At 71.3% G+C, this 115343-nt stretch carries 89 protein-coding genes and 1 riboswitch (2 of these 90 running past the window's edge); of the genes, 41 read left to right on the forward strand and 48 right to left on the reverse strand.

Translation table 11 applies throughout. From position 1 onward, the window contains the following. The 6 genes in view from QWU11_RS14135 to QWU11_RS14160 are tightly spaced (at most 21 nt apart) and all read right to left on the reverse strand, a layout consistent with a single transcriptional unit that may run on beyond the window. A protein-coding gene (locus tag QWU11_RS14135; RefSeq protein WP_290107755.1) for an SRPBCC family protein crosses the window boundary here: on the reverse strand, positions 1-428 show its 5' portion. It extends 154 nt beyond the left edge of the window; 428 of the gene's 582 nt are visible here — the first part of the coding sequence; the start codon lies at positions 426-428; the stop codon falls past the left edge of the window. Beyond that, positions 429-1355 (reverse strand): XdhC family protein, encoded by a 927-nt coding sequence (locus QWU11_RS14140; RefSeq protein ID WP_290107756.1) that lies wholly within the window; start codon positions 1353-1355, stop codon positions 429-431. Then, on the reverse strand, positions 1355-3739 hold the full coding sequence (locus QWU11_RS14145) for an aerobic carbon-monoxide dehydrogenase large subunit (protein WP_290107764.1): 2385 nt from the start codon (positions 3737-3739) through the stop codon (positions 1355-1357). Before QWU11_RS14145 ends, QWU11_RS14140 begins: the two co-directional genes overlap by 1 nt. A 2-nt stretch (positions 3740-3741) precedes the next feature. Beyond that, positions 3742-4278 (reverse strand): (2Fe-2S)-binding protein, encoded by a 537-nt coding sequence (locus tag QWU11_RS14150; protein WP_290107768.1) that lies wholly within the window; start codon positions 4276-4278, stop codon positions 3742-3744. A 1-nt stretch (position 4279) separates the two neighbouring features. Then, on the reverse strand, positions 4280-5155 hold the full coding sequence (locus tag QWU11_RS14155; protein ID WP_290107773.1) for a xanthine dehydrogenase family protein subunit M: 876 nt from the start codon (positions 5153-5155) through the stop codon (positions 4280-4282). Between the two features lie 21 nt (positions 5156-5176). Continuing rightward, a complete protein-coding gene (locus QWU11_RS14160; protein WP_290107789.1) occupies positions 5177-5440 on the reverse strand; it encodes a hypothetical protein in 264 nt (87 codons plus the stop codon). 299 nt (positions 5441-5739) lie between these two features. On the opposite strand from QWU11_RS14160, the gene QWU11_RS14165 reads away from it, so the two are divergent. Together QWU11_RS14165 and QWU11_RS14170 are read left to right on the forward strand one after the other, a co-directional pair. Beyond that, on the forward strand, positions 5740-6162 hold the full coding sequence (locus QWU11_RS14165; protein ID WP_290107792.1) for a Fur family transcriptional regulator: 423 nt from the start codon (positions 5740-5742) through the stop codon (positions 6160-6162). After that, entirely contained in the window at positions 6152-7228 is a 1077-nt protein-coding gene (locus tag QWU11_RS14170) for a VIT1/CCC1 transporter family protein (protein ID WP_290107796.1), read from the forward strand. The genes QWU11_RS14165 and QWU11_RS14170 overlap by 11 nt, the downstream gene beginning before the upstream one ends. 51 nt (positions 7229-7279) lie before the next feature. On the opposite strand, the gene QWU11_RS14175 is transcribed toward QWU11_RS14170, so the two are convergent. The 5 genes from QWU11_RS14175 to QWU11_RS14195 form a co-directional block, all read right to left on the reverse strand. Continuing rightward, entirely contained in the window at positions 7280-7732 is a 453-nt protein-coding gene (locus QWU11_RS14175; RefSeq protein ID WP_290107799.1) for a peptidoglycan-binding protein, read from the reverse strand. A 143-nt stretch (positions 7733-7875) separates the two neighbouring features. Then, positions 7876-8664, reverse strand: a complete 789-nt coding sequence (locus QWU11_RS14180) for an ABC transporter permease (RefSeq protein ID WP_290107808.1) — start codon at positions 8662-8664, stop codon at positions 7876-7878. A gap of 20 nt (positions 8665-8684) precedes the next feature. Then, positions 8685-9476, reverse strand: coding sequence for an ABC transporter permease (locus tag QWU11_RS14185; RefSeq protein ID WP_290107810.1), 792 nt, complete (start codon positions 9474-9476; stop codon positions 8685-8687). A gap of 29 nt (positions 9477-9505) precedes the next feature. Next, the gene (locus tag QWU11_RS14190; RefSeq protein ID WP_290107813.1) at positions 9506-10447 is read right to left on the reverse strand and encodes an ABC transporter ATP-binding protein; all 942 of its coding nucleotides are present in this window, start codon (positions 10445-10447) and stop codon (positions 9506-9508) included. 164 nt (positions 10448-10611) lie between these two features. Continuing rightward, complete coding sequence (locus tag QWU11_RS14195; protein WP_290107817.1) at positions 10612-11202, reverse strand: PadR family transcriptional regulator; 591 nt, start codon at positions 11200-11202, stop codon at positions 10612-10614. 75 nt (positions 11203-11277) lie between these two features. Between QWU11_RS14195 and QWU11_RS14200 the strand changes: the two genes are divergently transcribed. Beyond that, positions 11278-12261: an alpha/beta hydrolase gene (locus QWU11_RS14200; protein ID WP_290107828.1), complete on the forward strand. Its 984-nt coding sequence runs from the start codon at positions 11278-11280 to the stop codon at positions 12259-12261. Positions 12262-12293: 32 nt separating this feature from the next. On the opposite strand, the gene QWU11_RS14205 is transcribed toward QWU11_RS14200, so the two are convergent. Further along, positions 12294-12653: a hypothetical protein gene (locus QWU11_RS14205; protein WP_290107846.1), complete on the reverse strand. Its 360-nt coding sequence runs from the start codon at positions 12651-12653 to the stop codon at positions 12294-12296. Positions 12654-12851: 198 nt separating this feature from the next. Here QWU11_RS14205 and QWU11_RS14210 point away from each other — a divergent pair, with 198 nt between their 5' ends. From QWU11_RS14210 to QWU11_RS14220, 3 genes are all read left to right on the forward strand, one after another. Beyond that, entirely contained in the window at positions 12852-13736 is an 885-nt protein-coding gene (locus QWU11_RS14210; protein ID WP_290107848.1) for an SDR family oxidoreductase, read from the forward strand. A 300-nt stretch (positions 13737-14036) separates the two neighbouring features. Next, positions 14037-15365, forward strand: a complete 1329-nt coding sequence (locus QWU11_RS14215; protein ID WP_290107850.1) for a PQQ-binding-like beta-propeller repeat protein — start codon at positions 14037-14039, stop codon at positions 15363-15365. A gap of 108 nt (positions 15366-15473) precedes the next feature. Continuing rightward, entirely contained in the window at positions 15474-16133 is a 660-nt protein-coding gene (locus QWU11_RS14220; RefSeq protein ID WP_290107856.1) for a hypothetical protein, read from the forward strand. 42 nt (positions 16134-16175) lie between these two features. Here the strand turns inward: QWU11_RS14220 and QWU11_RS14225 are convergent, their stop codons facing one another. From QWU11_RS14225 to QWU11_RS14235, 3 genes are all read right to left on the reverse strand, one after another. Continuing rightward, entirely contained in the window at positions 16176-16328 is a 153-nt protein-coding gene (locus QWU11_RS14225; RefSeq protein WP_290107857.1) for a hypothetical protein, read from the reverse strand. Positions 16329-16489: 161 nt separating this feature from the next. Continuing rightward, positions 16490-17155, reverse strand: coding sequence for a response regulator transcription factor (locus QWU11_RS14230; protein ID WP_290107877.1), 666 nt, complete (start codon positions 17153-17155; stop codon positions 16490-16492). Then, a complete protein-coding gene (locus QWU11_RS14235) occupies positions 17152-18291 on the reverse strand; it encodes a sensor histidine kinase (RefSeq protein ID WP_290107889.1) in 1140 nt (379 codons plus the stop codon). Before QWU11_RS14235 ends, QWU11_RS14230 begins: the two co-directional genes overlap by 4 nt. Before the next feature lie 178 nt (positions 18292-18469). On the opposite strand from QWU11_RS14235, the gene QWU11_RS14240 reads away from it, so the two are divergent. After that, positions 18470-20728 (forward strand): DEAD/DEAH box helicase, encoded by a 2259-nt coding sequence (locus QWU11_RS14240; protein ID WP_290107891.1) that lies wholly within the window; start codon positions 18470-18472, stop codon positions 20726-20728. Positions 20729-20753: 25 nt separating this feature from the next. Here the strand turns inward: QWU11_RS14240 and QWU11_RS14245 are convergent, their stop codons facing one another. Continuing rightward, positions 20754-21437, reverse strand: coding sequence for a LysR family substrate-binding domain-containing protein (locus QWU11_RS14245; protein WP_290107894.1), 684 nt, complete (start codon positions 21435-21437; stop codon positions 20754-20756). Positions 21438-21492: 55 nt separating this feature from the next. Between QWU11_RS14245 and QWU11_RS14250 the strand changes: the two genes are divergently transcribed. Then, a complete protein-coding gene (locus tag QWU11_RS14250) occupies positions 21493-21876 on the forward strand; it encodes a DUF5997 family protein (RefSeq protein WP_290107897.1) in 384 nt (127 codons plus the stop codon). A 135-nt stretch (positions 21877-22011) separates the two neighbouring features. Here the strand turns inward: QWU11_RS14250 and QWU11_RS14255 are convergent, their stop codons facing one another. Further along, the gene (locus QWU11_RS14255) at positions 22012-22434 is read right to left on the reverse strand and encodes a hypothetical protein (RefSeq protein ID WP_290107898.1); all 423 of its coding nucleotides are present in this window, start codon (positions 22432-22434) and stop codon (positions 22012-22014) included. A gap of 123 nt (positions 22435-22557) precedes the next feature. Here QWU11_RS14255 and QWU11_RS14260 point away from each other — a divergent pair, with 123 nt between their 5' ends. Beyond that, a complete protein-coding gene (locus QWU11_RS14260) occupies positions 22558-23289 on the forward strand; it encodes a hypothetical protein (protein ID WP_290107903.1) in 732 nt (243 codons plus the stop codon). Positions 23290-23327: 38 nt separating this feature from the next. Here the strand turns inward: QWU11_RS14260 and QWU11_RS14265 are convergent, their stop codons facing one another. Both QWU11_RS14265 and QWU11_RS14270 read right to left on the reverse strand, forming a co-directional pair. Next, entirely contained in the window at positions 23328-23642 is a 315-nt protein-coding gene (locus QWU11_RS14265) for a hypothetical protein (RefSeq protein WP_290107906.1), read from the reverse strand. After that, a complete protein-coding gene (locus QWU11_RS14270; RefSeq protein ID WP_290107911.1) occupies positions 23639-24112 on the reverse strand; it encodes an LLM class flavin-dependent oxidoreductase in 474 nt (157 codons plus the stop codon). The genes QWU11_RS14265 and QWU11_RS14270 overlap by 4 nt, the downstream gene beginning before the upstream one ends. A 7-nt stretch (positions 24113-24119) precedes the next feature. Here QWU11_RS14270 and QWU11_RS14275 point away from each other — a divergent pair, with 7 nt between their 5' ends. Further along, positions 24120-24503 (forward strand): hypothetical protein, encoded by a 384-nt coding sequence (locus tag QWU11_RS14275; protein WP_290107919.1) that lies wholly within the window; start codon positions 24120-24122, stop codon positions 24501-24503. On the opposite strand, the gene QWU11_RS14280 is transcribed toward QWU11_RS14275, so the two are convergent. After that, complete coding sequence (locus QWU11_RS14280) at positions 24456-25370, reverse strand: AraC family transcriptional regulator (RefSeq protein WP_290107924.1); 915 nt, start codon at positions 25368-25370, stop codon at positions 24456-24458. The two genes, QWU11_RS14275 and QWU11_RS14280, sit on opposite strands and share 48 nt — an antisense overlap. 70 nt (positions 25371-25440) lie before the next feature. On the opposite strand from QWU11_RS14280, the gene QWU11_RS14285 reads away from it, so the two are divergent. Next, positions 25441-26814: an FAD-dependent oxidoreductase gene (locus QWU11_RS14285; RefSeq protein WP_290107928.1), complete on the forward strand. Its 1374-nt coding sequence runs from the start codon at positions 25441-25443 to the stop codon at positions 26812-26814. A 9-nt stretch (positions 26815-26823) separates the two neighbouring features. On the opposite strand, the gene QWU11_RS14290 is transcribed toward QWU11_RS14285, so the two are convergent. Next, positions 26824-27390: a TetR/AcrR family transcriptional regulator gene (locus QWU11_RS14290; protein ID WP_290107932.1), complete on the reverse strand. Its 567-nt coding sequence runs from the start codon at positions 27388-27390 to the stop codon at positions 26824-26826. Between the two features lie 86 nt (positions 27391-27476). On the opposite strand from QWU11_RS14290, the gene QWU11_RS14295 reads away from it, so the two are divergent. Then, the gene (locus QWU11_RS14295; RefSeq protein ID WP_290107970.1) at positions 27477-28349 is read left to right on the forward strand and encodes a DUF2218 domain-containing protein; all 873 of its coding nucleotides are present in this window, start codon (positions 27477-27479) and stop codon (positions 28347-28349) included. 1 nt (position 28350) lies between these two features. Here QWU11_RS14295 and QWU11_RS14300 read toward each other — a convergent pair whose 3' ends face one another. Further along, the gene (locus QWU11_RS14300) at positions 28351-29673 is read right to left on the reverse strand and encodes an MFS transporter (RefSeq protein ID WP_290107972.1); all 1323 of its coding nucleotides are present in this window, start codon (positions 29671-29673) and stop codon (positions 28351-28353) included. Between the two features lie 433 nt (positions 29674-30106). On the opposite strand from QWU11_RS14300, the gene QWU11_RS14305 reads away from it, so the two are divergent. Continuing rightward, the gene (locus QWU11_RS14305; RefSeq protein WP_290107978.1) at positions 30107-30574 is read left to right on the forward strand and encodes an SDR family oxidoreductase; all 468 of its coding nucleotides are present in this window, start codon (positions 30107-30109) and stop codon (positions 30572-30574) included. A gap of 88 nt (positions 30575-30662) precedes the next feature. Then, positions 30663-33617 carry a BTAD domain-containing putative transcriptional regulator gene (locus QWU11_RS14310; RefSeq protein ID WP_290107982.1) on the forward strand — a complete coding sequence of 985 codons (2955 nt, stop codon included), beginning with the start codon at positions 30663-30665 and terminating at the stop codon, positions 33615-33617. Here the strand turns inward: QWU11_RS14310 and QWU11_RS14315 are convergent. From QWU11_RS14315 to QWU11_RS14360, 10 genes are all read right to left on the reverse strand, one after another. Then, positions 33571-34047: a hypothetical protein gene (locus tag QWU11_RS14315; RefSeq protein ID WP_290107993.1), complete on the reverse strand. Its 477-nt coding sequence runs from the start codon at positions 34045-34047 to the stop codon at positions 33571-33573. The two genes, QWU11_RS14310 and QWU11_RS14315, sit on opposite strands and share 47 nt — an antisense overlap. A gap of 89 nt (positions 34048-34136) precedes the next feature. Next, positions 34137-34973, reverse strand: coding sequence for a GNAT family N-acetyltransferase (locus QWU11_RS14320; RefSeq protein ID WP_290108005.1), 837 nt, complete (start codon positions 34971-34973; stop codon positions 34137-34139). A gap of 155 nt (positions 34974-35128) precedes the next feature. Next, positions 35129-35839 carry an HD domain-containing protein gene (locus tag QWU11_RS14325; RefSeq protein WP_290108022.1) on the reverse strand — a complete coding sequence of 237 codons (711 nt, stop codon included), beginning with the start codon at positions 35837-35839 and terminating at the stop codon, positions 35129-35131. A 101-nt stretch (positions 35840-35940) separates the two neighbouring features. After that, positions 35941-37398: a TIR domain-containing protein gene (locus QWU11_RS14330; protein WP_290108024.1), complete on the reverse strand. Its 1458-nt coding sequence runs from the start codon at positions 37396-37398 to the stop codon at positions 35941-35943. Positions 37399-37543: 145 nt separating this feature from the next. Beyond that, a complete protein-coding gene (gene metH, locus QWU11_RS14335; protein ID WP_290108079.1) occupies positions 37544-41185 on the reverse strand; it encodes a methionine synthase in 3642 nt (1213 codons plus the stop codon). 14 nt (positions 41186-41199) lie between these two features. Then, positions 41200-41276, reverse strand: a riboswitch (S-adenosyl-L-homocysteine riboswitch). A gap of 85 nt (positions 41277-41361) precedes the next feature. After that, positions 41362-41919: a snapalysin family zinc-dependent metalloprotease gene (locus QWU11_RS14340; RefSeq protein ID WP_290108097.1), complete on the reverse strand. Its 558-nt coding sequence runs from the start codon at positions 41917-41919 to the stop codon at positions 41362-41364. Positions 41920-42056: 137 nt separating this feature from the next. After that, entirely contained in the window at positions 42057-43067 is a 1011-nt protein-coding gene (locus tag QWU11_RS14345) for an ABC transporter permease (RefSeq protein ID WP_290108159.1), read from the reverse strand. Further along, positions 43064-44029: an ABC transporter permease gene (locus tag QWU11_RS14350; RefSeq protein WP_290108168.1), complete on the reverse strand. Its 966-nt coding sequence runs from the start codon at positions 44027-44029 to the stop codon at positions 43064-43066. The genes QWU11_RS14345 and QWU11_RS14350 overlap by 4 nt, the downstream gene beginning before the upstream one ends. Beyond that, positions 44026-45558 carry a sugar ABC transporter ATP-binding protein gene (locus QWU11_RS14355; protein ID WP_354670842.1) on the reverse strand — a complete coding sequence of 511 codons (1533 nt, stop codon included), beginning with the start codon at positions 45556-45558 and terminating at the stop codon, positions 44026-44028. The genes QWU11_RS14350 and QWU11_RS14355 overlap by 4 nt, the downstream gene beginning before the upstream one ends. 2 nt (positions 45559-45560) lie before the next feature. Further along, on the reverse strand, positions 45561-46637 hold the full coding sequence (locus tag QWU11_RS14360; protein ID WP_290108176.1) for an ABC transporter substrate-binding protein: 1077 nt from the start codon (positions 46635-46637) through the stop codon (positions 45561-45563). A gap of 170 nt (positions 46638-46807) precedes the next feature. On the opposite strand from QWU11_RS14360, the gene QWU11_RS14365 reads away from it, so the two are divergent. Together QWU11_RS14365 and QWU11_RS14370 are read left to right on the forward strand one after the other, a co-directional pair. Next, a complete protein-coding gene (locus tag QWU11_RS14365; protein ID WP_290108195.1) occupies positions 46808-49312 on the forward strand; it encodes a LamG-like jellyroll fold domain-containing protein in 2505 nt (834 codons plus the stop codon). Positions 49313-49355: 43 nt separating this feature from the next. Then, positions 49356-51797 carry a beta-L-arabinofuranosidase domain-containing protein gene (locus QWU11_RS14370; protein ID WP_290108209.1) on the forward strand — a complete coding sequence of 814 codons (2442 nt, stop codon included), beginning with the start codon at positions 49356-49358 and terminating at the stop codon, positions 51795-51797. Here the strand turns inward: QWU11_RS14370 and QWU11_RS14375 are convergent. The 4 genes from QWU11_RS14375 to QWU11_RS14390 form a co-directional block, all read right to left on the reverse strand. Next, on the reverse strand, positions 51787-53853 hold the full coding sequence (locus QWU11_RS14375) for a toxin glutamine deamidase domain-containing protein (protein WP_290108212.1): 2067 nt from the start codon (positions 53851-53853) through the stop codon (positions 51787-51789). The two genes, QWU11_RS14370 and QWU11_RS14375, sit on opposite strands and share 11 nt — an antisense overlap. Positions 53854-54251: 398 nt before the next feature. Beyond that, the gene (locus QWU11_RS14380) at positions 54252-55769 is read right to left on the reverse strand and encodes a sugar ABC transporter ATP-binding protein (RefSeq protein WP_290108222.1); all 1518 of its coding nucleotides are present in this window, start codon (positions 55767-55769) and stop codon (positions 54252-54254) included. A 101-nt stretch (positions 55770-55870) separates the two neighbouring features. Continuing rightward, positions 55871-56692, reverse strand: coding sequence for a DeoR/GlpR family DNA-binding transcription regulator (locus QWU11_RS14385; protein WP_290108235.1), 822 nt, complete (start codon positions 56690-56692; stop codon positions 55871-55873). Between the two features lie 88 nt (positions 56693-56780). Beyond that, a complete protein-coding gene (locus QWU11_RS14390) occupies positions 56781-59852 on the reverse strand; it encodes a glycoside hydrolase family 2 TIM barrel-domain containing protein (RefSeq protein ID WP_290108275.1) in 3072 nt (1023 codons plus the stop codon). Between the two features lie 558 nt (positions 59853-60410). Here QWU11_RS14390 and ligA point away from each other — a divergent pair. After that, positions 60411-62459 (forward strand): NAD-dependent DNA ligase LigA, encoded by a 2049-nt coding sequence (gene ligA / locus QWU11_RS14395; RefSeq protein WP_290108287.1) that lies wholly within the window; start codon positions 60411-60413, stop codon positions 62457-62459. 3 nt (positions 62460-62462) lie between these two features. Here ligA and QWU11_RS14400 read toward each other — a convergent pair whose 3' ends face one another. After that, positions 62463-62915 (reverse strand): hypothetical protein, encoded by a 453-nt coding sequence (locus QWU11_RS14400; RefSeq protein ID WP_290108318.1) that lies wholly within the window; start codon positions 62913-62915, stop codon positions 62463-62465. A gap of 253 nt (positions 62916-63168) precedes the next feature. On the opposite strand from QWU11_RS14400, the gene QWU11_RS14405 reads away from it, so the two are divergent. The 10 genes from QWU11_RS14405 to QWU11_RS14450 all read left to right on the forward strand — a co-directional run bounded on the left by QWU11_RS14405 (position 63169) and on the right by QWU11_RS14450 (position 76565). After that, positions 63169-64572, forward strand: a complete 1404-nt coding sequence (locus QWU11_RS14405; RefSeq protein ID WP_290108395.1) for an FG-GAP-like repeat-containing protein — start codon at positions 63169-63171, stop codon at positions 64570-64572. Positions 64573-64578: 6 nt separating this feature from the next. Beyond that, positions 64579-65721 (forward strand): DNA alkylation repair protein, encoded by a 1143-nt coding sequence (locus QWU11_RS14410; protein WP_290108397.1) that lies wholly within the window; start codon positions 64579-64581, stop codon positions 65719-65721. 20 nt (positions 65722-65741) lie between these two features. Next, positions 65742-66512, forward strand: coding sequence for an SDR family NAD(P)-dependent oxidoreductase (locus QWU11_RS14415; RefSeq protein WP_290108405.1), 771 nt, complete (start codon positions 65742-65744; stop codon positions 66510-66512). Positions 66513-66517: 5 nt separating this feature from the next. After that, positions 66518-68272 (forward strand): MOSC and FAD-binding oxidoreductase domain-containing protein, encoded by a 1755-nt coding sequence (locus tag QWU11_RS14420; RefSeq protein ID WP_290108416.1) that lies wholly within the window; start codon positions 66518-66520, stop codon positions 68270-68272. 92 nt (positions 68273-68364) lie between these two features. Further along, a complete protein-coding gene (locus QWU11_RS14425) occupies positions 68365-68817 on the forward strand; it encodes an STAS domain-containing protein (protein WP_290108417.1) in 453 nt (150 codons plus the stop codon). Positions 68818-68920: 103 nt separating this feature from the next. Then, positions 68921-71440, forward strand: a complete 2520-nt coding sequence (locus QWU11_RS14430; RefSeq protein ID WP_290108424.1) for a carboxylate--amine ligase/circularly permuted type 2 ATP-grasp protein — start codon at positions 68921-68923, stop codon at positions 71438-71440. A gap of 45 nt (positions 71441-71485) precedes the next feature. Next, positions 71486-73252, forward strand: coding sequence for an N-acetylglutaminylglutamine amidotransferase (locus QWU11_RS14435; protein WP_290108427.1), 1767 nt, complete (start codon positions 71486-71488; stop codon positions 73250-73252). Positions 73253-73325: 73 nt separating this feature from the next. Beyond that, positions 73326-74057 (forward strand): class II glutamine amidotransferase, encoded by a 732-nt coding sequence (locus QWU11_RS14440; RefSeq protein ID WP_290108436.1) that lies wholly within the window; start codon positions 73326-73328, stop codon positions 74055-74057. A 223-nt stretch (positions 74058-74280) separates the two neighbouring features. After that, positions 74281-75324: a hypothetical protein gene (locus QWU11_RS14445; protein ID WP_290108440.1), complete on the forward strand. Its 1044-nt coding sequence runs from the start codon at positions 74281-74283 to the stop codon at positions 75322-75324. 14 nt (positions 75325-75338) lie between these two features. Beyond that, positions 75339-76565 (forward strand): ABC transporter substrate-binding protein, encoded by a 1227-nt coding sequence (locus QWU11_RS14450; protein WP_290108454.1) that lies wholly within the window; start codon positions 75339-75341, stop codon positions 76563-76565. Between the two features lie 7 nt (positions 76566-76572). On the opposite strand, the gene QWU11_RS14455 is transcribed toward QWU11_RS14450, so the two are convergent. Then, positions 76573-77157, reverse strand: coding sequence for a TetR/AcrR family transcriptional regulator (locus tag QWU11_RS14455; protein ID WP_290108456.1), 585 nt, complete (start codon positions 77155-77157; stop codon positions 76573-76575). Beyond that, positions 77154-78023 (reverse strand): aldo/keto reductase, encoded by an 870-nt coding sequence (locus QWU11_RS14460; protein WP_290108462.1) that lies wholly within the window; start codon positions 78021-78023, stop codon positions 77154-77156. Before QWU11_RS14460 ends, QWU11_RS14455 begins: the two co-directional genes overlap by 4 nt. A 555-nt stretch (positions 78024-78578) precedes the next feature. On the opposite strand from QWU11_RS14460, the gene QWU11_RS14465 reads away from it, so the two are divergent. Beyond that, positions 78579-79403: a hypothetical protein gene (locus tag QWU11_RS14465; RefSeq protein WP_290108464.1), complete on the forward strand. Its 825-nt coding sequence runs from the start codon at positions 78579-78581 to the stop codon at positions 79401-79403. A 1-nt stretch (position 79404) separates the two neighbouring features. Here QWU11_RS14465 and QWU11_RS14470 read toward each other — a convergent pair whose 3' ends face one another. Further along, positions 79405-80940, reverse strand: coding sequence for a serine/threonine-protein kinase (locus tag QWU11_RS14470; RefSeq protein WP_290108467.1), 1536 nt, complete (start codon positions 80938-80940; stop codon positions 79405-79407). A gap of 191 nt (positions 80941-81131) precedes the next feature. Here QWU11_RS14470 and QWU11_RS14475 point away from each other — a divergent pair, with 191 nt between their 5' ends. After that, on the forward strand, positions 81132-83231 hold the full coding sequence (locus QWU11_RS14475; RefSeq protein ID WP_290108471.1) for a M6 family metalloprotease domain-containing protein: 2100 nt from the start codon (positions 81132-81134) through the stop codon (positions 83229-83231). Positions 83232-83284: 53 nt separating this feature from the next. Here QWU11_RS14475 and QWU11_RS14480 read toward each other — a convergent pair whose 3' ends face one another. Together QWU11_RS14480 and QWU11_RS14485 are read right to left on the reverse strand one after the other, a co-directional pair. After that, positions 83285-84208: a LysR family transcriptional regulator gene (locus tag QWU11_RS14480; protein WP_290108497.1), complete on the reverse strand. Its 924-nt coding sequence runs from the start codon at positions 84206-84208 to the stop codon at positions 83285-83287. An 86-nt stretch (positions 84209-84294) separates the two neighbouring features. After that, complete coding sequence (locus tag QWU11_RS14485; protein WP_290108500.1) at positions 84295-87558, reverse strand: glycoside hydrolase family 3 C-terminal domain-containing protein; 3264 nt, start codon at positions 87556-87558, stop codon at positions 84295-84297. A 351-nt stretch (positions 87559-87909) separates the two neighbouring features. Here QWU11_RS14485 and QWU11_RS14490 point away from each other — a divergent pair, with 351 nt between their 5' ends. Together QWU11_RS14490 and QWU11_RS14495 are read left to right on the forward strand one after the other, a co-directional pair. Continuing rightward, on the forward strand, positions 87910-90831 hold the full coding sequence (locus QWU11_RS14490; RefSeq protein ID WP_290108502.1) for a glycoside hydrolase family 3 C-terminal domain-containing protein: 2922 nt from the start codon (positions 87910-87912) through the stop codon (positions 90829-90831). Positions 90832-90858: 27 nt separating this feature from the next. Beyond that, a complete protein-coding gene (locus QWU11_RS14495; RefSeq protein ID WP_290108525.1) occupies positions 90859-92535 on the forward strand; it encodes a discoidin domain-containing protein in 1677 nt (558 codons plus the stop codon). Positions 92536-92574: 39 nt separating this feature from the next. Here the strand turns inward: QWU11_RS14495 and QWU11_RS14500 are convergent, their stop codons facing one another. Next, entirely contained in the window at positions 92575-92805 is a 231-nt protein-coding gene (locus tag QWU11_RS14500) for a hypothetical protein (protein ID WP_290108526.1), read from the reverse strand. Between the two features lie 163 nt (positions 92806-92968). Here QWU11_RS14500 and QWU11_RS14505 point away from each other — a divergent pair, with 163 nt between their 5' ends. Beyond that, positions 92969-93982: a 1-aminocyclopropane-1-carboxylate deaminase gene (locus tag QWU11_RS14505; protein WP_290108528.1), complete on the forward strand. Its 1014-nt coding sequence runs from the start codon at positions 92969-92971 to the stop codon at positions 93980-93982. On the opposite strand, the gene QWU11_RS14510 is transcribed toward QWU11_RS14505, so the two are convergent. Genes QWU11_RS14510 through QWU11_RS14520 form a run of 3 tightly spaced genes read right to left on the reverse strand, consistent with a single transcriptional unit; the run spans position 93961 to position 99518 of the window. Beyond that, positions 93961-94842 (reverse strand): NAD(P)-dependent oxidoreductase, encoded by an 882-nt coding sequence (locus tag QWU11_RS14510; RefSeq protein WP_290108539.1) that lies wholly within the window; start codon positions 94840-94842, stop codon positions 93961-93963. The genes QWU11_RS14505 and QWU11_RS14510 overlap by 22 nt on opposite strands. Then, positions 94839-95666 carry a TIM barrel protein gene (locus QWU11_RS14515; RefSeq protein ID WP_290108577.1) on the reverse strand — a complete coding sequence of 276 codons (828 nt, stop codon included), beginning with the start codon at positions 95664-95666 and terminating at the stop codon, positions 94839-94841. Before QWU11_RS14515 ends, QWU11_RS14510 begins: the two co-directional genes overlap by 4 nt. 60 nt (positions 95667-95726) lie before the next feature. After that, positions 95727-99518, reverse strand: coding sequence for a helix-turn-helix domain-containing protein (locus tag QWU11_RS14520; protein ID WP_290108579.1), 3792 nt, complete (start codon positions 99516-99518; stop codon positions 95727-95729). A 281-nt stretch (positions 99519-99799) separates the two neighbouring features. On the opposite strand from QWU11_RS14520, the gene QWU11_RS14525 reads away from it, so the two are divergent. From QWU11_RS14525 to QWU11_RS14545, 5 genes are all read left to right on the forward strand, one after another. Next, positions 99800-104212, forward strand: a complete 4413-nt coding sequence (locus tag QWU11_RS14525; protein WP_290108582.1) for a tetratricopeptide repeat protein — start codon at positions 99800-99802, stop codon at positions 104210-104212. Between the two features lie 71 nt (positions 104213-104283). Next, on the forward strand, positions 104284-105144 hold the full coding sequence (locus QWU11_RS14530) for a hypothetical protein (protein WP_290108586.1): 861 nt from the start codon (positions 104284-104286) through the stop codon (positions 105142-105144). Between the two features lie 225 nt (positions 105145-105369). Beyond that, complete coding sequence (locus QWU11_RS14535; RefSeq protein WP_290108700.1) at positions 105370-106128, forward strand: hypothetical protein; 759 nt, start codon at positions 105370-105372, stop codon at positions 106126-106128. Further along, entirely contained in the window at positions 106059-106442 is a 384-nt protein-coding gene (locus tag QWU11_RS14540; RefSeq protein ID WP_290108704.1) for a hypothetical protein, read from the forward strand. Before QWU11_RS14535 ends, QWU11_RS14540 begins: the two co-directional genes overlap by 70 nt. Next, positions 106439-107767, forward strand: a complete 1329-nt coding sequence (locus QWU11_RS14545; RefSeq protein ID WP_290108587.1) for an HEXXH motif domain-containing protein — start codon at positions 106439-106441, stop codon at positions 107765-107767. Before QWU11_RS14540 ends, QWU11_RS14545 begins: the two co-directional genes overlap by 4 nt. A gap of 7 nt (positions 107768-107774) precedes the next feature. Here QWU11_RS14545 and fxsT read toward each other — a convergent pair whose 3' ends face one another. Then, a complete protein-coding gene (gene fxsT / locus QWU11_RS14550; RefSeq protein ID WP_354670843.1) occupies positions 107775-110297 on the reverse strand; it encodes an FxSxx-COOH system tetratricopeptide repeat protein in 2523 nt (840 codons plus the stop codon). A 358-nt stretch (positions 110298-110655) separates the two neighbouring features. On the opposite strand from fxsT, the gene fxsA reads away from it, so the two are divergent. Continuing rightward, positions 110656-110823, forward strand: coding sequence for an FxSxx-COOH cyclophane-containing RiPP peptide (fxsA, locus tag QWU11_RS14555; RefSeq protein WP_290108591.1), 168 nt, complete (start codon positions 110656-110658; stop codon positions 110821-110823). A gap of 654 nt (positions 110824-111477) precedes the next feature. On the opposite strand, the gene QWU11_RS14560 is transcribed toward fxsA, so the two are convergent. After that, positions 111478-111702 (reverse strand): hypothetical protein, encoded by a 225-nt coding sequence (locus tag QWU11_RS14560; RefSeq protein WP_290108593.1) that lies wholly within the window; start codon positions 111700-111702, stop codon positions 111478-111480. Between the two features lie 413 nt (positions 111703-112115). On the opposite strand from QWU11_RS14560, the gene QWU11_RS14565 reads away from it, so the two are divergent. The 3 genes from QWU11_RS14565 to QWU11_RS14575 form a co-directional block, all read left to right on the forward strand. Further along, positions 112116-113201: an FAD-binding oxidoreductase gene (locus QWU11_RS14565; RefSeq protein ID WP_290108595.1), complete on the forward strand. Its 1086-nt coding sequence runs from the start codon at positions 112116-112118 to the stop codon at positions 113199-113201. Between the two features lie 62 nt (positions 113202-113263). Further along, the gene (locus tag QWU11_RS14570; protein WP_290108603.1) at positions 113264-114421 is read left to right on the forward strand and encodes a PLP-dependent transferase; all 1158 of its coding nucleotides are present in this window, start codon (positions 113264-113266) and stop codon (positions 114419-114421) included. A gap of 238 nt (positions 114422-114659) precedes the next feature. Next, positions 114660-115343, forward strand: partial view of an amino acid adenylation domain-containing protein gene (locus QWU11_RS14575; protein WP_290108606.1) — the start only. Its footprint extends 2418 nt past the window's final position; 684 of the gene's 3102 nt are visible here — the first part of the coding sequence; it begins with the start codon at positions 114660-114662; the stop codon falls past the right edge of the window.

A 115343-nucleotide genomic window follows, 5' to 3' on the forward strand; every position in this document is an offset into this window, starting at 1 on the left:
TGCATGTTCACCGCGAAGTCGCGCATCAGCACCGACGTGACGTCGGAGATCATGCCGCGGCCGTACTGCGCCGCCGCGCCGGAGAGCTGGAGATCCTGGGCCACCTCGACGCGGCTGCCGCGCGCGGTGGCCACGACGTTGGCCGTCACCGACATCGCGGCCTGGCCGCGGCCCTTCTCGTCGGCGCCGGCCGCGTCGACCACGATGCGTCTCGCGGCGTCGTCGCGTTCCCTGATCTCGGCCGTTCCGGCGAACCGCATCCGGACCGGGCCCATGCGGATGGAGACGTTACCGCGGTACTTGTCGTCACCGAGGTCGTCGGTCAGTTCGGCGCCCGGCAGGCAGGCCGCCACTCCCGGGATGTCGTCGAAGAACCTCCACACCTTGTCCGGTGACTCGGGGACTTCGAAGTCGCTCTTGATGAGCATTCAGGCCTCCTGTCGGGCGTAGGCGTAGGCACCCGGGTCCTTGACGAAGGCGTCGCGGCAGCCGGCGCAGCAGAAGTGGTGGGTGACTCCGTCGTGCTCGGCCACGGGGCCCGGACCCTCCACCGTCATCCCGCATACCGGGTCGATCCTCGGCGCGGGTACGGCGACGGGTTCCCCCGTACGGGGCAGCTCTCCGGCGGCGCGCAGCCGTACGAGCTCGGCCAGGATCGCGACGGCGATCTCCCGGTGCGAGGTGTGCCCCAGGTCCAGGCCCACCGGCGCGCGCACCCGGTCGAGCAGGTCCTGTGGCACGCCGCGGTCGGCGAGGTAGCCGAGCACGGCCTCGCCGCGGCGCCGGGAGGCGACCAGCCCGACGAAGGCGGGCGAGGCCGAGACCGCCTGCTCGACGGCCTCCTCGTCGCCGTGTCCCTGGGTGGCGATCACCACGGCCGTACGGGGGCCGGCGTCGGCGGCGGAGAAGTCCGGGCCGTCGCGCAGGTCGGCCCGCCAGCCCAGGGCCCGGGCGAGGTCGGCGAGCGTGTGCGCCATCGGCGAGCGGCCGACGACCACGAGGTGCGGGGTGGGGAGCACCGGTTCGATGAAGACCTCCAGCGCGCCTTCGCTCTGGCACGAGATCGGGATGACGGCCATGCCGTCCGGGACCGCCGCGCCGAAGCGGTCCGGCGTGCCGAGCAGCAGCAGCCGCGACTCCCCCGAGCGGATCACCTCACGGGCTTCGCGGATGACGACGGGCTCGGCGCAGGCGCCGCCGATCCAGCCGGTGAGCCCGCCGTCGGCGGTGATGATCGCCCGCGAGCCCTGCTGCCCGGACGAGGGGCCCTGCCGCCACACCACGGTGGCCAGCGCGAACTCCTCACCCGCGCGCGCCAGCTCGCCGGCCTGGTCGATGACGTCCCATCCGCTCATCACTCATCCACCTTCACCGGCGGCGCGCCGGACACGTCGTGCCGCTCGGACAGCGCCTCGTACACCCGGTCGGGCAGCAGCGGCATGTCGATGTTGCGGACGCCCGTGTCCTTGATCGCGTCCATCACGGCGTTGACGAAGGCGGCCGGGCCGCCGACGGTCGCGCACTCCCCGATCCCCTTGGCGCCGAGCGGGTGGTGCGGGCACGGGGTGACGACCTCGTGCAGCTCGTACCCGGGCGTCTCCCACGAGGTCGGCAGCAGGTAGTCCATGAAGTTCGAGCCGACGCAGTTGCCCTCGGCGTCGAAGGTGATGAACTGCATGCTGGCCATGGCGTACGCCTCGGTCAGGCCGCCCATGATCTGGCCCTCGACCACCATCGGGTTGATGCGCACGCCGCAGTCGTCGACGGCGACCGTGTTGAGCACGTCCCAGACGCCGGTCTCCGGGTCGACCTCGACCGTGACGATGTAGCAGGCGAACGGCCAGGTCAGGTTGGGCGGGTCGTAGTAGGCGTTGCCCTCCAGGCCGGGCTCCATGCCGTCGGGCATGTTGCTGTACGCGGCCATCGCGCACTCCTGGATGCTGACGCCCCGGTCCGGCGCGCTGCGTACGTAGAAGCGGCCGAGCTCCCACTCGACGTCCTCTTCGGAGACCTCCAGCAGGTGGGCGGCGAGCTTGCGCGCCTTGGCCCGGATCTTGCGGGACACCATCGCCACGGCCGCCCCGGCGACCGGGGTGCTGCGGGAGGCGTACGTGCCCATGCCGAACGGCGCGGTGTCGGTGTCGCCCTCCTCGACCACGACGTCCTCGGCGGGCAGGCCCAGCTCGTGCGCGACGATCTGCGCCCAGGTGGTCTCGTGGCCCTGGCCCTGGGTCTTCGCGCCGGTACGGAGGATCGCCTTGCCGGTCATGTGCACGCGCAGCTCGGCGGAGTCGAACATCTTGATGCCGAGGATGTCGTACTCGCGGCTGTTGCCCGCGCCGAGCGGCTCGGTCATCGTCGAGATGCCGATGCCGAGGAGGCGTCCCCGCTTCCGCGCCTCCTCCTTCTCGCGGAGGAAGTCCTCATACCCCACGGCCTTCAGCCCGACGTCGAGGCACTTGCCGTACTGGCCGGAGTCGGTGAGGAAGCCGAACGGGGTGCGGTGCGGGAAGTCGTCGTCGCGGACGAAGTTCCGGCGGCGGAACTCCGCCTGGTCGATGCCCAGGTCGTCGGCTGCCGCCTGGACCATGCGCTCCTGGAAGAACATCGCCTCGGTGACGCGGAAGGAGCATCGGTAGGCGACGCCGCCGGGCGCCTTGTTGGTGTACATGCCCCGCGCGGTCAGGTGCGCGGCCGGGATGTCGTAGCAGGCGAACGCCGAGTGCATCAGCCCGATCTTGAACTTGCTCGGCTGCGCGTCGCCGAAGAACGCGCCGTGGTCGGCGTCGGTGTGCATGCGGACGCCGAGGATCTTGCCGTCGGAGCGCAGCGCCATCTCGCCCTGGAGGTAGACGTCGCGGCCGAACCCGGTGGAGATGAGGTTGCCGCTGCGGTCCTCGATCCACTTCACCGGGCGCTCGGTCAGGATCGAGGCGAGGATCGACATGACGTAGCCGGGATAGACCGGCACCTTGTTGCCGAAGCCGCCGCCGAGGTCCGGAGAGATGATGCGGATCATGTGCTCGGGCAGTTCGGCGATCAGCGCGACGGCGGCGCGGACGATGTGCGGCGCCTGCGTGGTCATGTAGACGGTGAGCTTGGAGGTCGCCCGGTCGAAGTCGGCGATCGACCCGCAGCACTCCAGCGGCGACGGGTGCGACCGCGGGTAGTGCAGCTCCATCTTGGAGATCACGTCGGCCTCTTCGAAGGCCCGGTCGGTGCCGGCCCGGTCGCCGACCTCCCAGTCGTAGATGACGTTGTCGGGCTGGTTCTCCTTGTCGTCGCGGATCAGCGGCGCGCCCTCGGCCGTGGCCTGCGTCGGGTTCACGATCACCGGGAGGGGCTCGTAGTCGACGACGATCGCCTCGCAGGCGTCCTTGGCGATGTACGGGTCGTCCGCGATCACGCAGGCGACCTCCTGGCCCTGGAAGCGCACCTTGTCGGTGGCCAGCACGGCCTGCGTGTCGTAGGAGAGGGTCGGCATCCAGGCCAGGTTGCGGGTGGCCATCATCTCGCCGGTGAGCACGAGACGTACGCCGGGGATGTCCCAGGCCTTACTCGTGTCGATCGATTTGATCTTCGCGTGCGCCAGCGGGCTGCGCAGGATCTCCATGTGCAGCATGCCGGGCAGCGTGATGTCGTCGACGTAGTTGCCGCGACCGCGGATGAAGCGGCTGTCCTCGACGCGCGGGCGGCGGGCGCCCATCCCGCCGATCTTGATCTCGTCCAGTGCCGTCATGGTCAGCTCTCCTCCGCGGCGGGCTGTCCCTGCATTCTCCGCGCAGCGAGCAGGACCGACTTCACGATGTTCTGGTATCCGGTACAGCGGCACAGGTTGCCCGACAGCGCCCAGCGGACCTCGTCCTCGCTGGGGTCGGGCACCTCGTCGAGCAACGCCTTGGCCGCCAGCATCATGCCCGGCGTGCAGAAGCCGCACTGCAGGCCGTGCTCGTCGCGGAAGCTCTCCTGCAGCGGATGCAGCTCGCTCGCGCCGCCCAGCCCCTCGACGGTGGTGACCTCGTGCCCGTCGGCCTGGACGGCCAGCATGGTGCAGCTCTTGACCGCCTTGCCGTCGACCAGCACGGTGCAGGCGCCGCAGTTGGTGGTGTCGCACCCGGTGTGCGTGCCGGTGAGCCGCAGTCCCTGCCGCAGCAGGTGGGCCAGCAGCAGCCGGGGTTCGATGTCGGCCGTACGCCGCTCTCCGTTGACGCTGATCGTCACGCGCCGGACCGGGATGGCTTCGGACGGCTCGGCGGCGATCTCCTCGAACAGTGCCATCTCAGGCCGCCCTCTCCGTCGTGTCGCCGACGCGCGTGAGGATGCGCTCGACGAAGGTGTGCACCAGATGCCGCTTGTACTTCGCGCTGCCGCGGTGGTCGGACTTCGGCTGCGCCGCCTGCGCCGCGAGGGCGGCGGCCTCCCCGATGACGTCGGCGGTCAGCGGCCGGCCGACGAGGACCTTGGCCGCCTCGGCCGCGTCGATCGTGGACCCGCCCACGCCGGTGAGCGCGATCCCGGCGCGGGTGACCAGGCCGCCGGAGGTCTCGACCGCGACCGCGGTGCCGGCGGTGGCGAAGTCGCCGACCCGCCGCTCCAGCTTGAGATAGCCGCCGGCGGGAGTGCCCTCGGGTGCGGGGATCACGGCCTCGACGGCGATCTCGTCATAGGCCAGGGCGTTCTGGAACGGGCCGTCGACGAATCGCCCGATCGGGATCTCGCGGCGGCCGTCCGGCCCCTCCGCGACGACGTGCCCGCCGAGCGCCGTGACGACGGCGGACCAGTCACCCTGCGGGTCCGCGTGGCAGAGGGACCCCACCAGCGTGCCGCGGTTGCGGACGATCGGGTCGGCGACCAGCGGAGCGGCGGCGGCCATCGTCGGCTGGCGGCCGGCCAGCAGCGTGGAGCGTTCGAGGTCGGCGTGCCGGCACAGCGCGCCGACCCGGATCGTGCCGTCCGGATCGGCCCGGTGGTAGTCCAGGCCGGGCAGGCCGTTGATGTCCACCAGCAGCTCCGGCGAGGCGAAGCGGAGCTTCAGCAGCGGCACCAGGCTCTGGCCTCCGGCGAGCACCTTGGCCTCGCCGTCCCCGGCGCGCAGCAGCTCGAGCGCCTCGCCGATCGAGCGGGGCGCCTCGTAGCGGAACCGCGACGGATACATGGTTACCTCCGGGGTCGGGACTCAGGAATCGGCGCGGGTTCCGGGCGCAGCGTCGGCCTCTGGATCGGGTACGGCCACCGGTCCCGGCTCTTCTTCGGCCGGGTCGGGCCGCGGACGCTGGTGCGGCGGCCAGGGGCCCTGCACGGGCTGGCCCGCGACCTTCAGAAAGTCCACGAACTGCGGAAACGCCCACACCGTGGGGCTCTTGCCCGTCTTTGGGGCGTTCTCGAACAGCTCGTACAGGCGTGGGTTGCCCCGGCTGTGCCCATCCGACTCGACCGGCATGGCATGCCCCTTCCACCGGACGGAACCGGGAGGCGCCGTCGCCGCATCAAACGACGGTTATGTTCCACCGCCGCCGGACCCCCGGCAACGGCGGATTAAGGCATTACTTACGCCGCCTCCCGGCGCCTCCTCCGCGGACGCGCGATGTGACGCGTCGGCGCAGCTCAGTGATGGTCCGGACGGTGTGCTGCGCCGTCCGCGAACTGTAACCTCGCGACGTCACTTCGAGGGGATATGCCCCAAATGCCCTTTGTGTGGTGCGGTATATTTGTACTTGGTCCAAATACAAGGTGGTGGAGATGGACGAGGTGGCGACACGGCTGCGGGAGGCCGGGCTGCGGGCGACCGGGCCCCGGCTCGCGGTGGTCGGCGCCCTCCGCGCGTTGGGCGGTCACCGTACGGCCGATGAGGTGTACGCCCACCTGGTGCGCAACGACGTCGCGCACTCCCGGATGAGCGTCTACAACTCACTGGTGGCGCTGGCCGGCGCCGGGCTCGTGCTGCGCGCGGACGTCGGGCGCGGCGCGGTCCTCTACGAGGAGGCCCGTACCTGGCACCACCACTTCGTCTGCCGGCGCTGCGGCCAGGTCAGCGACGTGTCCTGCGCCGTCGACGCCCGGCCCTGTCTCACTCCGCGCGAGGACGTCGGAGTGATCGACGAGGCGCAGGTCCTCTTCCACGGGACCTGCCATCGCTGCGCGGAGGTTCGTGATGAGCGCTGAACGCTTCCGTGATCTCCTGCGGTCGGAGCGGCAGAGCGCTGCCCTCTACCGGGGGCTGGCGGCGGGCGCCGCCGGCGAGAGACGCGAGATCTTCAAGGAGCTGGCCGCGACCGAGGAGCGGCACGCCGCGCACTGGGCGGCCAAGCTCACCGAGCTCGGCGAGGCGGTCCCCGAGGCCGGGGGTCCCGGGCCGCGTACGCGGCTGCTGTCCTGGCTGGCCCGCCGCTTCTCCGCCGACGCCGTGCTGCCGTTCGTGGAGCGCGCCGAGCACGCCGACGCCGGCCTGTACGACGGCGACCCGCACGCCGAGGCGGGGATGGCCGCCGACGAGCGTTCGCACGCCCGCGTGCTGACCCGGATGCGCGACGAGGGCGGCATCCGGCGTGAGCCGTGGCACCGCGGCGATCGTTCGGGCACGCTGCGGGCCGCGGTGTTCGGCGTCAACGACGGGCTCGTCTCCAACACCTCACTGGTCATGGGGTTCGCCGGGTCCGGCGCGGCCGGCCGTACGGTGCTGTTCGCCGGCCTCGCCGGGCTGCTCGCGGGGGCGTTCTCCATGGCGGCCGGGGAGTACGTCTCCATGCGCGGCCAGCGGGAGGCGTACGAGCGTGAGATCGAGCTGGAGTCGGAGGAACTGCGCGACGACCCCGAGGCGGAGGCCGAGGAACTGGCGCTGATCTACCGCGCCAAGGGCCTGGACGCCGAGGAGGCCGGGCGCGTCGCGACGACCATCATGAAGGACCGCGACGCGGCCCTGGACACGATGGCCCGCGAGGAGCTCGGCCTGGACCCGGACGAGCTCGGCTCGCCCTGGTCGGCCGCGTTCTCGAGCCTCGTCGCCTTCACCGCCGGGGCGGCCGTCGCCGTCCTGCCGTACCTGTTCGCCTCGGGTACGGCCGCGCTCGTCGTCGCGATCGCCCTGGCCGCGACCGCGCTGTTCGGCGTCGGCGCCGCGCTCGGCCTGCTCAACGGCCGCAGGGCGCTGCGCTCGGGCGCCCGCCAGCTCCTCATCGGCGGAGGCGCCGCGCTGGCCGTCTACGTCATCGGCCACCTCATCGGAACCTGAGCCCGTATGGCCCCGTGACGCTCACGGGGCCATACGGGCCTACGCCGCAGGTCACTCCGGGTCGTGGCCGATCAGCTCACGCCAGGTGCGCGGGCCGACGACGCCGTCCGCGGCGATGCCCACGCTCTCCTGGAACGCGTGGACGGCCTCCTCTGTGGCGTTGCCGAAGATCCCGTCCACGGCGTCGGACGAGCCGAAGTAGAAGAGCTTGAGCAGCTCGTTCTGCGCCGCCCGTACGAAGTCACCCCTGCTGCCGCGGCGAACGGTCGAGCCGAGCGTGACCCCGTCGGTGAACCTGGTCCAGGTCCGGTCGCCGACGACGCCGTCCACCGTCGCCCCGGCCCGTGCCTGGAACTCCCGTACGGCGGTCTCGGTCGCCGAGCCGAACTCCCCGTCGGCGGCGAGCGCGCCCTCCCCCGCGCCGCGCAGCAGGTACTGCAGCGTCGTCACGTTCGGCCCGGAGCTCCCGCGTTTCAGGATCGGCCATGGCGTCTCAGCTGTCATGCGATCCACCTCCCCATGGTGGTTTCTCCCCGCCTCGGTGCGGGGGAACGTATGTAGGACGTCCAGGGGCAGGTGGGCGTTTGCCTCGCAAACCGGGACTGGCGGTCCGGTCAGGAGGGCCTGACCTTACGGTCAGTGATCCATCAGCCTCGCAGGGTGTGTTCCAGCCGGCGTACGCCGAGGGTCAGCGCGACGGTGCCGAGCACCGCGAGGTAGACCGCGGACACGACGAAGTGGCCGCCGCCGCCCGTGCCGAGGAAGGCCGCCCGGGTGAGCTCGATGCCGTGGTAGAGCGGCAGGACCTCGACGAACACCCGGACGGGGCGCGGGTAGACGCCCAGCGGGAAGAACGTCGTGGCGAACAGGAACATCGGCAGCATCACCAGCTGGATCAGCTGGAAGTCCTGCCGGCTCCGCAGGAGCGTCACGACGAGCAGCCCGATCGAGGCGAAGGCGAACCCGATCAGCAGCGCGCCCGGGACGACCAGCAGCGCCGCCGGCGTACGGACCAGGCCGAGGAGGCTCACGACGGCGAGGAAGGTGCTGGAGACGAGGGCGCCGCGCAACAGGGCCCAGCACACCTCGCCGACGGCGACCGAGCGTACGGACATGGGCGTGGTGAGGATGGACTCGTAGGTCTTGTCGGTGGCGAGCTTGGCGTACATGTTGAACGTGGTCTCGTTCATGGCCCCGTTCATCGCGGCGGTGGCGAGCAGCGCCGGCGCCACGAACCGCGGGTAGGTCATGGAGGCGTCGTGCAGGCCCGGCACGCGGCCGACGAGCGCGCCGATGCCGACGCCGAACGCCAGCAGGTACAGCAGCGGCTCGAAGATCTCGGCGAGGATCACCGGCCAGGTGTGGCGGTAGATCATCAGGTTGCGCTCGACCATCGTGCGGGCGCGGCCGGGGCGCAGGGTGTTCGTGACCGTCACGGAAGGCTCCTCTTCCCGGCTCAGACGTGCAGGGTACGGCGGTAGGTGCGGCGGGCCACGGCCAGGCCGGCGGCGGCCATCGCGGCCAGGTACGCCGTGTGGACCAGCACGCCGGGGAGCGTCTCGGTGCCCAGCGCAACGGTGCGGCAGAGGTCGACGCCGTGCCACAGCGGCGTGGCCCAGGCGACCGGCCGCAGCCAGGCCGGCAGCTGCTCGATCGGGAAGAACGTGCCCGAGAACATGTACAGCGGCAGGACCGCGAACCGGAACACCGCAGTGACCTGGGACGGCCGGGTCACGGTCACCGCCCAGGCCGCGGCCGGGGTGGCGAACGCGACCGCGACGAGCAGCGCGATCGGCACGAGCAGCGGCGCGCGGTACGGGCTGACGGCGCCGAAGAGCACGCTCACGCCGGTGAACAGGATCGCGTTCTGCACCGCCCGCAGCGCCCAGTACATGAGGTGCCCGTACAGGATGTCGGCCGGCGCGAGCGGCGTGGCCGTCGCGGCGCGGTAGCTGCCGCGCGGCCGCGCGGCGTCCATGACCGGGCCCGCCGCCTCCAGGAACGCGGTCTGCATGACCGCGGCGACCAGCATGCCGGGCAGGATGAACCGTACGTACGGGACGTGCAGGTACTCGCTGTGGTTGTGGTTGATCAGCTTGCCCAGCCCGAGCCCGAGGGCGGTCAGGAAGAGCAGCGGGTTGGCGACGCTGATGACGATCGAGCCGCGCCACGTACGGCGGTAGCGGAACAGCCAGTAGCCGAGCTCGCGGAATGCGGGCGCCGAACGCGCCCGGGCCAGTGCGTCCATGTCTCCCCCCGTGGGTCAGTCCCCGTGGGTCAGTCGACGAGCGAGCGGCCGGTCAGGGTGAGGAAGACGTCCTCCAGGCTGGAGCGCCGGATCAGCGCGGTCTGCGGCCGTACGCCCCGCGCGTTCACCGCCGCCAGCGTCTCCTCGCCGTCGTCGGTGTAGAGCATCAGCCGGTAGGGGAGCTCCTCCACGCGTTCGACCAGGCCACGGCACTTGTCCGCCATGGTCTGCCTCTCGTCCGGGGCGAAGCGCAGCTCCAGCACCTCACGGGTGGTGTGGCGGGCGATGAGCTCGGCGGGCGTGCCGGCCGCGACGATCGTGCCCGCCTCCATGACGACGAGCCGGTCGCAGAGCTGTTCGGCCTCGTCCATGTAGTGCGTCGTGAGCAGCAGGGTCACGCCGTCCTGCTTGAGCTGGAACAGGCGTTCCCAGAGCAGATGGCGGGCCTGCGGGTCCAGGCCGGTGGTCGGCTCGTCGAGCAGGACGATCTCGGGCTCGTTGATGAGCGCCCGCGCGATCGTGAGCCGCCGCCGCATCCCGCCGGAGAGCGTGGCGACGGCGGCGTCGCTCTTCTCGGTGAGACGCGTGAACTCCAGCAGCCGCGCGCTGCGCTCGCGCAGGACCTTCCACGGCAGGCCGAAGTAGCGGCCGTAGATCAGGAGGTTCTCGCGTACGGTCAGCTCACCGTCGATGGTGTCGTCCTGGGGTACGACGCCGAGCCGCGCCCTGATCGCCGCGCCGTCGGTGACACTGTCCCGCCCGAGTATGCGCAGGCTGCCGGCGGTGACCGGGGAGACGCAGGCGATCATGCGCATGGTGGAGGACTTGCCCGCGCCGTTGGCCCCGAGGACGCCGAACGCCTCGCCGCGGTGCACTTCGAGGTCGATCCCGTCGACGGCGGTGAACCCGTCGCCGCCCTTGCCGTAGACCTTCGTGAGCCCTTCGGCCTCGATCAGCACCGTCGGTGCCATCTGTGTCCCCCTGACTCTGCATCGGTCCGGCCAGCATGAAGTTACCGATTATCATCAGGGTTTTGCAATGAAATATTCGTCTTTTGCTGTCGATCGCCAGCTCTTGACCGTACTCGCGAGTGGCCGTCCGGCCACAGGCGACCCGTTCGGCCCGTTTCACCAGGTCAGGGCGCGTTTTCGTGGCGGTTCCAGCTGAAGGATCCGGCCCGCAGCTCTTCTAAGGTCGCGGCGACCCAGCGCAACTCGGCGTCGGTGACGGCACGCAGGTACTCGACCTCGATCAGCGTCACGCGCGGGAGCTCCGGACCCCCGGCCTCCGGGTCGAGTTCCGCGTCCAGTTCGGCGACGCGGCTGGTGAGATGGTCGCGACGCCGCTCCAGCAGACCGCGGACGGATTCCGGGGTGAGCAACATCAGGAACGACAACGCCGCAGGGAACTCCGGAAACTCGTTGCGCGGCGTCGAAAGGATCTCCGCGAGCCAGTGCCGGGACGTGTCGCGCCCCGCGTCGGTGAGGTGGTAGGTCGTCCGCTCGGGATAGCGCTCGTCGCGGTCGGTGCCCTTGGCCGTGATCAGACCGGCCTCCGCCAGCCGGTCGATCACCCGGTACAGGCTCGCCCGCTGGCCAACGTTCACGACCTGATCCTTGCCCCACTGCTTGATCAGGCGCTGGATTCCGTACGGGTGCATGGGTCCGTTCTCCAGCAGGCCGAGGATCGCCAGGGCGAGCGGAGAGCGACGGAAGGTCGCGGTCACACGTTCAAGGGTACCGGAATAAGTAACACAGAAACTAGTTGCATTGACACTAGATGATATGTGACTATTGCCCACATGGACACAAGCGACCAGCTCGCGGACACGGCAGGGCCTGAATCGGCATCCGACACGACGTCACCTCGGCCCGGCGCCGACGGCACCCCGGCGATGGACACCGGCTCAGTCGTCTCCCGAGACGGCACTCGCATCGGCTATCTGAAGGTCGGGCATGGGCCGGCCATCGTGGTGATGCACGGCAGCATGGAGTCGGCTCACAGCCACACGTTGCTGGCCCAGGCTCTCTCTGACGACTTCACCGTCTACCTGCCGGACCGCCGCGGCCGTGGCAGCTCCGGCCCGCACCGGCCCGACCACGACATCCGTACGGAGGTCGAGGACCTGGCCGCCGTGATGGCGGAGTCGGGCGCGCAGATGATCTTCGGGGTCAGCGCCGGCGGCCTTGTCGCCCTCGAGGCCGCACGCACCCTGCCCGACGTGCGCAAGGTGGCCGTCTATGAGCCCGCGCTGCTCCTGGACCCGAACTGGGACGCCGCCTGGCTGCAACGCTTCGAAGAGGAGATCGCCGCCGGAAAGGTGGCGGCGGCCATGGTCACGAGCATGTTCGGGCTGGAGCTCGCGCCGTCCTTCCTCAAGGTCATACCGCGCCGCTTCATGGTGTCGCTCACCGAGAGGATGATGAGCAAAGAGGACGGGAAAGCCGCTCGGGACGCCATCACGATGCGCAAGCTGGCGCCCACCGTCTACTACGACGGACTGCTCATCAAGGAGATGGCCGGCAAGGTCGACGTCTTCCGGGACATGACCGCCGACGTGTTCCTGCTCAGCGGCAGCAGGGGGCTGCGCCTCCTCACACCTGGAGGCGAAGCCCTCGCCGGGGTCCTGCCGCACCGCCGGGTCGTCGAGTTCGCGGGCCTCGACCACGGGGCCTCCAGCGACCCCAGCGCCACCAATCCGAAGGGCAATCCCGAGACCGTCGCTCAGGTGGTCCGGGAAGTCCGCTCCTTCTTCGCCGGTCCCGCCTCTGCGCCTCCGGCATGATGCCGGTGCCGGTGTTGACCGGCGCCCGTCGCCTAGTCGAGCGCGGCCATCGCGGCACGTAGTTCGTCGAGGGTCCGGCGTGCGACGTCGGCGAGGGTCTGCTCGTCGGCCGGATCGGACCAGCGGTCGAAGGCCTGGTAGAAGGCGCGTGCGCCGAGTTCGGCCGCGAGGCTCGCGGTGAGATCCGACACGCCCCGCTTACGGAGTGCGCCCGCCATGACGCCGGCGAGGGAGACGCGTTTGGACGCGGCGCGTTCCTGCAGCTCAGGGGTGTCGGCGATGACCGCCCGGAGTCGCGCGCTGAACTCGCGGCGGTCGTTCGTGAAGGTGGCCGTGAGCGCGTCGAGAGCCGAGGCGACCGCCTGGAGAGGCGTCGCCGAGTCCGCCGCCACCGCGATCGCTTCGGCCAGGAGCCGGCCGTGGATCTCCTGCCCGGCGAACAGGACCTCGCGCTTGTCGGGGAAGTGGCGGAAGAAGGTCGTCTTGGTCAGCCCGCCGGCACGCTCGGCGATCTGGTTGCGACGTTACCGAGTCACATCACTCCTTGCGTTTCGCTTCGGCGGGGCGCCCTATTCCGGGAGAACCTGCTCATGCGAGTCTTCGTCACCGGCGCCAGTGGCCACATCGGTTCGGCCGTGGTGCCCGAACTCATCCAGGGCGGACACGAGGTCGTCGGTCTGGCCCGATCCGACGCCTCGGCCGCCGCCGTCAAGGCCATGGGCGCCGAGGTACGCCGCGGTGACCTCGACGACCTGGCCGGTCTACGCGAGGCCGCGGCCGGCGCGGACGCCACCATCCACCTCGCGTTCGATCACACCAGCATCGCCGCCGGGAGGTTCGCCGACGCCGTGGCCGCCGACCACGCCGTGGTGCGCGCCTTCGGAGACGCGCTGGCCGGGAGCGGCAAGACCTTCATGGGCGTCGGCCTGGCCTCCACCGGCGACGCGCGGCGAGATGCGGCGATCAACGCCAACCCCCGCGCCGCCGTCGCCCGTACGATCGCCGAATTCACCGAACGCGACGTACGCGCCATCCTCATCGGCATCCCGCCGGTCACCCACAGCGCGCGAGACCGGCACGGCTTCATCCCCATCCTGATCAAGATCGCCCGTGAGAGAGGCGCGGCCGGCTACGTCGACGACGGCTCGAACCGCTGGCCCGCCGGCCACCTTCTGGACGTCGCCCGCCTGTACCGTCTCGCCCTGGACAAGGCCCCGGCCGGATCCCAGCTGACCGCCGCGGCCGAAGAGGGCGTCAGGGTGCGTGAGATCGCCGAGACCATCGGACGCCACCTGGACATCCCCGCCGTGAGCGTCCCGGCCGAGCATGCCGCGGACCACTTCAAGGGCTTCCCGTTCATCGCGCTCGACATCACGATGCCCAACGCGGCGACCCGGGAACTACTGGACTGGCAGCCGGTCCACCCCGGCCTGCTCGCCGACCTCGACGACGGCCACTACTTCACCACCGGCTGACTCAGCGCGGCGCCGGGATCGGTTCGACGAGCCGCCGCGGGCCCCTCGTGGTCGAGAAGACCTCCGTCCTGATCGTGGCGGACGGAGCGCTTCACGCCGGATGGAGAGTAGAAGGCGTCTCGCACGATCGAGATGGGCACCTGTCCGGGTGTCCGCCACAGCGGGCGCGCCTGGTCGCGATGGCCGGTGAACGGCTGCACCTTCCGGGTTGGACGGGGATCAGCGGAGTGACACTTTCGCATCTTTCAACAGCTCTTGAAACGTCGGCGGGCCACCCGGACGCGTCCGTACATTCCCCGCATGGCCGCATCTTCGGAAACGCCCGCGCAGTCGCCGACCGGCACCGGCGATACGGAGCCACCGTCGCGGCCGAGAGTCCGCGGGCGGAAGCGGCTCGTCATCGTGGGCGGGGTCGTGGTCGTCACCGCCGGGTTGGTCGCCGCGAGCATCGCGGTCTGGCGTACCGAGCCCCAGGATCCCGGCGAGAAGGTGGCTCAGCCGCACCGCGCCGCCGTCGCGTTACCGCGGCCCGCGGCCGGGCAGCCCCGCTGGGCGGTCCCGGACCACCACTGGACCGCGCTCAGCAAGACCTGGACCACCGTGAGCTCCGGCAGTGGCGACTTCACAGGCCTTCGCCTCGTGTCCGACGGGAAGCGGGCCATCGCGTACGAGGCCGGCCGGCTCACCGCGTACGACGGCGCCACCGGCAAACGGATCTGGTGGAGAGCACTGGCGTGGGACGGCTCCTACGAGCCCGTGGCCGGCGACGGCATCGTGATCGTCCCCCTCCACGATTCGGACAGTCGTTTCAGTGACTGCGTCGCGTTCGACTCGGCGACCGGCGCGCAGCGGTGGCGCGAACCGCTGTGCCCGGGTTCGAGTCCCGCCGACGGCCCGGTGGGCGCGTTGTCGCACGGGGTCTTCTACTACACCGCCGGCAGGACGGTCACCGGTGTCGACGCGGCCACCGGTGAACGTCGTTACCAGCGCAGATTCCTCCACGACCTCGGCCTTTCCACTCCGGTGGTCGCGAACGGCAGAATCGTGCTGAGCGGGAGTTGGTGGTCTCCGAACCGATCCACGCCCGGCAAGTCCGGGATCCATCTCCTGTCACCGGACCTGAAGACGGACCAGGACATCCCCTTGTCCGGCGACTCCGATGGCGAACACGTGACCATGCCCGATCTGCCGGCCGTCAGCGGCGACGTCGTTCTCGTACGGTCCGGGAACGCGATCCGGCCGGTCGACACCCGCACCGGAAGGAAGCCGTCGCTGCGCTGGACCACCCCTCAGGGAAATGTCGTGGGCGTGTCGGGCCGGACGGTGGTGACCGCCATGACCGTCTACGCCGGCCGGCGGCGCGTCAGCGGCTACGACCTGCTCACCGGCGCGCGCGTCTGGTCGCGGGAGATCGAGAGAAAATCGTTCTCCTACGACATCGAGGACGGCACCCTGTTCGCGCTCGGAGACGGCGTCGCGATCATCGATTCCACTACCGGAAAGACCGTCTTCCAGCGCCCTGCCGCCCGTCACGACGGGAACGACATCGCCCGGCAGGGCCGCGCCGTATCGGCCGGCGGCCACATCGTGGTCTTCGACGACAAGGGCGGCATCACCGGCTACCACTGAACCGGCCGGCATTCGTCCGCACCGAGCTGCGGCAACACGCGTAGATCCGCCTCTCAATGAGCCCGAATATCCGGCAGCAGCATCCGAACATCGGCGAAGGAGACCGGTTTGACCGTTCACAGCCCCGGGCGTCCCACTGACCTGCCCCGAGCCGAGGAGTTGTGGGCCGACGCGGCCGTGCTCGCCGTCCTCAGCGCCGGGCTGAGGCCCGGCTACCTGGAGCAGGCCGAGCTCGACGAGCACGGGCTGCGCTCACTCGACTCCCAGAACGGGTGGTGGACGCTGAGCCGCTGGCCGCACGGACGTATGGTGCTGTGCGGCATCGACGACGACTACGGCGAAACGCTCCTGGAGCCGCCCGTCGACCTTCTGGCCGGCGGCCCGGACTGGCTGCCGGCCGACTACCTCGCCGACCCGCTCGGCGGAGGCGAGACCGTGGGGCTGGTGTACTGGTGGGACGGGTCGTGGGGGCGCGCTCCTTATCCGGACGGTCTGCGCGACGACGGCCTGGCCGGGCTCGCGCCGGTGTCGCGTGAGGAGTGGCCGTGGCGCCACGACATCCTGGACTGCGCATCGGACGCCGACGAGGCCGGTGCGGCCTACGACGCCCTGCTCAGTGCCGCCCGGTCGTACACAGTGGACGAAGCGGCACTCGGCCGCCTGTTCGGCGCGCTGGACGTCGGGCGGCTGACCACCGAGATGCACGCCTCCATCGACCTCACCGCCGCACTCGACGTCGCCCGGCGCGCCGGCCTCACACAGGGCTGACGCTCGGGCACGTCATCGAGCCGACCGGGGATTGGCACCGGACTATTTCTTGACCGGGTCGGATCCGGACTGCTTGATGATCTGGTCGCCGGGGCGTAGTGAGTCCCAGAAGGAACGGTTGACTCGGATCTTCTTGGACTTGCCGTCGGTGAAAGTGACGTCGAGGTAGTGGTAGAGATTCGACCCGTCCGGCATGTTTCGGGATTTGTCGGTGACAACGCCTTCCCACGCTTCGCTCTTGCGTACCCGTCGTGACCTGAACATATGGTGGCCCCTTTTTCCGTGTGTCTCCGGAAAAGGCTAAAGAGAGGCCGAGCCGGGGGCATCCGCCGCGTGTCGGGTCTTGCGGTGCGACTTCAGGCTGAGGGCCGGGGGCGGGCGATACCGAGGTCGTAGGCGATCACGACGGCCTGGACGCGATCGCGGGCGCCGAGCTTGCGCAGCACGGCCGAGACGTGGGTCTTCACGGTCGCTTCCGCGAGGACCAGGTGCCGGGCGATCTCGGCGTTGGAGGCGGCCCGGGCGACCAGGGTGAGCACCTCCCGCTCGCGGTCCGTCAGCTCGGCCAGCCGCTCGGGCAGGACGGGTTCGTTCGGCTGGATGGCCACGAACCGGTCGAGGAGCCGGCGGGTCACGGTCGGGGCCAGCAGTGCCTCGCCTCGGGCGACCACCCTGACGGCGTCGGCCAGCTCGGGTGGCCGCACGTCCTTGAGCAGGAAGCCGCTCGCCCCGGCCCGCAGAGCGGCGTAGAGCGGCTCGTCCAGGTCGAATGTGGTCAGGATGATGACCTTCGGCGGGTCGGCGGCGGCGATGATCTGCCGGGTGGCGGTGATGCCGTCCATACCTGGCATCCGCACATCCATCAGCACGACGTCGGGGCGCAGGCGAGCCGCCTCCCGTACGGCCTGGTCTCCGTCGCCGGCCTCACCGACGACCTCCAGGTCGTCGCGGGCATCGATGATCATGCAGAGTCCGGCCCGTACGAGATCCTGGTCGTCGGCGACGAGCACCTTGATGGTCATCGAGGCTCCTCCAGCGGCAGCCGGGCACGTACCCGGAACCCTCCGGCCGGATCGGGTCCCGCCGCGAGTGATCCGCCCATCATCGCGGCGCGTTCGCGCATGCCGGCGATGCCGTGTCCCGTCTCCAGGCCGGTCAGGCGGCCGCCGCCGGTGCCGTCGTCGCGGACGTCGATGGTGAGCTCGCGGTCGGTGACGGCGACGGTGATGTCGGTGGTACGGGCGCGGGCATGGCGCAGGGTGTTGGTGAGCGATTCCTGGACGATCCGGTAGGCCGACAGTTCGACTCCGGGGGGCAGCGTCCTGGTGTCCAGTCCCTCGGCCCGGAGCTTCACGCGCAGTCCCGCCGCGGCCATCGGCCTGGTCAGGCCGTCGAGATCGGCGAGGCCGGGCTGGGGTGCCGCGGGGACCTCGGTACCGGGCTCGTCGCCCAGGAACCTGACGGTACGCAGGAACGCGCGCAACTCGGTGAGGGCCTGCCGGCCGGAGGTCTCCAGGTCGCGCAGCGCCTGGCGGGCCTTGGCCGGGTTGACGTCGAACACGTCGTCCGCCGCGGCCGCCTGGACGACCATGACCGACACCGTGTGGGCGAGAACATCGTGCAGTTCGCGGGCGATGCGCGCCCGTTCCTCCAGGACCACGCGCCGCGCCTCGGCCTGGCGGCGGGCGGAGCGGGCCCTTCCCAGCGCTCCCCAGCTCCAGGCCAGCAGGGCGGCGGCGAGCCACAGCGGCACGTGCGGCGACCGCCCGGTCGCCCACGGCAGGACACCGGCCGACGCCATCGCCCCCGCCAGGCCCCACAGAGACACGCGGGCGGGACGGAGCCAGGCGAAGGTGCTCAGCACCACCAGCGCGATCCCGGGCCCGGCCTCCGGATACAGGAACTGGATCCCGCCCCCGGCCAGGAGCACCGTCGCCGTCACCGCGCCAGGCCGCTCCCCCATCCACCAGACGGCGCCCGCCTGGACCGCCACCAGGGCGAACAGCGCGGCCCGTCCGGCCGCTCCGGGAAGCCCGTGGGGCGTGAGTAAGGCCAGCGGCGCCATCAGGGCCAACGCGCACCCGACAAGGAGCATGCGCCACCGCAGAGGCAGCGTCGCGTCGAACCGGTCCGGCACGCTGCCCGACGCTAGCAGCACGCGTATCCGGCCACGCGTCGTTGCGCCCGCGGCCGTACGGCGAAAAGCGCCATCAGGAGGCAGTCCAGATGCCGGGTCCTCTGACGGAAATCTAGCGAGACTTCCGACGTGTCGGCGATATCCTCTATCTTCGCCATTAGCCCGATCGCCAGTTCCAATGCGGAGACCCTCGACCACTTTGGCACACACAGCGGACCTGACGAGCGACACGGAGGCCGAGGGGAACTCCCTCGACGCCGAGCCCCTCCGCGCGGGAAAGGCGGCCCGCGCCATCGTCGCCGACGGCCGCGCGGTCCACGACGCCATCGAGGCGGTCCTGGCCGCGCCGGAGGAATCGCGCGAGGTCGCACGACGGGCGTACGAAGTGGTGCGCGATCAGCTCGTCGCCGGCGAGTTGGACACAGTGCCGGTGGACCAGCTCCGGGAGCTCGTCCGGGGCCGCCCGGTCACGTTCACCCCCGTCAGGGACGCCGGCCTCGACACAGTCGGCGCGGTCCTCACGGCCGGCGCAGAAGCGCTCAGGCGAATCCCCGGAGTACGCCGGAGGACGGCCAAGCGGATCATGGCCGCCGCGTGGCAGATGCGGGAGTCCGTCGAGGAAAGCGTCCGCGTCCGCATCGAGCCGGACGCCCGCACCCCCGAACAGGCAGCGCTCATCGCCGCCTTGCGCCGCTACGAACGCACCAGGTCCCCCCTGATGAAGGGCCCGGACCCGAGCCTGCTGGCAACCGAGATCGGGCATCACCTCGGCCCGGCGGCACGCGGCGCGAGCCGCCGGAGAATGCTCTTCACGTTCTCCGAAGAGAAGAAGCAGGAAGCGCGTGACGCACTCGCCCAGCTGGACGCCACCCTGAGTTCCAAGAAGGTCACCGCAGCACGCAAACGCCTGTCCAGGGCCGAGTCTCAGCTGGACAAGGCCCGAAAGATCCCGAGGGCCGCCCGACTGTGGAGCGACTACCTCGCCCGGCCGGTCGCCTACAACGCCCTGCTGATCGAGGTGGCCGGACTCGACCCGACCAAGGAGGCCGGCCAGGGCTTCCTCCCCGCCGACATCGCCGAGCAGGTCCGCGTGTTCCCCCTCGACCGGTCCCGCCTCAAGACATCGCTGCGGGCCTACCAGGCGTTCGGCGCGAGGTTCGCGCTGGTTCAGGAGCGGGTGATCCTCGGCGACGAGATGGGCCTGGGCAAGACGATTCAGTCGCTGGCCGCGATGTGCCACCTGGCGGCGAAGGGCGAGACGCACTTCCTGGTCGTCTGCCCGGCGAGCGTGGTCGTCAACTGGACGCGCGAGGTCGAGCGGCACACGCTGCTGGAGGCCCACCGCATGCACGGGCCGGGCGAGAAACGGGAGGCGGCCCAGCAGGAGTGGGTGGCCAGGGGCGGCGTGACGATCACGACGTTCGAGGCGCTGCGCACCATGCCGGAGGACCTGGACGTCTCGGTGGCGATGATGGTCGTCGACGAGGCGCACTACGTGAAGAACCCGAACGCGCTTCGTACGCAGGCGGTCGGCGAATGGGCGGCGCGGAGCAGGCGGGTGCTGTTCCTGACGGGGACGCCGATGGAGAACAAGGTGCGGGAGTTCCTGGTGCTGGTAGGGCACCTGCGCCCGGAGGTCGCCGAGAACCTGGACATCGCGGACGAGGCGCTGGACGGCACCAAGTTCCGGGAGGCGGTGGCACCGGTCTACCTGCGGCGCAACCAGGAAGACGTGCTCAGCGAACTTCCGCCGCGGCTGGAGACGCAGGAATGGGTGACACTCGAGGGACCGACGCTGCGGGCGTACCGGGAAGCGGTCATCGCGGGGAACTTCATGGCGATGCGCCGGGCGGCGTTCGACCCGGGGACGGTGAAGGGATCGCCGAAGCTCCGGCGGCTGGTGGAGATCGTCAGCGAGGCCGCGGACGGCGGGCGCAAGGTCGTGGTGTTCTCCTACTTCCGCGACGTGCTGGAGACGGTGACACAGGTACTGGGCTCCGAGCGTGACGGCGTCCAGGGCGTGCACGTCGTCGGCCCGCTGACCGGGGACATCCCGCCGATGGGCCGCCAGGCGATGGTGGATGAGTTCACCGCCGCCAAGGGGCCCGCGGTACTCGTCTCCCAGATCCAGGCGGGCGGCGTGGGCCTGAACATCCAGGCCGCCTCGGTGATCATCATCGCCGAGCCGCAGCTGACGCCGTCGATCGAGGAGCAGGCGATCGCCCGCGCGCACCGGATGGGCCAGGTACGCCGCGTGGACGTACACCGGCTGCTGTGCGGGGACAGCGTCGACCAGCGAGTCCTCGAACTGCTGGCCGACAAGCGCGAGGCGTTCGACGAGTACGCGCGCCGCAGCGACATGGCGAACGCGGCACCGGACGCGGTGGACACCGGCTCCGAGACCGAACTGCGGCACACGATCGTGGCCGCGGAGCAGAAGCGCCTCAAGGCGGCGTGACCCGCAGAGCGCTACCGACCCCTGTTCACGTCGGGCGGCGCGTCCGGCGGCGAGGCTTGGGGGTGGAGTGCTTCTGCGGGGGCTTCTTGCGGGTGGGCGGTTGCTGGGGGGTACGGCCACGGGAGCTGTTGGGAGTGCGGCCGCGGACGATGCCGATCAGTTCTTCCATGAGGTCGGTCGTCTCGGCCTCGAGCCACGCCAGGCCGATCTGGGACTGAGGGGCGTCGGTCACGGTGCGGTAGGTGAGGTCCTTGCGGTGGTGGAGACGGGCCAGGGACTGAGGGAGCAGTAGTACGCCGGCCCCCGACGCCACCAGCTCGATCGCGTCCGCCGTGCTCGCGGGACGGGTGAAGGCGGGCTGCCCGGGCCGGTCGCCCCAGGCCAGGACCTCGTCGAGCGGCTCGAACACATATTCGTCGGCGAGGTCGGCGAGCGCCACCTCCTCGACCGCGGCCACCGCGTGGTCCTTCGGCACCACCGTCACGGTCGTCTCCAGGTACAGCGGGATCACGTGGAGAGCTTCGCGGTCGACGGGCAGGCGCACGAACGCCGCGTCCACGCCGCCGTCCCGCAGCAGGGGGACGGCCTCGGCGGCGGGCATCTGGAGCAGCCGAAGCGGCACTTCCCGTACCCGCTCGGCCCACACCCGGGCCCATTTCCCGGGCGTCACTCCCGGCGCGTAGGCCAGCCGGAACTCACTCGTGGTCACGTTCTCAGCCTAACCGCGTCCAGACGACTCCCTCCTGCTGGCTACCCTTGAGATCATGAGCACGCCCAAGGCGAAGGCCCCGCAGACCATGAAGCCCGCGACCGCGGCCAAGAAGCTGGGGATCCTGTTGTCGGCGGCACCCGCCGAATTCCAGGAGGGCGTCGTCTCCCGGGAGGAGTTGAACGCGCTCCAGGCCGACCCGCCCTCTTGGCTCGCCGACCTGCGCCGCGAGGGCCCCCACCCCCGCCAGGTCGTCGCCGCCAAGCTCCGCGTCTCCGTCTCGGGCCTGGCCCGCGCCGACATCAGGGGCCCTCTCACCACCGCCGACATCGAGGCCTTGAAGGCCGAAAAACCCGACTGGCTGGCACGCGAGCAGACCATCCAGACCCGGGTCCGCCAAGAGGAGCTCCGCCTCAAGCAGCAGCGCGCCAAGGCCTGACCCACCGGAACGAGATCGGTCTGCCCGGCGTTCGGCTCGTCGCCGTTTCGGCGAGGGTGAGCTATCTGAGCGGTGGTCGTTCCGCCGTACACGATCGCTATCGCGTGGCCGCTCCTCCGCGTGCCGATGCCCGGGCTAGGCCACCTTGGCAATCTTGCATTCGATGCCTGCCGATCCGACGGGGACTCGCGCCGCGGTGTTTCCTCCGAAAGAGGTCGTGCCGTGGACCTCGAAGGTCTGACTGCCGATCTTCTGGTGAGAAGCCGCGTCCAGAACCTCGACGGTGACCGAGTAGCTCGCCGCGTCGCCCGTGATCGTGCCGTTGATCGTCACCGTGCCCTGTGCTCCGACGGAGTTCACCTGGCAATCGACGTGGGTGCTGTAGTTCTTCGAGCCGAAGGACGGGGCACTCTTCGCCGGCACACCGATGAAGAAGAGCAGGACGAACAGTCCCACGAACCCCAGCACGCCCACGGCGATGATCACGTACTTCTTCCGCCTGGGGCGCTGAGGCGAGCCGTACTCAGCGCCGGCCATCGTCCACTCGTGCGTCGGCATCTCTGTCCCCGTAGCCCTGATCGATCCTGTCAGACGAAGTAACAGCAGGTCAGTGTATATCCCGGTAAGTGCTGTTTGATCTTGTTCAGTGCGGCGGCGGCAATCGGCAGGACAATGTGCGGCATGAGGAGCTCTTCCCGGCTCACGGGTGACCGGCCCTGGATCGACGTAGCGGCCGCCGTTCTCGTTTCCTTCCTGCTGGTGGGCTGCTCCGGAGGGGGCAGGCCGGCGCCCACGCCCACCATCGGCTCTTCGGTTCCCGCTCCCGTTCTGACGCCTCCGCGCGGGGCGACGACGACAGTGCCGGCTCAGCCGCTGCGGGTCACCGGGAAGATGACCCGGCCCGGGACCCGGCTCCGGTTCGGGCAGCAGGCGATCGTGCCCATCCGTGACTACAACGCCCTTCGTAAGAGCTATACCGAAGGGGTGCTGGGCGTCGTGGTGAAGCGGATCCGGCAGAGCCCCGGCTCCAAGGTGAAGGGCAACTTCGACGCCTCCAGCTACGCGGTGCTGAAGAGGAGCACCGCGTACCACGCCGAGATCGTCATCACCGACGAGAGCGGCAATCCCCTGTCGTTGGAGGTCCCCCGCTTCGAGGCCCGGCGCAGCGGGGGCGGGATCACGGACGTGAGTCTGCTCGGCGGCAGGCTGCCCGGCTGCGCGGAGTCCTCGTCCCCGGACTCGTTCGACCACAAGGGGGCACGCTGGGTCACCTGCGGGCTCTGGATGTCGACCTATCCGCTTCGGGAGATCCACTACATGGCGCCGCCGTACGGCGAGAACGCGCAGCATCCGAACGACCGGGCGCCGAGTTTCGGCCGCTTCTACGACCTCGGGGACATCATCTGGCACTGACCCCGAGGTGAGCGGCGCCGGCGGCTCGTCTCCTCAGGTCAGAGGCTGCGGGCGGCGATGTCGCCGTTGGAGGTGGTGGCGTGGATGTCGAGTTCGGTGGTGCCGTTGTTCTTGAGGGTGTCGGTGACGCGGCCGTGGCCGGTGGAGGCGTCGAGGGAGGCCGAGACGCCGGATGAACGCCGGACCTGCTCAAGCGTCTCCTCCTCCGGCCAGAAGACGAAGGCGTCGAAGGACTGCTCCGTACCGAGCCGGGTCAGCTCGGCCACCCACACATCGACGTCGGCGCGAAGAGGATCGGCGCCCTCCCGCAGACCCGCCGTAGCACCGAGCCCAGACCCGATCAGACCGGTCACCTGGGCCATCCGCAGGACCGCCCCAGGAGCACGGCCGTGCTCCTCGGCCACAGGTCGCGGATGAGAGTGATCGCCTCTTCCAGCGCGCGCAGCGCCTCGGCCGGGCCGCGCCGGGGCACACCCATCGTGGTGATGGCGTCCCAGTAGCCGCCCGCGCCGAGACCGAGCGCGAAGCGGCCGCCGGTGATGAGGTTCAGGGCGGCGGCGGTGCGCGCCAGCATGGCCGGTGGGCGAAGCGGCAGGTTCGCCACGTCCGGAAAGAGCCGGATGCGCTCGGTGTGGTCGAGCAGGTGGCACTGGACCTCGTGGAGTGGGACGACGACTCGGCGTGGGACGCGTCCAGGGAGAAGGGGGCGAACCGGCCGGAGATCGCCGCCTTCTTCGCCACGATCGACCGGCTCGTCGGCGCGGAACGAGGGACCCGTTACGACGACGCGGAGGACGGCCCGAGGAACGTACGGCCTGGACACGGGCCAGGTGATCGTCGCCGGTCACTCGGCGGGCGGTCACCTCGCGGTCTGGGCGGCGCACCGTACGACGCTCCCGGAGGGCGCGGTCTCCCTCGCGGGCACCCTCGACGCCGTGGACGTCCGGCACGCCGCGGCCTCGCCGAAGGGCGTCCCCATGCTGATCGTCCATGACGCCGCCGACCAGGTCGTACCGCCCTCCCACAGCCGCTCCTACGCCGACGCGGCGCTCGCCGAGGGAGCGGACGTAGGGTACGTCGAGGTGCCCGGAGCGGACCACCTCGACGTCATCGACCCCGGCGGAGCCGCCTGGACCGCCGTACGGATCTGGCTCGGCGAACGGCGGTCATCGTCCGTCCTGGGCGGCGGCGCGGAACCGCGCCGGGCTCGTTGAGGTCGCGGCGCGGAACGCCCGGCCGAAGGCCGAGGCGGAGCAGTAGCCGACCGCGTCGGCGACGGCGCTGACGGATCGGCGCCCGTCGGCGAGGAGGTCTGCCGCGATCATCATCCGCAGCCGGGTCACGAACTGGCCGACGGTCACCCCCGTCGCCCGGGTGAAGTGACGGATGAACGTGGCCCGCGACATGGCCGCGCGGGCGGCGAACGAGGTGATGTTCCAGGCCCTTCCCGGCTCGCTCAGCACGGCGTCGATCACACAGAGGACGGCTTCGTCGGTGGCGGCGGTCCACGGCACATCCTCCGGCAGCCGCCGCTCCGGTGAGACGCGGAGCACCATGGCCAGCAGCGCGTTGCACAGCGAGGACACGATGGCCGCGCCGCCCGGCCCGCCGGCGTCGGCCTCGCGGCGCAACAGCGCGCTCAGCATCCGTACGGGCTCGTGCCCGTCGGCCCCGAACGACACGTGGAGCACCTCGGGCAGCGTACGGAACAGCAGGTCACCGGCGCCGGGAGCGACGTGGTAGCACCCGCAGAACAGGTCGACCTCGGGCCTCGCGGCGCGGGAGCGCCGGACCGGAAACGCGGCGCCGGGCTCCTCGACGATCTCCACCGGCTCACCGTCGCGGTCGGCGAACAACCGGTGCGCCGCCCCTCGCGGGAACAGCAGGACGTCTCCGGCCCGCAACGCGATGGTGCGGCCCGCGAACTCGACCGCGCACCGGCCCTCCAGCAGGAGGTGGAAGGGCACCTCACCGGGCCGGCGGGCGGGATTGTCCAGGGCGAAGCGCCCGGCCAGCAGGCAGCGTACGTCGACGGTGCCTTCGGGGCGGGCCAGTCCGACCAGGCGACTCAAGGGATCCATGATACTTCCTGCATAGTATTCGATCCTCTTGCGCCTTGCCGGATCGTCACGGCGACTGAAGGCTGGAGGCATGGAAAGCACGCATGTGGACGTTCTCGTTCTCGGCTTCGGCAAGGGCGGCAAGACCCTGGCCGCCACGATGGGGAACCGGGGCCAGCGGGTGGTCCTGGTCGAGCAGTCCGCCCAGATGTACGGCGGCACCTGCGTCAACGTGGGATGCGTACCGACCAAGGCCCTGCTGCACCAGGCGGAGACGCGGCCCGAGGACGCCGGTGCGCCCGAATGGCACCGGCACGCCGTCGACGGTGTCGCCGACCTGACCGCCTTCCTGCGGCAGCGCAACTTCCAGATGCTCGACACGATCGACACGGTCACGGTGGTGACCGGCCGGGCGGCGTTCGTGGACCCCAAGACCGTGGAGGTCACCGCCGGCGCCGACCGGCTCACCTTCAGCGCGGACACGATCGTGGTCAATACCGGCGCCGAGCCGAACGTGCCGGACATCCCCGGCCTGCGGACCAGCGCGTACACGATGACCAGCACCGGCATGATCCGCCCGGCGGAGCTGCCGCGGCATTTGGTCGTCCTCGGCGGTGGTCACGTCGGCATCGAGTTCGCCGGGATGTACAGCCGGTTCGGCTCCCGGGTGACCGTGCTGGAGGCCGGGGACCAGATCATGCCGGCCGAGGACGACGACATCGCCCAGGCGTCCACCGACATCCTCCACGAACAGGGGGTCGTGCTGATCAACGGCGCCCGGGTCACCGAGATCATCGACCGCGCCACCGACGCGCTGGCCCGCTACGAGTGGGAAGGCCAGACCGCCACGGTCGAGGCCGACGCCATCCTGGTGGCTCTGGGGCGCACACCGGCGACCCGGGGACTCGGCCTGGACACGGCCGGCGTACGGACCACCGATCGCGGCGCCATCGAGGTCGATGAGTACCTGCGGACGAGCCAGCCGCACATCTTCGCGATCGGCGACGTCAACGGCGGCCCGCAGTTCACCTACACCTCCCTGGACGACGGCCGGATCGTCCTCGACCAGCTCATCGGCCACGGAACCCGGTCCACGGCGGATCGCGTCGCGGTGCCGTACACGGTGTTCACGACACCGCCGCTGGCCAGAGTGGGCCTGACCGAACGCCAGGCTCGCCGGCGCGGTCACGTGGTGAAGGTGGCGAGCGAGCCGATCGCGCAGATCGCCGCGATGCCCCGTGCCCGGATCGTCGGCGAGACCCACGGGCTGATGAAGTTCGTGGTCGACGCCGTGACCGATGAGGTGCTGGGCGCCGCGCTGCTGAACATCGACTCCCAGGAAGTGATCAACCTGGTGGCGCTGGCCATGCGGCACGGCGTGACCGCGACGGAGCTACGCGACGGGATCTACACTCACCCGTCCACGACGGAGGGCCTCAACGAGGTGCTGGCCGCCCTGCGCTGACCGCGTTCCTCAGGCGGGCGGCCGCAGCCCGGTCAGGGTGACGTTCACGAGGCGGCGTACGGCGGTCTCCGACGGCAGGTCGCCGGCGGCCGTGAGGGCGTGGAGGCAGTAGCCGGCCAGCTCCCCCGGTGGTACGTCGTCGCGGAGGCCGCCGGCCGCCGCGCTCTCGGCGATCACGCTCTCGACGAAGCCGGTGAGCCTCCGCCGCGCGCCGGCGAGGTGGTCGCCCTGGTGGAGCAGGGCCGCGAGCGGGTTGTCGCGGTGTTCGAACTGGATCAGCCCGTACGCGGTGAGGACTTCCGCGAGGCGCTCCCGGCCGCCCGTACCGGTGCCGATCTCCGCCAGGTGGCTCAGGTGGCGGTCGACCTGACGTTCGTGCCAGGCGACCATGATCGATTCGACGTCGGAGAAGTAGCGGTAGAGCGTCGCGCGGGCGATGCCGGCCTGCTCGGCGATCCGGGACATCGTCACCGACGTCAGGCCGTGCTCGGCGACCAGGGCCGCCGCGGTGTCCAGCGTCGTGTCGCGCACCGTACGGCGGTGCGCCTCGATCGTGTCGTCCCACAGTCTCGGCACGGGTCGACTCTACGCAACGCCGACGATGAGACATACTGTCCTGTATCGAGACACAGTGTCTCAATCGTCTGCCCGAAGGAGTCTCCATGCCGCACCACCCCCCTGAGCTCGACGCCCTCTACTCCAGCCCTCCGCCCTGGGACATCGGCCGGCCCCAGCCGGCGTTCCTCGCCCTCCCTCTCGAGGGACGTGTCCTGGACCTCGGCTGCGGTACGGGCGAGCACGTGCTCATGGCCGCCGGCCTCGGCCTCGACGCGACCGGCGTCGACCTGGCCGCCTCGGCCCTGCGGATCGCCGAGCGGAAGGCGCAGGACCGGTCCCGTACGGCGCGGTTCCTCCTCCACGACGCCCGTGACCTGGCCGGCCTCGGCGAGTCCTTCGACACCGTGCTCGACTGCGGGCTCTTCCACGTCCTCGACGAACACGAGCGCGGCGCCTACCTCGACGGGCTGCGGGCCGTGCTCCGTCCCGGGGGCCGCTACTTCCTGCTGTGTGTCAGCGACGCGCAGCCGGAGGACGACTGGACGCACGTGCACCGGACGACACGGGACGAGCTCTCCGCGGCGTTCGCCGACGGTTGGCGGATCGACTCGATCGAGCCGTCCGTGATCGAGGTCACCACCGGCCCGCGCGGCATCGCGGCCTGGCTGGTCGCGGCCACCCGGACGCTGCGGTCGACGGCCCGCGTCCCGACGCCACGCGGCGAGCGGTACGCGCGGCAGCTCTGCGGCCACGCCGCCCACATGAACTGCGCCGCGACGTGGGACCCGCCCGAGGGCGTGATCGAGTTCCCGGACGCGATGGGCACCTGCCGGGTGACGGCGACGCCGGACCACCTGGTCCTCACCGTCGAGGCCACGGACGCGGCGAACCTCGAACGGCTGCGGCGGATCCTCGGCCACGACGTCGAGCGGTTCGGCGGCCGTGACGGCCTCGCCGTGGAGTGGACCGGCGGCTGAGCTACCTACCCGCGGTGACGGCCGGCGCCGATCCCGGCAGCGGCCGTCCCGCGGTCTCCGGCGTGAACGCCACGGCGACCGCGCCGATGACGCCCGCCGCGGCGAGGTAGAACCCGGGCACCAGGAGGCTGCCGGTGGCGTGGACCAGCGACTGGACGATGAGCGGGGTGGTACCGCCGAACAGCGACACCCCGATGTTGAACGCGACCGAGAGCGCCCCGGCCCGGATCTCGGTGGGGAACAGCGCGGGCAGCGTCGCCGGGCCCGCGCCCTCGAAGCACAGCAGCATCAGCCCGACCAGCAGGCAGCCCGCGAAGACCGGGCCGAGGGCCCCCGTACGGATGAGCAGGAACGCCGGGACCCCGCCGGCCGCCATCAGCAGGCAGCCGGCCATGAGCACCGGCCTGCGCCCGACCCGGTCCGACAGCCGCCCGGTGACCGCGACGAGCGTCATCAGCACCACGAGGGCCGCGGCCACCGCGAGGAGGGCCGTGATCCGCGGGAGCCCGGCGTCGGCGGACAGGTAGCTCGGCAGGTACGCGGGGAGCATGTAGCTGCCCACGTTCCAGGCGAGCACCAGCCCGACGCACACGACGAGCGAACGCCGCTCCTGCACGAAGATGCGCCGGAACTCCGCCCGTACGCCGGGTTCCGGGCGCTCCAGCCGCTCGAACACCGGCGTCTCGGCCAGCCGGAGCCGCAGATACAGGCCCGCGAGGCCGAGGGGCGCGGTGACCAGGAACGGGATCCGCCAGCCCCAGGAGATCAGCTCGCGGTGGGACAGCACCGCGGTCAGGGCGGCGACGAGCAGCGCGCCGAGCACGATGCCGGCCAGGGTGCCGAACTCCAGCCAGCTCGTCAGATGGCCCCGCCGCCGGTCGGGCGCGTGCTCGGCGATGAAGGTCATCGCCGAGCCGTACTCCCCTCCGGTGGAGAACCCCTGGACGAGCCGGGCCAGCAGCAGGAGCAGCGGCGCCCCGATGCCGATGGTCGCGTAGGAGGGCACCAGCCCGATGCAGAAGGTCCCGACCGCCATCATGATGATCGTCGTGGCCAGCACCCGCTTGCGGCCGATGCGGTCGCCGAGCGGCCCGAAGAAGAACCCGCCCAGCGGCCGTACGACGAACGCCGCCGAGAACGTGGCGAACGTCGAGATCAGCTGGACCGGGCCGCCGGCGTTCGGGAAGAACACCTCGCCGAGGGGGACGGCCAGATAGCTGAAGATCCCGAAGTCGAACCACTCCATCATGTTGCCGACCGCCGTGGCCGCGATCGTACGGCGCAGCATCGACGCGTCGACACTGATCACCGCGTCCCCGGTCACCGGGCTCCCCTACCCACCTCGCCGTGAGCCGCAGCACTCCGTGGGAGAGCCTTTACGCCGGCAACTGGCCGAGGGCCGGCCGGCGTCAGCGCGAACGAGCGCTCCGGCTCCAGCACGGCCTGTGGCGTCAAGGGCTGGGCCGACAACCAGGACCAGGCGGACTACCACTGCTACACGGAGGGCGAGAACGGAACCTGGACGTACCTCCGGAACAACTCCGACGGTTCGACCGGATGGGTGAAGGACTCCCTGCTGCCCGGCTACGGCTCCCCGGTAAAGTGCGGATTCTGACCTGAAGACCGGTTCGCCCAGCACGGCCATTGTGCGGGGGCCTTCGCGCGCCGGTCACGATCGGGACCGCGCGGAGGCCCTCTGCTGGAACCCGGCCGCGGCGGTCTCAAGTGGCTCTGCCGATCGATCACAGGGGTGGCACATGACCGGACAGCGCGCGCTCGTCACCGGTGGGTCGCGCGGCGTCGGCGCGGCCGTCTCCGCGCGGCTCGCGGCGGACGGGGCGGCCGTCGCCGTGCACTGCCGGGCGGACACAGCCACGGCCGAGGCCGTCGTGGCCGGGCTGCCGGGCGATGGGCACATCGTCGTGAGCGGCGACATCGCCGACCCCGGGCAGGCGGCGGTGCACGCGATGGCCCAGTCGCTGGCGGTCTCCCTTGCGCCGTACGACATCGCCGTCTCCGCCGTCGCGCCCGGTTTCGTCCGTACGGACATGACCGAGGCCATGCTCTCCGGCCCGGCCGGGGACGGCATCCGCGCGCAGAGCCCGTACGACCGGGTGGCCGAGCCCGAGGACGTCGCCTCCGCCGTGGCCTGGCTCGCGCTCGCGGACGCGCGGTGGGCCAGCGGCGCGGTGATCGACCTCAACGGCGCCTCTTATCTCCGGTAGATCGCACGCCCGGAAACCGAGAAATCAGTGATCTTGTTTGGCATTCTGGGCGTCCAGCGGCATCCCCGCTCGCCGTCTGGGAGACGCGATGAAGATTCGCATTCTCGGTCCGCTCGAGATCGCCGACGGTGATCGGCGCGTCTCCATCGGCGCGCCCAAACAGCGCGCCCTCCTCGCCGCCCTCATCCTCCGCGCGAACCGCGTCGTCCCGACCGCCGAACTCGCCGGGTACGTCTGGGACGACGCGCCGCCGTCGAGCGCGCGTCTGACGCTGCAGGGCTACGTCCTGCGGCTCCGCCGCGCGCTCGAACCCCTCGACGGCGTCGCGATCGTCACCGAACCGGCCGGGTACCTGCTGCGCGCCGACCCCGGCGAGGTCGACGCCTGCCGGTTCGAGTCGCTGCTCGCCGAGGCCGACCGCCACGCCCGTACGGGCGACGCCGCGGCCGAGGCCACTCTGCTTCGCGAGGCGCTCGGGCTGTGGCGGGGCGAGCCGCTGGCCGACGTGGAGTCCGAATCGCTGCGGCGCGAGGAGGCCGGGCGGCTGCCGGAGCTGTGGGCGCGCGCGGTGGGACGGCGCGTCGAGGCCGACCTGCGCCTGGGCCGGCACGGCGAGCTGATCGGGGAGCTGCGGGCGCTGGCCGCCGCGCATCCGCTGCGGGAGGAGTTCCGCGCCCAGCTCATGACCGCGTTGTACCGGTCCGGGCGGCGCGCGGACGCGCTGCGCGTCTACCAGGAGACGCGGCGCACGCTCGTGGCCGAGCTCGGCGTGGAGCCCGGTCCCCGCCTGCGCCGCCTCGAACGGGCGGTCCTCGTCGCCGACCCCGCCCTCGACCTGGAGCCCGAGGAGGAGAACAGCCCCCTGAGGAGTCCAGCGGTGCTGCCTCCGGACGTGCCCCACTTCGTCGGCCGGGAGACGGAGGCCGCGTTACTGCTCGCCGGCGAGGAGACCGCGACGGGCCCGCTGGTGTGCGCGGTGGCCGGCATGGCGGGCGTCGGCAAGACCGCGCTCGTCCTGCACGCCGCCCACCGCCTGGGCGAGCGGTACCCCGACGGCCGTCTCTACGTCGACCTCGGCGGTACGGGCGAGCATCCGATGGAGCCGGACGTGGCGCTGGACCGGTTCCTGCGGCTCCTCGGCGTCTGGAACGGCCGGATCCCGGTGGGTACCGACGAGCGCGCCGCCCTCCTCCGCGACCGTCTCGCCGGGCGGCGCGTCCTGCTGGTCCTCGACAACGCCGTCGACGAGGCGCAGGTACGCCCGCTGATCCCCGGTACGCCCGGCTGCGCCGTCCTGATCACGAGCCGCGCCCGGCTCGTCGGACTGGAGTACGCCCGGCTCGTCGACCTGGACGTCCTCGCCGCCGAGCACGCGGTGGACCTGCTCGCCGGAGTCATCGGCCCAGAGCGGACCGGCGCCGAGGCCGACTGCGCTCGTACGCTCGTCGCCCAGTGCGGGTGCCTGCCGCTCGCGGTACGGATCGTGGCCGCCCGGCTGGCCGGGCATCCGGAGTGGCGGCTCGACCGGCTCACCGGCCAGCTCGCCGACGAGCACCGGAGGCTGGACCGGCTCGCGGCCGGGGACCTGGAGGTCCGCTCCAGCATCGCGCTGAGCCATGACGCCCTCGCCCCGGAGCACCGGCGGCCGTTCCGGCTCATCGGCCTGCTCGACCTGCCCGAGGTCGCGCCCTGGATGATCGCGGCCCTGCTCGACCGGCCGGCCGGCGAGACCGAGGACATCGTCGACGCCCTCGTCGACGCCCGCCTGCTGGAGGCCGGCCGCGCGGACACCGACGGGGGCTATCGCTACCGCTGCCATGACCTCGTACGGCTCTTCGCCCGCGAACGCGCCCTCGCCACGGATCCCCCCGAGGAGCGCGAGGCGGCCGTGAAGCGGGTGATGGAGAGCCTTCTGGCGTTCGCGCGCGGAGCCGACGACGCCCTGCCCAGCCGCCGGTTGCGCCTGCCGGAGGCGAGCACCGGCCACGCGGCGCCGGCCGCGCCCCTCGCCTGGTTCGAGGCCAACCGCGCCACGCTGACCGTCGCCGTACGCCAGGCCGCGGCCCTCGGCCTGGCGGAGCCGGCCTGGCGCCTGGCCGCCACCCTGGTGAACTTCTTCGACCTGCGAGGGTACTGGGACGACTGGGCGCGTACGCACCGCGACGCGCTCGGCGCGGCACGGGCCTGCGGCGATCCGCGCGGCGAGACGGCGATGGAGTACGGCCTGGGGATCCTGGCCACCGTGGGAGACCGCTACGACGACGCGGCCGGGCACCTGTCGGCCGCGCTCGCCGGGTGCCGCGCGCTGGAGGCGCCGGTCGCGGAGGCCCGCGTTCTCAACGCGCTCGGCGACGTGCACCACATCTGCGACCGGCTGGACGACGCCTTCGCGTGTTTCCAGGAGGCCCTGCGGCTCTCGACGCGCCACGGCGACCTCACCGGCGCGGCGAACAGCCTGCTCGACCTCGGGCTGGTCCACCGCGACCGGAACCGCCCGGCCGAGTCACTCGACCACCTGCGCCGCGCGCTGGCGACGTTCCGCGCGGCGGGCGACGCGTACGGGGAGGCGTACGTCCTGCGCTTCCTCGCGGCGACGCACTATCACTCGCGGGGCGACCTCGTCGCGGCGCGCCGGCACGCCACCCATGCGATCAAGCTCTTCCGCCGGCTCGGCGACGACCTCGCGGAGGTCCGCTCGCTCCGGCTGCTGGCGATGGTCCTCGCGGCGCAGGACCACGGCAAGGCGGCCGTACGCCTGCTCGACCGCTGCCTCGCCGTCTTCCGCGAGCGGGGTGACCGGTTCGGGGAGGCGTCGACGCTGTGGAGCCTCGGCGAGGCGGCCCAGCGCTCCGGTGACGCCGGTCTGGCGGCCGAGCATCTGGAGCGGGCACTGTCCCTGTTCGGCCGGCTCAGCGTCCCGCGCTGGGAGGACCGTACCCGGGCCGAACTCGTGGCGGTACGCGCGGGCGGGGCCGCGCGCCCCGCCCGCGCACAGATCACCGGCTCGGTACGGCCGCCGGCGTCCAGCCCAGGTAGTGGCTGAAGTAGCTCACGCTCGTCGCGTGGCCGATCTTGCCGCCGATGCTGCTGGAGTAGAACCCGCCGCTGCCGTCGGCGATGCCGACGTGGCCGTACGAGCTGATGTTCCAGTAGACGAAGGAACCGGCCGGCGGCTTGGTGCCGCTGTGGTGCGGGGCGCCGTTCCAGTGGGCGATGGCCGACGGCCAGATGCCGGTCGTGCCGTAGGCGTTCTCCACCGCCTTCTCGCAGTAGTGCTCCCAGCCGGTGCTACCGACGTGGTTCTTCATCCACGTGACGGCGCCGGCGGGTGTGCCGTCGCCGGCGCTGAGCGGCGCCGCGGCGAGCGGAGTGGGGGCGGCGGTCGCGGTCGCGGGGGCGGCGGTCGCGGCGATGGCGAAGGCGGCCGGGACGAGCATGGCTCCGACGCGAAGCCGGCGCGCGTAGGGACGCATATCTGTACCTCCGAAGACGGGGATGAGGTGATGTGCGGCCGTAAGCGTGCCAAGAGGCGCTTGCAAAGCCCTTGTCCGGCCTTCACGCGCTACGTGAAGGAGATGACGAGGTAGTCGTCGAGCGGCTGGTAGCCGATGCGCTGGTGAAGGGCGTTGCTGCCCGGGTTGGCCAGGTCGGTGAAGACCACGACCTCCTTCGCGCCCGCGTCCACGGCGGCCTGGCTCACCGCGGCGGTCGCGGCGGCGCCGTACCCGTGGAACCGGTGCTCGGGCGGGGTGTAGACGGGCGCGATCCGGACCATTCCGGCGACCATCCGCGTACGGCCGGCGAGAGCGACCGGGACGCCGTCGCGCTCCCACAGGGTGAGGCCGCCGTAGGCGATCCGGTCGTCGACCGCGGCGGCGTGGTCGCCGGGGCGCTCGCGGATCTCCCGCTCGGCGTCGTGGTACCAGTCGAGGAGCAGGTCACGGTCGGCCGGGCCGGCCAGGCGAGAGCGGCCGGGCGTGGCCGGCGGCCGTACGCCGGTGAGCCGGTAGAGGCGACGGCGCTCCCAGATCGTGAAGTCCGCGCCGGTCACCGCCTTCCAGCGCGCGGCGAAGGCCTCGGCGATCCCCTGCCGGGCGGTCACCCCCGGCGGCCGGCGGCCGTCCGCGTCCAGCGCCTCCGCGAGTTCTCTGACGGCCGGGGGCGGCATGCTGCTGAGCAGCATCGGGAAGGGCGGGGTATGCACGACCGCGCCGGACACACAGCCGGCGGCGAACCAGGAGCCGAGCACCGCGGGAGCGTCGCCGTACGCGGTCAGGCCGCGGGCGCGCAGGGATTCGAGGACCGTGACCAGCACGGTGTTCTCCACCGGCCGCGAACGCAGGAAGCCAGTGGCGACCGCGCTGTACCCGGTGATATCTCCCGTAAAGACCCAGCTCATCCCTGCATAGTGCCCTCTGCGGCGAAAGTCCCGCAGAGAAACCGAAGAATGATCCTTTTCGTACGCCGGTGGCGGAGGTGTGCGGACGGCGCCGTCGGCGGGTGACGGATGCGCGCCTACCTGCCTGGAGTTGTCACCGTGCGGTCAGGGACTTCTTACTTCGCACCGGTCCACTCGGCGTCGAAATCTCGCAGGAACTCCACGAGCCGCTCGTGCCGGCTGTCCGCGTAGCGCCTGCCGGTCGGGGTCTTCATGCGTTCTTTCAGGAGGAGGAGCTTCTCGTGGAAGTGGTTGATCGACGTCCCTTTGGACGTGACGTAGCTCTCCGCCGACGTGTGGAGGTCGGGTGCCATGTCGGGGTTGTGGATGGGCCGTTTGACGTGCCCGCCGTACGCGAACACTCGCGCGATGCCAATGGCACCGATGGCGTCCAGCCGGTCGGCGTCCTGCACGCATTCGCCTTCCAGCGAGAGGGGGACCTCCTCGACCTTCGCGCCGCGGAAGGACATCCACCGGATGATGCCGGCGACCTCCTTCGTCACCTCGTCCTCGACGCCCAGGGAGATCAGCCATTCGGCCGCCGCCCGGGGGCCGGCCTCGTCGCTGCCGGAGAACTTGTAGTCCTCGATGTCGTGGAGAAGCGCGGCCAGCTCGACGATGTAGGGATCGGCGCCCTCGCATTCGGCGATATTCAGGGCGACCATACGGACCCGGTCCACATGCCACCAGTCGTGGCCGGTCGATTCTTCGACACCTAACTCTTTACGTGCGAAAAGCGTCGTCTCCCGGATCACTCCGGCCCGGAAACGATCAATAGAAGCGCGGTCATCCGGATCGGTCATCCGGGTTTGGCCAGCGGAAGTCATGCGTCTTACCATACAAGTCCCACCTGCAAGAGCAAGCACTGCAGCAAATGTTGCATAGGATGCCCAGGTTGCCCCAATTCAGCGGATCATGACCACCAGCACTATCCGCCGGCCGCCCGCACTTTCCGGACCACCAATTTCGAGAACTCGTCCGGCGAATAGTCGGATGAGGACACGAACCCGAGAGTCGGGCTCAGACCGGGAAGCATCACCTCTTCCATGATGTAAGGAAGGACGTAGCCGGTGCGCTGGCGCTGCATACGCGCGAGCACCGCCTTCCACTCCCAGTTACCCGCCCAGCTGGAACTCTTGAAGGCCTCGGACACGAGGACTATGGCGAATCTGCTCTTGCTCATGTACGTAACCTGCAAGTACATCGCCAGGTCTTCACCCAGCAGCTCATGCTGGTGATCACGGTCGTAGAAGACCCTGAGCCCCGCCGCCTCCAGCCTCCTGGTGATGTTCTCCGCGACGCTCCGGTCAGCGCCCGCGAAGGAGATGGCGATGTCGTACTCATAGCCATCGGACTGCAGGGAGCCCACCCGCTCTCGATATTCGTGCTCCGACACTCCGGCGACCATCAGGTCGCGCGCGAGGTGGACCGTTGCCTTGAGAGCCAGGGCCGACGCCCAGGACGCGCCCGACCTGTGCCGCACTCCGCCGACCGGGCCCGGCCACGCGGATATGCTCGGGGAAAAGCCGTCCAGCAGCTCCGCGCCGAGCAGCGCGTTGACGGGGGCCAGCGGGGACGACCAACGTCTCAGGCACAGATAGAGCAACGGATGCCAGGTCAGCGAATGCCAGGCCGGTTGCCGGTAAATGATGATGAGCCGGTCCTGCAGCCGCAGGCCGCCTTCGGCGTCCCACGCCGACTCCAGGATCTGCTTCTTGTTCTCACGCAGTGAGATCGTCGGTGATTCGCCGATGACCGCGTAAACACGCTCGAGGGCGGAGTAGCCGAGTATCGCCTCTTCGACGGAGATCTTCTGCTGGTGCAGGACATTCTCGAGATAATGGGCCGTGGCGGCGAGCGCGACGCGCACCCCCTCCTCCTGGCGGACTCCCGTGCGGTAGGCGCGGGACAGCGCCAACGCCGGATAGAACGCGAAGGTGAACTCCGGATCCTCACCCTCTCTGAGCGGCCAGCCCCCGCCGGAGTGCTGTTTGGCGAGTAAGGCCCCGGCCAGACCGCGAAGAAGGTCGTACTCTCCTGTCACGAGATGGGGTCTGCATAAGAGCCCGAAGAGTAATTGCGATTCGGTCCACGAAGTCCGGCCGGCGGACGCGTCGTTGTCATGGCCCCGGGCGGATCCGTCCGCGTCGAGCAGGCCGAGCACCCCGTCCACCACCGGACGCACCACCTCGTCGCGGATGCCGCGAATCCCGGATATGCCAATCAGGAAGCCTCCGGCCGACGCCGACGAATGCTGATTTCTCCCGAACTCGTGCGCCTCGAACCGCCCGGAGACCAGCATCGCCCGGCTTATCAGCGACCGAGCCAATTCCTCGACGGAAGAGATGTGCAACATCTTCGCGGTCAGCGATAACGCAGCTTCCATGAGCTCGGCCTACCACCACGATCTGGTCACCCTAAATAGGGCTTTGGGGCTCTGCGGAGAATGACTTTCCTCAGGCGTTATTCATATTAGCGCAGTGACGAACGAGCCCCCGGCTTTCGGCCGGGGGCTCAGTGGCGGGATCGGGTCAGGACTCGTCCGGGGTGTAGTCGAGGTTCGGGCGGAGCCAGCGTTCGACCTCGGGCAGGGCCAGGCCACGGCGGGCCGCGTAGTCCTCCACCTGGTCGCGGCCCAGCCGGCCGACCGTGAAGTAACGCGACGACGGGTTGGCGAAGATCAGGCCGCTGACGCTCGCGGCGGGTGTCATCGCGTACGACTCGGTCAGGGCCAGGCCCGCCCGGCCGGCGTCGAGCAGGTCGAACAGCTCGCGCTTCTCGCTGTGGTCCGGGCTCGCCGGGTATCCGAGTGCCGGGCGGATGCCGCGGAAGCGCTCGGCGTGCAGGTCGGCCAGCTCAGGGTCGGCCTCCGGCTCGAACCACTCGCGCCTTGCCCGCAGGTGGGCGTACTCCGCGAAGGCCTCGGCCAGCCGGTCGGCCAGCGCCTTCACCATGATCGACCGGTAGTCGTCCTGTTCGGCCTCGTAGCCGGCGGCGAGCTTGTCCGCCCCGTGGATGGTCACCGCGAAACCGCCGAGGTGGTCCCCCGCCGGTGCGATGTAGTCGGCCAGGGAACGGTTTGACCGGCCCTCCGGCTTGGAGCTCTGCTGGCGCAGCATCGGCAGGCGCATCTCGCCCTGGTCGCCCGCGTCGAGCACGATGTCGTCGCCGTCGCTGTGCGCGGGCCAGAAGCCGTACACGCCCTCCGCCTGGAGGCTGCCGCTGTCGAGGATCTCATCCAGCATGACGTTGGCGTCGTCGTACAGCTCGCGCGCCACGGGCTGGTCGAGGATCGCCGGGAACTTGCCCTTCAGCTCCCAGGCGAGGAAGAAGAACTGCCAGTCGATCATCTCGCGGAGTTCCTTGAGCTCCGGCCGTACCCCCCGGACGCCGGTGAACTCGGGCACGGGCAGTCCGTCGAAGGAGACCTGCTCGCGGTTGGCACGGGCGTCGGCGAGGGAGAGCAGCGGCCGCTTCTGCTTGTTCGCGTGCTGGTCGCGCAGGCGCTCCTGCTCGGCGCGGTTGCTGGTGTCCAGCGCCTTGGCCCGGTCCTCGTCCAGCAGGTCGGACAGCACGCCGGCGACGCGGGAGGCGTCGAGCACGTGCACCGTGGTGGCCTCGTACGTGGGCGCGATGCGTACCGCCGTGTGCTGCCGCGAGGTCGTGGCGCCGCCGATCATCAGCGGCAGCTTCAGCCCCCGCCGCTCCATCTCGGTGGCGACGTTCACCATCTCGTCCAGCGACGGCGTTATCAGCCCGGACAGGCCGACCGCGTCGGCGCCCTCGGCCACCGCGGTGTCGAGGATCTTCGCGGCCGGGACCATGACGCCGAGGTCGATGACCTCGTAGTTGTTGCAGCCGAGGACGACACCGACGATGTTCTTGCCGATGTCGTGCACGTCGCCCTTGACCGTGGCCAGGACGACCTTGCCGTTGCCGCGCTCGACCTCTGCCCGGCCCTCCAGGCGCGCCTGTTCCTTCTCGGCCTCCATGTACGGCTCGAGGTAGGCGACCGACCGCTTCATGACCCGCGCGCTCTTGACCACCTGCGGCAGGAACATCTTGCCCGCGCCGAACAGGTCACCGACGACCTTCATGCCGTCCATGAGCGGGCCCTCGATCACGTCGAGGGGACGCGCCGCCCGCTGGCGGGCCTCTTCGGTGTCGTCCTCGATGTAGTCGACGATGCCGTGCACGAGCGCGTGCGCCAGCCGCTTCTCGACCGGGCCCTCGCGCCAGGACAGGTCGACCGTGCGCTTGGTGCCCTCGCCGCTGACCGTCTCGGCGAAGGAGACGAGCCGGTCGGTGGCGTCCTCGCGCCGGTCGAAGATGACGTCCTCGACGAGTTCGAGCAGGTCGGCGGGGATGTCCTGGTAGACCGCGAGTTGTCCCGCGTTAACGATGCCCATGTCCAGGCCCGCGCGGACCGCGTAGAGCAGGAACGCCGAGTGCATCGCCTCGCGTACGACGTTGTTGCCGCGGAAGGAGAACGACAGGTTCGAGATGCCGCCGCTCGTCCGCACGCCGGGGCAGCGCTCCTTGATCAGCGGCAGCGCGTCGATGAACGCCTTCGCGTAACCGTTGTGCTCGCTGATCCCGGTGGCCACCGCGAGCACGTTGGGGTCGAAGACGATGTCCTCGGGGGCGAACCCGGCCTTCTGGGTGAGCAGGTCGTACGCGCGGCCGCAGATCGCCACCTTGCGCTCGGTGGTGTCGGCCTGGCCCTTCTCGTCGAAGGCCATGACGACCACGCCGGCGCCGTAGTCGCGGATGCGCCGGGCCTGCTCGAGGAAGGGCTCCTCGCCCTCCTTGAGGCTGATGGAGTTGACGATGCCCTTGCCCTGCACGCAGCGGAGCCCGGCCTCCAGAACGCTCCAGCGCGAGCTGTCGATCATGATCGGGAGGCGGGCGACCTCGGGCTCGGTCGCGATGAGGTTCAGGAAGGTCGTCATGGCCTGCTCGCTGTCGAGCAGGTCGGCGTCCATGTTGACGTCGAGGATGTTCGCGCCGCCGCGTACCTGCTCCAGCGCCACGTCGACGGCGGCCTGGTGGTCATCGCCCTCGATCAGCCGCCGGAAGCGCGCCGAGCCGGTGACGTTCGTGCGCTCGCCGATCATGACGAAGCCGGTGTCGGGGCCGATCGCGAAGGGCTCCAGGCCGCTGAACCGCGTCCGCGGCGTCTGCTCGGGCACCCGCCGGGGCGACAGGCCGGACACGGCGCGCGCGATGTGCCCGATGTGCTCCGGGCTGGTGCCGCAGCAGCCGCCGACGATGTTGACGTGGCCCGCCTCGGCGAACTCCCCGACCAGCCGGCCGGTCTCCTCCGGCGTCTGGTCGTAGTCGCCGAACGCGTTGGGCAGGCCCGCGTTGGGGTGGCAGGCGGTGTAGGTCCCGGCCAGCCGGGACAGCTCTTCGAGGTACGGGCGCATCTCCTCGGCGCCCAGCGAGCAGTTGACGCCGACGACCAGCGGCTCGGCATGCTCGATCGAGCTCCAGAACGCCTCAACGGTCTGGCCCGAGAGCGTACGGCCGCTCTGGTCGACGATCGTGACCGAGATCCACAGCGGCAGGTGGGGGGCCACGTCGCGGGCGGCGGTGATCGCCGCCTTCGCGTTGAGCGTGTCGAAGATCGTCTCGATCAGGAGCAGGTCGACGCCGCCCTCGGCGAGCGCGGAGATCTGCTCGGCGTACGCGGCGCGGACGTCCTCGAAGGAGACCGCGCGGTAGGCCGGGTCCTCGACGCGCGGGGACAGCGACAGGGTGACGTTGAGCGGGCCGATCGAGCCGGCGACGAACCGGCCGCCCGCCTCATCCGCCGCCTGGCGGGCGAGACGGGCACCCTCGACGTTCATCTCGCGCACGTACTTCTGCAGGCCGTAGTCGGCCTGGCCGATGCTCGTGGCGGTGAACGTGTTGGTCGTCGTGATGTCCGCGCCCGCGGCGAGGTATTGCCGGTGCACGTCGAGGATCACGTCGGGCCGCGTGAGGTTGAGCAGGTCGGGGTCGCCGGTCACGTCGTGCGTGTGGTCGGTGAAGCGGTCGCCCCGGTAGTCCTCCGGTGCGAGCTTCGCGCCCTGGAGCATGGTCCCCCATGCCCCGTCGAGCACCACGACGCGCTCGGCGAGCAGCTGACGCAGAGCCTCCGCGGCGTCACGCCCGTTCGGTTCTTCCACTGGTGCACCTCCCGTAATGGGAGGCGCCCTTGCGGTCTGAACCAGGCCGAGCGTGGCGGGCTCTGAGCCCGTTGCAGCGCCTCTCGACCTGACCCTTGACGTTACCCGATAAGGCGCGGGCTCTCCAACGAAAGACCATCAGACGACCCGCAATCCAGAAGACGGAGAGCCGACCGTCACGGGGCGTCCACGAGCACCCCTCCGAGCGGTTGCCTGGCCACACCGTTCGCGTAATTGGCCTCCACGCCGGCCTTCTCCGAGGCGTTGGGCGTGGCGTTCGTGCACGAGACGCCGCCGGTCGAACCCGACATCAGCGACGAGCAGGGGCCGGGCTTGGCGTCCGGCAGGCCGAGGCTGTGGCCGAGCTCGTGGGCGGCGATGCGGGTGGTGTTGTAGCCCTCGTTCACGGCCTCGCGGCCGAACCACACGGTCACCCGGCCGCCGGGGCGGACCGGGCCGAGGTTCGACTGCGGCCAGCCGTCGAAGGCGACGACCTGGATCTCCGCACGGGTTCCGGAGGTGGCGGCGACGATATGGACGTTGTGGACGCTGGCGTTCCACGACGCGACGCCCGCGGCGACCGCGCTCTTGAACTCGGCGGCCTGGCTGGCGTCGTAGTGGAGGGTGATGACGGCGGCGGGGGCGGGGGCCGCGTCGGCGGCGGGGACGACGGCGGCCGTGAGGGTGATCGCGCCGGCGCCGATCAGGACGCGCGCGACAGTGCGGTGCAGCATGGCGGAGCCTTCCTCGGTCAGGAATTGAGCGTTGCCGCAGGGGACCCGGGGTCGGGGTCGCGCCGAGCCTATTTCTGTGCCGATTACTTAACAAGTAGCATGACTTATTGAAAAATAATCGGTCATATGGCAATACATCAGCGTAGGCGCTGGACCCGGCTCAGGTAGGTCTGCACGACCACGACGGCCGCCAGGAAGGCGCCGCTCACCACCTGCTGATAGGACGAGGAAAGATCGCCGATCTGGTTGATGAGGTTCTGGATCACGCCGAGGAGAAGGACTCCCGCGATCGTCCCGCTGACCGAGCCCGCGCCGCCGGTGAGCAGCGTGCCGCCGATCACGACGGCGGCGATGACGTCGAGCTCCATCCCGGTGCCGAGGATCGTGACGCCCGAGGACAGCCGCGCCGCGTTGAGCGCCCCGGCCAGGCCGGCCAGCAGGCCGGACAGCACGTAAACGACGACCTTGGTCCGTACGACCGGCACGCCCATCAGCTCGGCCGCGTCCTCGCTGCCGCCGATCGCGTACACGCACTGGCCGAACCTGGTCCGCTGGAGTAGTACCGAGCCGGCGGCGAACAGCGCGATCGTCAGGTACACCGGGTAGCCGAGGCCCAGGAAGCCGCCCTGGCCCACCCGGGCGAGCACCGCGCCGTGCGGGATGAGGTAGGTCTTGGCGCCCTCGTCGGAGATCGACAGCAGCAGGCCGCGCGCGCCCAGCAGGCCCGCGAGCGTGACGATGAACGGCGCCAGCCGTACGCGCGCGATCAACAGGCCCTGGGCCAGGCCGAACGCCCCGCAGACCACCAGCGGCAGCAGCAGCGCGGCGAGCGACCCCCAGCGCACGCCGTACGCGGCCAGCACCCCGCCCAGGGCGAAGACCGAGCCGACCGACAGGTCGATCCCGCCCGTGATGATCACGAAGGTCATGCCGAGGGCCACCGTCGCCAGGAACGACGAGGTGATCGCGATGTTGCCGAGGTTGTCGCCGGTCGGGAACCGGTCGAAGGCGAATGACCCGATCGCGACCAGCAGGACCAGTACGGCGGCGGCGCCGTGGCGCTGGACCAGCCCGAAGGCGCGCTCGCGGCCGGAGGCACCGGCCGGAGCGTCGGTGGCCGTCACGGCCGGCATCGTCTGTTCGGTCATCGCCGGCCCGCCCCTCGCGCGGCGTACACGGCCGCAAGAATGATCACTGCCTGCACCATCTGCGCCAGCGAGTCCGCGAGATCGTGCTTGATGAGCGTCGCGCGGACGAGCTGGATCAGCAGCGCGCCGGCGACGGTGCCCAGCACACGTACCCGCCCGCCGGTCAGCGGCGTCCCTCCCACGACGACCGCGGTGATGGCCGACAGCTCCATCAGCAGGCCGAGGGAGGACGGGTCGCTGGCCTGCAGCCGGGCCGTGGCCAGCACCCCGGCGGTCGCCGCCAGCAGGCCCGACACCACGTACACGAGCAGCAGGATCCGCCGTACGGGCAGGCCCGACAGCTCGCTCGCCGTACGGTTGCCGCCGATCGCGACCAGCCGCCGGCCGAACGTCGTGCGGCGCACGACCGCCATCACCACGACGGTCAGCACGGCCGCGACCACGACCGGCAGCGGGACGCCCAGGAGGCTGGACGAGCCGAGGTTCAGCAGGTCAGGGTCGTACACGTCCTTGAGCTGCCCGCCCGCGACGACGAGCGCGATCCCGCGGCCGCCGACGAACAGCGCCAGCGTCGCGACGATCGGCTGCACGCCCACGAACGCGACCAGGGACCCGTTGACCAGCCCCACCACGACGCCGCCGACGAGCGCGGCGAGGACCGCGGCCACGACGCCGTACCCGAGGTAGAGCGGGATGAGCGCGGTGGCCAGGGCCATCACGGAGCCGACCGACAGGTCGACGCCCTCGGTGCCGATCACCAGCGCCATGCCGAGTGAGACGATGACGACCGGCGCCACCTGGACGAGCTGGGTGCGCAGGTTCTCCAGCGAAAGGAAGCGCGGGGTGATCGCGATGTTGATGACGATCAGCGCGGCGATCGCCGCGTACACGCCGTAGTCCTGCAGCCAGGCGAGCACCCGGCCGCGGTCCAGCCGCGAGACGGGCAGGGCGGTGTCGGTCATGCGGCCCCTCCCCCGGTGCCGACCGCCGCGATCGTGGTCATGACCCCCTCCTCGGTGAGGTCGCCGCCGGACAGCTCGCCGACGACCGTGCCGTCCTTGAGCACCACGACGCGGTCGGAGCCCTCGACCAGCTCCTCCAGGTCGGCGGAGATCAGGAGTACGCCGAGGCCGTCCTCGGCGAGCTCGTCGATCAGCGCCTGGACCTCGGCCTTGGCACCGACGTCGATGCCGCGCGTCGGCTCGTCCAGCAGCAGGATCTTGGGTTCGATGGCGAGCCAGCGGGCGAGCAGGACCTTCTGCTGGTTGCCGCCGGACAGCTCGGCGACCCGCTGGTGCGGTCCGGCGGCCTTGATGCGCAGCCGCCGCATGAACGTCTCGACGATCCGGTCGATGCGCGCCTCGGAGACGACGCCGCCGCGGGAGAGCCGGGGAAGCGCGGCGAGCGCGATGTTCTCCCGTACGGACAGCGTCGCGATGACGCCCTCGGCCTTGCGGTCCTCGGGCAGCAGGGCCACGCCGGCCCGGATCGCCGCGGCGGCCGACCCGCGCCGCAGCGGCACGCCGGCCACGGTCACCCGGCCGCCGTCGAGCGGCAGCGCGCCGGCGATCGCCTTCGCGGTCTCGGTACGGCCGGCGCCGAGCAGCCCGCCGAGGCCGACGACCTCGCCCGGCCGGATGGCGAGCGAGACGTCGTCGAGCACGTGCCGGCGGGTCAGGCCGGACGCCTCGACGACCGGGGTGTCCCGCGCGGGGTCGTGCGCGCCGGTGAACTTGGTGACGCCCTCGGCCCGTACGGCGGAGACGGGACGGCCGAGCATCAGCGCGACGAGGCGCAGCCGGTCCAGCTCCGCGAGCGGGCCCTGGTGGACCACCCGGCCGTCGCGCAGCACGGTGACACCGTCGCAGATCCGGTACAGCTCGTCCAGACGGTGACTGACGTAGATCACCGAGATGCCCCGCTCGCGGAGCCGCCCGATCACCCCGAAGAGCGTGTCCACCTCACGGGCTTCGAGGGAGGAGGTCGGCTCGTCCATCACGACGACCCGCGCGTCCACCGAGACGGCGCGGGCCAGCGCGATCATCTGCTGGGCGCCGACGCTCAGCGACCGCAGCGGGCCGCGGACGTCGACGTCGATCCCGTACGAGGTGAGCGTGCGCTCCGCCTCGCGGTGCATGGCGCGGAAGTCGATCAGGCCGAACCCCCGGCGCGGCTCCCGGCCGAGGAACAGGTTGCGCGCCACGCTCATCGACGGGACCAGGCCGATCTCCTGGTGGACGGCCTGGATCCCGGCACGCTGGGCGTCGAGCGAGCCGGCGAACTCCACCCGCCGCCCGGCGAGGCGCATCTCCCCCTCGTCGGGACGGTGCACGCCGGTGATCACCTTGATCAGCGTGGACTTGCCGGCGCCGTTCTCCCCGACCAGGGCGTGCACCTCGCCGGGTGCCAGGTCCACCGACACCCGGTCGAGGGCGACGACTCCGGTGAAGCGCTTGACGATGCCGCTCACCTGGAGCAGAGGGTCCTCCACGGTCAGAACGCCGAGGAGACGGACTGCCGTGCGTTGGACGCGTCGTACTCACGGTCGGTGATGATGACCTTGTCGGGGATGGCCTGGCCGTTCAGGAAGTTCGTCAGCGTCTGGAAGGCCAGCGGCCCGAACCTCGGGTTGCTCTCGATGACCGCCGAGATCCAGCCGCCCGGGATCTGCGACACGGCGTTCCGCGTGCCGTCCACCGTGACGATCTTGATCTGGCCGGCCTTCTTGCCCGCGCCCTTCAGCGCCGTCACCGCGCCGAGACCCATCTCGTCGTTCTCGGCGTAGAGGCCGTTCACGTCCGGGTTGCTCTGGATCAGCTGCTCGGTGACCTGCTGGCCCTTCTCCCGGGTGAACTCGGCGGTCTGCTGGAAGGTGATCTTGATCCCCGGCGCCGCCTTCTTCAGCTCGTCCTTGAAGCCGTTGGTCCGGTCCGTGGTCACGTTGTTGCCCGACGCGCCGAGCAGGATCGCGACGTTGCCCTTCCCCCCGAGCGCCTTGACCATCTGGTCGGCGGCCCGCTTGCCCTGTTCGTAGAAGTTCGACCCGATGAACGTCACGTAGTCCTTGCAGGCCGTCGCGTTGATCTGGCGGTCGACCGTGATGATCGGGATGTGCTTGGCGGAGGCCTGCTGCAGCACCGGTTCCCAGCCGTCGGAGTTGAGCGGCGCGATGATGAGCGCCTGCGCCCCCTGGGCGATGAGCTGCTGCACGTCGCTGATCTGCTTGTTGAACTGCGACTGCCCGTTCGTCGCCTTCAGGTGGCCGATGCCGAGCTTCTTCGCCTCGGACTTGATCGAGGCGGTCTCGGCGATGCGGAACGGGTTCGCCTCCTTCTCGGACTGGGAGAACCCGACCGTCCCGGACTTCAGGTCGAACTTCTGCGCCCCGAACTTGGAGAGCGTGCACGAGGGTGCGCTGCCCGAGGGGGTCTGGACGACCTGCTGCTGACCCTGCGTGTCCTGCGCGCCGGCCTGCTTGTCGTCCTCGGACTTTGCGCAACCGGCGGCGGCGACGGTCAGCACGGCGACGAGCGCGGCGGCACGTACGCCACGGCGCGAAGGAACGGTCATGGGCGGATCCTTCCCCTAGTGGAGATCACAGCGGGATGAAAGGCATCCGTATTGAGCCACTCCTGATCGTGTTCTGTCAACATCGATCTGAATATTGCAATTGTGGTCATGGACGCTCATGCTGAGGGCCGTCTCGCCCGCCTCCGCCCCGCGCAGATGGGAGCCCCTCCTTGTACGCGCTGCGATCCCACGCGACGGCCCGCCCCCGTGGCCCGGCCCTCCTCATCGGCGTGGCCCTCACGCTGCTCGCCGCCCTCCTCGTACCGGCCGAAGCCGCGCCGGCCACGCCCCGCCCCTCCGCGCAGACGCAGCTGACCACACCCTGGACGAGTCAGGTCTCCGCGAAGAACGCCCTGCCGGACTACCCCCGCCCGCAGCTCACCCGGTCCCGCTGGCAGAACCTCAACGGCACGTGGCAGTTCGCCGAGGCCGCCGCCGGTGAGACGCCGCCGGCCGGCCGGAATCTGGCGGACCGCATCCTCGTGCCGTACCCGGTGGAGTCCCTCCTGTCCGAGATCCAGCGGCACGTCGACCACATGTGGTACCGCCGGACGTTCACCGTGCCGCGCTCCTGGCACGGCGACCGGCTGCTGCTGCACTTCCAGGCCGTGGACTACCAGGCCGTCGTCTACGTCAACGGCGTCAAGGTCGCGACGCACACCGGCGGGTACGACTCCTTCACCGCCGACGTGACCGGCGCGCTGAGGGGGACCGGCCCCCAGGAGGTCCTGGTCGGCGTCGACGACACCACCGACATCGGCGCGCAGCCGGTCGGCAAGCAGCGCCAGACCGGCGACGGCATCTTCTACACGCCGTCCTCGGGCATCTGGCAGACGGTGTGGATGGAGCCGGTGGCCGCCGCGCACATCGACCGGCTCGACGCGACGCCCGACCTGGCCGCCAAGGCGCTCCGGCTGACCGTACACGCCACCGGCGTCACCTCCCAGACCGTCGAGGCCACCGCGTACGCCGGGAGGCGTGAGGTCGGGCGGGTCACCGGCCGGGCCGGTACGGAGCTCCGGCTGCCCGTCCCGCACCCGCACCTGTGGAGCCCCGACGACCCGTACCTGTACACGCTGAAGGTGCGGCTGGTCGACCGGCACCGGAGCGTCGACGCGACCGGCTCCTACTTCGGGATGCGCTCGATCGGTCTCGGCAAGGGTCCGGACGGCAAGGTGCGGACGCTCCTCAACGGGAAGTTCCTCATGCAGGTCGGCACGCTCGACCAGGGGTTCTGGCCGGACGGCGTCTACACCGCGCCGACCGACGCGGCGCTGCGGTTCGACCTGGAGGCGCACAAGCGGCTCGGCTTCAACATGGTCCGCAAGCACGTCAAGGTCGAACCCGACCGCTGGTACTACTGGGCGGACCGGCTCGGCCTGCTCGTCTGGCAGGACATGCCCTCGACGTTCGCCTCGCACACGCCGCCGGCGTCGGTGAAGGAGCAGTTCGAGACCCAGCTCCACGCGGTCGTCGACCAGCACCGCAGCCACCCGTCGATCATCACCTGGGTGCCGTTCAACGAGGGCTGGGGCGAGTACGAACCCGGCCGCATCGCCGGTGAGATCAAGTCCTGGGACCCCAGCCGTCTCGTGAACGCGGACAGCGGCGTCAACTGCTGCGACTCGCTGCCCGACAACGGCGAGGGTGACATCTACGACGACCACACCTACGTCGGGCCGGGAGCCCCCGCCCAGCAGGGCGCACGCGCGGCCGTGGACGGGGAGTACGGCGGGCTCGGCCTGCGCGTCGACGGGCACATGTTCGACCCGGCGAACGGCTTCGCGTACGAGATGGAGCCGGACGCGGCCACGCTGACCCGCCGCTACACCGAGCTGCAGGGCCGGCTGCTGCAGGTGGAGAAGCGGTGCGGGATCTCCGCGTCGGTCTACACCCAGATCACCGACGTCGAGGACGAGCTCAACGGCATCTACACCTACGACCGCCGGGTGCTCAAGCCCGGCGCCGACCAGGTGCGCGCCGCGAACCTCGCGCTCATCAAGGCGTCGGGCTCGGTCGGCGGCGGAGGCGGGACGACCTACCCGCCCGGCACGCCGGGGCTCGACGGCGTGAGCTTCTACCCGTTCGACGAGGGCGGTGGCACGGTCGCCGGGGACGCCGCGGGCACGCACGACGCGACGCTCGTGGGCGGCCCCGCGTGGACGGCCGGGCACTCCGGCTCGGCGCTGCAGTTCGACGGCTCCGGCCAGTACGCGGACACGGGCGCGGCGATCCTGGACACGACCGGGAACTACAGCGTCTCCGCCTGGGTGAAGCTGGACCGCCGCGGGTCCTTCGCCACCGCGGTCAGCCAGGACGGCGACACCAACAGTGCGTTCTACCTGCAGTACTCCGGCGCGGACGACCGCTTCGCGTTCAGCTTCGCCGGCGTACGCGCGCTCGCGCCCACCGCCCCGCAGACCGGCCAGTGGTACCACCTCGTCGGCGTCCGCGACGCCGCGAGCGGCACCCTCACCCTCTACGTCGACGGGCAGCAGGCCGGCACCGCGCCGGCCTGCCTCGGCGACGCGTCCACGGGCCACACCGTGATCGGCCGCGCCCGGTACGGCGGCAACCCGGTCGACTACTGGCCCGGCGCCATCGACCAGGTGCACGTCTACGACCGCGCCCTGTCGGCCGCCGAGGCCTCCCAGCTCTACCAGTCCGGAAAGTGAGACCGCGGGGAGGGGGCTCGGCCCCCTCCCCCAGGGAGTGAACATGGAACGTCGAACCTTCCTGCGGCGCGGCCTCGCGGCCGGCGGCGGCGCCCTCGTCGCGCCGTCCGTCGCCCGGCCCGCGTCCGCGTCCCCGCGTGCCCCCGGCACCGTCCGGGTGATCCGCACGGCCGAGGCGCCCTCGGCCGGCGGCCTCTACACGCCGAACCGCGCGCCGCTGCGGCCCGAGCCGTTCCTGCGGCTGCCGCCCGGGAACGTGAAACCGAAGGGCTGGCTGCGCCGGCAGCTCGACCTCCAGGTCGAGGGGCTCAACGGCCGCATGCCGGAGGTGTCGGACTATCTGGTCTATGAGACCAACGGCTGGGTCGACCCGGCCCAGGACGGCTGGGAGGAGCTGCCGTACTGGCTGCGCGGCCTCACCGACTTAGGCCTGGTCACCGGCGACCAGCGGGTGCGCGACCTGACCGGCCGGTGGGTCGACGGCATCCTCGCCGCGCAGCAGCCGGACGGCTGGTTCGGGCCGGCCAGGCTGCGCACGTCGCTGGAGGGCGGCCCGGACTTCTGGCCGCACATGCCGGTACTGGACGCGCTGCGCTCGTACGCGGACGCCACCGGCGACACCCGGATCACGCCGTTCCTGACCCGGTACTTCGGGTTCCAGAACGCCCAGCCCGCCGCGGTGTTCAGCCGCGGCTGGGGCGCGTTCCGGTGGGGCGACACGATCGACTCGATCTACTGGACCTACAACCGCACCGGCGCGTCCTGGCTGCCCGACCTGGTCCGCAAGATCCACGCCGGCTCGGCCGACTACATCTCGGGCATCCCGACCTGGCACAACGTCAACCTCGCCCAGGGCTTCCGCGAGCCGCTGCAGTACGGCGTGCTGACCGGCGACCCGGCGCTGCGCGCGGCCACCTACCGCGACTACGCCACCGTGATGGGCACGTACGGCCGGTTCCCCGGCGGCGGTTTCGCGGGTGACGAGAACTGCCGGCCGCACTACACCGATCCCCGGCAGGGCTTCGAGACCTGCGGGTTCGTGGAGTTCATGCACAGCTTCGAGCTGCTGACGCGGATCACCGGCGACCCGGTCTGGGCCGACCGGTGCGAGGAGATCGCGGTCAACTCCCTGCCCGCGGCCTTCGACCCGGCCCAGAAGGGCACCCACTACATCACCAGCGCGAACAGCGTCCGGCTCGACGACGTCGCCAAGACCCACGGCCAGTTCCAGAACACCTTCGCCATGCAGGCGTACAAGCCGGGCGTCCACCAGTACCGCTGTTGCCCGCACAACTACGGCATGGGCTGGCCGTACTACTCCGAGGAGCTGTGGCTCGCGACGTACGACTCCGGCCTGTGCGCCTCGATGTACGCCGCCTCGGAGGTCACGGCCAAGCTCGGCGACGGCACGACGGTGACGGTCACCGAGGACACCGGCTACCCGTTCGAGGAGACGGTCACGCTGACCGTCTCCTCGCCCCGCGAGGTCGCGTTCCCGCTGTACCTGCGGATCCCCGCCTGGTGCGCCTCGCCGTCGCTCACGGTGAACGGCGAGACGCTCCCGTTCACCGCGGCCCCGCCCTGCTACGCCGTGGTCGAGCGCACCTGGCGGTCCGGCGACCGCGTCGTGCTGGCGCTGCCGATGCGCACGACCACCCGTACGTGGGACAAGGGGGCGATCTCGGTCGCGCACGGCCCGCTGACCTTCTCCCTCGCCATCGAGGAGAGCTGGCGGCAGTTCGCGGGCACCGCCGCCTGGCCCGAGTACGAGGTCACGGCCGGTTCGGCGTGGAACTACGGCCTCGACGGCACGTCCTTCACGCTCCGGCGCAACGCCGCGACCGGGAACCCGTTCACGCGCCGGGGCGTCCCGCTCGAACTGCGCGCGACGGCCCGCCGCATTCCCCAGTGGGGCGCCGACGACGAGAACGTCGTACGCCCGCTCCAGGACGGCCCGGCGCGGTCCGCCGAGCCTCCGGAGACGGTCACGCTCATCCCGATGGGGGCCGCTCGGCTGCGGATCACGACGTTCCCGGTCATCGGCACCGGGGCGGGCGCCCACGACTGGGTACTGCCGACGGCCTCCCACGTCTGGCAGGCCGACACGGTCGAGGCACTGTGCGACGGCATCGAGCCGGCGAACTCAAGCGACCAGTCGATCCCGCGGTTCACCTGGTGGGACCACACCGGGGGCACCGAGTGGGCCGGCTTTGAGTACGCGCAGCCGGTCACGGTCTCCGCCACCGAGGTGTACTGGTTCGACGACACCGGGCAGGGCCGGTGCCGGGTGCCGGTCTCGTGGCGGCTGCTGTACCTCGACGGGACCACGTGGCGGCCCGTCGCGAACCCGTCCGCGTACGGCACCGCGCGCGACGCCTACAACCGGACGACGTTCACCGCCGTACGGGCGAGCGCGTTCCGCATCGAGGCGGTCCTCGGCAGCGAAGTCTCCGGCGGGATCCTCGAGTGGAGGCTCAGGGGCTGACCGTGCCCTCCGCGGCCATCGCGTTCCGCGGCCCCGGGCCGACGACGGCGACCGACACACACGCCTCCCCGCCGCTGTGTCTGCTCTCTCGCCAATTGAGCGCCAGAGGACCGGTCTGGGAGCCTGCCGCCGGTCTGGCCGGCGGGGAGAGCGACTGGGCAGCTTGTGTGGACGAGGCGGGAGACTGCGCGACGTGCAGTTGGAGGCGGCCCCGGGACGCAGCGGCCAGCAACGCGTCGATCCGCGTCTGGTCGATCCCGGCGCGTTTGTGCCGGGCCTGCTCGTACATACGGCCGAGCACGCCGTCGATCGAGGTGAGAGAGTTCTCCGCGGCGTCGATGCCGGTCGGGGACGGCCCGAAGCCCCGCAGTTCCACGGGAATCAGCGGCACCGTCAGCCGGCCCTCGTTGGTGTCGGCCTCGTCGAAGCCGGTACCGATACCGACCCCCTCCCATTGATCGACTCGCTGAGCGGGCCGGGTGAGCAGGGCGTTGTCCAGGTAGGTGCCGATACTCGTCTCCTCGTCGTCCGGGAAAGGGAGACCGAGCAGGTCGATGGATCTGTCCGGCAGCATTTCCGCGACTTCGCGAAGGGCCGGCTCTTCCACGGCCTTCGCGTCATAGTCCTTATCATAGTTCGGATGAGCCCGGCGGAATTGGGTCACCAGCAGATCCCGAACGGACTTGGCGTTTCCATCCAGAAAAGTCTTCGCATCATCGGGCAACTGCTGCCTTATCCCGGCGAAGGCCACTCGCGAAGCGACCAGCAGGCGATTTTTGAGAAGCACATCCGGTTTGAGATAACCTTCCAGCCGCGAGGCGATATGTGGATAGACCAGGGCGGTCATTCCCCGTATGGCCGACACCGACTCGATCTCACCCAGCCCGTCGAGCGAGCTAGGCAAGACCTTCGTCCCGAAGCGCCACTCGACGAAACGCTGGGCGACCTTGTCACCGAAACTGAGACCTGAACGAAGCACCGCGGCTCCGAGCGGCCCATGCTCAACCGCGTACTTGAGGAAGGCATGCATCTCGGTCAGCGGCACACCTGCGGTGTACTGGGCGAACAGTGCACCCGTCTCGCTGCCGGGCGCTGTGATCGGCAACGCCTCGAGCGTCGTCATCTCCGCCGCTATCTTCCAGGAGTCCCTGCCGGGGAAGAACTCCCAGCCTTCCTCCTCGGGGAAGAGCTCCCGGGCCGGCAGCCGCGGTCTCTGGCGAGGGTCTTCGGCCGCCTTCTCTCGTAGCGTCTCGAGCTTCTCCCGAATCGACGCCAGCGTTGTGACACGGTCAGCGGCCCGGATGTCCGCCGGCACCCCCGTCATTCCGAACGGCATCGAGACGAACTCCACTACCGGCCCGGAGACCATCTCGGCCAGCTCCTTGCCGGACTTCTCGAAAAGACGCCTGTTCGGGTAGAACGTGCCTTCCGTGTCACGAGGGAAGTGACGCTTGTCGATCTGAACCTGGTAACCCAGACGCTCGTTGACGGCCAGCACGAAGCCACTCGTCTCCGCCGCTGTCGGCGGTAGCCGGTGGATGAGGATGGCCGTCTCGAATTCCAGGCCGTACGCGCCGAGAAGCGGGGGCCGCTGCCCCGGAGTCACGTCGACGGCGATGCTCTCGCGAGGGAAACCGTCGCTGGTCGGCAGGAACTCCAGGCTCTCGAACCACGCCGGGAGGACCGCCTGGCGGCCCTGCTGGCCGTTCAGGAACACGATGCCGTTCTCGTCGTGGACCACGTTGAAGACGTGACCGACCGGCATGCCCCGGACCCCGACGATGACGATGCCCCGTGCCCCGCGGCCCGCCGCGGTCATGGCGTCCACGATGGCCGCGTACCCGGGCACCGCGACCGGCTCGCCTCTGCCCAGGTTGAGGATGTGCTCGTACGGCGCGCGCTCACCCGGCGGGACCTGGTAGTACGCACGCCGCGCCGGATCCTCATCCGGATGGAGCATGGCCTCCTTCAGCGTCAGGTCCGTGCCGATCGCGGTGAGCACGCAGTTGGTGGCGAAGTCACCCCCACGGAAACGAAGCGGATTGATCTTCGGCAACCAGGGATAGCTCGCCCGCACGACCCCGGGAGGAAGGGGACGGTGGCCGGCCCACGCGCTCCGCGCCACGCGGGCTCCGTCCTGCCGTGTGGTGCGGCCGGCCGGCCGTCGTGTCACCGGCGTCCGGCGCGGCACCGCCGACGGATCGATGACGAACCGGCGCCCGGCCCCCGCGGCGACGAGCAGACTCCCCGCAGCGGCCTCGACACAGGCCAGAGCTTCACCCTCGGCGCTGCGAGTGGACGTTCGCCATCCGGCCGCCGGCCCGCGCTCACGGTCAGTGAGGGGTGTCACGCGTCAACCGCCCCTTCCTTCCGCCCCGGTGCGGCTTCCGGTCCTGGGCGTCACATCGGGCCGATGGGTGCTTCCGGGAAAGCGCCCAGACTATCGCGGCCGGCTCAGGGGCTGACCGTGCCCGCCGAGGCCATCGCGGCGATGATGCCCTCCTCGGTGACGTCGAGTCCGCTCAGCTCGGCCGCGACCGCGCCGTCGCGCAGGACGACGACGCGGTCGCAGCCGCTGACGAGCTCCTCCAGGTCCGAGGAGATGAGCAGGATGGCCAGGCCGTTCACGGCCAGCTCGTCCAGGAGGTCCTGCAGCTCGGCCTTTGCGCCGACGTCGATGCCGCGGGTCGGCTCGTCGAGCAGGAGGACCTTCGGCCGCATGGCCAGCCAGCGGGCCAGCAGCACCTTCTGCTGGTTGCCGCTGGACAGCTCCGACACCTTCTGGTGCGGCGAGGTCGCCTTGATGTGCAGCCGCCGCATGAAGATCTCGACCATGCGATCGATGCGCGCGCTCGACACGACGCCGAACCGCGACAGCCGCGGCAGCGCGGCCAGGCTGATGTTGTCGCGGATCGACAGGCTCGGGATGATTCCCTCGGCCTTGCGGTTCTCCGGGAGCAGGCTGACGCCGGCGCGAATGGCCCCGGTGATGGACCGGTTGCGCAGCGGCGCACCGGCGACCGTGACCTGCCCGGCGTCGAGGGTCAGCGCGCCGGCGATCGCCTTGGCCGTCTCCGTACGGCCGGCGCCCAGGAGCCCGCCGAGGCCGAGCACCTCCCCCTGGCGGAGCTCGATCGAGACGTCGGCCAGCGCGTGCCGGCGGGTGAGGCCGGTGGCCCGGAGGTACGGCGGGTCGCCGGGGCTCTCCTGCGCCTCGGCCGGGTGCGTCTCCGGGAGCCGGGCGGGCGGCCGGCCGAGCATGAGCGAGACCAGGCCGCGCCGGCCGAGCGCGGCGATGGGGCCGGTGTGCACGACCCGGCCCTCACGCAGCAGGGTGACCTGGTCGCAGATCTCATGCAGCTCCTCCAGCCGGTGGCTCACGTAGAGCACGGCCCGGCCCTGGTCGCGCTGCTCGGCGATGACGCTGAACAGCGTCCGCACCTCGGGCGGCTCCATCACGGCGGTGGGCTCGTCCATGACGATCACCTGCGCGCCGGCCGTGACGGCGCGGGCGAGCGCGACGAGCTTGCGCGCGCCGGCGCCGAGCGAGCCGAGCGGGCGGCGCACGTCCGCGCGGATCCCGTACGCGCGCAGGGTCTCGGCCGCCCGGTGGTTCATCGAGGCGACGTCGATGAGACCGAACCGCCCGCGCGGCTCCTCGCCGAGGAACAGGTTGCGGGCGATGCTCATCGACGGGATCAGGGTGTCGTCCTGGTGGATCGCCCGGATCCCGGCCCGCTGCGCGTCGAGCGGGCCGGCGAAGCGCAGTGCCTCGCCGGGGCGGCGCAGCCGTCCGCCGTCCGGGCGGTGGACCCCGGTCAGGACCTTGACGAGCGTGGACTTGCCGGCGCCGTTCTCTCCGGCGAGCGCGTGCACCTCCCCGCGGGCGAGGAAGAGCGAGACGTGGTCGAGGGCGAGGACGCCCGGGAACGCCTTCACGATCGCGGCGGCTTCGAGGGCTTGTCGTGCCACGAGATCCTCCCGCGTTCGCCTGGGTACGCCGATCGTGATCCGCATCGTCACACCGTGGGGAAACGGCCCGATAACGATATGCCCGGATCGCTCAGTTTCGATCAGGTCCTGGCCGAATCCAGACGTGCGATGTGGAGGCGTACGCCGCGGGCGCCGAGCTCGTGCAACTCCTCCGGGGGCGCCTCGTCGCCGGTGACGAGGTGGTCGATCCGGTCCGCGGGCACCGTCTGCACCATGGTGTTCAGCCCGATCTTGGTGTGGTCGGCCAGGACGACGACCTCTTCCGCGGACGCCGCGATCGCCCTGTCGGTGCTGGCCACCTGCATGTTCGGTGTCGACAGGCCGCGTTCGGCGGTGAGGCCGTTGCCGGAGATGAAGGCGCGGCGCATCCGCAGCCCGGCGAGCGACCGCTCGGCGGCGCTGCCGACGAGCGCCTGCACGGAGCCGCGCAGCGTGCCGCCGGTCACCACCACCTCGATGCGCGGGGAGGCCGAGAGGGCCTGCGCCACGAGCAGCGAGTTGGTCACGACGGTCAGGTCGGTGTAGCCGGTCAGCCGCTGTGCGAGCGCGTGGGTCGTGGTGCCGGGCCCGATCGCGACGGCGTCCCCGTCCTCGACGAGCGCGGCGGCGAGGTCGGCGATCGCCACCTTCTCGGCCTTGGCGACCTGCGCCTTCTGCAGGTGGGTCGGCTCGTGGGACAGCTCGCCCGGCAGGGAGGCGCCGCCGTGGTGGCGGTCCAGCAGCCCGTCGGCCTCCAGCGCGCGCACGTCACGGCGTACGGTCACCTCCGAGGACTGGACGGCCTCGGCGAGCTGCCGCAGCGACAGGGTGCCGTTCGCGCGGAGGAGTTCGAGGATCCGCACCCGTCGCTCGGCACCGAAGACAGGCTTGCGACCGTCTGCCGCTCCCTGGACGTCGCTCACGGTTCTCCCCACGATCCTGCTCCACGATGCGAAACCAATCGAGCAGTTCCGATCGTAGTCAGGTGCCGCCGCGCCGGTGCCCCCGCCGTCAGCCGGTCTGGAGTTCGGCGATCTGGAGGAAGCCGTCGGGCGTGCCCGGCGCCCGGCTCGTCAGGTCGAGCCGCACACTCGTCGTACGGACCGGGTCGAAGGTGATCGTCGTCGGCCGGTTCGTCTCGGTGGCCCAGGCGATCTTCGGGTTGCGTACCGGGACGTAGCGGCCGTCGCGCAGATAGGCGACCGTGATCGTGGCGGGCAGGGCACGGCCGGAGCCGATCGTGAAGTACGGCGTCACGGTGCCGACCGTCCGTGCTGTGGGCGAGGAGACCGAGACCCAGTCGGCCGGCCGCGCGAGGCTGAACGCCGGCAGCAGCGCCGTGGCCGCCTTGTAGTAGTGGTCGGACCAGCCGCCCGAGGCCGTGACGCCGTCGAGCATCGCGGCGGGCACGGTGTCGGGCGCGCCCGAGTAGCTCGCGTCCGCGGTCACCGGGGCCTCGGCCCTCGGCGTCGTACGGACCGGGTCCGGCTCCGTACCCGGGGTGCCGCCGGTGGCGCGGATGACGGTCGACGCCGGCCGGAGGCCCGGCCCGGTGACGGTCACGGTGATCGGCCCGGCCCTGTGCCCGGAGCGTAGGATCGCCAGCGCCTTGCCGCCCCACGCCTTCCGGTCCGGCGCCTTGTAGTTCTCCGCGCTCTCCTCACGGCCGTTGTCCAGGCCGGCGAGCGTCCCGCCGGTCACGGCGAAGTGGAGCGGCGTGTCCGCGCCGGGCACGGTGACGCCGCGGGCGTCGACGACGTCGGCGGTGACGTAGGACAGCGACTTCCCGTCGGCGGTGATCGCGCGGCGGTCCGGCTCCAGGCGCACCGTTCGCGGGTCCCCGGCGGTGCGCAGCACATCGGTGGCCACGACCTTGCCGTCACGGGTGGCGACGGCCTTCAGCGTGCCCGGCGCGTACGGGACGTCCCAGGTCAGGTGCAGTTTGCCCGCGCTCCCGTTCGGGCTGGTGTAGCTGCCGGGGTACGGGCCGGCGGTCACGGTCTTGTCGTCGTGGGTGGCCTCGGTCGTCTCCAGATAAGTCCGGCCGTCCGCCGTGGTCTTCCGGTCGAACGTCCGGGCGCCCAGCTCCTTGCCGTTGAGGTAGAGCCGTACGGTGTCGGCGTTGGAGTAGGCCCAGACCTGGACGGCCTCGCCCGGCCGGTGGTCGGTCCAGTTCATGGGCAGCAGGTGGACCATCGGCCGTGTCGTCCACTGGCTCTGGAACAGGTAGTACATGTCCTTCGGGAAGCCCGCGGTGTCGACCGCGCCGAAGAACGAGGCCTTGACCGGGAAGACGTTGTACGGCGTCGGCTCGCCGATGTAGTCCATGCCGGACCACAGGAACTCCCCGGCGAACCAGTTCCGGTCGCGGTCCTTCTTCAGCCCGTACTCCCCGCTCATGGTCCACGAGGCCAGGTTGTTGTCGTAGGAGGAGGTGCCGCGCCTGCCCGGCGTGTGGTTCTCGCCGGTGTTGAGCTGCTGCGGGTCCTGGTAGACGCCGCGGGTGGAGGTCTCCGAGGACGACTCCGACTCGAAGAAGAACTTGTCCGGATATCGGGCGTGCAGCGCGTCCACGGAGCCGGCGGTGTTGTAGTTGAGGCCGATTCCGTCCAGCATCTTGAGAATCTGGTCCTGGGCGGAGCCGGGGGCGGGCACGCTGCGGTACTTGTCCGAGCCCATGACGATCGGCCGGGTGGTGTCGATCGACCTCACGTCGGCGATCAGCCGCTGGGCCATCGGGACGCCGGCGGCCGAGGTGGAGTCGGGGATCTCATTGCCGATGGACCACAGGACGACGGCCGGGGAGTTCTTGGCGGCGTCGACCATCTCCTTGACGTCGGCGTCGCTGTTCGCGTCGAAGAACCGGCCGTAGTCGTACTTGACCTTCGGGGTCCGCCAGGTGTCGAACGCCTCGACCATCATCACGATGCCGAGCTCCTGGCAGACCTCGACCATCGCGGGCGAGGGCGGGTTGTGCGACGTGCGGAACGCGTTGACGCCCATGCTCTTCATGATCTTCATCTGGCGGTACAGGGCGTCCTTGGTCACGGCCGCGCCGAGGGCTCCGCCGTCGTGGTGCAGGTCGACGCCCTGGAGCTTGGTGGGCACGCCGTTGAGGACGAAACCGCCCTGCGGCGTGAAGGCGGACCACCGGATGCCGAAGGTCGTGGTGACCGTGTCGACGGTCCGTCCTTGTACGACGACGTCGGTGCGCAGCGTGTAGAGGTTCGGGTGGCCGGTGTCCCAGAGGGCGGGGTGCCGGACGCGTACGTCGGCCGTCGCGGTGCCGTCACCGGTCCCGGCGGTGTTCGTGCCGACCGTACGGCCGCGGGGGTCCTTGACCGTGGAGACGACCTGGGCCGCGCCGCTGACGTCGGTGCGCACGTGGACGTTCGCGTAACCGTCCTCGACGGTACGGGCGAGGTCGGGGGTGGTGACGGAAACGCCGTGCCGTTGCACGTGGATCTTGTCGGTCACGACGAGGTGGACGTCGCGGTAGATGCCGCTGCCGGAGTACCAGCGGCTGCTGGGGAGCTGGTTCTGGACCTTGACCGCGAGCACGTTGGGGGTGCCGTCGGTGTGCGCGCCGGCCAGGTCCACGGCGAACCCGGTGTAGCCGTACGGGTGGGCGCCGACCTGCCGGCCGTTGAGGTAGACGACGGAGTCCATGTAGACGCCGTCGAACTCGGCGGAGATCTGGCGGCCGGCCATCCGCGACGGCAGCGTGAAGGTCTTGCGGTACCAGCCGAGACCGCCCGGGAGGTATCCGGTGCCGCTGTCGGTGCCGTCGGCCTGCGTCGGGTCCAGCTCGATGCTCCAGTCGTGCGGGAGATCCACCCGCCGCCACGCCGAGTCGTCGTAGCCCGGATCGGCGGCGTGGGCGTACGCGCCGGTCGGGTCGGTGATGCCCGCCGGGTTGACGAGGGCGAAGCGCCAGCCGTCGTCGAAGTCGAGGCTCCGGGCCTCGTTACGCGCCTGGGGCGCGGCCTGCGCGGCCAGTGCCGGCGCGGGTATCGCGGCGAGGACGAACAGGAGGGCGGCGAGCGACCGGAGCACTGACCCGGCGCGGAAGTTCCCGGACATCGGTCCCCTCACGTGGGCACTTGTTCGACATATCGAACGTGAGTCGCGATACGGACACCTGAGGATCCATAGGTCATGACGCGCCGTCAAGACCCGCAGGCCGCCTTTTCTTTTCCGAATGGCGACTTGCGCGTCTTTGGGCGACACCGTGATGCCGGGTCAGCGCTTTTGCTGCGGGTGCCGTGAACGGTGGCACGGCATCGCGCGCCGCGCCACCGTGACAAGTGCGTTGACCATTGCCAGATCTGCAGCAGCCACGCGGGAGAGATGTGCAGGCATCTGCAGGGCCGGCCTTCGCGCTGATACTGCTGACCAGCGTCGACGCAGAGTTTCTGGGTGCCGTAGCTCTGGACCGACCACCATGTCGCCGCCTGGGCCGGGGCCGCCATCCCGCCGACGACCACGGCGGCGGTTCCCACGCCCGCGAGTGCCGTCCGCACACGCATAGGCGATTTCCTGCTTTCCACCGTCCCTGGTTTCGATACTTGCCTGTCCCGTTGGTGGGACATGACATCGGAGCACGCGAGATTGTCAGAGGCGCACGGCAAGATGAGGGGCATGACCGAGGCTCTGGGGCTTCCCCCACTGGGTGACGAGGCGGCCTACCGGCAGGCCGTGGCCGAGGCGGTCGCCGCGGCCGCCGACTACTACGGCGACGGTTCGACTCCGCTCGACGACGACGCGTACGACCGGCTGGTGCGGCGCGTCGCGGCGTACGAGGAGGAGCATCCGGACGCGGTGGCGCCCGACTCGCCGACCGGAAAGGTGGCCGGCGGCGCGGTGAGCGGCGACGTGCCGCACACGGTCCCGATGCTGAGCCTGGACAACGTCTTCTCGCCCGAGCAGCTACTGACCTGGGCGGCGAGTCTGGAGCGGCGGCTCGGGCGGCCGGTGGAGGCGTGGAGCGTCGAGCCGAAGCTCGACGGGCTGGCCGTGGCCGCCCGCTACCGGGAGGGACGGCTGGTCCAGCTCATCACGCGCGGCGACGGCACCGCGGGTGAGGACGTCTCGCACGCGATCGGCGCCATCGTCGGCCTGCCGGACCGGCTGCCGTCACCGGCCACCGTGGAGATGCGCGGCGAGGTGATGATGACGGCGGCGCAGTTCGAGGCGGCGAACCTCATCCGCGTCGAGCACGAGGGGACGCCGTTCTCCAACGCGCGCAGCGGCGCGGCCGGGACGCTGCGGGCCAGGGAGCGGCCCTACAAGGTGGAGCTGAGCTTCTTCGGGTACGGCGCGCTGGGGCTGGACGACGCGCTCGCGCCACGGCTGGCGGAGTCCGCGCACAGCGAGGTGATGGCCTACGTCGCCGGGCTGGGCGTGCAGACCACCACCGCGACCGGCGCCGGGATCAAGGCCTGCGCCGACCTGGCCGACGTGCGGAGCCGGGTCGAGGAGATCGCCGGCCTGCGGACCGAGCTGGGCCTGGGCATCGACGGGATCGTCATCAAGACGGACGCCGCCGCCGACCAGGTTGACGCGGGCTTCTCCTCCCGGGCACCGCGGTGGGCGATCGCGTACAAGCTGCCGGCGGTCGAGAAGATCACCCGGCTGGTCGAGGTCCAGTGGAACGTGGGCCGTACGGGTGTGATCGCGCCGCGGGCGGTGCTGGAGCCGGTCCAGATCGACGGCACCACCGTGACGTACGCGACGCTGCACAACGCCGCCGACATCGGCCGCCGTGGTCTGCTGCTCGGCGACCAGGTGACGGTGTACAAGGCGGGCGACGTGATCCCGCGCGTCGAGGCGCCGGTCGTCCACCTGCGTACGGGCGCGGAGACCCCGATCGAGATCCCTTCGGCGTGCCCGCGCTGCGGGGGTGAGATCGACACGTCCCAGCAGCGGTGGCGGTGCGTGCAGGGCCGGCTGTGCCACGCGCTGGCGTCGATCTCCTACGCGGTCGCCCGCGACGCCCTCGACATCGAGACGCTGGGACGCCTCCGCATCGAGGCCGTGCTGCGGGCGGGGCTCATCGCCGACTTCGCCGACCTGTTCACCCTCGACTACGACGCCGTCCTGGGCCTGGACCGGATGGGCGAGACGAGCACGGCCAACCTGCTGGCCGCGATCGAGGCCGCGAAGGACAAGCCGCTCAACAAGGTCTTCTGCGCCCTCGGCGTCCAGGGCACGGGCCGGCGCATGTCCCGCCGCATCGCCCGCCACTTCGCGACGATGGACGCGATCCGCACCGCTGACATCGAGGCGTTGCAGGAGGTCGAGGGCATCGGCCCGGAACGCGCTGCCCTCATCGTGAACGAGCTGAGCGCCCTGTCCCCCGTGATCGACAAACTGGCCGCCGCGGGCGTGTCGATGGTCGAGCCCGACGCCGAGCTCGGCGAGCCCGCCGAAGACGAGGGCCTGCCGCTGACCGGCATGACGGTGGTCGTCACGGGCTCGATGACCGGCCCGCTGGCCGCGCTCTCCCGCAACGAGATGAACGACCTGATCGAACGCGCGGGCGGCAAGACGTCGTCGAGCGTCTCGTCGAAGACGTCGTTGCTGGTCGCGGGTGAGAAGGCCGGCTCGAAAAAGGACAAGGCAGCGAAACTGGAGATCAAAATCGCCTCCCCCGACGAGTTCGCCGCGCTGGTCGAGGCGTTCCTTTAGTGGCTACAGTCTTACTCGCAACGACTCGAGGAAGGCGTTCGGCCGACCGGCGTATGTGTCGATGATTCTGGCCTCTATGTGTTCCTGGGACCACACGGCCTCGGGCTCAAGGCCCACACATTCCCCCGGCGCTGCCGCCACCCTGCGCTTGATCGGCTCGACGATCTTGCATTCGCTCTTCTTGACAGGACTTTGCCAGAAAAATCTGGGTATCGCTGGCAGAAATTCCTCCGCCAGCCGGCGGAGCGGGCTGCCCCAGCCGCCCGAGGCATAGGCGGTCCTCGCGACGACGATGATGAACATCGGTGCCTCGGACGGAAAACCCGCCTCCTCCATCGACACATTTTCGCCATAGAACGCCACATAAGGGAACACGCTCAACATCAAGGCGTAGGCGTGGCCGTCTTCCCGAACGAGGACTTTGAACAAAGAGCCCGGCGTGAACTCCACTCGCACGACCACGTACCTCCTCTTATCGCCGGGGCAACCATATAAGTGCACGTTCCAGGCTCCGATCGGACAAGACCGCGGAGCTCGAGCATCCAGATCGCCCTCCCCCGACGAGTTCGCCGCGATGGCCGGGGCTTCTTCGGCCTCCCCTCATCCCGGGAAAACGGTGGCTGACACCGGCCACGGCCGTAACGACACGCCCGCCGTTATGCGGTATTCGTACCGGAACAAGCAGATCCACACGTCCCCAGGAGGTCCGTTGCGCAACCGCCGATCGGCTGCGATGCCCGTCCTGTCCGCGGCCGTCCTCACGGCCGGGCTCCTCCTCGCCGACCCCACGGCCGCGGCCGCGGCCGCGGCCCCGGCCAAAGCGGGCGACTTCAACGGGGACGGCTACGTCGACCTGGCCGCCGGAGAGCCGCTCGCGACGGTCGGCACGGCCGACTACGCCGGACGGGTGAGGGTGGTCTACGGATCTTCGACGGGGCTCAAGTCGGCCCCCTCGCAGACGATCTCCGAGGACAGCGCCGGCATGCCCGGCGCAGCCGAGTACAACGACTCCTTCGGCAGCAACGTCGTCTCCGCCGACTTCAACGCCGACGGCTGCGCCGACCTGGCGATCCTGGCGGACAACGAGTTCGTCACCGGGGCCGGGTCGGGCTCGGTCACCCTCGTCCTGGGTGCCAAGACCGGGCTGTCCTCGACCGCGTTCGCCATCGAGGTCCCGGCCGGCGAAGGCCTGTACGGCCCCGCGCACGCCGGGGACCTGAACCACGACGGCATCCCCGACCTGATCATGCACACCGCGTCGGCGCCGTACGTGCTCTCCGGCAGCACCTCACTGACGACGAATCACCCCCTGCAGCGGCTGACGCCCCCGGACACCGACCAGCCTGACGTCCAGGACGCGCTCGTCGGCGACGTCAACGGGGACGGCCGACCCGACCTCACCGTCCCCTACATCAGTGCCTTCACCGGCTGGAAGACCGCCTTCGCGGTCTACTTCGGCAGCGCCTCGGGGCTGCAGCCTCCGCAGCGTGGCCTCGGTGGCGACGACGTCCAGAACGGCTATGCCGCGATGGGCATGGGCGACGTCAACGGGGACGGCAAGGCCGATCTGATCATCGGCAACGACGGGCTCACGGACACCACCCGGCCGGGCGGGCAGATCAGGGTATGGCTCGGCGCGGCCACTCCGTTCGCCGTCCAGGACACCATCAGCCAGGACACCGGCAGCGTGCCGGGAGGCGGGGAGGACGGCGACGGGTTCGGCGGGACGATCTCCGTCGGGGACCTCGACGGAGACGGCCGGGCGGACGTGCTCACCGGCGGCGTGGGCGAGGACATCGGCACCGTCACCGACACGGGCAGCGTGTGGATCGTCTACGGCGGGGACACCACGCTCGGCTCCGACCACGACCAGATGTTCTCCCAGGCCAGCACGGGTGTGCCCGGCGCTTCGACGGCCTACGGCGCCTTCGGGGAGAGCGTCGCGCTGCTCGATCTCAACAAGGACGGCCGTCTCGATCCCGTCATCGCCGTACGTCACGACCAGGGCGTCGTCCTGCTGACCGGCGCCGCCGGCGGCGCGACCGTCACGGGCGCACGCGAGATCAAGCCCATCGGCGACTCCGGGGAGTACATCCTGCCAACGGTCGGGTGACCTTCCTTGCCGGTATCCTCGCCCGTCGGGTTCGTCAGCCCCGGGAAGGCCGAGAACATGCCCACCGCCGAGGAGCTCATCAGTGTCGCGAGCATTCAGCGGCTTGCCGTGATCTTGCGGGCCGTCGCGCCTCAGGAGAGCGAGTGGGCGGCAGTGCGGGCCAGTGCGGACGCGCTCGGGCCGCTCGGGCTCAGCGACCGGGCCCGTACGGTGCGGGACGCCCTGCTCCAGGATCTGCCCGGTGGCTACGAGCGGCTCGCGCCCGTGGTGAGGGAGGCGCTCGGGCGGTCCGACCTCACCGGATGGATGGTCTGGCCCGTCACCGAGGCGGTCGCCGCCACCGCGACCGGGCCCCATTTCGAGGACGGGCTCGGCCTGCTCGCCGCGCTCACGCCCCGGCTGACCGGGGAGTTCGCGCTCCGCACGTTCCTCGTCAACGACCTGGACCGTACGCTCGCCATCGCCCTGACCTGGACCGGGAACCCCGACGAGGCCGTACGGCGGCTGGCCAGCGAGGGCACGCGGCCCAAGCTGCCGTGGGCCCGTCAGGTGCCGCGGCTGAACGAAACGCCCGGCGTGACCGTGCCGATCCTCGACCGCCTCTACAGAGATCCCTCGGAGGTCGTACGGCGCTCGGTCGCCAACCACCTCAACGACATCTCCCGCCTCGACCCTCGCGCGGCCGTGGCGACCGCGAGCCGGTGGGCCGGTGACGCCGCGCCCGCGCTGATCCGCCACTCCATGCGCACCCTGATCAAGAAGGGTGACCCGGCCGCGCTCGCGCTCGTCGGCTTCCGTGGCGAGCGCGACGCGCTCGCGGTCACCGGGCCCACGGTCCGTACACCCGAGGTCGTCCTCGGCGGCGACCTCGTCTTCGAGGCGCGGATCGAGAACGTCTCCCGCGAGCCCGTGACCCTGGCCATCGACTACGTCATCAACCATCTGAAGGCCGACGGCCGGCCGGCGCCGCGCGTGTTCAAGCTGGTCAAGCGCACCCTGGAGGCGGGCGAGGGGCACGACGTCGTACGGCGCCACGCGTTCCGGCCGATCACCACGCGCCGTTATTACTCCGGTCCGCACTCTGTCGAGCTGCAGATCAATGGGTACCGTTTCGGACAGGGTGAATTCACCCTCGACGCCACGCAGTGAGAACGACCCCGGAGGGTCCGATGGCACGCGTCCTCATCACCGGCTCGGCCGACGGGCTCGGGCGGCTGGCCGCCGAGCGGCTGATCGACCAGGGCCACTCGGTCACACTCCACGCGCGCGGCCCCGAACGCGCCGACGACGCCCGCGCGGCCCTGCCGGCCGCGAGCGGCGCCCTCGTCGGCGACCTCGCCGAGATCGCCGGAATGCGCGCGGTCGCCGAGCAGGCCAACGACGAGGGCCGCTACGACGCAGTGATCCACAACGCCGGGGTCGGTTATCACAAGCCCCGCCGGGTCGAGACGGCCGACGGGCTCGAACAGCACTTCGCCGTCAACGTGCTCGCGCCGTACCTGCTCACCGCGCTGATCGACCGGCCCGGACGGCTGGTCTACCTGAGCTCGGGGATGCACCGCGGCGGCGATCCGGACCTGAGCGACCCGCAGTGGGCCGGACGCCGCTGGAACGGCATGCAGGCCTATTCCGACAGCAAGCTGTTCGTCACGATCCTGGCCGCGCAGATCGCCCGCCTGTGGCCCGGGACCCCGAGCAACGCGGTCGACCCGGGCTGGGTGGCGACCAAGATGGGCGGCGCCGGAGCTCCGGACGATCCCGACCTCGGCTCCCTCACACAGGCCTGGCTGGCGGTCGAGGAGGAGACGGCGACGATCACCGGTGGTTACTTCTTCCACCAGGAGCCCCAGGAGACGCACCCGGCGGTCCACGACGAGGCCCTCGGCGCACGGCTCGTGGAGTACTGCGCCAAGCTCTCGGGCGAGCCGGTGAGCGGATAACGCCCATGGCCGAGCTCCTCGCCGTCAACGTCGGCCTGCCGAGGGACGTCTCCTGGAACGGCCGGACCGTGCACACCGGGATCTGGAAACGGCCGGTCGCCGGTCCCCGGATGGTGCGGCGGCTGAACATCGACGGCGACGGCCAGGGCGACCTGGCCGGCCACGGCGGCGAGCAGCGCGCGGTTCTGGTTTACCAGCGCGACTCCTACCGCCACTGGCAGGAACATCTCGGCCGGGAGGACTTCGAGTACGGCCAGTTCGGGGAGAACTTCACCGTCGACGGGCTGGCCGACGACGAGGTGTGCGTCGGGGACCGCTTCCGGATCGGCGAGGCGGTCTTCGAGGTCACCCAGCCCCGGGTCACCTGCTACCGGGTCGGCCTGCGGATGGGCGAGCCCCGGCTGCCCTCGCTGCTCGTGTCGCACCGGAGGCCCGGCTTCTACCTTCGCGTGATCACGGAGGGACGCGTCGAGGCGGGCGACGAGATCGTCAAGGTCGCCGCCGGCCCGGAAGGGGTGAGCGTCGCGGAGATCGACGGGCTGCTCTACCTGCCCGGGCATCCGCGTGACGGGCTCGTACGCGCGCTGCGCATCCCCGCTCTCAGCCCCGGCTGGCAGACCTCGCTGCGCGCGCTGCTGGACCAGGACGAGGGCGCGTCCGGGAACGCCGGGCTGACCTCGGCCGGGCCGCCGCCCGCCTGGGCCGGGTTCCGCCCGCTGCGGGTCGACCGCGTCGAGGCGGAGAGCGCCGGCGTGGCCTCGCTGACGCTCGCCGCCCCCGACGGCGCGGCGCTGCCGGCCGCGGCGGCCGGCCAGTTCCTCACCCTCCGGCTGCGGCCGGGCGGCGAGGACGCTCCCCCGGCCGTCCGCAGCTACTCGATGTCGGGGCCGCCGGGCGCCGCGACGTACCGGATCAGCGTGAAGCGGGAGCCGCACGGCACCGGCAGCGCCTACCTCCGCACCCGCGTACGCCCCGGCGACGTCCTGGACTGTGCGGCGCCGCGCGGCACGTTCACCCTCGACGCGGGCGAGACGCCCGTCCTGCTGATCTCGGCCGGCATCGGGGCGACGCCCGTGCTCGCCATGCTGCACGCGCTCGCCGCCGGGCGTTCGAAGCGTGAGGTGTGGTGGCTGTACGGGACGCGCGACGGCACGGAGCACCCGTTCGCGCGGGAGGCACACGCACTGCTGGCCCGGCTGGAGAACGCGCACGAGCGGATCTGCTACAGCCACCCGGCCCCCGGCGACCGCGCGGGGACCGACTACGGGACCGCGGGGCGGCTGTCCGCCGGCCTGCTCACCGAGCTGGGCGTCCCGCACGGCGCCGACGTGTACCTCTGCGGCCCGCCGGCGTTCATGGCCGAGCTGCCGGCTGCCATCGCCGCGTCCGGCCTCGCCCCCGCGCGCGTCCACACGGAGGTCTTCGGGGCCGGGCCGGCACGGACGCCCGGTCTGACCGAGATCGCGACGCGGCCCGCGCATCCGCCCGCGGGGCTACCCGGACCCGGGCCGGCCGTCTCCTTCGCGCGGAGCGGCCTGACGGTCGCCTGGGATCCCGCGTACGCGAGCCTGCTGGAGCTCGCCGAGGCCTGCGATGTGCCGGCTCGCTGGTCATGCCGTACGGGCGTGTGCCGTACCTGCGAGAGTGGTCTGCTGTCGGGCACCGTCGCGTACGCGCCCGAACCCGTGGAGCCGCCCGCCGAGGGCGATGTCCTGATCTGCTGTTCCAGGCCCGAAGGGGACCTCGTCGTGGACCTCTAGCCGGAAACCGGATATCGGCGGCCACATGGGGGTAGGAAGCACGCTCTGACCACGGCTGGGACGCCCGATGGCGGTGTCCCGGAGGAGGATTTATGAATCAAAGCGACTTCCCGGGCGCCGCCGGGACGCCGGAGATCACCGTTGCCCAGGAGGACCGCGAGGGGGGTGTCACGGTCCTGGCGATCACCGGGGACCTCGACGTCGCCACCGGCCCGCAGCTGCGCGACCGGCTGATCCAGGTGATGGACGAGGGCCACTACCAGCTGGTTCTCGACCTGACCGACGTGCCGTTCCTGGACTCCCTCGGTCTGGGCGTGATCGTCGGCGTCGTGCACCGGCTCCGGCCCCACGACGGCGCGCTCGCGCTGGCGTGCGCCCGTCCTCCGGTCACCCGCGCCCTGAAGATCAGCGGGCTGACCAGCGTCCTCGCGGTGCACGAGGGTCTCGACGAGGCCGTCGCGGCGGTACGCGCCGGGCAGGCCCAGGCCGCCGCCGCGCCGAGGATCACCACCGAGCCGCCCGAACCCGGTATGACCGCCGGCTGAGCCAGGGACTTAAAAAATCCGTATGTCCCGTTTCAACGTTGGAATGAGAGATTTGCCGTTTCCGCGATATATGTCCGTAACACATCGGACGTAAGCTCTGCGAATGGCGCAACCGACTGGGCTGGTGGCGATCGGTGTCGAAGAAGAGTTCCACACGATCGACCTGGAGACCCGCCGGCTCATCCCTCGAGCGGACAGCCTGCTCGCCCAGCTCCCCCGCAAGCGTTTCGGCACTGAGCTGCAGCGTTCGGTCGTGGAGACGAACAGCCGGCCGTACGTCCGGCTGATCGATCTCGCCGAGGACCTCGCGGCCCTGCGCCGCGGTGTCGTCGCGGCGGCCGAGGGGCTCGGCATGGGCATCGTGGCGGCCGGCACGGTGCCGGTCGCCGACCTTGACTCCCTCAAGGTCACACCGGACCCGCGCTATGAGAACATGCTGGACGAATACCAGCTTCTCGCCCGCGAACAGCTCATCTGCGGCACGCAGGTGCACGTCGACGTACGCGACCGCGACATGGCGGTGGCGGTGGCGAACCGCGTGACGCCGTGGCTGCCGGCCCTGCTCGCACTCTCGGCCAGTTCGCCCTACTGGCTGGGCCTCGACACCGGATACGCCAGCTACCGCACGCTGCTCTGGTCCCGCTGGCCGACCACCGGGCCGCTCGGCGCCTTCGGGTCCGCCGCCGAGTACGACGAGATGATCGCCGACCTCGTACGGTCCGGCGTGATCAGCGACCCGGGCATGATCTATTACGACGTACGCCCGTCCGCGCACCTGCCGACGCTGGAGCTGCGGATCGCCGACGCCTGCCCGCGCGTCGAGGACGTCGTCCTGCTGGCCGGGCTGTTCCGGGCGATCGTCGTCGAGGAGATCAACGCCATGCTCGACGGCCGCCCGGCGTCCCCGATCCGCGCCGAGGTCGTACGGGCCGCGACGTGGCGGGCCGCGCGCTCCGGCCTGGAGGGCGAGCTGGTCGACCCCGCCGACGGCACCCCGGTGCCGGCGCGGCAGCTCCTGCGCCGGCTCCTCGAACGCCAGCGCCCCCGGCTGGAGGAGGCCGGCGACTGGGAGCTGGTGACCGAGCTGACCGAGGCCGCGGTCGAGCGCGGCAGCTCGGCGGCCCGCCAGCGCCAGGCGTTCGCGCGGGGCGGCCTGACCGAGGTCGTGGACATGCTCGTCGCCGAGACCAGGGCCAACACCGACTGGGTGCCGGGCGCGGGCCCGGAGCGCCGGGCGGTGACCGAGATGCTGTCCGGCTACGACGCCTCCTGCGACGAGGCGATCGTCTTCGACGGCAGCGCCCGCGGGCCGTACGGCTTGGTGCTGACCGCGCTCGACCGGATCGGCGCCGACGGGCTGCGCGAGCGCGAGCAGCAGCGCGACGAGGTCCAGCGCGGGCTGGGCATGACGTTCCACTTCGACGGCGAGGACGACCGGCTGTTCCCGTTCGACCTGGTGCCGCGGGTGGTCGCGGCCGAGGACTGGGACTTCCTGCGCACCGGGCTGGTTCAGCGGGTGCGCGCCCTGGAGGCGTTCCTGCGGGACGCGTACGGCGCTCGGGAGGCGATCAGGGACGGCGTGCTCCCCGCCTGGACGGTCGACGACTCCCCGGGGCTGCATCCGGCCGGATACCAGGTGCCGGCCGGGGTCGTACGCTGCGCCGTCGCGGGCATCGACCTGGTCAGCGACGGGGCCGGCCGCTGGACGGTCCTGGAGGACAACCTGCGCGTACCGTCCGGGATCGGGTACGCGATGGCCAACCGCTGGCTCGCCGCGCGGGTGCTGCCCGAGCTGGTGCTCGCCGCGCACACCGCCTCTCCGGCGCGCGCGGTGGCACTCCTCAAGTCGGCGCTGACCGCGACCTCGGGCGAGGCGGCCCTCATCACGATCGGCCCCGACGACTCGGCCTTCTTCGAGCACCGGCTGCTCGCCGACGAGATGGGCATCCCCCTCGTACGGCCCGGTGAGCTGACCGCCGACGCCGACGGCGTACGGACCTCCGGCGGCGACCCGCTGCGGGTGCTGTACCGGCGCATCGACGAGGACGAGCTGTTCGGCGCCGACGGGGCGGACGGCCGCCCGCTGGGTCCCGGCCTCCTGGCCGCCGTCGAGAGCGGCGCGCTGCGGCTCGCGAACGCCCCCGGCAACGGGGTCGCCGACGACAAGGCCCTGTACGCCTACGTGCCACGGCTCGTGGAGTACTACCTCGGCGAGCGGCCGCTGCTGGCGAATGTGCCGACCTACCTCTGCCGCGACGCCGAGCAGCGGGCCGAGGTGCTCGACCGGCTGGAGGAGCTCGTCGCCAAACCGGTGGACGGGTACGGCGGGAAGGGCGTGGTCATCGGGCCGGACGCCTCACGGGGCGAGCTCGACGAGGTCCGTACGCTGATCAAGGCGGAGCCGGACCGCTGGGTGGCCCAGGAGACCGTACGCCTGTCGACCCACCCGACCTTGGTCAAGGGTGGGCTGGAACCCAGGGCGGTCGACCTGCGAGTATTCGTCTGCACGGGTGACGAGCCGGTGGTGGTGCCGATGGCGCTGACCCGGGTCGCGCCCGCCGGCAGCAGGATCGTCAACTCCTCCCAGGGAGGTGGGTCCAAGGACACTTGGCTCATGCAGTGACCCCTCGCGAAAGGACGAGTCTTCGATGCGGATGCGGATGCGCCGATGTGCGGGCTGAGCGGCGAGGTGCGACTGGACGGCGGTGCCGCCGACGTCGCGGCCGTCGCCGCGATGACGCGCGCGATGGAGCCCCGCGGCCCTGACGGCACCGGGCTGTGGTCCCAGGGGCCCGTGGCGCTCGGCCACCGGCGGCTGAAGATCATCGACCTGTCGGACCGCGCCGCCCAGCCGATGACCGACAGCGAACTCGGCCTGACCGGCGTCTTCAACGGCTGCCTCTACAACTACCAGGACCTGCGCGAGGACCTGCGAGCCGAGGGTTACCGGTTCTTCTCCACCTCCGACACCGAGGTCCTGGTCAAGGCCTACCACCGGTGGGGCCGTGCGTGCGTCGAGCGCTTCATGGGCATGTTCGCCTTCGCGATCGTGGAACGCGACACCGGCCTGGTCGTCCTGGGCCGCGACCGCCTCGGCATCAAGCCGCTGTACGTCACGCGGGACGCGCGGCGGGTGCGGTTCGCCTCCACGCTGCCCGCGCTGCTGGCCGGCGGCGGCGTCTCCACCGACATCGACCTGGAGGCGCTGCACCACTACATGACGTTCCACTCGGTGGTCCCGCCGCCGCGCACGATCTTCACCTCGGTGCAGAAGCTGCCGCCCGCGACCGTACGGACGATCTCCCCCGACGGCACGACCGAGGACGTGACGTACTGGCGTCCGCGGTTCACCCGGCACCTGTCGCGGGAGGACTGGAGCGCCGCGGTGCTCGAGAGCCTGCGCACCGCCGTCGACCGGCGGATGGTCTCCGACGTGCCCGTCGGCGTGCTGCTGTCCGGCGGCCTCGACTCCAGCTTCATCGTGGCGCTGCTGGCCGAGGCCGGGCAGCGGGACCTGAAGACGTTCAGCATCGGGTTCAACGCGGCGGGCGGCGAGTCCGGCGACGAGTTCGGCTACTCCGACCTGATCGCCGAGCGGTTCGCCACGGACCACCACCAGATCCGGATCGACGACGCGCGCCTGCTGCCCGCGCTGACCGGCGCGGTCGCGGCGATGAGCGAGCCGATGGTCAGCCATGACGCCGTGGCGTTCTACCTGCTGTCGCAGGAGGTGTCACGGCATGTCAAGGTCGTCCAGTCCGGTCAGGGGGCGGACGAGGTCTTCGCCGGGTACGACTGGTATCCCCCGCTCGCGGACGTGCCACGGCCGGGCGTGACCGACGCGTACTCCCGGGTGTTCTTCGACCGGCCGCACTCCGCGCTGGCCGGCGTGCTCAGCCCGGCCTACCTCCTGGGCGCCGACGTCAGCCGCGACTTCGTCCAGGCGCACTTCGACGCGCCGGACGCCGAGACCGCGCTGGACGCTGCGCTGCGGCTCGACACCACGGTGATGCTGGTCGACGACCCGGTCAAGCGGGTCGACAACATGACGATGGCGTGGGGTCTGGAGGCGCGTACGCCGTTCCTCGACCACGAGCTGGTCGAGCTGGCCGCGTCCTGCCCGCCCGCACTGAAACTCGCTTCGGACGGCAAGGGCGTGTTGAAGGACGCCGCGCGGGGAATCGTGCCAGACGAAGTGATCGACCGGACGAAGGGATACTTCCCGGTGCCCGCCATCAGGCACCTGTCCGGTCCGTACCTTGAAATGGTGCGCGAGGCGCTGCACGCGCCGGCGGCGAAGTCACGTGGCCTGTTCCGGCAGGACCACGTCGACGAGCTGCTGGCGGCGCCGAGTGAGCACCGTACGACTCTGGGCGCGAGCGCGCTCTGGCAGCTGGCGCTGCTGGAGCTGTGGCTTCAGACGCACGGAGCATAGGCCAACGCAACCGACGGAAGGGGAAATCACGTCAATGTGCCGCCACTTCGCCTGGCTCGGCAGGCCCAGGACCTTGGCCGAACTCATTCTCCAGCCCTCCTACGGGTTGCCGCACCAAGCCTCGCGGCCGCGCTGGCAGAACATCGATCTCGTGAACCGCGACGGCTTCGGCGCCGGCTGGTTCCCGCTCGGCGAACCCGCACCGGCGATCTCGTACCGCCGCGCCGTGCCCATGGAAGAGGACGCGGCGTTCCCCGCACTCGCCGCGCGAACCTCGGCGTCGTGCGTGATTGGAGCGGTCCGCGGCGCGAGCCCGGGCATGCCGATCGAGGCCGAGGCCACCGCCCCGTTCACCAACGGCGGATGCCTGCTCAGCCTCAACGGCCACCTCGACCGGGAAAAGACGGCCCACCTGCTGGAGCCGGGATACGCACCGGAGTCGACGTGTGACTCGGCGCTGCTGGCCACGCTGCTGTGGCAGCGGCTGGACAGCGGGCAGCCGCTGGAGTTCGCCGTGGTCGGCCTCCTGGAGACGATCGCCGGGCTGGACTCGAACGCCTGCCTGAACATGCTCGCCACAGACGGCGCCCAGATCGTGGCGACCACGTGGGCGGAGACGCTCTGCTACCGGACCGAGGACGACGGCGTCCTGGTGGCCAGCGAGCCGCATGACGACGATCCGGGGTGGATCAGAGTGCCGGACCGGCACGTCGTCGTGGCGGACGCGCTCGGTGTCGCCGTCCGCCCGCTGCGGGACGACGGCCTGTCCGAGCTTCCGCCCCTGGCCGGCGACTCGGCCGCCTGACCTTCTCGCCGTGACCACCATGGCCCCGGGCGGCTTTCGGCCGCCCGGGATTCGTCATGGCGTCGTCCAGGGGTTACCGGCGGGTCTGGCTGCCGGCCACGCCGCCGTGACGGCGAAGTCCGGCCGGACAGTCACCGCCTTTTCGGTCTGGGCGTTAATGGCGGGTTCCGGTGGTCGGTGGTTTCCTGGCGTGGACGCCGACGTTCCCCGCGAAGGGTCGGTCATGGAGGCTGCTCCGACGGAGACCGGCAGCCGGGCGGTCAGGCGCGTGCAGCTGCTGCTGGCCTGCACGCTCGGGCTGACGGCGCTGTACGGGCTGACGGCTGCCATCACGTTGTCCCGTGGCCACGCGACCGTCGCCGAGGCGCGCGAGCGTGGCGTGCCGGCACTGCTCGGCGCGCTGACCGCCCACTCCGCGCTGTCCGACGCCGACCGGGCGGCCTGGACCAGCTTCCGCTCGGGCGAGGCGCAGCTGATCGGTCCCGGCCCGAAATACCAGAACGACATCACCACCGCCGGCCAGAACCTCGAACGCCTCGCGGTCCTCGACACCACCGGAACGCGCGGGCGGCAGTTGCTCCAGGCCGTCAACGGACAGCTCGTCACCTACCAGGGACTCGTCGAGCAGGCCGACGCGACGTACCGGCAGGGCACCCGGCAGCTCGGCTACACCTACCTGACGTACGGGTCGACGCTCCTGCACGGACCCGGCGGGCTGCTCGGCCAGATCGACGAGATCGCCGCCCTCAACCGGGCCGAGCTGGATCGCGGCCGTAGGAGCGTCTGGGTCGCCCCGGGTCTGTCCCTCGTGGTGGTGGCGGCCGCCGCCGCACTGCTCGCCTGCCTGGTCTGGGCGCAGGTCCACACCGCACGGGCCTTCCGGCGCACCCTCAACCCGGCGCTGCTCCTCGCGAGCGTGCTGGTGGCCGGGCTGACGGGGTGGGACCTCGACGCCGTCGCGCGCGGCGAGCACGCGCTACGGACCGCCGAGCGGCGGGCGCTGCCCGCCGCGGTGCTGCTCTGGCAGAGCCAGATCGACCGCGCCGACGCCGAGTCGCGCGGGTTGCGGGAGGGCCGGAGCGCCGCCCGGTCCGGCGACCGCCCGGCCGGTACGGCCACCGGCTCCGCCGAGGCTCGGCTCGACTCCCTGCTGGCGACGGCCGCGGACGACCGGGGGCTGCCGCTCGCGCTCCCGCTCGCCGGCCTCGCGATCGCCCTGCTGGCCGGCGCCGGACTCGGCGTCCGCCTCGCCGAGTTCAGGGGATGATGATGCGTTTCGTCATGGCAGTGGTGCTGCTCTGCGGGCTGGCCGTGGCCTCCTGCGGCACGTCCGGGTCCGGGGCGGACGTCACGGTCCTCGGCCCGTGGACGGGTCAGGAGGCGAGCGGTTTCGCGGCCATGTTCGCCGGTTTCGAGAAGAGCACCGGCATCGACGTCCGCTACATCGGCACCCGCGACGCCGACGCCGTACTCGCCAGTGAGATCGAGAACGGCGATCCCCCGGACGCCGCCGTGCTCTCCACGCCCGGGGAGCTGCGGCAGTACGCGGCGGCCGGGCGGCTGGTCCCGCTGGATCGCGTCCCGGTCCCGGCCGGCGCCTACACACCCGCCGTACGGGCGCTGACGGTCACGAGCGGGCCGGGCGGCGACCCGCACCCGTACGCGATCATCATCAAGGCGGCTCTGAAGAGCGTCATCTGGTACAGCCCCCGCACGCTGCCGCCCGCGCTCCGCTCCACGGTCACGGCCCCGGATCTGACCTGGCAGCGGCTGGCCGACCTCCGTCTCACCTGGTGCATGGGCGTGGCGGACACCTCGAGTTCGGGCTGGCCGGGCACCGACTGGGTCGAGGACCTCCTGCTCCACCGGTCCGGGCCGCGGAAGTACGACCAGTGGGTGGCCGGCCGCCTGCCCTGGACCTCCCCCGAGGTACGCGACGCGTGGCGCGCGTTCGGGGCGATCGCCGCCAAGGCCGGCGGCACCGACCACGTCCTGCTGACCGGCTTCGGGCAGGCGGGCGCCCCGATGTTCGCGCCCCGTCCGGGCTGCCTGCTGGACCACGAGGGCTCGTTCATCACGGCGTTCTACTCCGGTACGCCGGGGACCGAATACGACTTCGTCCCGTTCCCGCCGGCGGGCAAGGCCGGGCAGGGCGCCCAGGAGATCGCCGGTGACCTGCTGGGGATCTTCCACGGGACCTCCGCCGCCCGCCGGCTGGCCGCCTACCTCACGACCCGCCCCGCGCAGGAGGCCTGGGCCCGCCGCCTGGCCAGCGGTGCGTACTCCCTGAACCGGCAGGTCCCGATCGGCGTCTATCCGGACCCGGTCGCCAAGAAGATCGCGACCGGCCTGACGCACGCCGGCACGGTGCGCTTCGACGGCAGCGACTCCATGCCCCAGACCATGGCGAGCGCCTTCGACAACGCCGTCCTGGAGTACCTCGCGGCCCCGGACCACCTCGACGCCCTCCTGTCCGCCCTGGACAAGGTGCGGTCCGTGGCGTACTGACCGGTGTTCAAGGTGTGGCCAGCAGGCCGTTCAGGGCCGCGTCGGCGACGGCGTCCGCGTCGGTTCCGGTCAGCGGCGCGTGGCCGCCGACCAGGCGGTAGACCAGCGGGCCGAGCAGCAGGTCGGTGGCCGTCTCGGCGTCCACGGACTCGCGTACCTCGCCTCGGGCCATCGCTCTCCCCCAAAGCTCCGCGCTCGCCGCCCGGCGGCCGGTCAGGAAGTGGTCGCGGAGGTACGCCGCGGCACCCGGGTCGCCGACCGTGGCCGCGAGCAGCTGCCCGAAGACGCGGCCGGCCCCGCTCGCGAGGAACTCGCTCGTCCGGCGCACCTGTTCGGTCAGGTCGCCGCGGGCGCTTCCGGTGTCCGGGAGCGCCGCCGCACCGGCCATCCGGCGGCCGAAGGCCTCGGCGGCGACCGCCGTGCGGTTCGGCCAGTGTTTGTAGATCGTCGCCTTGCTCACCCCCGACCGGGTGCTGATCGCGTCCACGGTCGCGTGCGCCAGGCCGCCCTCCTCCAGCAGCGCCACGGCCGCCGCGAGGACCGCGTCGTGCGCCCGCGCGCTGCGGCGGGGTGCCCGCGCGGGTCCGCTCACCGCACCGCCTCGGACAGCGCGGCGAACGCCTCGTCGCTCAGCTCGATCGACGCGGCGGCGACGTTGTCCTCCAGGTGCGCGACGGTCGAGGTGCCCGGGATCGGCAGCATCACCGGTGAGCGGCGCAGCAGCCACGCGAGCGCGAGCCGCGCCGGGGTCGCGCCGTACTCCGCGGCGAGTCCGGCCAGCTCACCACCTGGGACGGCGAGGCGGCCCATGGCGAGCGGGAAGTACGGGATGAACGCGATGCCCGCCCTCTCGGCGTGCTCCAGCAGCGGCTCGGCGGACCGGTCGCCCATGTTGTACATGTTCTGCACCGACGCGATGTCGGTGATCGCCCGCGCCCGCTCCAGCTCGTCGACGGTGACCTCGGAGAGGCCGATATGGCCGATCTTTCCCTCGTCCTGGAGGGTCTTCAGCGCGCCGATCTGGTCCTCGAACGGCACCTGCGCGTCGACGCGGTGGAGCTGGAACAGCTCGATGCGCTCGACGCCGAGGTGACGCAGGCTGATCTCGGCCTGCTGGCGGAGGTACTCCGGCCGGCCCAGCGTGATCCACTCGTCCGGCCCCGGCCGGGTCAGGCCGGCCTTGGTGGCGATGACCAGGTCGTCCGGGTACGGGTGGAGCGCCTTGCGTACGAACTGCTCGGCCACGAACGGGCCGTACGAGTCGGCGGTGTCGATGAAGGTCACACCGAGGTCGACCGCGCGGCGCAGCACTCGTACCGCCTCGTCCGGGTCGGCCGGGTCGCCCCAGACGCGGGGGCCGGGAAGCTGCATCGTGCCGTACCCGAGCCGGGTCACCGGCACGGTGCCGCCGAGCGTGAACTCCCCGGAGGCCTTCGCGGCAGCGGTCATCGCGGTCATGTCCCTCTCCTTCGACGGGGGCGCTCAGCCGAGTATCGCTCCCCGAAGGTTCCGGGATGACTTCGAGACTGCCGTGTTGACGTGCTATTCCGCCCAGAAGTCGATCAGTTGCTGCGCGGAGAGACGGACGGGTGGGACGCCGGGCATGGCGCGTCCCGTGGCAAGGGACCACGTCGTCATCAGCGTCAACGCGAGGTCGTCATCGGTCGAGCACAACCGGATCATGGGCTCTTTCGTTGCTTTCCACGTGAACCGGGAGGACATGAAGAAGGCTCCGGGTTGGTCCGAAGCGCCCCCACGCGCTCCGGACCAACCCGGCGGCGCCGCCACCCCTCCGGACAGCCCCGGTGGTCCGGCAAAGGAGCCGGCGCCCCCGATGAAGCTTCACGGCAGGTGCGAGATCGGATCCCGTCGCCTGGCGATTCAGTCACAGCCAAGCGCGGACGCCCCGTGCCCGGCCATCCCCGGATTCCGGGATATCGACGGTGAGGCGCGGCGCTTAAACTCGGCCGACATGAGCACCCTCATGCCCTGGGCGGCGCCGAGGAGGCGGCGATGACCTCGGCCGTGACCAGTGTCACCGCGCCTTCGGGTGACGTCACGGAGATCGCCGAGAACGAGCGGCTCGTCTTCGGCCGCGGGCCGGACGTGGATCTGATGATCTCGGCCGACCGCGGGCTCTCCCGCCGGGCGGGCATGATCAGTGGCGTACACGGCGGCGCCTGGGTGGCCAACCTCAGCAACACCCACGCGCTGTACGCCGAGTGCGACGGCTACCAGATCCGGCTGCCGCCGATGGAGGCGCCGGGTGAGCCGTCAGGGGGCTGGTTCATCCGCAAGGGGACCACGCTGGTGGGGTCGCGGGCCATGCTCGACGACGGCCAGCCCGTACGCGTGACGGTCGCGCCCACGACGCCCGGCACGGTACCCCCTCTCGGAGAGGCGCCGCCGGCGCGGCCCGACGACGACTCGACGCTGCTCCCCCTCTATCTGGACCCCAACACCAAGCTGTTCCTGGTCGCGCTGCTGTGGTGCCGCCCGTGGCTGGTGGACCCCACCCGTACGACGCCGCTCCCCCGTACGCCCGAGATCGCCCGCGCGGCGCTCGAGGTCACCGACGCGCACTACCAGCTCGAGCAGTTCGACCACGACCCGCTGTTCCGTGACCGCCTCGCCGCGCGGGTCGGCGAACACGTCAAGGTGCTGCGCCGCAAGATCAACCGCAGGGGGCTCGTACGGACCGGGACCCGGCTGTCCGACGAGGTGGCGGTCGGCGTGCTCATCGAACACGCGATCATCACGTTCTCCGACCTCGGCCGACTGAGCGACCCGTCGTGGTGCTCCCGCCAGGAGGACCTGTGGTGGGACCGGTCGCAGTGACTCATAACCGGTTGACCGTGAACGAGGCCCGCAAGGGATCTCTGTCGCCGGGCACCGTCACTCTGATCTGGTGCTTCCCCGGGGGGATCTTGCCCGCGAAGAACTCATGCGTCTGGTTGATGACGTAATTGAACGAGCCGCCGAAGTCGACGACGGGCATGACCGGCGACGTCCGCCGGCCGTCGAGCCGGAGCGTGACCTTGCGGCCGGGGGTCAGTCCGGTGCCGTGCACGACGAACGTGGTGTCGCCGTCGCCGTACGGCTGGTTGAGCTCGATCTTGGGCGAGCCGGAGGAGCCCTGGGAGGGATCCTGGCCCGGCACGCCGCGAGGCGGCCCCGCGGGCGGATGCTCGTCGGACGGCCCGGGCGGCGGGCCGCCGAACGACCGGCCGACCGCGATGCCCGACACCACCAGGGCGGCCGCCAGGGCCACCGCTCCCGCGATCGCCGTTACACGGCCGAACCGGCCGGCCCACGAGGCGGAGTCCACCGTGTCGGCGGTGCCCGCCTTCGAACCTCCGGGCGGGCGTACCTCCGGCTGGGGCGGACGCGGCACGGCGGCGTCCCGCATCGCGGTGGGAGAGTCCAGTGTCGCGTCGCCGACCGCCGAGGTCGGCGCCGCCGACGGCCACTTCCGCCGATACTCCTCGATCAGCGCGAGCGCGTCGTCCGGCAGGGGCGCGGTACGGAACTCGTGCTCGCCCTCCTTCTCCACCTGGGCCGCGACGCGGGCCAGCAGGGCGGCGGCCGTGGGCCGGGCGACCGGGTCGCGCTCCAGGCAGTCGAGCATCAGCTCGGCCACCTCTTCGGGCAGGCCGGTCAGGTCCGGCGGCTCGGTGGCCAGCCGGATCAAGATGTCGGTCACCGAGTCGCCGGTGTACGGCGGGTGGCCGGTGGCGGCGAACAGCAGCGTCGAGCCGAGCGCGAACACGTCGCTCGCCGCCACGGTCTGGCGGCTGTCCCGGGCCTGCTCGGGCGCCATGTACGCGGGGGTGCCCACGGCCTGGTGCGTCGCGGTGACCGTGACCCGCTCGGCCGCCCGCGCCACCCCGAAGTCGATGACGCGCGGCCCGTCGGCGGAGACCAGGACGTTGGAGGGCTTGAGGTCCCGGTGCACCAGCCCGGCCTTGTGGATCGACTCCAGCGCCTCGGCGCACCCGGCGGCCAGCCACCTCAGCGCGGGCACCGGCAACGGCCCGCAGACGCGTACGAGCTGGTCGAGGGAGGGCGCGGCGATGTACGCGGTGGCGAGCCAGGGGATGTCGGCCTCGGGGTCGGAGGCGACGACCGCGGCGGTGAAGACCCCGCTGACCCGGCCCGCGGCGGCCACCTCGTGCGCGAACCGCGTACGGAAATCGGCCTCGCCGGCGAACTCACTCTTGATCGTCTTGACCGCGACCAGCCGGCCCGACGCGGACTTGCCCAGGTAGACGCGGCCCATGGCGCCGGTGCCCAGCCGGCCCAGGAGCACGTAACCGCCGATCCGCGGTGGGTCCTGCCCTGACAACGACTCGAGCCTCGTGTGCTCCGACGCCATCCGGTCTCCTCCACTGAGCCGACAATCGGCACCATCTTCTCGATTTCCGACAGGAGTCGGGCGCGTTCCGACGACTTCTCTCCCGCGATCGGCCGATTGGCGCTTACTGGCCGCGGAGTCTATGGCGCAAAGCAAGACGGCAGTAGATCATCGCCACGTAGACCCCAGACCCCGCGAAAGAGGACATCTTCATGGGCGATCCCGCGAGGTTCACCGGTGCGCGCACCCCGCGTGCCGTGTTCAGCGGATGGGTGGTGCTGTCCGCGCTGGTGGCGGTGGCGGCGTTGCCGCTGACCGCGACACCCGCCACCGCCGTGAGCGGTCCGAAACCGACGCCGAACCCCTGGCAGATGCGGCACTGGCCGCAGACCCAACCCTGGCAGCGGGCCCAGCCCGCGCGGTCGTACTCCGCGGCCGCGCCGCGCCCCATCGACCCGCAGAACTACGAGCTGCCGGACACGATGACCTGGGACGACTACAAGGCGATCCCGGGCACGACGTGGAACGACCCCGCCAAGAAGGGTTCGATCAAGAACTTCAAGGGCGCGCTCGTCCTGGTCGACTACCCGAACCAGTCGTTCGTCGTGAGCCAGCCGAAGAACTCCACCATCTACGGCAACCCGACCTCGGTCAGCGACGTGCCGCGGGACCAGGTCCCGGCGTTCTACAAGGACTTCCTCAACACCCCGAGCACGCTCAACCACGGGCACACGATCAATGAGTACTGGATGGAGGACTCCGGCGGCCGCTACGGCATCGACCTCGGCGACTTCGGCCCGTACCGGATGCCCGCCAAGAGCCATGAGTACGGCGTCGAGCGCAGCTTCCAGGGGACCATGGGCTGCCCGGCGGGCGACACCTGCAACCGCGACTTCCGTACGGACGCCCGCGCCGCGTGGATCGCGGACGTCGGCGCGGACGTCGCCGCGCAGTACGACTTCGTGTTCTTCCTCAGCGCCGGCCAGGACGAGAGCTCGACCTGGCAGGAGTTCGGGCAGATGAAGTTCAACACCCAGGACGAGGTCACCGACGACTGGGGACCGCCGGACGCCGCGCTGCCCAACTGGAACAAGACCCGCTACGTGCCCTGGACCTCGTGGCAGGCCTCGGCCAACATCTGGCCGAACGCCGCCTCGGGCAGTTCCATCCAGGCGGAGAGCTCGGGGATGGGCACCTTCGCCCATGAGTTCAGCCACATCCTGGGCATCGGCGACAACTACAACAACCCGTACTCGATCCCGCCACGCCGCGACTACTCCGGGCCCTGGGACATGCTGAGCCGTGGCACCTTCAACGGCCCCGGTGGCCCGCACAGCCGATGGCTGATCCCCGGCACCGCCGGCAGCTCGATGGGCGCCGAGCACATGCTCCGCGAGAAGGTGAAGCTCGGCATCGTCGACCCCTCGACCGTCCTCAACCTGACCCGCGACGGCGTGGCCGGCTCGGGCGTGGTGGTGGCCAAGGTGAAGGCCCGCGAGGTGCAGGCCCAACCCGGCGAGCTGACAGGCGTCAACCTGGCGATGGGCGATGACCGCGATCCGGCCTGCGACGTCTCCACCGATCCCATGTGCGACGGCGGCGGCTACAACAACTACACCGTCGAGGTCGTCGACCGGATGGGCTTCGACTCCTTCACGCCGGACAGCGGCGTGCTGCTGTCCAAGACCAAGAACCAGGACGCGGCGCCGTTCATCTGGGTCGTGGACGCCCACCCGGAGGACATCGACAAGGTCGACTTCGTGCTGCCGAACGGCACGCCGCAGAAGATGACCATCGGCGACTACCGGCAGCTGTCCGACGCGCTGTTCCACGCCGGCGCCGACTCGGGCAGCCAGTACGAGTTCACCGACCAGGCCAACCGGCTCCACTTCTACGTCCTGGACATCAAGCGCGACAAGTCGGGCGTGCTGTCCTACACGGTGGCGGTCCGGTCGCTGGACGGTTCGGGCTCGCAGGCCCGTGGCGTACGGCTCTCCCCCGGCCTCGGCATCGCGGCACCCCAGCGGGGATGGGCGAAGTGCACGTTGCCGCTGACCAACACCGGTAAGGCCGGCACCGCCCCCTACGCCGACTCCGACGTCTACCGGCTGTCGGCGACCGCCTCGGGCCGCGGCTGGTCGGCCTGGCTGCCCAACGCACTCGCCACCGCGAAGGCCGGGCAGCGTACGACGGTGCAGGTCTACGCCAAGCACACCGTGGGCGGGGCCCACCTGGGCCAGGTGAGACTGACCGCCACCTCCGAGAGCGACCCGTCGAAGAAGGCCACGACGACCTGCGCGGTCATCGGCTGACGAAACGGCCGCCGCGGCCTCGTATGGCCGCGGCGGCCGTCCGGCGGGCCGGGCTACGCCGACAGCGTCGGAGTCGGGACGAGGGCCGGGCCCAGGTCGCGGGCGAGCGTCACGGCCAATGAGCGGATGGCGCGCACCTCCGGCCGGCGGTCGTCCCGGCGGGTGGCGAGCACGCTCGCCTCCCACGGGGCGTCGAGGACCGGCACGCAGCGGACGCCGGGCCAGCGGTAGTAACGGCCGAAGGAGTGGAGCGTGCACGCCACGCCCTGACCGGCGGCGACGCTGGTCAGCAGGTCCTGGGCCGACCGCACCTGGTCCGATCCGCGACGGGGCGGCACGCCGCCGCGCACCGCCATGAGGTAGCCGTACTCCGCGAACCTGCGCGGCGTGGTCTCGGGCAGGCTGACATAGCTCAGCTCCAGCACGTCGGCGACCCGCACCTGCTCGGCGTCGGCGATCTCGCAGGCCGTCGGGGCGATGATCATGCGGGGTTCGACGGTGAGCGGCTCGACCGCGAGCCGCTCGTCCTCGGGCGCCGGGCGTACGAAGGCGACGTCGACCCGGCGGTCGAGGAGCGGCGTGACGTACTCGGTGAAGCTCAGGCTCTCGACGGTCAGCCGGATCCCCGGATGCGCCTGCCGGAAGGCTCGCAGGACGGCGGGGGTCAGCTCCGCCGAGCCCGGCGCCATCACGCCCACGCGGAGCGGTACGCAGGCGTTCCCGGCCCGCAGGTCGTGGACCGCGTCGGAGGCCTGCCGCGCGGCCTCCACGACCGCTCGCGCGTGCGGGATGAGGCGTTCGCCCGCGGGGGTGAGCGCGAGCGGAGAGCGTTCGAGGAGCGGCATGCCGATCTCGCGTTCGAGTCGGCGGATGTGGCCCGTCACCGCCGGCGGCGACAGGAACAGCCGGCGCGCGGCGCGGGCGAACTGCCCCTCTTCGACGACGGCGAGGAACGATTCCAGCTGGCGGAGCTCCACCAGCCCACGTTATATGACGTCAGTCGGATAACCCCAGGTCATTGACTATGGGCGGCCCGTACCCGAGAGGACGGGCCGCCCACACACTAACCCGAGTGACGGGGCCGCTTCGTGGTGGTCCAGACGAAGCTGACGTGTCCCGCGGCGCCCGTGGCGTCTGTGGCGGTCACGGTGACCGTCTTGGTGCCGGCGTGGCGGGCCTTGCCGGAGATGACCCCGGAGCGACTGATCGACAGGCCGGCCGGCAGGCTCTTCGCAGTGAAGGTGAGGTCGCCGCCGGCGGTCGTCACCGCCTTCACCGGCAGCGACACCCCGGCGTTCACGGGGCTGCTCATGCCGCGTGGGTTCAGCATCGTCACCGTGCTCCTGTGGCTCGACACTCCCGAGACGTTGCTGCGGAGCGCGCTCGTCACGTTGACCGAGCCGCTCAGCGGCAGGTTGCGGGAGGAGTCGCCGACGAGGATCTGGTAGGTGCCGGGCGTGGTCGTCCAGCCGGACGGGTCCGCCCAGTGCGCCAGGTCGTGCGCGGTGACGGTGAAGTGCACGGTCTGGCTCTGGCCGGGCTGCAGGTCGACCCGCTGGAAGCCCTTGAGCTGGTGCACCGGCTCGCCGGTCGAGGCGGGGTCGCCGACGTAGAGCTGGGCGACCTCGGCGCCGGCCCGCGCGCCGGTGTCGGTGACCGTGGCGGTCACCGTCGCGCCGCTTGAGCCGAGCGCGCCGACCTGCAGGTTGCTGAAGCCGAAGGTCGTGTACGACAGGCCGTACCCGAACGGGAAGAGCGGTGTGATGTTCTGCGCGTCGTACCAGCGGTAGCCGACCTTCAAGCCCTCGGAGTACTGCACCTGGGTGCCGTTGCCCGGCCACTGCGCCGTGGTGTGCGCGGGCACGTCGGCCAGGCTCGCCGGGAAGGTCACCGGCAGTTTGCCGGACGGGCTGACGTCGCCGAACAGGATCGCGGCCAGCGCGTTGCCGACCTCCTGGCCCGAGTACCAGCCCTCCAGCACCCCGGCGACCTGGTTCAGCCACGGCATGGTCACCGCGGACCCGGTGTGCAGGACCACGATCGTCTTCGGGTTGGCCGCGGCCACCGAGGAGATGAGCTGGTTCTGCTGGCCGGGCAGGTCGATCGAGGTGTTGTCGGAGCCCTCGTTCTGCGGGTAGGTCGCGAAGACGATCGGCACGTCCACGGCCTTGGCCAGGGCGACCGCCCGGTCGATGCCGCCGGTCCCGTCCGCCGCCTCGTACTGCACGGTGGCGCTGGAGCCGGCGCGGTTCTGGATGCCGGTCAGCGGCGAGACCGTGCCGGACGAGGTGACCGTGGCGCTGCCGCCGCCGACGCTCGCGACGCCCGCTCCGCCGTCGCCGCCGATGACCGCGATCTTTTTGGTGGTCGTCGTGGAGAGCGGCAGCACGCCGGCGTTCTTGAGCAGGACGGTGCTCTCCTGGCTGATCTGCCGCGCGGTGGCCTTGTGCGCGTCGGTGGTGACGACCGCGCCGGTCGACCCGGTCTTGGTCTTGTCGAAGAGCCCGAACGCGAACATCTGGGTCAGCACCCGGCCGACCATCGTGTCCAGCGTCGCCTGGGTGACCTGCCCGGAGGCCACGGCCTGCCGGAGCTGGTCGCTGAAGAACGCCGCGCCGGGCATCTCCATGGTCATGCCGGCGTTGGCCGCCGGCGCGGCCGAGTGCAGCGCGCCCCAGTCCGAGGTCACGAATCCGGAGAACCCCGCCTGCTGGTAGAGCGCGGTGTTCAGGATGTAGGGGTGCTGGCAGGCGAACGTCCCGTTGATCACGCTGTAGCCGCACATCACCGAGGCGGTGGCCCCTTGCGTGACCGCCGACTGGAAGCCGGGCAGGTAGATCTCCTGCAGCGTACGGGTGTCGACGATCGCGTTGTCCGCGCTGCCGTTGCGGTAGGTCTCCTGGTTGTAGACCGCTGCGTGCTTGGCCTGGGCCATCACGCCCTGGCTCTGCACGCCCTTGATCTGGGCGACGGCCATCTGGCTCGTCAGGTACGGGTCCTCGCTGAAGCTCTCGAAGCCGCGGCCCCAGCGCGGGTCGCGGTCGATGTTGAGTGTCGGGCCGAGGGCGACGTCCACACCCTTCCCGGCGAACTCATTGCCGGCCACCACGCCGTACTGCTGCTCCAGCGCGGTGTCGAACGTCGCGGCGCCGGCCACCGGCGCGGGAAGCTGCGTGACGCCGCCGAAGCCGTCACCGACCCCGCCCGGCCCGTCGTGCAGGCCGAGGGCCGGGACGCACAGTGACGGGATGGCGCTGGTGTTGCCGATGTACGGAGAGGAGTTGCCGTTGCCGTGCAGCATGGTGATCTTCTGGTCCTGGGTCATCTGCGCCATGAGCTGCGCGACCCGCTGGGCGACCGGAGCGGTCGAGCCCACCCACGGGCAGGAGCCGTCGCCGCCCCCTCCGTCGCCGCCGCCCACGGTGAAGACCGCGAACTCCCACAGCGAGTAGCCGTACGCGGTGGCGCGCGCCGTGCCGTACATCCGCACGTAGCGGCCGGTGCCGGTGATGCTCAGGGCCTGCGCGCCGCCGGCGCCGGTCGTGGTCGAGTAGATCGTCGACCAGGTGTTCCCGTCGGCGGAGACCTGGATCTGGAACGCCGTCGCGTACGCGGCCTCCCAGGTCAGCCGGGCCCCGCAGACCTGCTGTGAGGAGCCGAGGTCGACCTGCAGCCACTGCGGGTCGGCGAACGCCGAGGACCAGCGGGTGCCCGCGTCGCCGTCGGTGGCCGCCGAGGCCGGGGTGCCGGCGTTCTCGGCGGACGAGGCGGCCGCCGTCCGGTGCAGTGCGGAGTCCGCGGTGCCGCAGGTCGCGGCCGCCCCCGTGCCGTAGACCTTGAACTCCCACAGGGAGTAGCCCCACGCGGTGGCGCGCGCCGTGCCGTACATCCGCACGTAGCGGCCGGTGCCGGTGATGTTCAGCGTCTGCGTGCCGCCGGTGCCCGCCGTGGCCGAGTAGACGTTCGTCCAGGCCGAGCCGTCGGCGGAGGTCTGGATCTGGAACGCCGTGGCGTACGCGGTCTCCCACTGGAGGACGACCTGGCTGATCGTGGAGCTCGCACCCAGGTCGACGCGCAGCCACTGCGGGTCCGCCGCGGCGCTGGACCAGCGGGTGCCGGCGTCGCCGTCGGTGGCCGCCGTCGCCGGGGTGCCGGCGTTCTCGGTGGAGGAGGCGGTGGTCGGCTTGCCCTGGGAGAGCAGGACGGACGCGGCGCGGCCGGGCGGCGCGACGGCGGTCGAGGCGGCGATGAGCCCGATGAGGGCCACCAGGACGACCATCAGCGAACGCAGCGGCTGGAGTGTGCGTCTGGGGCGAACGCGCGGCATTACGGCTCCTCGGCCGGTGGGGGCGGCACCGGCGAATCGAGGTGGTGGCCGGTCCGGAGGCGGCGGGCGGAGTGCCGCGGGGCGCGCACGGACGGGGACGCGTGCCCGGAGGAGGGGCGAGCGTCCAGAGCCGGCGCACCGTGCCGGTCCTGCCACACCTGGCGGGGTGTGAGGCGGAGACGTGCGGGGGAACGGTGGCGCGCTCTCGGCGCTGAGAGCGCTCTCAGCCAACAGAGTGACCCGGGTCACTCATGCTGTCAAGCGGCAGCTTTACTCTGAAACCTTGACAAAGTCGCGCAAAAGTCAGATAAGTACATGCAAAATACGGACAGTCTCCGAATCGGAGTCGCAGTGAAAAGACCCCTGCTTGTGGCCCTCGCCGTCATCGGGATGTTGACGGGGGCGCTGGGCGTGGCGATCGTACCGGCCGAGGCGGCGGCGCGGCCGTGGAAGAACGCGGCTCTCGCTCCGGTCGACCGCGCGAACGCCCTGCTCGCGCAGATGACCCTGGCCGAGAAGATCACGATGATGCACCAGGGCGCGTCCTGCGACTACGGCGCCTGCGTCGACGGCAACACCCGGCTCGGCATCCCCCAGCTCCGGCTTCAGGACGGCCCGGCCGGCGTCGCCGACGGCGCGACGGGCGTGACCCAGCTGCCCGCGCCGGTGGCCGGCGCGGCGACCTGGGACGCCGACCTGATGGGCGAGTACGGCAAGGTCGTCGGCGCTGAGGAGTGGGGCAAGGGCGCCAACACCGTGCTCGGCCCGACGATCAACATCGACCGCGACCCGCGCTGGGGGCGCTCGTTCGAGTCGCTGAGCGAGGATCCGTACCTCGCGGCGCGGCTGAGCACGTCCGAGATCCAGGGGATCCAGGGCCAGGGGCCGATGGCGCAGGTCAAGCACTACGCGGTCTACAACCAGGAGACGTACCGCAACACGGCCCAGGACAACGCCGTCGTCGCCGAGCGGACCGAGCGTGAGATCTACCTGCCCGCCTTCGAGGCCGCGATCCAGCAGGCCAAGGCCGACTCGGTCATGTGCTCGTACGCGTCGGTCAACGGGACCTTCGCCTGCGAGAACGGCTGGCTGCTCACCACCGTCCTCAAGCAGCAGTGGGGCTTCTCCGGCTTCGTGACCTCCGACTGGGGCGGCACCCACTCCACGGTGGCATCGGCCAACAACGGCCTGGACCAGGAGATGACCGGCAGCACGTACTTCGGCGACGCCCTGACCGCCGCGTTGAACAGCGGGCAGGTGTCCCAGGCGACCATCGACGACCACGTACGGCGGATCCTGACCTCGATGTTCGCACGCGGCCTGTTCGACTCGCCGCCGACCGGGAACATGGGCGCGACCGTCACCTCCGCCGCCCACGTGTCGACGGCGACCAAGGTCGCCGAAGAGGGCAGCGTCCTGCTGAAGAACAGCGGCCCGATCCTGCCGATCGGATCGTCGACGTCCTCGGTCGCGGTGATCGGCGACGATGCCGGGGCGAACGCGATGACCGCCGGCGGCGGCAGCGCGCACGTGAACCCCTCGACGCTGGCCTCCGTGGTCACCCCGTACCAGGGCATCAAGTCCCGGGCGAGCGGCACGGTCACGTACGCCCAGGGCGTCGCCTCGCCGAACGGGCAGGTCGTGGACTCCTCCTACCTCACGCCGTCCTCGGGCTCCGGCACCGGGCTGACCGGCCAGTACTACGACAACACCGGCATGACCGGGACCCCGGTCCTCACCAGGAACGACCCGAACGTCAACTTCCTGTGGGGCGGCCAGCCGCCGGCGTCCGGCCTCCCGGGCAACGGCTGGTCGGTGAAGTGGACCGGCACGCTCAGGCCGCCGACGACCGGGACGTACCAGTTCGCGCTGACCAGCGACGACGGCAGCCGGCTGTTCGTCAACGGGCAACAGGTCATCAACAACTGGGCGGACCAGCCGCCGACGACGAAGACCGGCAGCGTCACGCTCACCGCCGGGCAGCCGGTCAGCGTCGAGGTGGACTACTTCCAGGACGGTGGCGGCAGCCAGGTCAGCCTCGGCTGGCAGATCCCCAACCAGAACCTCCACGACGAGGCCGTCGCCGCGGCGCGCACCGCGCAGCTCGCGGTCGTGTTCGTCTCCAACGGTGAGGGCGAGGGCGGTGACCTGGGCGGCATCGACCTGTCCGGCGACCAGAACACGCTGGTCACCGACGTGGCCGCCGCCAACCCCAACACGGTGGTCGTGGTCAACAGCGGCTCGGCGGTCACCATGCCGTGGGCGAACGCGGTCAAGGGCATCGTCGAGAACTGGTACCCGGGCCAGGTGGACGGGACCGCCATCGCCGCGCTGCTCTACGGCGACGTCGCCTTCTCCGGCAAGCTGCCGGTGACCTTCCCGCAGAGCCTGGCCGACGTGCCCGCGAGCACACCGGCGCAGTGGCCCGGCCAGAACGGCACCGTGCAGTACTCCGAGGGCCTGAACGTCGGCTACCGCTGGTACGACGCGAAGAACAAGACGCCGATGTACCCGTTCGGCTACGGCCTGTCCTACACGACCTTCGGCTACAAGAACCTGACCGTGGGGACGCCGGACTCCTCCGGCAACGTCGCCGTCGGCTTCGACGTCACCAACACCGGATCGCGGGCCGGGACCGAGGTGGCCCAGGTCTACGTCGGCCAGCCGTCCTCGACCGGCGAGCCGCCGAAGAACCTGCGCGGCTTCACCCGGGTCGCCCTCGACCCCGGGCAGACGAAACACGCGACCGTCACGCTGGACGCACGCAGCTTCCAGTACTGGGGCGGCGCCGGCTGGACGAACGCGAGCGGGACGAACCAGGTCCTGGTCGGCGCGTCCTCCCGCGACATCCGCCTCACCGGCCAGGTGCAGGTCGGCACGCCGGCGAACCACGTGATCACGCTGCGGGCGCGCGTCAACGGCCAGTACGTCACGGCGGACAGCGCCGGCGCCGCGCCGCTCATCGCCAACCGTACGGCGATCGGGCCGTGGGAGCAGTTCGACGAGGTCGACCAGGGCGGCGGCGCCGTCGCGCTCCGCTCGCACGCCAACAACCAGTTCGTCACCGCCGGGACGTCGCCGCTGATCGCCAACGCGGCGAGCGCCGGCGCGGCGCAGACCTTCGACCTGCTGAACAACTCCGATGGCAGCGTCAGCCTGCGGGCGCACGCGAACAACGACTACGTGACCGCGGAGAACGCGGGCGCGGCCGCGCTGATCGCCAACCGTACGGCGATCGGGCCGTGGGAAGAGTTCGACCTCATCAACGACTGACGCGCCTTACCGATGAAAGGGATGAACGTGACCATCTCCCGCCGGAGGTTCATGACCTCCGCGATGGCCGGATCGGTGCTCGCCGCGACGTCATCGCCTCTCGTGTCCGCCCTCGCCTCCCCGGCGAGCGCCGCGAGCCCGCCCGGCGACGTCGTCGGCAAGATCACCGTCGGCTACCAGGGCTGGTTCGCCTGCGCCGGCGACGGCGCGCCGATCAACGGCTGGTGGCACTGGAGCCAGAACTGGGGCCAGCCGCCCTCTCCCGGCAACACCGGCATCAAGGCCTGGCCGGACATGCGGGAGTACGCCCACGGCTACCAGACCGCGTACGCGAACCTGGGCAACGGCCGGCCGGCCACGCTGTTCTCCTCTTATGACCAGCAGACGGTCGACACGCACTTCGGCTGGATGCGGGACAACGGCTGCGACACGGCCGCGCTCCAGCGCTTCAACCCGACGGGCGGCGAGGGTCCCACCCGCGACGCCATGGCCGCCAAGGTACGCAGCGCGGCCGAGGGGACCGGCCGCAAGTTCTACATCATGTACGACGTCAGCGGCTGGACGAACATGCAGCCGGAGATCAAGACCGACTGGACGAACAAGATGAAGGCGCACACCGCCTCCTCGGCGTACGCCCGGCAGAACGGCAAGCCGGTGGTGTGCGTCTGGGGCTTCGGCTTCAACGACGGCAACCATCCGTTCAGCGCCGCCGCGTGCCTCGACGTCATCAACTGGTTCAAGGGGCAGGGCTGCTACGTCATCGGCGGCGTGCCGCGCGAGTGGCGTACGGGCGACGGCGGCTCGCGCGCGGGGTACGGCGACGTCTACCACGCGCTCAACATGATCTCGCCGTGGATGGTCGGCGCGATCGGCGACGCGGCCGGGTCCGACTCGATCTACCAGAACATCAACGTGCCCGACCAGGCCGACTGCAACGCCCACGGCATCGACTACCAGCCGTGCGTGCTGCCCGGCGACGTCTCCGAGCGCCAGCGCAAGCACGGCGACTTCATGTGGCGGCAGTTCTACAACATGGTCCGCGTCGGCGCGCAGGGCATCTACATCTCGATGTTCGACGAGTACAACGAGGGCAACCAGATCGCCAAGACCGCCGAGAACGCGGGCATGGTGCCGACGAACTCCGGCATGCTGGCGCTGGACGAGGACGGTACGACCTGCTCCTCGGACTACTACCTGCGCCTGACCGCCGACGGCGGCCGGATGCTCAAGGGTCAGCTCGCCTTGACCCCGAACCGGCCGACGCAGCCGGTCCTCGGCGGTGACGGCGGGAACCCGGACCTCGCGGCGGGCAAGGGCACGTCGGAGAGCAGCCACACGCAGGTCTACGGGTCGGGCAACGCCGTCGACGGCAACGCGGGGACCTACTGGGAGAGCGCCAACAACGCCTTCCCCCAGTGGGTGCAGGTGGACCTGGGCGCCGGGGCCGCTGTCGGTCGCGTCGTGTTGAAGCTGCCCCCGTCGTGGGAGCGGCGCGACCAGACCCTGTCGATCCAGGGCAGTGCGAACGGCTCGTCGTTCAGCACGCTGAGCGGCTCGGCCGCCCGTACGTTCGACCCGGCGTCGGGCAACACCGTGACGGTCACGTTCACCCCGGCGACCGTCCGCTACGTGCGGGTGAACGTCACCGCCAACACCGGCTGGCCGGCCGGGCAGATCGCCGAACTGGCGGTCTACGCGACCTGACGCGAGGACGGTGCGGGCCGTGCGGGCCCGCGCCGTCCGTCACTTTTCAGACGCGCCGGGCGCCGATTTTTCAAACCATCGGCTGCAAATGTCCACATCGTGCAGATACTGGTTCAGCGCGTCGACGAGGCCCGCGATCACCGTGCCCACCTCGGTGCCCGGCCCGCCGGGGTACTTGTTACGGCGGGTGACGGCCTTGGTCGCGGCGAGGGCCATGTAGCGCTGCCGGGCCGCCTGCTTCTCCTGTTCTTCGAGCTGCTTGTCGATCACCACCTGCTTGTCCGGGAAGAAGGCCCAGCCCCCGTGTCCTCGTCGTCGAGGAACGCGATGAGAAGCGTCACAGCGGCTCCGCGGCCGGTCCCCCTCTGGTCGTTGTCCCGGGCGAGAACGGCGCCTACCATGCGCGGGTCGCCGGCGATCACGGGAGCCCGTCATGTCGATCACTTCGTTCGAGCGGTATCCGCTGCTGTTCGGCCCCTCCCCCGTCCACCGGCTGGACCGGCTGACCACCCACCTGGGCGGCGCCGAGGTCTGGGCCAAGCGCGAGGACTGCAACTCGGGAATCGCCTTCGGCGGCAACAAGACGCGCAAGCTGGAGTACCTCGTCGCCGACGCCCTCGCGCAGGGGTGCGACACGCTCGTGTCGATCGGCGGCGTCCAGTCCAACCACACCCGGCAGGTCGCCGCGGTCGCGGCGCGGGCCGGCCTGCGTTGCGTGCTCATCCAGGAGAGCTGGGTCGACTGGCCGGACGCGGTCTATGACAAGGTCGGCAACATCCTCATCAGCCGCCTCGCCGGCGCGGACGTCCGGCTCGTACGTGCCGGGTTCGGGATCGGCGTGAAGGAGAGCTGGGAGCGGGCGCTGCGTGAGATCGAGGAGCGCGGCGGCCGGCCGTACGCCATCCCGGCCGGGGCGTCGGACCACCCGCTGGGCGGGCTGGGCTTCGCGCGGTGGGCGCACGAACTCGTGGCGCAGGAGCGCGAGCTCGGCGTCTTCTTCGACACCATCGTGGTGTGCTCGGTGACCGGAAGCACACAGGCGGGCATGGTCGCGGGCTTCGCCGCGCTGGCCGGCGACCGGCCCCGCCGCGTACTCGGCGTCGACGCGTCCGCCGAGCCGGCCGCGACCCGCGAACAGATCACCCGCATCGCGCGCGACACCGCGGCCCTCATCGGCGTGACCCGCGAGCCGGCCGCCGACGAGGTGGAGCTGGACGAGCGCTACCACGCCGGCACGTACGGCATCCCGGACGAGGCGACCCTGGACGCGATGCGCCTCGCGGCCCGTACGGAGGGCATGGTGACCGACCCGGTCTACGAGGGGAAGTCCATGGCCGCGCTGATCGACCTGGTGAGCCGGGGTGAGATCGCCCGCGACGCGACCGTGCTGTACGCCCACCTGGGCGGCCAGCCCGCGCTCAACGGCTACAGCGCGCTCTTCTCCTGACCGGACAGCCGGGCCACCAGCCCCAGCAGGGCGGAGTGGTCCAGGCCGCCGTCGCCCTGGGCACGAAGGGAGGCGATGAGCTGGGCGACCGCGGCGCCGAGCGGGATGACCACACCGGCCTCGCGGGCGGCGGCGGTCACGATGCCCATGTCCTTGTCGTGCAGCTCGACCCGGAATCCGGGGGTGAAGTCGCGGGCGAGCATCGCCGGGCCCTTGCGCTCCAGGACCGCGCTGCCGGCCAGCCCGCCGCCCAGGACCTTGAGAGCGGCCTCGGTGTCGACGCCGTGGGCCTCGATGAAGACGATCGCCTCGGCGAGGAGCTCGATCGTGCCCGCGACGACGAGCTGGTTGGCCGCCTTCACGGTCTGGCCGGCGCCGGCCGGGCCGACGCGCACCACGGTACGGCCGACCGCGTCGAAGACCGGGGCGGCGGCCGCGAAGTCCTCCTCCGTGCCCCCGACCATGATGGACAGGGCCGCGTCGATCGCGCCCTGCTCGCCGCCCGACACCGGCGCGTCGAGCACACGGAGGCCGCGCCCGGCACCCTCGGCCGCGAGTTCGGCCGCGACGTCCGGGCGGATGGTGGAGAAGTCGATGACGAGCGTCCCCGGCCGCGCGTGCGCGAAGACCTCGGCCAGTACCGCGCGTACGTCCGGGGAGTCGGGCAGCATCGTGGCGACGACGCCGGCGTCCCGTACGGCCTCCTCGACGCTCGTGGCGGCCCGGCCGCCACGTGCGGCCAGCCGCTCGGTCTTCTCCCGGCTGCGGTTGTGGCCGATGACGTCGAAGCCCGCGTCCACCAGGTTGGCGGCCATCGGGCCGCCCATGATCCCCAGGCCGATGAAGGCGACAGTGGTCACGATCCCTCCTCCGGCGGCGGTCCGGCACGCCGCTCTCGTGGCAGCCACGCGAGGCTCTGCCCGGTCGTGGTCGTCGGCTTGTACTCCAGCGAGACCCATCCGTCGTATCCATGATCGCGCAACAGGGCGAGGTACCCGGTCAGGTCGAGGTCGCCGCTGCCCGGCTCGCCGCGCCCGGGCGCGTCGGCGATCTGCACATGCGCGATCTTCGCCGCGTGGCGCGCGATGGCGGCGGGCACGTCGTCCCCGTTGCTCGCCAGGTGGTAGAGGTCGCAGAGGAACCCGACGCCGGCCACGCCCGCCGCACGCGCGGCGTCGACGACCGCGACGGCCTGGTCGGCGGTGCGCAGCGGGTACGGCTTCGGCCCGCTGACCGGCTCGATCAGGACGGTCGCGCCGATCCGGCCGGCCGCCGCCGCGGCGAGCGCGAGGTTCTCCGCGGCCGTCTCGTCCTGCGCCTCGGGCGCGACCCCGTCGACGCGGTTGCCGTACAGGGCGTTGAAGACCCGTACGCCGAGCCGCTCGCCGATGCCGGTGGCGACGTCGAGGTTGTCGCGCAACTCGTTGGTACGGGCGGGGATGGACAGCACGCCGCAGTCAGGCCCGGCGAGGTCGCCGGCGAACAGGTTCAGCCCGGCGAGCCGCACACCGGAGCCGTCGACCGCCGCGACGAAGGCGTCCACCTCGGCGTCGGCGGGCGCCGGGGAGGCGAACGGCCACCAGAACTCGATCGCCGTGAACCCGGCCTCCCGCGCCGCGGCCGGGCGGCGCAGCAGGGGCAGTTCGGTGAACAGCAGCGAGCAGTTGGCGAGGTACCGCGTCATGACCGGCGTCTCCCTCAGGGAGTCGGGCGGGGACACGCTAGAACATACGCGGCGGCCTGGTCAGCGCGCCGCACACGGCGGACGGTACGGGCGTTCGGGCAGGTAGTGGCTCCACTCCGTACGGGTGATGGGGGTTCCGGCGCTCGCGCAGAGTCCGGCGGCGACCTGGGCGGGGTCGGTGTTCCACAGGCGTACCGTCCCGCCCACGCCCGCGGTCACCAGGACCGGGCGGTCCGGGTCGAAGACGTCGGTGTAGACGGCGTCCGGCGATCCGGCGATGGTGGCGACGGCCTCAGGGTGGCGTGGGTCGCGCACGTCCCACATCCAGACGCTTCCGTCCCCCGCCGTCGCCGCCAGCCTGCGGCCGGTGCCGTCGTAGGCGACGGACCAGACGTAGTTCTCCGGGCCGGTCAGCGCGACCGGGTACGCGCGCGGATGGCGGCGGTCGGTGACGTCCCACAGCAGGACCCGGTTGTCGGCGCTCCCCGTGGCCAGCGTCCGCCCGTCGGGGCTGAAGGCGGTCGTGAACGTGTAGCCGGTGTGGCCGGTGAGCGGCCCGCCCAGCGCCGCCGGCCGGCGCGGGTCGGTCACGTCCCAGAGGTAAACGTGGAAGTCGGCGCTGCCGGCGGCGACGGTCCGCCCGTCCGGGCTGAAGGCCGGCGCGTACGCGTAGTTGGCCGGGCCGGTCAGCGGCGCGGGCAGGCGGACCGGGTGGCGTGGATCGGTGATGTCCCAGAGCCAGATCTTCCGGTCGTTGCTCGCGGCGGCGAGCAGCCGGCCGTCCGGGCGGAACGCGTAGCCCTGGATGGCCGCCGCCGGTCCGGTCAGCCGGAGCGGCAGTGGAACGGGGTGCGCGGGATCGGCGACGTCCCACAGCTGCGAGCCTCCGTCGACACCGCCGACGGCCAGCGTCCGCCCGTCCGGGCTGAGGCCGCTCGCGCCCGAGGCGCGGCCGACGCGTACGTCGTCGCCGATCACCGGGCTCAGGGGGGTGGGGTGGCGCGGGTCGGCGAGGTTCCACAACCGTGCCGTGTTTCCGGAGGTGGCGGTGGCCAGTACGTGGCCGTGGGCGCTCACCGTGGTGGAGAAGATGTCGCCGCCGGGCGCGGACAGGACCGGACCCGGCAGGTCCCAGATCCGGGCCGTACCGTCGGCGGCGGCGGTGGCGAGCGACCCGGCGGTGAGGAAGACGACCGCGGTCACCGGGCCGGGATGGGGCAGCGAGGCGATGTTCGCGTGGCTCACCCGATCCCAGATCCAGACCCGGCCGTCCGAGCCGGCCGCGGCGAGAGCCCGGCCCGCCGGGGCGAAGGCGACCGAGTTGACCCATCCCTTCGGGCCGGTCAGCGGGCGGCCGAGCGGCTTGAGGCCGGGCAGGGACCACAGGCGTACGGTGTCGTCGGCGCCGCCCGAGGCCAGGGTCTGCCCGTCCGGGCTGAAGGCCACCGCGAAGACCGCCTTCGCCGACGCGGTACGCCGAGCGCCGAGCGGACGCGGCCGACCGGCCAGGGACCAGAGCCGCACCGAGCCGCCCGCGGTTCCCGCCGCGAGCGTACGGCCGTCCGGGCTGAAGGCGACGGACTGCACCGCGCCGCCCGGTCCGGTCAGCGGCACGGGAGCGCCGGTCAGGTCCCAGAGGTAGACGTGGGAGTCCGCGCTGCCGGCGGCGAGCGTACGGCCGTCGGGGCTGAACGCCACCGAGTAGACGGTGCTCCGCGGCCCGGCGGGCATCCGTACCGCGTGGCCGCCGGGGCCCCACAGGTACACCGCGCCGTCGCCTCCCCCGCTGGCGAGCCGGCCGCCGGGTCCGAACACCACGGAGTAGACCGTGTCGCGATGCCCGCGCAGCGGAGGACCGGCGGGGACCGGGTGCGCGCGGTCGGCGACGTTCCAGAGCCGTACGGTCCGGTCGGTGCCACCGGTGGCCATCCGCTTGCCGTCGGGAGTGAAGGCGACGCTCTGCAGGACGCCCGGCGAGCCGAGGACGCGGGTCACCCCGGGCCCGGAGTAGGACTCCAGCAGGCCGGACCGCGCCTCCTGGGTCGGCGCCACCTGGTAGGCGGCCAGTGAGAGCTGGCCGGCCAGATCGACGTCCTTGGCCCGCAGCTTGCCCGCCTCGACGGCGACCCGGCGGGAGATCGCCAGGTCCCGCTGGTCGTCGGCGAGCGTGCGCTGCCGGAAGGCGAAGGCCGCCAGCGCGCTGGCGGCCAGCGACAGCGCCACCAGCACGGCGATCAGTTGCTGACGCCGGCGGACCCGGCGGCGGACCGACCGCCGCTCGGCCCGCTCGTGGTCGAGAGCGGCGGCGAGGAAGTCGCGCTCCAGGGCGTTGAGGCCGGCGGCGTTGCGCGAATCCTCGGCCCATTCGGCGGCGTCGGCGAGGCGTTCGGTCCGCAGCAGGGTGCTCGGGTCGTACGCGGAGTCGCGCCACACCTCGGCGGCGAAGGTCAGCCTCCGGTGGGTGCGCAGGCCGGCCCGGTCCTCGTCGAGCCAGGTGCGCAGCCGGGGCCAGGCGCCCAGGAGCGCCTCGTGGACGAGGTCGAACTCCTCGTCGGTCACGGTGATGAGCCGCTGTTCGATGAAGTGGTCGAGTACCCCGGTCACCTCCTCACCCGGCGGGAGCTCGCCCGGTGTGATCCGGCGCCGTGTGTCCCCGGTGCCGTCGGCGATGTACACCAGCCGCAGGAAGATCTGCCGGGCGATCCGCTGGCGCGGGCCGCTCAGCCCGGCGTACGCGGTTTCCGCCGTCCTGGCCACCGCTCCCCCGATGCCGCCGCTGGCGCGGTAGTCCGCGATGGTCAGCGTACGGCGGTGCCGCCGCTGCCATGTCTCCAGCAGCGCGTGCGACAGCAGCGGAAGGGCGCCCGCGTCGCCGGCCTCCGGATCGTGGGCGGACGCGCGAAGGTCGCCGATGAGCAGGTCCGCGAGGCCCTCCTCCAGCGACACCTCGGCCTTGTGCGCGGGGGCCGTGATCGCCCGGCGCAGCTCCGTCTCGCTCATCGGGCCGACGACGATCTGCGAGGTCTGCAGGATCTCGGCCAGCTCACGGTGACGGAGCGCCCGTGCGTAGAAGTCGGCGCGCAGGCCGATCACGACCGCGGCGGACGGCCGGGCCCCGATCGCCCGCAGGGCCCGCAGGTACGCGGTGCGCGCGGCCTCCGTGCAGCCGCCGGTGAACACCTCCTCGAACTGGTCCGCGATGACCACGAGGGGCTCGGTCACGAGTTCGGCCGCCCGTTCCGGTGCGCCGCGGATCTCGGCGACGATCTCGTCGGAACGCCCGGCGAGGCCGGCGAGCCGGTGGGCGAGCTCGCCGACCGGATCCGCGCCGGGCGTGACCAGCAGCGGCGTGGCCGTCGCGGCCAGAGCGGGGATGAGTCCGGCTCGCAGCAGGGACGACTTGCCCGAGCCCGACGGGCCGGTGACCGCGAGCACGCCTTCCCGGCGTTCGAGCACCCGGGCGACCAGCGCGGACGTCAGCGCCTCCCGGCCGAAGAACCACTCCGCGTCCTCGACCTGGAAACTCGCCAGGCCGAGGTAGGGCGCCCGGCTCTCCTGCGACCGCGGGCCGGGCCGCGGGCGTACGCGGCGCAGCGCCTCGAGCCAGCCCTCGATCTCCCGCGAGTCGTCCAGGCCGCAGGCGCGCAGGATGGCGGGCAGCCGGTCGGCCCGCAGCGGCGGGAGGTGCCGGCCGACGTAGTAGTCGCCCAGGCTGCTGGCGGGCACGTCCGCCGCCTTCGCCACCTCCCGTACGGTCAGCCCGCTCATCTCCCGTACCCGGGTCAGCGCGACGGCGAAGTCCCGTCGTGTGAGGATGCGTGCCGGATCGGGGAGGCCGTTCGCCGCCGCCATCACCCACCGTCACAGGACGATGACCGGGGACGGTCTAAATCTTTGTACGGCTTTGTCCGAGTGTTGAGTGACCTGCTTGTGCGCGATGTCATAGGGCGGTCTCCTGCATGTATCGGACCGGAACACGGGGAGGAAGTCCGGCTCGTCACGGGTGCGAGGGGTGCCCGGTCGGAGGCGACAGCCCCAGTGCATCGCGGGGCGCGGCCCGGCGCAGTGGCGGGTGACACAGGGCCGGGGGCTGTCCTGTTCCGGTCGCAGTAGTGGCACACGAGGGAGTGGCCATGAAACGACATGACACGAACCCAGACGACGGTGTCCCGCCGGGGACGGAAGCGCTGTTCCACGGCCCGGTGCGGGCGGCCGGCGACATCGTCGCCGGCGACAAGGTGATCCTGCAGGCCGCGCCCCGGCTGACGCCGCGGGTCTGCCAGCTGCCCATGGCGCCCGACTCGTTCGTCGGCCGCGAGGCGGAGCTGTCGGCGATGGACGGCGCCCTCGACGCGGCCGGCGAGCAGCGGTCGGTCACCATCATCGCGATCCACGGCATGGCCGGGGTGGGCAAGACCTCACTCGCCGTGCAGTGGGCGCACCGGGTGGCCGGCGGCTTCCCGCACGGCCAGCTCTTCCTCGACCTGCGAGGACCGTCCACCGAGCAGGCCATGGCGCCCGCCCGCATGCTCTTCTGGCTGCTGCAGTCGCTCGGCATGGCGACCGACGACATCCCGGCCGACGAGGCGCCCCGGGCCGCGCTCTACCGGTCCATCCTGGCGGACCGGCAGGTCCTGGTCGTCCTCGACGACGCCGCGCGCTCCGAGCAGGTCGTGCCGCTGCTGCCCGGCGGGCCCGGATGCCTCGTCGTGGTGACGAGCCGTACCCACCTGGAGGGGCTGGCCGCCCGCTACGGCGTGGTCTCCGTACCGGTCGACCCGCTCTCCTCCGAGGACTCCCGCAGGCTCACCGCCCACCTGCTCGGCGCCGAGCGCAGCGAGCGGGAGCCGCGTGCGGTGGCCGACCTCGCCGAGTCCTGCGCCCGGCTGCCGCTGGCCATCAGGATCGCCGCGGCCGGGCTGGCGGCGGGCCCGTTCGAGTCGGTGGCCGCGCTGGTCGAGGAGCTGACGTCGGGCGACAGGCTCGACATGCTCGCGATCGAGGATGACCCGGGCCTGGCCATCCGCTCCGCCTTCGACCTGTCCTATGACACCCTCGACGCCGAGCGGCGGCGGGCCTTCCGGCGGCTGAGCCTGATTCCCGGTCCCGACTTCGGGCCGGAGTGCCTGGCCGCGCTGCTCGAGCTGTCCACCTCCGGCGCCCGGCGGCTCGCGCGCGGGCTCATGGGCAACCATCTGGTCGAGCAGCGCACACCCGGACGGCTGCGGCTGCACGCGCTGTTGAAGGAGTACGCCGGGGAACGTCTCCGCGACGAGGAGAGCGATGAGGACGTCGACGCGGCGGTCCGGCGCCTGCAGGACTGGTACCTGTCGTCGGCGCGAGCGGCCGCGGTGGTGCTCGGCGGGCAGCCGGGCGGCGCCGTGCTCCCGCACGGCGAGCGGCGTGGAATCGAGAAGTGCCTGGTCTGGTTCGAGGAGGAACGCGCCGCGCTCGTCGCCACGGCCCGCCAGGCCGGCGCGATGGGCCGGTGTGAGCTGGCCTGGGGTCTGGCCGACGCGCTGTCCCCCTTCCTCAGGCGCGGCAAGCACGGCAGCGACAACATCGAGATCCACGAGCTCGGTCTCGCCGCCGCGCGCTCGACCGGCGACCGCTGGCACGAGGCGCTGATGCTCGACCAGCTCGCGGTCGTCCGCTGCGACCTTGGAAAGTACGCCGAGGCGTCCCAGGACGCCCTGAAGGCGCAGGAGATCTTCACCGCGCTGGACGAACCGCGCCTGGAGGGGTGGGCGCTCAACACCATGGCACGCGTCGAACGCTTACGCAGCTGCTACGACAAGGCGCTGGAGCACGGCGAGAAGGCTCTGAAGATCTTCGTCGAACAGGGTGACCGGCTCGGTTTCGCCGAGGGCCTGGAGAAGATCGCGCAGGTCCACTGGCGGCTCGCGCGCTACGGCGAGGCGCTGCACCACGCCCGCGAGTCGCTACGCCTCCACCGGACGCTGTCCAACGGCCCCGGGGAGGCCGACGCGCTGGAGACGATCTCGCGGGTGCTGCGCCGCCTGGGCCGCTGCGACCGCGCGCTGCACTACGCCGAACGCGCGCTCGCCGTTCGAAAGCGGATCGGCGACCGGCGCGGCCAGGGCGAGGCGCTGGACATCTTGTCCCGCATCCTGCGGCGCACGGGACGCTCGGCCGAGGCGCTCCGCCACGCCGCCGACGCGCTGCGCATCCGCGAGGACATCCGCGATCTCGCCGGGACGGCGATGAGCCTCAACAGCCGGGCGCACGTCCTCCGCAAGCTCGGCGACTACCCCGCCGCGCTGCGCAGCGCCTTCGACGCCCTGCGGATCTGCCGGGAGATCGACGACCCGCACTGCGCGGGCGAGTCGCTGGCGACGATCGCCACGATCCAGCACGACTTCGGCAAGTACGACGAGGCGATCGGCCACGCGCGGCAGGCGCTGGCGATCCGGCGGCGGATCGGCGACCGGTACGGCGTGGCCTCGACGCTCAACGTCATCGCCATGGTCGAGCGGCGCCTCGGCCGGCACGCCGACGCGCGCCAGGACGCCGAGAACGCCTTGGCACTGCAGAGCAGGATGGGCGACCGGTACGGGCGCGGGGAGTCGCTGAACAACCTGGCGGAGATCGAGCGCAGTGCCGGTGAGTACGCCGCCGCCCTCCTGCACGCCCAAGCCGCGCTGGACATCCGCCGGTCGACCGGCGACCGGTTCGGGATCGGCGAGAGCCTCTCCACCATCGCCCGGATCCGCTGCCGTACCGGCGACCACGAGCGCGCCGTGGAGGACGCCGTCACGGCGCTGCGGCACCAGCGCGACATCGGCGACCGCCCGGGGCAGGGCGTGACGCTGGACGTGCTGGCCCGCATCGACATCCGCCTGGCCCGGTACCGCGAGGCCGCCGGGCACGTCGAGAAGTCGCTGCGGATCCGACGGGAGACGGGGGACCGCCGCGGCATCGCGGAGTGCGGCGCGAAGGCCGCGCTCGTCCGGTGGCACCAGGGCGCGTACGACGAGGCACGGAAGCGCGCGGAGGAGGCCCTGGCCATCCAGCGGGAGATCGGCGACCTGGGCGGAGCCAGTCACACCCTCTACGTGCTCGCCCGTATCTTCTCCCGCTCGGCGCGCTATGAGCACGCACGCGCCTGCGCGAGTGAGTCGCTCGCGATCTGCCGGCGGACCGGCGACCTGCACGGAGAGAGCGACGACCTGCTCACCCTCGCCCACATCGACCGCCGGCAGGCGAGGTACGCCGAGGCGCTGCAGGTCGCGCAGGTCGCGCTGGGCGTCAAGCGGAGCATCGACGACCGCGCGGGCGAGGCCGAGTCGCTCACCCTCATCGGGCGGGTCCACTGGCACCTCGGCCACCACGACGACGCTCTCGGCCACCTGGACGCCGCCCTGGAGATCCGGCGCGCCGTCGGCGACCGGTACGGCGAGGCGGAGACCCGGCACACGATCGGGCTCATCCACTGCGAGCTGGCCCGCTACCCCTCCGCGCTGGACTCCTTCGAGGCGGCGCTGCGCATCGAACGGAGCATCGGCGACCTCGCCGCCGAGGGCCGTACGCTGGGCGCCCTGGCCGCCGTCTCCCGTCATCAGGCGGCGTACGCCGCGTCGGTGCACCACGCGCGCCGGGCCATCGCGATCCACCAGAAGATCGGCGACCTGGACGCCGAGGGCGAGGCCTGGGACGACCTCGCGCGGAGCCACCACCGCCTCGCGCGGTACGAGGAGGCGCTCGACTGCGCCGAGCGGGCGCTCCGCATCCGTACCGAACTCGACGACCGCCGCGGCATCGCCGAGACGCTGGACACCCTGTCGCACTCTCACCGCCAGCTCGGCCGCAACGAACGCGCGGTCGCCCTGGCCGAGCGGGCGCTCGCCCTGCACAGGGAGATCGGCCACCGGCGCGGCGAGGCCGAGAGCCTGGGGACGCTCGCGCACGCGCGCTGGCGCCTGGGCGACCAGGAGGCGGCGCTGGCCTCCGGCCGCGAGTCACTGCGCATCCGCCGGCAGACCGGCGACCGCCGCGGCCAGGGCGAGATCCTCGACCTGCTGGCCCGCGTCCACCGCTACTACGAGCGTTACTCAGAAGCGCTCGACCACGTGACCGAGGCGCTGTCACTGCGCCGCGAGATCGGCGACCGGCACGGCGAGGGCGACTGCCTGAGCACCATGGCGCGCCTTCTGCGGCGGATGGGCGACCTCGACGGCGCGCACGGGTACGCGCGGCAGGCGCTGGCCGTACGGGAGCGGATCGGTGACCGGCGGGGCATCGCCGAGACGCTCGACAGCATCGCGCGCATCCACCTCGCGGGCGGGTCCGGCGAACAGGCGTGCCGGTACGCGCTGAGCGCGCTGCGCGTTCAGGGCGACATCGGCGACCACTGGGGACGCGGCCGGAGCCTGCTCCTGCTCGGGGACATCCACCTCTCACTCGCCCGGCACGACACCGCAGGGGAGTACTTCGCCCAGGCGGTCGCGGCCTGCGGGCGCACCGGAGACCGGCAGGACGCGGAGCAGGCTCAGCACCGGCTGAACCTCATGCGTCTCGCCGGCTGAGCCACTGACCGCCGGCGGCCACACGGCCAGCCGGCCCCGGCCTCAGGGCCACGACAACGGAGGTGAGCCGCGTGCTCGACGACTGGCGGCGGCGCGGACCGGTCTCCGCGCCGCGTGAGGATCTGACGACCGCCCGGACCCCATTGGGCCGGTCGGCGCTGAACTGCTCGATCTTCTACACCGACGTCGCCGGATTCAGCGCGCCCTGCCGGACCGAGGCGGACCGCCAGCTCGTCCGTACCCGCATGTACGAGATCGTGGCCGGCGCGTTCGAGGACTCCGGGGTGTCGTGGACCGCGTGCTACCACGAGGACCGCGGCGACGGCGTGCTGGTGATCGTCCCGCCGGAGGTGCCGACCCGCGCGGTCGCCGACCCCCTGCTCGTCCTGCTCGCCGCCGAGCTGCGGCGGCACAACGGGCAGGCCGGCGAGGCCGTACGCATCCGGCTCCGGGCCGCCCTGCACGTCGGCCCGGTCACCGCCGACGCGGAGGGCCTGAACGCGGACGCCATCATCCACACGGCGCGGCTGCTCGACGCGCCTCCTCTGCGTGACGCGCTGGCGGCGTCGGACGCCGACCTCGCGTTCATGGCCTCCGGTCACGTGTTCGACACGGTCCTGAAGAACGACCGCGGCCTGGTGGACCCCCGGATGTTCACGCCGGTGCGCTTTCAGGTGAAGGAGTCCCAGATCTCGGCCTGGATGTACGTGTCCGGGCCGCGCACCGCCCGGCACGCGATCGAGCCCGCCGCTCCGCCCGGCGACCGCCCGGGCGCCCACTTCCACGAAGAGGTCCATGTCGAAGGCGATCTCGTCCTGGGCAGCAAGGTCATCGACCGCCGGCGTCCGCCGGTGGGCTCCGCTTTGTCGACAAACAGGACACCGATCCCGAGATCAGCGCAAAGTCATACAGAGTTTGACGAAGCACAGTAAGGACGCACATAGTTATCTGGTTCATCCAATGCGCATGGCGCGCCGTACCCTTCGGGCTGGTGAGGCGTGACGGTGAATCGGGGGCCGTCCGGCACGGAATGGCCGGCAACTCTCGATGTCGACGCTCTTCTCGCCACCGGCTGGCGGCCCACGCCGTTCCGGGAGTTCGTTCTCAAGGTCCACAGCCGCTGTGACCTGGCCTGCGACTACTGCTACGTGTACGAGATGGCGGACCAGCGGTGGCGGGATCAGCCGCGCCGGATGTCCCCGGCGACCGTGGACCAGGTCGCCGCCCGCATCGGCGAGCACGTCCGCGCCCACGACCTGGCCTCCGTCGAGCTCGTGCTGCACGGCGGCGAGCCGCTGCTGGCCGGCGCCGATCTCATCGCCCACGCCGTGCGCTCCGTCCGCCGGGCCGTACCGGCGCAGGTGGGAGCCTCCATCCAGACCAACGGCGTCCGGCTCGGCGCTTATCTCCGGCTCCTCGACGTGCTCGGCGTACGCGTCGGGGTCAGCCTCGACGGCGGTGCCGTGGCGCAGGACCGGCACCGGCGGTTCGCGGGCGGCCGGGGCAGTCACGCGGCGGTCGCCGAGGCCCTCGGCCGGCTCTCCTCGCCCTCCTTTCGTCACCTGTTCGGCGGCTGCTGTGCACGATCGACGTCCGCAACCCGCCGCTGGCGACGTACGAGGCCCTGCTCGCCTTCGACCCGCCGAAGATCGACTTTCTCCTTCCGCACGGCAACTGGTCCGCTCCCCCGCCGGGCCGCGTCCCGGGCTCGTCCGCGACGCCGTACGCGGACTGGCGGATCGCCATCTTCGACCGCTGGTACCGGACGCCGGGGCAGCACACCGAGATCCGGCTCTTCACCGAGATCATCCAGTTACTCCTCGGCGGGACGTCCTCCAGCGAGGCGGTGGGCCTGTCGCCCGTCGGCATGGTCGTCGTCGAGACCGACGGCGGCATCGAGCAGTCCGACATGCTGAAGTCCGCGTACGACGGTGCGTCCGTGACGGGACTGCACGTCCTGCGGCACTCGTTCGACGACGTGCTGCGGCTGCCGTCGACCGCGGCGCGCCAGATGGGCGAACGCGCCCTGTCCGCCGAGTGCCACGCCTGCCAGGTGCGCCGCGTCTGCGGCGGCGGCCTCTACGCCCACCGGTACCGCGCGGGACGGGGTTTCGCCAACCCCTCGGTGTACGGGCCGGACCTGTTCCGGCTCATCACCCACATCCGGAGCGCGGTCGCCGCCGACATCGAGCACCGCCGCGAGGCGCTGCTCCAGGGAGGGCGGCGATGAGGCTCCGCACCCACCGGCTGTCCGCGGAGACCTTCGCCGCACTCGCCGCGGGCGGTGGGACCAAGTCGGCCGTCACCGCCCTGGCCGACGTGGAGTACAGCAAACGCCTGCTGCTGATCCGCGGCGTCGTCGAACGCGCCGCCTCCACCGGCCACCCGGACGCCGCCGGCGCGGCACGCGGCTTCGAACTCCTGAGCGCCCTGCAGGAGGAGGCCCCGGGGGCCGTCGACGTCGTGCTCCGCCACCCGTCCACCGGCGCCTGGGCGCAGCACACGGTACGGAGCCTGGCCACGGGGGACGCCTCGGCACCCGGCCGCATGGAGGCGCTCGCCGCAGCGGCGGCCGTACGCGCGGGCGCCCGGCGCACGCTGGAGGTGACCGCCGGAGAGGGCCTGCTCTCGCTGCCGTCGCTCGGCGCCGCGGACGTCGCCCCAGGCCGCGCGATCGTCCGCGCCGGCCCGGCCGGGGCCGAGATCACCGGCGCGGACGGGCGTACGGTGCGCATCCCCGCCGACCCTCACACCGACGCGCCGGGCTGGCAGGGCCTGCGGCGGCTCACGGCGCACGCCGGGGGCCAGGCGCTGGACCTGCTCGTCGACGACCTCGACCCGTACCGCATGCCGGCGATGAGGAACGTGGCGGGCCGTCTCGGCGCGGACGAGGCCCGCCTGTGGGACGCGGCGCTCGGCCCCGCCTGGGAGACGCTGGTCCGGCACCATCGGGTGGCCGCCGAGGAGATCGGCGCGGGCCTGCGGGTGCTGACGCCCCTGTCGCCGCCCGACCACGGACAGGTCAGCGCGACCGCGCCCGACACGATCGGCTGCGCCGCGATGTCCACCCCGCCGAGCGCCCGGTCGATGGCGGTGACGCTCGCCCACGAGATCCAGCACGGCAAGCTCGCCGTGCTCCTGGAACTCGTGGACCTGGCACTGCCCGACGACGGCAGCCGCTACTACGCCCCGTGGCGGGACGACCCGCGCCCGGTCAGCGGCCTGCTCCAGGGCGCGTACGCCTATCTCGGGGTGACGGCCTTCTGGCGCCGCCAGCGTACGCACGAGACCGGCGAGGCCGCGGCCGAGGCCCACGCGGAGTTCGCCCGGTGGCGGGCCGCCGTCGACCTGGTGGTGGGCACGCTGCGGGCGTGCGACCGGCTGACGCCGGCGGGCACGACCTTCGTCTCCGGGATGTACGGCACACTGCGGAGCTGGGCGGACGAGCCCGTACCGGCCGCCGCGGCCGCCCAGGCCCGGCGCGAGGAGGAACGCCACCGCGCGCACTGGCGGCGCGACAACGGCGAGCTGCCCTCCACGGCCGGGCTGACCTGAGCGACGATCAGATCGGCGGAGGGTCGAAGTCGAAGTCGAGGTGACGCCCTTCGCGGGCGACCCTGGTGTCGGGGTGGTCCTCGCCGAGGACCTCGTCGTAGGCCGGGTAGGTCTTCTCGGCGAGCTCGGCGGCCTGCGCGGCCTTGCCGTCGGCGCGCAGGTCGACGACGAGGTTCGCGGCACACCCGAGCGTCAGGGGATGCTCGTCACCGAGCACGGCCCGCGCCCGTACGAGACTGTCCTCGCCCAGCTCACGCGCCTGCCCGAACTCCCCCATCGCGGCCAGGTCACTGGCGAGGTTGGTGGCGACGGTCAGGGCGTAGTGGTGGTCCCGGGTCAGGCGGGCGTCGAGTCCGGCGAGACTGGTGGTGTTGAGCTCGTGCGCCCGCTCGACCTCGCCGCTCACCCGGTGCAGCAGGGCCAGGTTGCCGACGCAGCAGAGGTAGAAGGGGTGCTCGTCGCTGTAGACGTGGGGGTAACGCTTCATGGTGTCCTGCGCCAGCTCCAGCGCGTCCTCGAACCTCGCCATCACGCGGTAGACGTTCGACAGCCCCATGGCCGCCGACAGCGTGTCCGGGTTGTCGCGGCCGAAGAGGCGGGAGCACCGCTCGAAGACGTCGGTCGCGAGTTCCAGTGCCCCGTCGTAGTCGGCCGTACGGCGCAGGGCGACCGCGAGGTCTTTGCCTACGCGCAAAGTCAAGTGATGCTCGACTCCCAGCTCCTGGCGGCCGAACTCGAGGGCCTCCTCGCCGAGGTCGCGGGCCGTGGCGTATTCACCGCTCTGCCGGACCACGCGGGCCACGTTGTTCCACGACGACAGCACGTCGCTCTTGCTGACGACGCCGACGGAGGCCTGGCTCTGCTGGTTGAAGGCGAGCAGGTGCAGCCGGCGGGACTCCTTGTACTGGCTGAGCAGGCCGTAGTCGAGCGCGAGGTTGTTCACCATACGAAGAGTCCGCGGGTCGTCCTCGCCGAGCATCGCCACGTGCTGGTCACGGGCGATCTCGTCGTGGTCCTGCGCGTCGACGAACCGGCCGAGCGCACGCAGGTCCGGGCCCAGTCCACCCAGGAAGGTCAGAACGTTGGGGTCGTCGTTGCCGAAGGCATGCCGGGCGCGTTCGAGCAGCGAAAGGTCGATCTCCGCTGCCCGTTGGTAATCCCCGAGGTCTCGGAGCACGTCAGCTAGGAAACGCTGCGCGCGGAGCACGCGCAGGTCGCCGTCGGCCCCGGGCACGCGCTGCCACTGGTCGAGGAACTCCTCCGCGAACGTCCGCGCGTATTCGCGGTTGCCCGCGAGGTAGAGGTAGCGGACCATATTGAGGGCAAAATCGCGCACCTCCGGGTCACTACTCTCCGCAACCCGCGCCGGAAGCACGTGCGCCATGAGTTCGTTGAAGCGCGACCACCGGCTCTCGTTGTCGGGATCCTTCGGGGCGTTCTTGGCCAGCAGCGTCTGCACCTCGCGGCGGAAAAGCTGATGGTCGGCTTCCTCAAGCCCTTCGCGCAGCAGCGCCTGGACCAGCCTGTGCACCTGGATGGTCCGGCTGCTGACGTCGACGCGGGCGAGCGCGAACCGGCCGAGTTCGCGGATGGCACGGCTGAGTAGGATCGCGTCGGCTAGAACCTCGCCCAGCAACGGCCTCGTCGCCTCGCCCACGCGCCGGAAGAGGTCACGGGGGATCGGCTCCGCGCCGAAGAACGCACAACAGCGCAGCAGCTCGACGGCCTCGGGGAGCTTGTCTCCCAGCGCGGAGACCGAGAGCGACCACGCCGCCGTCATCGAGTGGGGGTATTCGGAGGGCTTGCTCTCCGACATGAGCTCGGCGGTGCGCTTCTTCAGCAGGTCGAGGTATTCGTCGACCTGCATGCCGGTCTCCGCCTGGAGCGCACCGGCCTGCTCGAGGGCCAGCGGAAGGTCACCGAGCGCGGCGGCGAGGACGTGGGCGTCACCGTGACTCATCGCGGACGGCACACGCCGGTTGAGGAACTCCACGCTCTCGTTGCGCTCGAACACATCGACTTGGAGCGTGTCGACCACGCCCTGCCAACGATGGTTGCGCGAGGTGATGAGTACGTGCCCGGGGCCTTGCGGCAACAACCCCTTGAGCTCGTCGGGTTCGTCGACGTTGTCGAAGATCAACAGCCAGCGGTCGTAGGGGTCGCCCTTGCGAAGGCTCTCCAGCACCGCGTCGGCCGCCTCGCCGATGCCGGTGGCCGTGGCGGGCGGCAGGTCGAGGTAGGGAGCGAGACCGGCCAGGGAGGGCCGTATGAGCATCGGCTGGTCCGCGGGGACCCACCAAACGAGCTGATATTCCGATTTATACCGATATGCGTACTCGGTCACAAGCTGGGTCTTTCCGACCCCGCCCATCCCCTGAAGCGCGTGGGAGAGGATCGGCGCGCGCTCGACCTCTTCTTCTTCCACGCCTCCGGGGTGTGGCAGAACAGCGGTCGTGCGATTCTGGATGCGGGCGTGGAGTTGGTCGAGCAGGTCGTCGCGGCCGGTGAAGTTCTTGTTACGTCCCGGCACCTTCCGCCCCCAGACCTCAGGGACCGTCCCCCGCTCTCGTGAATTCATCACGCGCACATGTTTCCTTTCAAGATCCTGCCGATTCCCACCAATGCTCACAGCCGATCCTATGGTTCTTTCTTTCCGGAACCGCAAATCCGAGGGCAACATAATGCGTCTCAGCATTCACGTGTCACCTAAATCACTTAAACAGCGCGAGCAACGACTTTTACCGGCACAGGTATACAACGGTGTGGCCGCGGGTGACACTGTTCCCGTTGAAAGCCAGAGGGCTCGGCCCGATCCGGCCAGATTCCCAACCCTCCGAAGGGGAAGGAAACGGATGAACAGCCCACGGTAGACGGCCAGGGGGGAGCACATGCACGAGGACGCCGACGAGGTCGGCGGCGGGCCGATCGACCTCTCCGGAGTGCCGCTCCGAGCCCTCGCGACACTCTCCGACTCAGCGCTCGACCGCGCGCTCGCACGGCTCCTCGCCCGCAAGGTCCAGGACCAAGAAGTGGCCGGCTTTCAGAGCAGGGTGTGATGGACCCGCACCCGCCGAGGCCGCTCGCTCCCGGTGGGCGGCCACCGTAAGGACAGCGCCATGAGGGCGTATCCGACGATTCACAGGCTTTCACCCGCACCACGCCGACCGCCCGCCAGACGGCTCGCGGCACCCGCCGGAACGTCACTAGGATTTGCCGGTCAGCACCGCCGAGCCCAGACCCCTTTCGTGGATTTTTGCCGACCGCATTAGTAGCATGCGCCACGTCTTCCGTTCCAATTGGGGCGCGCGGCAGAGTGACCGACCAAAACGCTTGTCCCGAACTTGGCTTTCGAACGTGCTCGCCACATCGGACGGGATCACCCCTATGACGGCCACCACCCTGACTAATGGCCTGGACGGGGTTTCTTAGGGTGGTGTGCGCCTCTGCAAGTGGAGGCGAGCGTCCGATTCCACGGTCGGGACCGTGAGGCGGACGAGGTCGCCGGCCTGTGGCGGCGCAACGCCGCAACGCCGCTCACCTGCCCGCCGGAAGTGGCAAGAGCAGGGCGAGGGAGTACGGGTGTACACGGGCAGCGCCGCCACGGGCCCGGCTGCGGGCCGTACGAGCCGCCCGGTGGGCACCCTCGCTGGTCAGCGCCAGCCTGCGTCCCCGCGTCGAGACACTCTCCTCGTGGTTTCCGGCCCACCACCTCAGCGTTCGCCGGGGCCGGCCTTCAGGACACGGCGGTCCTCCAGCGTCCGCAGCGCACGGTCCGGGACGCCGACGCTGAGCACGGGGGACACCTCCTCACCGGTCGCGTGCCACAGCCACCCGACGAGGCGCTTGTGGTCGACGTCGTGGTCCGCCGCGGTACGCGCGACCGCCTCGCCACAGCACTCGGTCAGCCGGCGCTCGAGGTCGGCACACTTCGCCATGTCGTCACGGACGGTGAACGGCGTGGTACGCGGCAGGGACGGCCAGAGCCGGGTCCATCCGGGTGTTCGCCGCGACGAACCCGGCCAGGTCGCGGCCGGCCGCCATCAGATCGGCACGTGTGCGATCGTGTTCACGGCTCGACTCTTCGATCTTTAAGGGCGGCGAGCACCGACCCCAGCGTTGTGATCAGGCTGGCCGCCACGGAGCCTCGGGCATATCCGGATTGTGCCAGCCGATCCCGGCCGACCGGGGGGCCATATGCCACATTGCACCTGTCCGGTTCCACGTCAGCGCGTTTAACGGCCTACCCGCCGGCGCCTTTACTCACGGAACGTACGAGAACGTGCACTTACTGACATTTGCCAATATAGTCGCAATGTGATCAGTTGCCCCCGTGAGTGACTTTCTCGTTGTGGGTGGTGGGGTGGCCGGGGCGAGTGCCGGTTACTTCCTCTCCGCGGTCGGCGGCGTGACTCTGCTCGAGATGGAGTCCGCGCCCGGCTATCACTCGACCGGGCGGTCGGCCGCCCTCTTCTCCGAGTACTACGGCAACCGCACCGTGCGGGCGCTCACCGCGGCCAGCCGCGCGTTCTTCATGGTCCCCCCGCCCGGCTTCACCGACGGGCGGCTGCTCGGGCCCCGCGGCGTGGTGGCGCTGTGCCCCCACGGCGCGGAGGAGAGGTTCGCCGCCGTGCTGGCCTCCGGGCTGACCACGCCCACCCCCGTACGGGAGATCGACGCGGATGAGGTGCTGCGGCACTGCCCGATCGTACGGACCGGCTGGTACAGCCGTGCCATGTTCAAGCCCGCCGCGATGGACATCGACGTCGACCTCGTCCACCAGGGGTTTCTCCGGGGGATCCGGGCGAACGGCGGCACCGTCGTCTCCTCGGCGAAGGTCCGCGGGCTCGAACGGCGAGGCGGGGTCTGGCGGGCGGACACCGACGCCGGGGAGTACGCCGCGCCCGTCGTCGTCAACGCGGCCGGCGCCTGGGCCGACGAGGTGGCCGCGATGGCCGGCGTACGGACCGTCGGCCTGGTCCCCCTGCGGCGTACGGCCTTCATCACCGATCCGCCCGACGGGATGGACATCGCCCGCTGGCCGATGGTGGCCGACGTGACCGAGACCTTCTACTTCAAGCCCGAGTCGGGGCGGCTGCTCGTCTCCCCCTCCGACGCCACGCCCAGCCCGCCCTGCGACGCCCGGCCCGGCGACCTCGACGTCGCGCGGGCGGCCGAGCGGGTGCAGGAGGCCACCACCCTGGTCATCCGCAGTGTCAAGCACGCCTGGGCCGGGTTGCGTACGGCGGTGCCCGACGACACGCCTGTCATCGGGGCCGCGCCGGACGCGCCGGGCTTCGTCTGGCTCGCCGGGCTCAGCGGGTACGGCGTGCAGTCATCGCCCGCGACCGGGCGGCTGGCCGCGGCCGCGGCCATGAACACGCCGGTCGAAATCGACGTCGATCCGGCGGACGTCGCGCCGGAGCGCTGTTTCTGAACATCCGAACACGGGAGACGTGGACCGGCCCAACGGCCCGCGGCGGATCCGAGGGGAAGCAGATGACCAGGAAAAGGACCTCCGAGCCGTACACCAACAGCATCGAGCCACCGACCTACCAGAGCGCCTCCTACTACTTCGACGACGCCGACCAGGTCAAGGCGGGGCTGCACGACCTGTCGATCCCGGCCGGCCGCTACGGGCGCTACAGCAACCCCACCTGGGTGGAGGTCGAGGCACGGCTCAGCGAGCTGAGCGAGGCGGAGAGCTCGCTGCTGTTCGCCTCGGGCATGGCGGCGCACTTCACCACGTTCGTGTCCCTGCTGGAGGCGGGCGACGAGGTCGTGCTGCCCGCAGAGTCATATCGCCAGGTCAGAAATGTCTTTCATCACATTCTTCCGAAGTTTGGCATCGTCGTGCACGAGATCTCGATCCGCGACCCGGAAGCCTTTCTCGATGGAATCGCCGCGCTCAGCGGACGCCTCAAGCTGGTGCATCTGGAGATGCCGTCGTCGCCGCACATGTATCTCATCGACGTGGCGCGGATCCGGCAAATCGTGGGCGACGACGTCGTCATCACCTTGGACAGTTCGTTCTCCCCTCCGCCCAATTTCTACGCGCTGCGCTGGGGCGTGGACCTGGTGCTGTTCAGCGCGACCAAGTACCTGGGCGGCCACGGCGACATCGTGGCCGGCGTCCTGTCGGGGCGGCGGGACCTGGTCGAGCGGATCCGCTGGTACCGCGACACGACCGGCCCGGTCGCGGACGGGAACGTCGCGTTCCTGCTCCGGCGGAGCCTGTACACGCTGGCGCTGCGGATGGAACGTGTCAACGCCCAGGGTCTGGAGGTCGCCCGCTTCCTGACCGCCCATCCGCGGGTCCGGCGCGTCTTCTACACGGGCCTGGAAACGCATCCGCACTTCAAACTGGGCCAGGACTATCTGCACGGGCACGGCGGAGTCGTCACCTTCGAGCTCGGGCTTGGCGAAACCGAGACCGCGGAGATCGTCGATCGCCTTGAAGTGCCTTTCATGGCGTCGAATTTCGGCGCGCCGCACACTTTGGTCGAGCAGAGCACTTTCTTCACCTATTTCGAGTACGACGACGCCGCACTCAAGAGCATCGGGGTCGACCGCAGCACCATCCGGCTCGCACTCGGTTACGCCAATGAGTCAACTCAGGTTGTCGAGGACCTGGACCGCGCCCTGACCGGCGGCTGAGACCCGCGTCGGCGCATCACACGAAGGCATCGCACGTCAATGACTCGAACAAGCCGATATCGGCCAAAAAGGACCGGCCGTAACCACCGGGCGTGCCGGGATCAGGCGTGGAAAGTGAGGGGTTGCGGGAAACTCCGAAATCAGTCTAATTTACCCAAAAGCAGCGCGGACCAAATCACCGGCGGGCTCCAAAAGGAGCCTGCCTCCCTTTTGTGACCCCCCAAGCGGGGAGGTGTGGATGCCCGGGCAGTCGGCCGGCGAAGAGGATCCCTATTCGCCGGAGAACTCCTCAGACGACCCTTCCAGATGGCGATTCACCGGTCGCGCGGTCGACCACGGCGACTTTCGTACGGTCTCCGCACTGATCGAAGAACAAACCGACCGGCATCCCGACCACCCGGCGATCTCCTACGACGGCCGCACCCTCACCTATGGGGAGCTGGACGGCCTGGTCAACGGCCTCGCCGCCGAACTGGCCGGGCGCGGCGTCCGCAAGGGCGACATCGTGCCCCTGCTGGTCGTCAACAGCCTGGAGATGCCGGTCGCGTACCTGGCGCTGATGAAGCTGGGCGCACCGTTCGTGCCGCTGGACCCCGACTGGCCGGACGACCGGCTCCGCAGCACGTTCGGCGTGCTGCCCCGGGGGCTCGTCCTGTGCGCCGAAACGCGGACCGTTCCAACGGAGATGCGCGACCGCGCGGTCGTCGTCGACGTCGACCGCGTCTCTCCCGCTCCGAGGCGCGCGACCGTGCCGCTGGAGCCCGACGACCTGATCTACGGCTACTTCACCTCCGGTACGACCGGCACGCCCAAGTGCGCGATGAACCGGCACGGCGGGCTCACGAACCGGCTCCGCTACATGACGCGGTACTTCGGCGCCGCCGGTGAGGACGTCGTCCTCCAGAACAGCAAGCACACCTTC

Origin of the sequence: Actinomadura sp. DC4, from assembly GCF_030406325.1 — a bacterium.
In the GTDB taxonomy this organism is placed as follows: Bacteria; Actinomycetota; Actinomycetes; order Streptosporangiales; family Streptosporangiaceae; genus Actinoallomurus.

Coding starts and splice junctions, on each gene's coding strand:
- QWU11_RS14140 (WP_290107756.1), bottom strand. CDS start 1,355: ATGAGCGGATGGGACGTCATCGACCAGGCCGGCGAGCTGGCGCGCGCG.
- QWU11_RS14145 (WP_290107764.1), bottom strand. CDS start 3,739: ATGACGGCACTGGACGAGATCAAGATCGGCGGGATGGGCGCCCGCCGC.
- QWU11_RS14150 (WP_290107768.1), bottom strand. CDS start 4,278: ATGGCACTGTTCGAGGAGATCGCCGCCGAGCCGTCCGAAGCCATCCCG.
- QWU11_RS14155 (WP_290107773.1), bottom strand. CDS start 5,155: ATGTATCCGTCGCGGTTCCGCTACGAGGCGCCCCGCTCGATCGGCGAG.
- QWU11_RS14160 (WP_290107789.1), bottom strand. CDS start 5,440: ATGCCGGTCGAGTCGGATGGGCACAGCCGGGGCAACCCACGCCTGTAC.
- QWU11_RS14165 (WP_290107792.1), top strand. CDS start 5,740: ATGGACGAGGTGGCGACACGGCTGCGGGAGGCCGGGCTGCGGGCGACC.
- QWU11_RS14170 (WP_290107796.1), top strand. CDS start 6,152: ATGAGCGCTGAACGCTTCCGTGATCTCCTGCGGTCGGAGCGGCAGAGC.
- QWU11_RS14175 (WP_290107799.1), bottom strand. CDS start 7,732: ATGACAGCTGAGACGCCATGGCCGATCCTGAAACGCGGGAGCTCCGGG.
- QWU11_RS14185 (WP_290107810.1), bottom strand. CDS start 9,476: ATGGACGCACTGGCCCGGGCGCGTTCGGCGCCCGCATTCCGCGAGCTC.
- QWU11_RS14190 (WP_290107813.1), bottom strand. CDS start 10,447: ATGGCACCGACGGTGCTGATCGAGGCCGAAGGGCTCACGAAGGTCTAC.
- QWU11_RS14200 (WP_290107828.1), top strand. CDS start 11,278: ATGGACACAAGCGACCAGCTCGCGGACACGGCAGGGCCTGAATCGGCA.
- QWU11_RS14210 (WP_290107848.1), top strand. CDS start 12,852: ATGCGAGTCTTCGTCACCGGCGCCAGTGGCCACATCGGTTCGGCCGTG.
- QWU11_RS14215 (WP_290107850.1), top strand. CDS start 14,037: ATGGCCGCATCTTCGGAAACGCCCGCGCAGTCGCCGACCGGCACCGGC.
- QWU11_RS14225 (WP_290107857.1), bottom strand. CDS start 16,328: ATGCCGGACGGGTCGAATCTCTACCACTACCTCGACGTCACTTTCACC.
- QWU11_RS14230 (WP_290107877.1), bottom strand. CDS start 17,155: ATGACCATCAAGGTGCTCGTCGCCGACGACCAGGATCTCGTACGGGCC.
- QWU11_RS14250 (WP_290107897.1), top strand. CDS start 21,493: ATGAGCACGCCCAAGGCGAAGGCCCCGCAGACCATGAAGCCCGCGACC.
- QWU11_RS14255 (WP_290107898.1), bottom strand. CDS start 22,434: ATGCCGACGCACGAGTGGACGATGGCCGGCGCTGAGTACGGCTCGCCT.
- QWU11_RS14260 (WP_290107903.1), top strand. CDS start 22,558: ATGAGGAGCTCTTCCCGGCTCACGGGTGACCGGCCCTGGATCGACGTA.
- QWU11_RS14280 (WP_290107924.1), bottom strand. CDS start 25,370: ATGGATCCCTTGAGTCGCCTGGTCGGACTGGCCCGCCCCGAAGGCACC.
- QWU11_RS14285 (WP_290107928.1), top strand. CDS start 25,441: ATGGAAAGCACGCATGTGGACGTTCTCGTTCTCGGCTTCGGCAAGGGC.
- QWU11_RS14295 (WP_290107970.1), top strand. CDS start 27,477: ATGCCGCACCACCCCCCTGAGCTCGACGCCCTCTACTCCAGCCCTCCG.
- QWU11_RS14305 (WP_290107978.1), top strand. CDS start 30,107: ATGACCGGACAGCGCGCGCTCGTCACCGGTGGGTCGCGCGGCGTCGGC.
- QWU11_RS14310 (WP_290107982.1), top strand. CDS start 30,663: ATGAAGATTCGCATTCTCGGTCCGCTCGAGATCGCCGACGGTGATCGG.
- QWU11_RS14315 (WP_290107993.1), bottom strand. CDS start 34,047: ATGCGTCCCTACGCGCGCCGGCTTCGCGTCGGAGCCATGCTCGTCCCG.
- QWU11_RS14320 (WP_290108005.1), bottom strand. CDS start 34,973: ATGAGCTGGGTCTTTACGGGAGATATCACCGGGTACAGCGCGGTCGCC.
- QWU11_RS14325 (WP_290108022.1), bottom strand. CDS start 35,839: ATGACTTCCGCTGGCCAAACCCGGATGACCGATCCGGATGACCGCGCT.
- QWU11_RS14330 (WP_290108024.1), bottom strand. CDS start 37,398: ATGGAAGCTGCGTTATCGCTGACCGCGAAGATGTTGCACATCTCTTCC.
- QWU11_RS14340 (WP_290108097.1), bottom strand. CDS start 41,919: ATGCTGCACCGCACTGTCGCGCGCGTCCTGATCGGCGCCGGCGCGATC.
- QWU11_RS14345 (WP_290108159.1), bottom strand. CDS start 43,067: ATGACCGAACAGACGATGCCGGCCGTGACGGCCACCGACGCTCCGGCC.
- QWU11_RS14350 (WP_290108168.1), bottom strand. CDS start 44,029: ATGACCGACACCGCCCTGCCCGTCTCGCGGCTGGACCGCGGCCGGGTG.
- QWU11_RS14360 (WP_290108176.1), bottom strand. CDS start 46,637: ATGACCGTTCCTTCGCGCCGTGGCGTACGTGCCGCCGCGCTCGTCGCC.
- QWU11_RS14370 (WP_290108209.1), top strand. CDS start 49,356: ATGGAACGTCGAACCTTCCTGCGGCGCGGCCTCGCGGCCGGCGGCGGC.
- QWU11_RS14390 (WP_290108275.1), bottom strand. CDS start 59,852: ATGTCCGGGAACTTCCGCGCCGGGTCAGTGCTCCGGTCGCTCGCCGCC.
- ligA (WP_290108287.1), top strand. CDS start 60,411: ATGACCGAGGCTCTGGGGCTTCCCCCACTGGGTGACGAGGCGGCCTAC.
- QWU11_RS14415 (WP_290108405.1), top strand. CDS start 65,742: ATGGCACGCGTCCTCATCACCGGCTCGGCCGACGGGCTCGGGCGGCTG.
- QWU11_RS14420 (WP_290108416.1), top strand. CDS start 66,518: ATGGCCGAGCTCCTCGCCGTCAACGTCGGCCTGCCGAGGGACGTCTCC.
- QWU11_RS14425 (WP_290108417.1), top strand. CDS start 68,365: ATGAATCAAAGCGACTTCCCGGGCGCCGCCGGGACGCCGGAGATCACC.
- QWU11_RS14430 (WP_290108424.1), top strand. CDS start 68,921: ATGGCGCAACCGACTGGGCTGGTGGCGATCGGTGTCGAAGAAGAGTTC.
- QWU11_RS14435 (WP_290108427.1), top strand. CDS start 71,486: ATGTGCGGGCTGAGCGGCGAGGTGCGACTGGACGGCGGTGCCGCCGAC.
- QWU11_RS14445 (WP_290108440.1), top strand. CDS start 74,281: ATGGAGGCTGCTCCGACGGAGACCGGCAGCCGGGCGGTCAGGCGCGTG.
- QWU11_RS14450 (WP_290108454.1), top strand. CDS start 75,339: ATGGCAGTGGTGCTGCTCTGCGGGCTGGCCGTGGCCTCCTGCGGCACG.
- QWU11_RS14460 (WP_290108462.1), bottom strand. CDS start 78,023: ATGACCGCGATGACCGCTGCCGCGAAGGCCTCCGGGGAGTTCACGCTC.
- QWU11_RS14465 (WP_290108464.1), top strand. CDS start 78,579: ATGACCTCGGCCGTGACCAGTGTCACCGCGCCTTCGGGTGACGTCACG.
- QWU11_RS14470 (WP_290108467.1), bottom strand. CDS start 80,940: ATGGCGTCGGAGCACACGAGGCTCGAGTCGTTGTCAGGGCAGGACCCA.
- QWU11_RS14475 (WP_290108471.1), top strand. CDS start 81,132: ATGGGCGATCCCGCGAGGTTCACCGGTGCGCGCACCCCGCGTGCCGTG.
- QWU11_RS14485 (WP_290108500.1), bottom strand. CDS start 87,558: ATGCCGCGCGTTCGCCCCAGACGCACACTCCAGCCGCTGCGTTCGCTG.
- QWU11_RS14505 (WP_290108528.1), top strand. CDS start 92,969: ATGTCGATCACTTCGTTCGAGCGGTATCCGCTGCTGTTCGGCCCCTCC.
- QWU11_RS14515 (WP_290108577.1), bottom strand. CDS start 95,666: ATGACGCGGTACCTCGCCAACTGCTCGCTGCTGTTCACCGAACTGCCC.
- QWU11_RS14520 (WP_290108579.1), bottom strand. CDS start 99,518: ATGGCGGCGGCGAACGGCCTCCCCGATCCGGCACGCATCCTCACACGA.
- QWU11_RS14525 (WP_290108582.1), top strand. CDS start 99,800: ATGAAACGACATGACACGAACCCAGACGACGGTGTCCCGCCGGGGACG.
- QWU11_RS14535 (WP_290108700.1), top strand. CDS start 105,370: ATGGCGGACCAGCGGTGGCGGGATCAGCCGCGCCGGATGTCCCCGGCG.
- QWU11_RS14545 (WP_290108587.1), top strand. CDS start 106,439: ATGAGGCTCCGCACCCACCGGCTGTCCGCGGAGACCTTCGCCGCACTC.
- fxsA (WP_290108591.1), top strand. CDS start 110,656: ATGCACGAGGACGCCGACGAGGTCGGCGGCGGGCCGATCGACCTCTCC.
- QWU11_RS14560 (WP_290108593.1), bottom strand. CDS start 111,702: ATGGCGAAGTGTGCCGACCTCGAGCGCCGGCTGACCGAGTGCTGTGGC.
- QWU11_RS14570 (WP_290108603.1), top strand. CDS start 113,264: ATGACCAGGAAAAGGACCTCCGAGCCGTACACCAACAGCATCGAGCCA.